Origin of the sequence: Streptomyces sp. NPDC006335 (assembly GCF_040612795.1) — a bacterium.
Taxonomy (GTDB): Bacteria; Actinomycetota; Actinomycetes; order Streptomycetales; family Streptomycetaceae; genus Streptomyces.
The window spans coordinates 227,893-343,235 of sequence record NZ_JBEXQX010000008.1 but is presented as its reverse complement, the minus strand read 5'-3'; the positions used below and the strand labels follow the sequence as shown (position 1 = coordinate 343,235).

98 protein-coding genes, 1 pseudogene and 1 riboswitch (2 of these 100 only partly in view) are annotated in these 115,343 nt (G+C 70.8%); of the genes and pseudogenes, 61 read left to right on the top strand and 38 right to left on the bottom strand.

Translation table 11 applies throughout. The features are described from left to right. From ABZ098_RS24060 to gcvT, 7 genes are all read right to left on the bottom strand, one after another. Positions 1-745 carry the 5' end (the start) of an amino acid adenylation domain-containing protein gene (locus ABZ098_RS24060; RefSeq protein WP_356594312.1) on the bottom strand. It extends 935 nt beyond the left edge of the window, so 745 of the gene's 1,680 nt are visible here — the first part of the coding sequence; the start codon lies at positions 743-745; the stop codon falls past the left edge of the window. A 34-nt stretch (positions 746-779) separates the two neighbouring features. Then, the gene (locus tag ABZ098_RS24055; RefSeq protein WP_356594310.1) at positions 780-2,129 is read right to left on the bottom strand and encodes a condensation domain-containing protein; all 1,350 of its coding nucleotides are present in this window, start codon (positions 2,127-2,129) and stop codon (positions 780-782) included. A 324-nt stretch (positions 2,130-2,453) separates the two neighbouring features. Continuing rightward, a complete protein-coding gene (locus ABZ098_RS24050; protein WP_356594308.1) occupies positions 2,454-2,615 on the bottom strand; it encodes a hypothetical protein in 162 nt (53 codons plus the stop codon). Between the two features lie 191 nt (positions 2,616-2,806). Further along, complete coding sequence (locus ABZ098_RS24045) at positions 2,807-4,174, bottom strand: L-serine ammonia-lyase (protein ID WP_356594306.1); 1,368 nt, start codon at positions 4,172-4,174, stop codon at positions 2,807-2,809. 65 nt (positions 4,175-4,239) lie between these two features. Beyond that, positions 4,240-5,502 (bottom strand): serine hydroxymethyltransferase, encoded by a 1,263-nt coding sequence (glyA, locus tag ABZ098_RS24040; protein WP_356594304.1) that lies wholly within the window; start codon positions 5,500-5,502, stop codon positions 4,240-4,242. Positions 5,503-5,516: 14 nt separating this feature from the next. Further along, entirely contained in the window at positions 5,517-5,894 is a 378-nt protein-coding gene (gene gcvH, locus ABZ098_RS24035) for a glycine cleavage system protein GcvH (RefSeq protein ID WP_031058756.1), read from the bottom strand. A gap of 98 nt (positions 5,895-5,992) precedes the next feature. Continuing rightward, positions 5,993-7,111 carry a glycine cleavage system aminomethyltransferase GcvT gene (gene gcvT / locus ABZ098_RS24030; protein ID WP_356594302.1) on the bottom strand — a complete coding sequence of 373 codons (1,119 nt, stop codon included), beginning with the start codon at positions 7,109-7,111 and terminating at the stop codon, positions 5,993-5,995. A 154-nt stretch (positions 7,112-7,265) separates the two neighbouring features. Further along, a riboswitch (glycine riboswitch) is annotated at positions 7,266-7,362 on the bottom strand. 182 nt (positions 7,363-7,544) lie between these two features. On the opposite strand from gcvT, the gene ABZ098_RS24025 reads away from it, so the two are divergent. The 10 genes from ABZ098_RS24025 (at position 7,545) to ABZ098_RS23980 (ending at position 18,884) form a co-directional block, all read left to right on the top strand. Next, the gene (locus tag ABZ098_RS24025; RefSeq protein ID WP_356594300.1) at positions 7,545-8,213 is read left to right on the top strand and encodes an AAA family ATPase; all 669 of its coding nucleotides are present in this window, start codon (positions 7,545-7,547) and stop codon (positions 8,211-8,213) included. 93 nt (positions 8,214-8,306) lie between these two features. After that, entirely contained in the window at positions 8,307-9,101 is a 795-nt protein-coding gene (locus ABZ098_RS24020; RefSeq protein ID WP_356594298.1) for an enhanced serine sensitivity protein SseB, read from the top strand. Positions 9,102-9,241: 140 nt separating this feature from the next. After that, a complete protein-coding gene (locus ABZ098_RS24015) occupies positions 9,242-10,036 on the top strand; it encodes an enhanced serine sensitivity protein SseB C-terminal domain-containing protein (protein ID WP_356594296.1) in 795 nt (264 codons plus the stop codon). Between the two features lie 335 nt (positions 10,037-10,371). Continuing rightward, a complete protein-coding gene (locus ABZ098_RS24010) occupies positions 10,372-11,370 on the top strand; it encodes an ABC transporter permease (protein WP_356594294.1) in 999 nt (332 codons plus the stop codon). A 59-nt stretch (positions 11,371-11,429) separates the two neighbouring features. Beyond that, positions 11,430-13,178, top strand: coding sequence for an ABC transporter substrate-binding protein (locus tag ABZ098_RS24005; RefSeq protein WP_356594292.1), 1,749 nt, complete (start codon positions 11,430-11,432; stop codon positions 13,176-13,178). Between the two features lie 69 nt (positions 13,179-13,247). Next, positions 13,248-14,255, top strand: a complete 1,008-nt coding sequence (locus tag ABZ098_RS24000; RefSeq protein ID WP_356594290.1) for an ABC transporter permease — start codon at positions 13,248-13,250, stop codon at positions 14,253-14,255. Next, positions 14,252-15,343, top strand: a complete 1,092-nt coding sequence (locus ABZ098_RS23995) for an ABC transporter ATP-binding protein (protein WP_356594288.1) — start codon at positions 14,252-14,254, stop codon at positions 15,341-15,343. The genes ABZ098_RS24000 and ABZ098_RS23995 overlap by 4 nt, the downstream gene beginning before the upstream one ends. Further along, positions 15,340-16,716 (top strand): dipeptide ABC transporter ATP-binding protein, encoded by a 1,377-nt coding sequence (locus ABZ098_RS23990; RefSeq protein WP_356594286.1) that lies wholly within the window; start codon positions 15,340-15,342, stop codon positions 16,714-16,716. Before ABZ098_RS23995 ends, ABZ098_RS23990 begins: the two co-directional genes overlap by 4 nt. Before the next feature lie 96 nt (positions 16,717-16,812). Beyond that, on the top strand, positions 16,813-18,204 hold the full coding sequence (locus ABZ098_RS23985) for a M1 family metallopeptidase (RefSeq protein ID WP_356594284.1): 1,392 nt from the start codon (positions 16,813-16,815) through the stop codon (positions 18,202-18,204). Between the two features lie 23 nt (positions 18,205-18,227). Further along, a complete protein-coding gene (locus ABZ098_RS23980; RefSeq protein WP_356594282.1) occupies positions 18,228-18,884 on the top strand; it encodes a trimeric intracellular cation channel family protein in 657 nt (218 codons plus the stop codon). Here ABZ098_RS23980 and ABZ098_RS23975 read toward each other — a convergent pair. Continuing rightward, positions 18,793-20,013 carry an alpha/beta hydrolase-fold protein gene (locus ABZ098_RS23975; RefSeq protein WP_356594280.1) on the bottom strand — a complete coding sequence of 407 codons (1,221 nt, stop codon included), beginning with the start codon at positions 20,011-20,013 and terminating at the stop codon, positions 18,793-18,795. The two genes, ABZ098_RS23980 and ABZ098_RS23975, sit on opposite strands and share 92 nt — an antisense overlap. Positions 20,014-20,158: 145 nt before the next feature. Here ABZ098_RS23975 and ABZ098_RS23970 point away from each other — a divergent pair, with 145 nt between their 5' ends. Genes ABZ098_RS23970 through ABZ098_RS23960 form a run of 3 tightly spaced genes read left to right on the top strand, consistent with a single transcriptional unit; the run spans position 20,159 to position 22,602 of the window. Beyond that, on the top strand, positions 20,159-21,040 hold the full coding sequence (locus ABZ098_RS23970; protein ID WP_356594278.1) for a thioesterase family protein: 882 nt from the start codon (positions 20,159-20,161) through the stop codon (positions 21,038-21,040). Between the two features lie 33 nt (positions 21,041-21,073). Beyond that, on the top strand, positions 21,074-22,195 hold the full coding sequence (locus ABZ098_RS23965; RefSeq protein WP_356594276.1) for a YafY family protein: 1,122 nt from the start codon (positions 21,074-21,076) through the stop codon (positions 22,193-22,195). Next, positions 22,192-22,602 (top strand): hypothetical protein, encoded by a 411-nt coding sequence (locus ABZ098_RS23960; protein ID WP_356594274.1) that lies wholly within the window; start codon positions 22,192-22,194, stop codon positions 22,600-22,602. Before ABZ098_RS23965 ends, ABZ098_RS23960 begins: the two co-directional genes overlap by 4 nt. Before the next feature lie 84 nt (positions 22,603-22,686). Here ABZ098_RS23960 and ABZ098_RS23955 read toward each other — a convergent pair whose 3' ends face one another. Beyond that, positions 22,687-23,313 (bottom strand): TetR family transcriptional regulator, encoded by a 627-nt coding sequence (locus ABZ098_RS23955; protein WP_356594272.1) that lies wholly within the window; start codon positions 23,311-23,313, stop codon positions 22,687-22,689. A 133-nt stretch (positions 23,314-23,446) separates the two neighbouring features. Between ABZ098_RS23955 and ABZ098_RS23950 the strand changes: the two genes are divergently transcribed. The 4 genes from ABZ098_RS23950 to ABZ098_RS23935 all read left to right on the top strand — a co-directional run bounded on the left by ABZ098_RS23950 (position 23,447) and on the right by ABZ098_RS23935 (position 25,553). Beyond that, positions 23,447-23,611: a hypothetical protein gene (locus ABZ098_RS23950; protein WP_356594270.1), complete on the top strand. Its 165-nt coding sequence runs from the start codon at positions 23,447-23,449 to the stop codon at positions 23,609-23,611. A gap of 35 nt (positions 23,612-23,646) precedes the next feature. Next, entirely contained in the window at positions 23,647-23,913 is a 267-nt protein-coding gene (locus ABZ098_RS23945) for a DUF4190 domain-containing protein (protein ID WP_356594268.1), read from the top strand. Positions 23,914-23,979: 66 nt separating this feature from the next. Beyond that, complete coding sequence (locus tag ABZ098_RS23940; RefSeq protein ID WP_356594266.1) at positions 23,980-25,149, top strand: cysteine desulfurase family protein; 1,170 nt, start codon at positions 23,980-23,982, stop codon at positions 25,147-25,149. 26 nt (positions 25,150-25,175) lie between these two features. Further along, positions 25,176-25,553, top strand: a complete 378-nt coding sequence (locus tag ABZ098_RS23935) for a DUF1304 family protein (protein WP_356594264.1) — start codon at positions 25,176-25,178, stop codon at positions 25,551-25,553. 34 nt (positions 25,554-25,587) lie between these two features. On the opposite strand, the gene ABZ098_RS23930 is transcribed toward ABZ098_RS23935, so the two are convergent. Further along, positions 25,588-26,253, bottom strand: a complete 666-nt coding sequence (locus ABZ098_RS23930; RefSeq protein WP_356594262.1) for an N-acetylmuramoyl-L-alanine amidase — start codon at positions 26,251-26,253, stop codon at positions 25,588-25,590. Positions 26,254-26,313: 60 nt separating this feature from the next. Between ABZ098_RS23930 and mnmA the strand changes: the two genes are divergently transcribed. Then, entirely contained in the window at positions 26,314-27,438 is a 1,125-nt protein-coding gene (mnmA, locus tag ABZ098_RS23925; protein ID WP_356594260.1) for a tRNA 2-thiouridine(34) synthase MnmA, read from the top strand. A 40-nt stretch (positions 27,439-27,478) separates the two neighbouring features. Here the strand turns inward: mnmA and ABZ098_RS23920 are convergent, their stop codons facing one another. Both ABZ098_RS23920 and ABZ098_RS23915 read right to left on the bottom strand, forming a co-directional pair. Beyond that, positions 27,479-28,261, bottom strand: coding sequence for an alpha/beta hydrolase (locus ABZ098_RS23920; protein WP_356594258.1), 783 nt, complete (start codon positions 28,259-28,261; stop codon positions 27,479-27,481). Between the two features lie 37 nt (positions 28,262-28,298). Further along, positions 28,299-28,622: a DUF427 domain-containing protein gene (locus ABZ098_RS23915; protein ID WP_356594256.1), complete on the bottom strand. Its 324-nt coding sequence runs from the start codon at positions 28,620-28,622 to the stop codon at positions 28,299-28,301. A gap of 50 nt (positions 28,623-28,672) precedes the next feature. Here ABZ098_RS23915 and ABZ098_RS23910 point away from each other — a divergent pair, with 50 nt between their 5' ends. The 9 genes from ABZ098_RS23910 to gatB all read left to right on the top strand — a co-directional run bounded on the left by ABZ098_RS23910 (position 28,673) and on the right by gatB (position 39,566). Further along, complete coding sequence (locus tag ABZ098_RS23910) at positions 28,673-29,212, top strand: TIGR00730 family Rossman fold protein (protein WP_356594254.1); 540 nt, start codon at positions 28,673-28,675, stop codon at positions 29,210-29,212. Between the two features lie 23 nt (positions 29,213-29,235). Continuing rightward, a complete protein-coding gene (locus ABZ098_RS23905) occupies positions 29,236-29,925 on the top strand; it encodes an SDR family oxidoreductase (RefSeq protein WP_356594252.1) in 690 nt (229 codons plus the stop codon). Between the two features lie 227 nt (positions 29,926-30,152). Then, the gene (locus ABZ098_RS23900; RefSeq protein WP_356594250.1) at positions 30,153-31,154 is read left to right on the top strand and encodes a methionine synthase; all 1,002 of its coding nucleotides are present in this window, start codon (positions 30,153-30,155) and stop codon (positions 31,152-31,154) included. 15 nt (positions 31,155-31,169) lie between these two features. After that, positions 31,170-33,362: an NAD-dependent DNA ligase LigA gene (gene ligA, locus ABZ098_RS23895; protein ID WP_356594248.1), complete on the top strand. Its 2,193-nt coding sequence runs from the start codon at positions 31,170-31,172 to the stop codon at positions 33,360-33,362. A 272-nt stretch (positions 33,363-33,634) separates the two neighbouring features. Beyond that, positions 33,635-35,869 (top strand): bifunctional diguanylate cyclase/phosphodiesterase, encoded by a 2,235-nt coding sequence (locus tag ABZ098_RS23890; RefSeq protein WP_356594246.1) that lies wholly within the window; start codon positions 33,635-33,637, stop codon positions 35,867-35,869. A gap of 135 nt (positions 35,870-36,004) precedes the next feature. Further along, positions 36,005-36,301, top strand: coding sequence for an Asp-tRNA(Asn)/Glu-tRNA(Gln) amidotransferase subunit GatC (gene gatC / locus ABZ098_RS23885; protein ID WP_007384860.1), 297 nt, complete (start codon positions 36,005-36,007; stop codon positions 36,299-36,301). Between the two features lie 5 nt (positions 36,302-36,306). Further along, positions 36,307-37,800, top strand: coding sequence for an Asp-tRNA(Asn)/Glu-tRNA(Gln) amidotransferase subunit GatA (gene gatA / locus ABZ098_RS23880; RefSeq protein WP_356594243.1), 1,494 nt, complete (start codon positions 36,307-36,309; stop codon positions 37,798-37,800). Next, the gene (locus ABZ098_RS23875) at positions 37,797-38,036 is read left to right on the top strand and encodes a hypothetical protein (protein WP_031051298.1); all 240 of its coding nucleotides are present in this window, start codon (positions 37,797-37,799) and stop codon (positions 38,034-38,036) included. The genes gatA and ABZ098_RS23875 overlap by 4 nt, the downstream gene beginning before the upstream one ends. A 15-nt stretch (positions 38,037-38,051) precedes the next feature. Then, complete coding sequence (gatB, locus tag ABZ098_RS23870) at positions 38,052-39,566, top strand: Asp-tRNA(Asn)/Glu-tRNA(Gln) amidotransferase subunit GatB (RefSeq protein WP_356594242.1); 1,515 nt, start codon at positions 38,052-38,054, stop codon at positions 39,564-39,566. Positions 39,567-39,617: 51 nt separating this feature from the next. Here gatB and ABZ098_RS23865 read toward each other — a convergent pair whose 3' ends face one another. Further along, complete coding sequence (locus ABZ098_RS23865; RefSeq protein WP_356594240.1) at positions 39,618-40,451, bottom strand: methyltransferase domain-containing protein; 834 nt, start codon at positions 40,449-40,451, stop codon at positions 39,618-39,620. Positions 40,452-40,591: 140 nt separating this feature from the next. On the opposite strand from ABZ098_RS23865, the gene ABZ098_RS23860 reads away from it, so the two are divergent. The 7 genes from ABZ098_RS23860 (at position 40,592) to ABZ098_RS23830 (ending at position 48,320) form a co-directional block, all read left to right on the top strand. Beyond that, positions 40,592-40,897 (top strand): hypothetical protein, encoded by a 306-nt coding sequence (locus tag ABZ098_RS23860; RefSeq protein ID WP_356594238.1) that lies wholly within the window; start codon positions 40,592-40,594, stop codon positions 40,895-40,897. Positions 40,898-41,091: 194 nt separating this feature from the next. Next, on the top strand, positions 41,092-43,320 hold the full coding sequence (locus ABZ098_RS23855; RefSeq protein WP_356594236.1) for an MMPL family transporter: 2,229 nt from the start codon (positions 41,092-41,094) through the stop codon (positions 43,318-43,320). After that, a complete protein-coding gene (locus ABZ098_RS23850; protein ID WP_356594234.1) occupies positions 43,298-43,873 on the top strand; it encodes a GNAT family protein in 576 nt (191 codons plus the stop codon). Before ABZ098_RS23855 ends, ABZ098_RS23850 begins: the two co-directional genes overlap by 23 nt. A gap of 35 nt (positions 43,874-43,908) precedes the next feature. After that, positions 43,909-44,490, top strand: coding sequence for a hypothetical protein (locus ABZ098_RS23845; RefSeq protein WP_356594232.1), 582 nt, complete (start codon positions 43,909-43,911; stop codon positions 44,488-44,490). Positions 44,491-44,686: 196 nt separating this feature from the next. Further along, a complete protein-coding gene (locus ABZ098_RS23840; protein WP_356594230.1) occupies positions 44,687-44,875 on the top strand; it encodes a hypothetical protein in 189 nt (62 codons plus the stop codon). A 140-nt stretch (positions 44,876-45,015) separates the two neighbouring features. Continuing rightward, on the top strand, positions 45,016-48,075 hold the full coding sequence (locus ABZ098_RS23835) for an AAA family ATPase (RefSeq protein WP_356594404.1): 3,060 nt from the start codon (positions 45,016-45,018) through the stop codon (positions 48,073-48,075). Between the two features lie 35 nt (positions 48,076-48,110). Then, entirely contained in the window at positions 48,111-48,320 is a 210-nt protein-coding gene (locus ABZ098_RS23830) for a DUF6191 domain-containing protein (RefSeq protein WP_356594228.1), read from the top strand. Here the strand turns inward: ABZ098_RS23830 and ABZ098_RS23825 are convergent. Together ABZ098_RS23825 and ABZ098_RS23820 are read right to left on the bottom strand one after the other, a co-directional pair. Beyond that, complete coding sequence (locus ABZ098_RS23825) at positions 48,313-49,524, bottom strand: PQQ-dependent sugar dehydrogenase (protein WP_356594226.1); 1,212 nt, start codon at positions 49,522-49,524, stop codon at positions 48,313-48,315. The two genes, ABZ098_RS23830 and ABZ098_RS23825, sit on opposite strands and share 8 nt — an antisense overlap. Before the next feature lie 399 nt (positions 49,525-49,923). Next, positions 49,924-50,922: an aldo/keto reductase gene (locus ABZ098_RS23820; protein WP_356594224.1), complete on the bottom strand. Its 999-nt coding sequence runs from the start codon at positions 50,920-50,922 to the stop codon at positions 49,924-49,926. A gap of 75 nt (positions 50,923-50,997) precedes the next feature. Between ABZ098_RS23820 and ABZ098_RS23815 the strand changes: the two genes are divergently transcribed. The 6 genes from ABZ098_RS23815 to serA all read left to right on the top strand — a co-directional run bounded on the left by ABZ098_RS23815 (position 50,998) and on the right by serA (position 60,917). Then, entirely contained in the window at positions 50,998-51,948 is a 951-nt protein-coding gene (locus ABZ098_RS23815) for a 2-hydroxyacid dehydrogenase (protein ID WP_356594222.1), read from the top strand. Between the two features lie 437 nt (positions 51,949-52,385). Then, a complete protein-coding gene (locus ABZ098_RS23810; RefSeq protein ID WP_356594220.1) occupies positions 52,386-55,382 on the top strand; it encodes an EAL domain-containing protein in 2,997 nt (998 codons plus the stop codon). Between the two features lie 207 nt (positions 55,383-55,589). Beyond that, positions 55,590-57,434, top strand: a complete 1,845-nt coding sequence (locus ABZ098_RS23805; protein WP_356594218.1) for an acetolactate synthase large subunit — start codon at positions 55,590-55,592, stop codon at positions 57,432-57,434. Between the two features lie 21 nt (positions 57,435-57,455). After that, on the top strand, positions 57,456-57,983 hold the full coding sequence (ilvN, locus tag ABZ098_RS23800) for an acetolactate synthase small subunit (RefSeq protein WP_037712203.1): 528 nt from the start codon (positions 57,456-57,458) through the stop codon (positions 57,981-57,983). 110 nt (positions 57,984-58,093) lie between these two features. Next, positions 58,094-59,092: a ketol-acid reductoisomerase gene (ilvC, locus tag ABZ098_RS23795; protein ID WP_037712202.1), complete on the top strand. Its 999-nt coding sequence runs from the start codon at positions 58,094-58,096 to the stop codon at positions 59,090-59,092. Between the two features lie 235 nt (positions 59,093-59,327). After that, positions 59,328-60,917, top strand: coding sequence for a phosphoglycerate dehydrogenase (gene serA, locus ABZ098_RS23790; protein WP_069766168.1), 1,590 nt, complete (start codon positions 59,328-59,330; stop codon positions 60,915-60,917). Between the two features lie 59 nt (positions 60,918-60,976). Here the strand turns inward: serA and ABZ098_RS23785 are convergent, their stop codons facing one another. Next, positions 60,977-62,506 (bottom strand): MFS transporter, encoded by a 1,530-nt coding sequence (locus ABZ098_RS23785; protein WP_356594215.1) that lies wholly within the window; start codon positions 62,504-62,506, stop codon positions 60,977-60,979. 76 nt (positions 62,507-62,582) lie between these two features. On the opposite strand from ABZ098_RS23785, the gene ABZ098_RS23780 reads away from it, so the two are divergent. Beyond that, positions 62,583-63,155 (top strand): TetR/AcrR family transcriptional regulator, encoded by a 573-nt coding sequence (locus tag ABZ098_RS23780; RefSeq protein ID WP_356594213.1) that lies wholly within the window; start codon positions 62,583-62,585, stop codon positions 63,153-63,155. On the opposite strand, the gene ABZ098_RS23775 is transcribed toward ABZ098_RS23780, so the two are convergent. The 6 genes and pseudogenes from ABZ098_RS23775 to ABZ098_RS23750 form a co-directional block, all read right to left on the bottom strand. Beyond that, positions 63,130-63,813, bottom strand: coding sequence for a dipeptide/oligopeptide/nickel ABC transporter ATP-binding protein (locus ABZ098_RS23775; RefSeq protein ID WP_356594211.1), 684 nt, complete (start codon positions 63,811-63,813; stop codon positions 63,130-63,132). The genes ABZ098_RS23780 and ABZ098_RS23775 overlap by 26 nt on opposite strands. Continuing rightward, positions 63,810-64,730 (bottom strand): ABC transporter ATP-binding protein, encoded by a 921-nt coding sequence (locus ABZ098_RS23770; protein WP_356594209.1) that lies wholly within the window; start codon positions 64,728-64,730, stop codon positions 63,810-63,812. The genes ABZ098_RS23775 and ABZ098_RS23770 overlap by 4 nt, the downstream gene beginning before the upstream one ends. Beyond that, positions 64,720-66,450, bottom strand: coding sequence for an ABC transporter permease subunit (locus ABZ098_RS23765; RefSeq protein WP_356594207.1), 1,731 nt, complete (start codon positions 66,448-66,450; stop codon positions 64,720-64,722). The genes ABZ098_RS23770 and ABZ098_RS23765 overlap by 11 nt, the downstream gene beginning before the upstream one ends. After that, positions 66,447-67,937 carry an ABC transporter substrate-binding protein gene (locus tag ABZ098_RS23760; protein ID WP_356594205.1) on the bottom strand — a complete coding sequence of 497 codons (1,491 nt, stop codon included), beginning with the start codon at positions 67,935-67,937 and terminating at the stop codon, positions 66,447-66,449. The genes ABZ098_RS23765 and ABZ098_RS23760 overlap by 4 nt, the downstream gene beginning before the upstream one ends. A gap of 154 nt (positions 67,938-68,091) precedes the next feature. Next, positions 68,092-68,661 (bottom strand): annotated as a pseudogene (locus ABZ098_RS23755) (HAD hydrolase-like protein); the annotation flags it as partial. Positions 68,662-68,749: 88 nt separating this feature from the next. Beyond that, positions 68,750-70,087: a helix-turn-helix domain-containing protein gene (locus tag ABZ098_RS23750; RefSeq protein WP_356594203.1), complete on the bottom strand. Its 1,338-nt coding sequence runs from the start codon at positions 70,085-70,087 to the stop codon at positions 68,750-68,752. Between the two features lie 145 nt (positions 70,088-70,232). On the opposite strand from ABZ098_RS23750, the gene ABZ098_RS23745 reads away from it, so the two are divergent. Then, complete coding sequence (locus ABZ098_RS23745) at positions 70,233-71,159, top strand: proline dehydrogenase family protein (RefSeq protein WP_356594201.1); 927 nt, start codon at positions 70,233-70,235, stop codon at positions 71,157-71,159. Between the two features lie 75 nt (positions 71,160-71,234). Beyond that, positions 71,235-72,866: an L-glutamate gamma-semialdehyde dehydrogenase gene (pruA, locus tag ABZ098_RS23740; protein ID WP_356594199.1), complete on the top strand. Its 1,632-nt coding sequence runs from the start codon at positions 71,235-71,237 to the stop codon at positions 72,864-72,866. 60 nt (positions 72,867-72,926) lie between these two features. Here pruA and ABZ098_RS23735 read toward each other — a convergent pair whose 3' ends face one another. Beyond that, complete coding sequence (locus ABZ098_RS23735) at positions 72,927-73,445, bottom strand: hypothetical protein (RefSeq protein ID WP_356594197.1); 519 nt, start codon at positions 73,443-73,445, stop codon at positions 72,927-72,929. A 48-nt stretch (positions 73,446-73,493) separates the two neighbouring features. After that, positions 73,494-74,636: an NUDIX hydrolase gene (locus tag ABZ098_RS23730; RefSeq protein WP_356594195.1), complete on the bottom strand. Its 1,143-nt coding sequence runs from the start codon at positions 74,634-74,636 to the stop codon at positions 73,494-73,496. 1,397 nt (positions 74,637-76,033) lie between these two features. Between ABZ098_RS23730 and ABZ098_RS23725 the strand changes: the two genes are divergently transcribed. Then, a complete protein-coding gene (locus ABZ098_RS23725; protein WP_107056436.1) occupies positions 76,034-76,165 on the top strand; it encodes a hypothetical protein in 132 nt (43 codons plus the stop codon). A 54-nt stretch (positions 76,166-76,219) separates the two neighbouring features. Here ABZ098_RS23725 and ABZ098_RS23720 read toward each other — a convergent pair whose 3' ends face one another. Next, a complete protein-coding gene (locus tag ABZ098_RS23720) occupies positions 76,220-77,770 on the bottom strand; it encodes a metallophosphoesterase family protein (protein ID WP_356594193.1) in 1,551 nt (516 codons plus the stop codon). Between the two features lie 140 nt (positions 77,771-77,910). Between ABZ098_RS23720 and ABZ098_RS23715 the strand changes: the two genes are divergently transcribed. From ABZ098_RS23715 to cimA, 10 genes are all read left to right on the top strand, one after another. Beyond that, a complete protein-coding gene (locus tag ABZ098_RS23715) occupies positions 77,911-78,954 on the top strand; it encodes a 3-isopropylmalate dehydrogenase (protein ID WP_356594191.1) in 1,044 nt (347 codons plus the stop codon). A 256-nt stretch (positions 78,955-79,210) separates the two neighbouring features. Next, positions 79,211-80,299, top strand: a complete 1,089-nt coding sequence (locus tag ABZ098_RS23710) for a branched-chain amino acid aminotransferase (RefSeq protein ID WP_356594189.1) — start codon at positions 79,211-79,213, stop codon at positions 80,297-80,299. A 152-nt stretch (positions 80,300-80,451) separates the two neighbouring features. Beyond that, on the top strand, positions 80,452-81,147 hold the full coding sequence (ureA, locus tag ABZ098_RS23705; RefSeq protein ID WP_356594187.1) for an urease subunit gamma: 696 nt from the start codon (positions 80,452-80,454) through the stop codon (positions 81,145-81,147). Then, positions 81,144-81,296, top strand: a complete 153-nt coding sequence (locus tag ABZ098_RS23700; RefSeq protein WP_356594410.1) for a hypothetical protein — start codon at positions 81,144-81,146, stop codon at positions 81,294-81,296. The genes ureA and ABZ098_RS23700 overlap by 4 nt, the downstream gene beginning before the upstream one ends. 253 nt (positions 81,297-81,549) lie before the next feature. Continuing rightward, complete coding sequence (locus tag ABZ098_RS23695) at positions 81,550-83,259, top strand: urease subunit alpha (protein WP_356594185.1); 1,710 nt, start codon at positions 81,550-81,552, stop codon at positions 83,257-83,259. Between the two features lie 17 nt (positions 83,260-83,276). Beyond that, positions 83,277-84,293: an agmatine deiminase family protein gene (locus ABZ098_RS23690; protein WP_356594183.1), complete on the top strand. Its 1,017-nt coding sequence runs from the start codon at positions 83,277-83,279 to the stop codon at positions 84,291-84,293. A 15-nt stretch (positions 84,294-84,308) separates the two neighbouring features. Further along, positions 84,309-84,908, top strand: a complete 600-nt coding sequence (locus ABZ098_RS23685) for a TetR/AcrR family transcriptional regulator (protein ID WP_356594181.1) — start codon at positions 84,309-84,311, stop codon at positions 84,906-84,908. Positions 84,909-85,070: 162 nt separating this feature from the next. Further along, entirely contained in the window at positions 85,071-87,089 is a 2,019-nt protein-coding gene (locus tag ABZ098_RS23680; protein WP_356594179.1) for a hypothetical protein, read from the top strand. Next, positions 87,086-88,333, top strand: coding sequence for a hypothetical protein (locus tag ABZ098_RS23675; RefSeq protein ID WP_356594177.1), 1,248 nt, complete (start codon positions 87,086-87,088; stop codon positions 88,331-88,333). The genes ABZ098_RS23680 and ABZ098_RS23675 overlap by 4 nt, the downstream gene beginning before the upstream one ends. A gap of 310 nt (positions 88,334-88,643) precedes the next feature. Next, positions 88,644-90,248 (top strand): citramalate synthase, encoded by a 1,605-nt coding sequence (gene cimA, locus ABZ098_RS23670; protein ID WP_356594175.1) that lies wholly within the window; start codon positions 88,644-88,646, stop codon positions 90,246-90,248. A gap of 79 nt (positions 90,249-90,327) precedes the next feature. On the opposite strand, the gene ABZ098_RS23665 is transcribed toward cimA, so the two are convergent. Beyond that, positions 90,328-90,648, bottom strand: a complete 321-nt coding sequence (locus tag ABZ098_RS23665) for a hypothetical protein (RefSeq protein WP_356594173.1) — start codon at positions 90,646-90,648, stop codon at positions 90,328-90,330. 189 nt (positions 90,649-90,837) lie between these two features. On the opposite strand from ABZ098_RS23665, the gene ABZ098_RS23660 reads away from it, so the two are divergent. Together ABZ098_RS23660 and ABZ098_RS23655 are read left to right on the top strand one after the other, a co-directional pair. Next, on the top strand, positions 90,838-93,858 hold the full coding sequence (locus ABZ098_RS23660) for a glycoside hydrolase family 3 N-terminal domain-containing protein (RefSeq protein ID WP_356594171.1): 3,021 nt from the start codon (positions 90,838-90,840) through the stop codon (positions 93,856-93,858). A 49-nt stretch (positions 93,859-93,907) separates the two neighbouring features. Continuing rightward, positions 93,908-95,296 carry a hypothetical protein gene (locus tag ABZ098_RS23655; RefSeq protein WP_356594169.1) on the top strand — a complete coding sequence of 463 codons (1,389 nt, stop codon included), beginning with the start codon at positions 93,908-93,910 and terminating at the stop codon, positions 95,294-95,296. 94 nt (positions 95,297-95,390) lie between these two features. Here the strand turns inward: ABZ098_RS23655 and ABZ098_RS23650 are convergent, their stop codons facing one another. Together ABZ098_RS23650 and ABZ098_RS23645 are read right to left on the bottom strand one after the other, a co-directional pair. Then, positions 95,391-96,173 carry a serine protease gene (locus ABZ098_RS23650; protein ID WP_356594167.1) on the bottom strand — a complete coding sequence of 261 codons (783 nt, stop codon included), beginning with the start codon at positions 96,171-96,173 and terminating at the stop codon, positions 95,391-95,393. A gap of 147 nt (positions 96,174-96,320) precedes the next feature. Next, entirely contained in the window at positions 96,321-96,755 is a 435-nt protein-coding gene (locus tag ABZ098_RS23645) for a MarR family transcriptional regulator (protein WP_356594165.1), read from the bottom strand. Positions 96,756-96,816: 61 nt separating this feature from the next. Between ABZ098_RS23645 and ABZ098_RS23640 the strand changes: the two genes are divergently transcribed. Beyond that, positions 96,817-97,920: an FUSC family protein gene (locus ABZ098_RS23640; RefSeq protein ID WP_356594163.1), complete on the top strand. Its 1,104-nt coding sequence runs from the start codon at positions 96,817-96,819 to the stop codon at positions 97,918-97,920. A gap of 30 nt (positions 97,921-97,950) precedes the next feature. On the opposite strand, the gene ABZ098_RS23635 is transcribed toward ABZ098_RS23640, so the two are convergent. Further along, positions 97,951-98,172 (bottom strand): hypothetical protein, encoded by a 222-nt coding sequence (locus ABZ098_RS23635; RefSeq protein WP_356594161.1) that lies wholly within the window; start codon positions 98,170-98,172, stop codon positions 97,951-97,953. Further along, entirely contained in the window at positions 98,150-99,553 is a 1,404-nt protein-coding gene (locus tag ABZ098_RS23630; protein ID WP_356594159.1) for a glycosyltransferase 87 family protein, read from the bottom strand. Before ABZ098_RS23630 ends, ABZ098_RS23635 begins: the two co-directional genes overlap by 23 nt. A gap of 262 nt (positions 99,554-99,815) precedes the next feature. Here ABZ098_RS23630 and ABZ098_RS23625 point away from each other — a divergent pair, with 262 nt between their 5' ends. Then, on the top strand, positions 99,816-103,601 hold the full coding sequence (locus ABZ098_RS23625) for a DNA-binding protein (protein ID WP_356594157.1): 3,786 nt from the start codon (positions 99,816-99,818) through the stop codon (positions 103,599-103,601). 39 nt (positions 103,602-103,640) lie between these two features. Here ABZ098_RS23625 and ABZ098_RS23620 read toward each other — a convergent pair whose 3' ends face one another. Beyond that, the gene (locus ABZ098_RS23620) at positions 103,641-104,195 is read right to left on the bottom strand and encodes a YceI family protein (protein WP_356594155.1); all 555 of its coding nucleotides are present in this window, start codon (positions 104,193-104,195) and stop codon (positions 103,641-103,643) included. Positions 104,196-104,329: 134 nt separating this feature from the next. Here ABZ098_RS23620 and ABZ098_RS23615 point away from each other — a divergent pair, with 134 nt between their 5' ends. From ABZ098_RS23615 to ABZ098_RS23605, 3 genes are all read left to right on the top strand, one after another. Then, on the top strand, positions 104,330-106,657 hold the full coding sequence (locus tag ABZ098_RS23615; RefSeq protein ID WP_356594153.1) for a polysaccharide lyase 8 family protein: 2,328 nt from the start codon (positions 104,330-104,332) through the stop codon (positions 106,655-106,657). A 151-nt stretch (positions 106,658-106,808) separates the two neighbouring features. Continuing rightward, a complete protein-coding gene (locus ABZ098_RS23610) occupies positions 106,809-108,404 on the top strand; it encodes an acyl-CoA carboxylase subunit beta (RefSeq protein ID WP_356594151.1) in 1,596 nt (531 codons plus the stop codon). A gap of 57 nt (positions 108,405-108,461) precedes the next feature. Beyond that, complete coding sequence (locus ABZ098_RS23605) at positions 108,462-108,653, top strand: acyl-CoA carboxylase subunit epsilon (RefSeq protein ID WP_356594149.1); 192 nt, start codon at positions 108,462-108,464, stop codon at positions 108,651-108,653. A 148-nt stretch (positions 108,654-108,801) separates the two neighbouring features. Here ABZ098_RS23605 and ABZ098_RS23600 read toward each other — a convergent pair whose 3' ends face one another. The 7 genes from ABZ098_RS23600 to ABZ098_RS23570 all read right to left on the bottom strand — a co-directional run. Continuing rightward, positions 108,802-109,383, bottom strand: a complete 582-nt coding sequence (locus ABZ098_RS23600; protein ID WP_009314218.1) for an ATP/GTP-binding protein — start codon at positions 109,381-109,383, stop codon at positions 108,802-108,804. After that, positions 109,364-109,942 carry a DUF742 domain-containing protein gene (locus tag ABZ098_RS23595; RefSeq protein WP_356594147.1) on the bottom strand — a complete coding sequence of 193 codons (579 nt, stop codon included), beginning with the start codon at positions 109,940-109,942 and terminating at the stop codon, positions 109,364-109,366. Before ABZ098_RS23595 ends, ABZ098_RS23600 begins: the two co-directional genes overlap by 20 nt. Positions 109,943-110,042: 100 nt before the next feature. Continuing rightward, entirely contained in the window at positions 110,043-110,456 is a 414-nt protein-coding gene (locus tag ABZ098_RS23590) for a roadblock/LC7 domain-containing protein (RefSeq protein ID WP_007384910.1), read from the bottom strand. A gap of 10 nt (positions 110,457-110,466) precedes the next feature. Continuing rightward, complete coding sequence (locus ABZ098_RS23585; RefSeq protein WP_356594145.1) at positions 110,467-113,757, bottom strand: nitrate- and nitrite sensing domain-containing protein; 3,291 nt, start codon at positions 113,755-113,757, stop codon at positions 110,467-110,469. A 402-nt stretch (positions 113,758-114,159) separates the two neighbouring features. After that, entirely contained in the window at positions 114,160-114,735 is a 576-nt protein-coding gene (locus ABZ098_RS23580; protein ID WP_356103414.1) for an ATP/GTP-binding protein, read from the bottom strand. After that, the gene (locus tag ABZ098_RS23575) at positions 114,716-115,114 is read right to left on the bottom strand and encodes a DUF742 domain-containing protein (RefSeq protein ID WP_003973454.1); all 399 of its coding nucleotides are present in this window, start codon (positions 115,112-115,114) and stop codon (positions 114,716-114,718) included. Before ABZ098_RS23575 ends, ABZ098_RS23580 begins: the two co-directional genes overlap by 20 nt. A 110-nt stretch (positions 115,115-115,224) precedes the next feature. Then, positions 115,225-115,343, bottom strand: the final stretch of a protein-coding gene (locus tag ABZ098_RS23570; RefSeq protein WP_003993189.1) for a roadblock/LC7 domain-containing protein. It continues 295 nt past the right edge of the window; the window shows 119 of its 414 coding nt (coding positions 296-414); its start codon lies off the right edge, out of view; the stop codon is at positions 115,225-115,227.

Sequence of the window (115,343 nt, the reverse complement as noted above, 5' to 3'; positions counted from 1 at the left end):
ACATCGATATGACGTAGGTGGGCGATGCGTTGAAAGCGACGACATCGGTCGGTCCCAGCCCTAGCGCCACATTCATGTGCCAAAGATGATTGATAAGAGCACCATGCTCCACAATCGCACCCTTGGGCAGGCCAGTACTTCCAGACGTGTAAATGATGTACCGTTGCTGTTTGTCACTCTCGGCGTGGGTTGGCACATCGCCGATCCAAAGGTCCCCGACCGGCGGGTTCACTGCTTCCATGAAAAGCACGCGACTACGTGTGGCTGCAGTCGCCAGCAATGAATGTTCCGCATGCCGGTTCGGGGCCTCTGCTGCGAGCGAGAGTAGGTGCGAACATCGCGCTTGAGACAGCACCTGGACGAGTCGAGTATCAGGCCATTCCGCGGAAACGGGAATGTAGACGCCTCCGATCCGCTCCAACGCCAGGAAAGCGACCACAGTGTTGATGCTCCGTCTGCCTGCTACAGCGACGCGAGCCCCGGCACCACAGCCGTGATTCTTCAAAAAGCGAGCCATCCCGCCAACTCTCTCATTCAAGTCGGCATACGTGACCTCTTCTCCGTCACTGGCGTGCAGGGCTACTTTGTTCGGCTGTTTTCCGGCATGAGTGGCAACAACTCCCGATATGAGGAGGGTCGATGGTACGGTTCTGCTTTCCCCCCGAACAACTGCATGGGCTGCGTGTTTGATCGCTTCGGAAGAGAAAACTGGATCGTTGACGGGGAGATTCGCGCCCTGAGTCACTCCTCAATCCTCTCTGGCACTGACCGCCACAAGATCACCGTGACGACGAAACAGTCTGGGCCAGGAAATTCCTTGTGAAACGCATGGGATGCTCAAGTGGCTCAGCGTCCTCCATGGCTGCCCCGACCACGAGAGCCTCGATGGCCAACAAGATCCGGTGGGCGGGGAACTCTGGGAAGTACAGGTCGTGGACAACGAGCGAGATCGTTCGACTGTCTTCCCGGAGGGCCACCGACAGGAAGCGAGCTGGTCCCTCATACAGATTTTCGCGCTGCTCGACCTGTGTCAGGCTCATGGCATCGCGGAGGTTATCCGTCAGCGTCTTGTGGTTCTCGCCTTTCCGGGAACTCCGCATGTCGTTGAATGCGAAGTCGAACACTCTCTTACGCTCGCTGTTTTCGTCGAGGTCGTCGAGTAGCTGCAGGAGAGCCTGTTCATCGTAGTGACTGAACCGATAGCCCCTGACACTCGCTTGCCATGCGCCAGGAAGCAGGGCGTTGAAGGGCATGTCCAGCGAGTCCAATATCCCGGGCGCGCTTTGGACAAGTTCCCCGACGAAAGCACGCTCCTCGGCGCTGAAACGATTGGAAGCTGCCAACAGAAATGAACATTTGTTTCGCCCGATGAGCGCACCGGCTACTACCGAGACTGCGGCCAAATAGACCGCAGATGTACTTACTCCATACTTCTTCGATATGATGGAAACTGCCGTCCCTAACGCAGGAGAAACCATTGCGGCCGACCTGCTGGTGATATCGTCCTGCGGGAATTTCTCCAAAACCTCCCTCCAGTATTCAAGAGCGCGGGCGCTCTTCTGCTGCCCATTCTCCGATTGCTCCAGCTGAGCTCGCTCTATTGGCTGCATGGGAGGGGTCGATGACTGGTCGTGTTTCCCGGACAGGTGGGCGTCGAGCGCAGCACTCAGCGCCCTGCAGCCGTGGGCGTCAACTGCCAGGTGGGAGCATCGACATATGATATGCGTGGGAACGTCGGCACAGACCAAAACGGCGAACAAGACCCCGAACTCCGCTTCGGTGTCAAAGCGTTCTCGTTTGAAGTGGCTTATCGCGTCCTGAATGGAAACGCCTATCGTCGACTCTTCGGCCTTGATGATAGGGACCTTCACTGATCCCGCTTTTTCAACCTTTTGATAAGGTTCTCCGTCGGCACGCAACGGAAAGACCGTCCTGAGTGACTCAAATTCCTCGTAGGCCCATTTGATGGTCGCGCAGACCTCACTGAGGGTTTTCCCTGACGGAAGTTTTTGGGCATACACGAACGGTCGGTACTTGAGGCGAGACCCTCGCCAAGTCCTCCGCTGCGGCCACGTGAGGGCGGCAACCGCATCGCGCCTACCTTCAAAGGAAATCGCGATTTCGTCCATTTTGCCCCTATCTGCTCTTCCATCTCGAAGTCACACACCATGGCGCACATCCGCCCTGCACGCCCAAGGTCATTAGTTGTCCCTCATGTCTACGCTGTCAAGGGGAAGGGAACACGCCTGCGATATGCGCAAGGGAACGCACTGACCCTTGTCGAGCAGGTGAAGCGGGAGGCCGTGCGGTTGGAAGCGACCGAGTGAGGGTTTTCACCGGTGCCGCTTAGTAATACCGTGCTCTTGGGCGCACCGGCGGATTGCGGTAAGAAGGCGCGCGGCAGTCCGAGACAGGACTGCCATGTGCCAACGCCGCGAATCGTCAGCGGGTCGTCAAGTAGTTGACAGGTGCAGTGCGTGGATGGCGACGGACAGCGCGGGCGCGGCGGTGGCGCTGCTGTCGAGGAGGGCGTCCGCTGCGGCAAGGTGGAACATTCCGGCCTGTTCGGACACGGTGAGTTCCCGCAATGCGGAGGCGACGTCGTGGGCATGCACCGGGCATCGGATGTCGTCGGTGAATGGGACGCCGTCGCGGGTGCCGGCAACCAGGGCGTGGACGATGCGCGCATGGTACGGATCTGCCCCGCCCGATGATCGATGAGGTGCGCCTGGCGACGGTCGGCGGTCCTGGCGGATCGGAACAGCGATCGAGGGTGCCACGAACCCGCCGGTCAGGACCCGTCCCCTCAGCACTCGATGATGTTCACCGCCAACCCACCCCGCGCCGTCTCCTTGTACTTCACGCTCATGTCCGCCCCGGTGTCCTTCATCGTCTTGATGACCTTGTCGAGGGACACCATGTGCGAACCGTCCCCGCGCAGCGCCATCTTCGCCGCCGTGACCGCCTTCACCGCGGCCATGCCGTTGCGCTCGATGCAGGGGATCTGGACCAGGCCGCCCACCGGGTCGCAGGTCAGGCCCAGGTTGTGCTCCATGCCGATCTCGGCCGCGTTCTCGACCTGTTCGGGGGAGCCGCCGAGGACCTCGGCGAGGGCGCCCGCGGCCATCGAGCAGGCCGAGCCGACCTCGCCCTGGCAGCCGACCTCGGCACCCGAGATGGACGCGTTCTCCTTGAAGAGCATCCCGATGGCGCCCGCGGCGAGCAGGAAGCGGACCACGCCGTCCTCGTCCGCGCCGGGAACGAAGTTCATGTAGTAGTGCAGGACCGCGGGGATGATGCCGGCCGCGCCGTTCGTCGGGGCGGTCACCACCCGGCCGCCGGCCGCGTTCTCCTCGTTGACCGCCATCGCGTACAGCGTGATCCACTCCATGGAGTGGGCCAACGCGTCGCCCTCCGCCCGCAGTTGGCGGGCCGTCATGGCGGCCCGCCGACGCACCCGCAGACCGCCGGGCAGGATGCCCTCCTGCGACATGCCCCGGGACACACAGGCCTGCATCACCCGCCAGATCTCCAGCAGCCCGGCCCGGATCTCGTCCTCGGTGCGCCAGGCCCGCTCGTTCTCCAGCATCAGGGAGGAGATCGACAGGCCGGTCTCCTTGGTCAGGCGCAGCAGCTCGTCACCCGTGCGGAAGGGGTACTTCAGCACCGTGTCGTCGAGCTTGATGCGGTCCTCGCCGACCGCGTCCTCGTCCACGACGAAGCCGCCGCCCACCGAGTAGTACGTCTTCGACAGGAGCTCGGCGCCCGAGGCGTCGTACGCCCACACCGTCATACCGTTCGCGTGGTACGGGAGGGCTTTACGGCGGTGCAGCACCAGGTCGTCGTCGAAGGAGAAGGGGATCTCGTGCTCGCCGAGCAGCCTCAGCAGACCCGCGGCCTTGATCGCCGCCACCCGGTCGTCCGCGCCCTCCACGTCGACCGTACGAGGAGAGGCACCCTCCAGGCCGAGCAGCACCGCCTTCGGGGTGCCGTGGCCGTGGCCGGTCGCGCCGAGGGAGCCGTACAACTCGCAGCGGACCGAGGCGACGGCCGGCAGCAGGTCCTCGTTGCGCAGGCGGCGGGCGAACATGCGGGCCGCGCGCATCGGGCCGACCGTGTGGGAGCTCGACGGGCCGATGCCGATCGAGAACAGGTCGAAGACCGAGATGGCCACGGGAACTCCTTCACAAAGGGTGGGGGCACACGTCGTCGGGTGCCCCCACCGTGGAACTGCTCGAACTACTTGTTCAGGCCGGGGTACAGCGGGTGCTTGTCGGCCAGGGCCTTGACCCGGGCCTTCAGCGACTCCACGTCGTAGGACGGCTTCAGCGCCGAAGCGATCACGTCCGCGACCTCGGCGAAGTCCTCGGCCGTGAAGCCGCGGGTGGCCAGGGCGGGCGTGCCGATCCTGAGGCCCGACGTCACCATCGGCGGGCGCGGGTCGTTCGGGACGGCGTTGCGGTTGACCGTGATGCCGACCTCGTGGAGACGGTCCTCGGCCTGCTTGCCGTCCAGCTCGGACTCGCGCAGGTCGACGAGGATGAGGTGCACGTCGGTGCCGCCGGAGAGCACGTTGACCCCGGCCTCCCGGGCGTCGTCGGCCGTCAGACGCTCGGCGAGGATGCGCGCACCGTCCACCGTACGCCGTTGGCGCTCCTTGAACTCCTCCGAGGCCGCGACCTTGAAGGACACCGCCTTCGCCGCGATCACGTGCTCCAGGGGGCCGCCCTGGAAGCCCGGGAAGACGGAGGAGTTCAGCTTCTTCGCGAACTCCTGCTTGGCGAGGATGATCCCGCCGCGCGGGCCGCCCAGCGTCTTGTGGGTGGTGGAGGTGACCACGTCCGCGTACTCGACGGGGTTCGGGTGCAGCCCCGCGGCCACCAGGCCCGCGAAGTGCGCCATGTCGACCCACAGGTACGCCTCGACCTCGTCGGCGATCCGGCGGAACTCCGCGAAGTCCAGCTGCCGCGGGTAGGCGGACCAGCCCGCGATGATCACCTTGGGCCGGTGCTCCTTGGCGAGCTTCTCCAGCTCGGCCATGTCGACGAGACCCGATTCGTCGACGTGGTAGGCGACGACATTGAACTGCTTGCCGGAGAAGTTCAGCCGCATCCCGTGGGTCAGGTGACCCCCGTGCGCCAGGTCCAGGCCCAGGATCGTGTCGCCGGGCTGGGCCAGCGCGAACAGCGCGGCCTGGTTGGCGGAGGCACCGGAGTGGGGCTGCACGTTGGCGTACTCGGCGCCGAACAGCTCCTTGAGCCGGTCGATCGCGATCTGCTCGGCCACGTCGACGTGCTCGCAACCGCCGTAGTAGCGGCGGCCCGGGTAGCCCTCGGCGTACTTGTTGGTCAGGACCGAGCCCTGCGCCTCCATGACCGCGAGCGGAGCGAAGTTCTCCGAGGCGATCATCTCGAGGGTGGACTGCTGCCGGTCCAGCTCGGCGTCGACCGCGGCGGCGATCTCCGGGTCGAGCTCGTGCAGGGGCGTGTTCAGTGCGGACATCAGGTGCGGACTCCTCAGCCGGCGGAAAAGGCGGTGTACTCGTCGGCGGAGAGCAGGTCGGCCGGCTCCTCCGAGACGCGTACCTTGAACAGCCAGCCGCCCTCGAAGGGGGCGGAGTTCACCAGTGCCGGGTCGCTGACGACGTCCTCGTTGACCTCGGTGACCTCACCGGAGACGGGGGAGTACAGGTCGCTGACCGACTTGGTCGACTCCAGCTCGCCGCAGGTCTCGCCCGCGGTCACCGTGTCACCGACCTCGGGGAGCTGGACGAAGACGACATCGCCGAGCGCGTTGGCCGCGTGCTCCGTGATGCCGACCGTCGAGACGCCGTCCTCGGCGCCCGACAGCCACTCGTGCTCCTTGCTGTAACGCAGCTGCTGGGGGTTGCTCATGGCCTGAATTCTCCTGTACGCGGGGGAGTGCTGATGAAGGGGGGACTGCGGAAGGCGTGCGTGAGCAGCGACTCTGTGCCCAGCATCACTTACGGCGGCTACTTCTGGCGCTTGTAGAACGGCAGCGCCACGACCTCGTACGGCTCGTGGCTGCCCCGGATGTCGACACCGACCCCGGCCGTGCCCGGCGTCGCGTGCGCGGCGTCGACGTACGCCATCGCGATCGGCTTGCCCAGCGTGGGGGAGGGGGCGCCGGAGGTGACCTCGCCGATCACCTCACCGGCCGCGACGACCGCGTACCCGGCACGCGGGACGCGACGCCCCTCGGCGACCAGTCCGACGAGGACGCGCGGGGGGTTCTCGTCGGCCCGGGCGGCGGCCTCCTGAAGCGCCGCGCGGCCCACGAAGTCGCCCTCCTTGTCGAACTTCACGACCCGCCCGAGCCCGGCGTCGAAGGGGGTCAGCTCGCGGGACAGCTCGTGCCCGTAGAGCGGCATGCCCGCCTCCAGGCGCAGCGTGTCCCGGCAGGACAGCCCGCAGGGGACCAGGCCGACGCCCTCGCCGGCCTTGGTCAGCGCCTGCCACAGCTCGACCGCGTGCTCCGGCTTCACGAACAGCTCGAAGCCGTCCTCGCCGGTGTACCCGGTGCGCGCGATCAGCGCGGGCACCCCGGCGACCGTGCCCGGCAGACCGGCGTAGTACTTGAGCCCGTCGAGGTCCGCGTCGGTCACCGACGCGAGGATCCCGGGGGACTTTGGCCCCTGTACGGCGATCAGGGCGTAGGCGTCCCGGTCGTCGCGCACCTCGGCGTCGAAGCCGGCCGCGCGCTCGGTCAGCGCGTCGAGGACGATCTGGGCGTTGGAGGCGTTGGCGACGACCATGAACTCGGTCTCGCCGAGCCGGTAGACGATCAGGTCGTCCAGGATGCCGCCGTCTTCCTGGCAGATCATGGTGTAGCGGGCCCGGCCGACACCGACCGAGGCGATGTTGCCGACGAGGGCGAAGTTCAGCAGCGCGGCGGCCTGCGGCCCGGTCACGGTGATCTCGCCCATGTGGGAGAGGTCGAAGAGCCCGGCCTTCGTGCGCACCGCGTTGTGCTCGTCGCGCTCGGAGCCGTAGCGCAGGGGCATGTCCCAGCCGGCGAAGTCGGTCATCGTGGCGCCGAGGGAGCGGTGCAGGGCGTCGAGCGCGGTGTGCCGGGGTGCAGAACTGGTCATCGGACGTCGTCTCCAGAATCCAAGGCATGACAGGCGAGGGCGTTCCTCCCCATCTGTCATCGGAACCTGAGAGGTTCGCCCTGATCACGAAGTGACCTCGGGCTTGCACCGTGGGTGGGGCCGCCGACGTCGGCGGCCCGCTTTTCAGATGTGCCTCGCCCGCGCGGTAACGGGGCCTGAGAGATTCAAGGGAGGGACTTGCTCCTTCGGCGCCCGGGTACACGTACCCGGGACTCTCCCGCGCGGATTCAAGCGGCCGGTATGCAGTTGGCGCCGACATCATTGCACGCATCGCAGGCCGAGGGCAGGGCAGCGTCCCGCCCTCCCCTTCGTAACCGGCTTGTGGCGGTACGCGTACAGAAACGCGAGAGATCGTCCATTACCTTCTCTTTACGCTCGGTGGGGAGGGGAACCCCGACCCCGGAGGAGGACGATGACGGTGAACAGGACCAGGGCGTACGCGACGACCTCGGGGCTCGCGCTGCCCGAGCAGCCCGCGGCCCCGGCCGTCGAGGCCCGCGGCACCCGCCCGGTCGTCCGGGACCTGCGCGACCGTGCCGGGCGCGGTCCGCACGCCCTGCTCTTCCGCCCGGGGGACCTCGTCGTCATCACCGGTCTGCCCGGCAGCGGCAAGTCCACGCTGATGAAGCGTGCGGTGACGGGGATACGGATCGACTCCCAGGACACCCGCGACCGTTGGGACGCCAAGCTGTCCCGCTTACTGCCGTACGCCGTCTACCGCCCCCTGGTCCGGCTCGCGCACTACGCGGCCCTGCGCCGCGCCCTGCGCTCCGGCGAGGGGGTCGTGGTGCACGACTGCGGGACGCAGGCCTGGGTGCGGGGCTGGCTGGCCCGGGAGGCCCGGCGCCGGGGCGGCACCCTGCACCTGCTGCTGCTCGACGTCACGGCGGACACCGCGCTGGAGGGCCAGCGCGAGCGCGGCCGGGGGGTCTCGCGGTACGCCTTCCTGCGGCACCGGGGGGCGGCCGCCCGACTGATCCGCTCCGTGGAGCGCGGCGATTTGCCCCCGGGCTGCGGCTCGGCGGTGCTGATCGACCGGGACGCGGCGAACGTGCTGCTGCGGATCGGGTTCACCGGCTGAGCCGTGCGGGTTCCCCGGGCCGAGCCACCTGTGTGCCGCACCCGCTAGCCTTTCAGCCACATCAACAGCGGTTCACAGCAGGCGGTCAGACAGATGGACTTCCCGGCGGATCTCCCCGCGGACTTTCCAGGGCAGGCGCACCCGCACCCCCATCCGCACGGCGGATGGCCCGGCAACGAGCTGGAGGAGGTGCTCTCGGCCTCCCTCGGCATGCCCTCGGCGGGCGGCCGGATCATCGAGGTGCTCGGCCGCAGCTTCGTCTGGATCCCCCTGCCGAACGGCGGCGGCCCGCACAGCGGGCCCCTCGACCTGCCCACCCTGGAGATCGAGGGCCAGGCGTTCGTCCCGGTCTTCAGCTCCGAGGAGCAGTTCCGCCAGGTCGTCGGCAGCCATCTGTCGTACACCATCGCCCCGGCGGTCGAGTTCGCCCGCGGGCTGCCCCCGCACGTGGGCATCGCGGTGAACCCCGACGGCGTGGTCGGCGTCCCCCTCCCGCCCGCCGCCGTCGCCGACCTCTGCCGGGTGGGCCGCACCCCGCTGGACGGGCCCAACACCGGTGGCCGGGTCAAGCTCTACGAGCCGGACTGGCAGGACGACCCGGTCGACTTCCTGGCCGCCGCGTCCGCCGAGTTCGAGGCCACGGGGGTGGTCCGCACCGCCCGCCGCTGCCTGGCCGCCATCGAGACCGCCGACCCGGTCATGTTCGTGGGCGTGGAGCTCTCCCAGTGGGAGGGCGACCTGCGCACCCTGCCGATGGACGCCCTCGGCCGGGCCCTGGGACGGACCCCGGTGCCGTGGCCGGTCAACCTGGTCCTGCTGGACGTGGCGGACGACCCGGTGGGCCACTGGATGCGCGGACAGGTACGGCCCTTCTACACGCAGGGCTAGCCCAACCCGCCGAGGGGCGCGGGGCACAACTGCGCGACAAGCAACGGACGCCGCACCCGCCGACGACACACGGGTCCCGAGCTCGTGGGCGCTTAAGCTGGTTTCATACTCGGGGCAACTTCCAAGAAGGGCGATACGACGTGAGCGCCAGCGGCACCGCGACCGGCACGGTCGAGCACATGCTGCGCCAGGTGACCCCCGGGCGCTACGACGCATACGAGGCACTGCTGCGCGCCCTCGCGACCCCGAACAACGGCCAGATCTGGATGCTCCTGTGGCACGGCCAGGCCGGGTCCCCGGACGCCCAGTACGGAAACATGGAGGTCGACGGCTACGGCTACGCCCCCTGTGTGACCTCGGCCCAGGAGCTGAGCGCCAGTGGCTGGAACCGTTCGTACGAAGTGGTCGACGGCATCGACGTGGCCCGCACGCTCTACCCCGACCACTACGGCCTCTGGCTCAACCCGCACGCCCCCGGCGGCGGGGTCGGCATCCCCTGGCTCGACCTGCGCCGCATCGCGACCGGCCTGGAGCGCCAGCCCGCGGGGCCGCTCAGGCTGTCGGAACCCGGCATCGAGGTCCCCCAGTTCTACGCCCTGCTGGTGCAGAACGCCCACCGCACCCCGGCGGTCCGCTCGCTGCGCCGTGCCTGGGTCCAGCCGGCGCTCGGGGCGCCGTATCTCGCCATCGGTCTGGACGTGTACGACACCAGCCCCTCGGCGGTGGACTCGGTGCGCGCGATGATGCAGCAGTCCATCGGCGCCGTCCCGGAGGGGCTGCCGGTGTCGACCGTGGCGATGTCCGACGAGTACGACCCGGTGGCGCTGTGGATGCGCGCCGGTGCTCGTCCGTTCTACGACCGCGAGGCCCACGGATCCCCGGCCCAGGCGCCGGCGGCCGGGTACGGCTACCCGCCGGCCCGTGGCGGTTACTGAGAGCGATGACCACCCGTTCGGCTCGTTTACGTAACAGCCACATTTCTTCGCGCGTAGATACCGGCGGATCATCACGAACGTCGCCTATTGTGCCGTTTTGTCCCAACTGACATGCGTCCGAGGGGCGTTACCCGCTGTTCGGATAACGGAATCCCTCGTACTGCATCACGGTTACGCATACTTTCTTCGCCAGGCCTGGCGGGTGATCGCAGCGAAGCTGAAGACTCCCCAGGCAGACGCAGGATCAGCCGATCCTGTGAGCTGAGCAAGTCGACAAAGCCGTAATCCACGGCAGGTGTAGGCCGGTCACCACCGGCGAGAGGGGTCGGGTCACTGTGACCGCACCGATCGAGACCACCGGGGCGCAGGCCGAGGCGCAGCCGGAGGCTGTCCTCGTCGGCGCCGACAAGGGGCAGATCGAGGGCCGTTCCCTGGGGCAGATCGCCTGGTCCCGGTTCAAGAAGGACAAGGTGGCGGTCGCCGGTGGTGTGATCGTCATCCTGCTGATCCTGCTCGCGGTGCTCTCCCGGCCCATCCAGGCCATGTTCGGCCTGGACCCGAACGCCCTGCACCAGGATCTGATCGACCCGAACACCTCGCTGCCCAAGGGCGACTTCGGCGGCATGAGCTGGGACCACCCGCTCGGTGTGGAGCCGAAGTTCGGCCGCGACATCGCCACCCGCATCCTCGAGGGCTCCTGGGTCTCACTGGTCGTCGCCTTCGGCGCCACGATCCTGTCCAACACGATCGGCGCCGTGCTCGGCGTGGTCGCCGGCTACTACGGCGGCCGGGTCGACACGATCATCAGCCGGCTGATGGACACCTTCCTGGCGTTCCCCCTGCTGCTGTTCGCCATCGCCATCTCGGCCACGCTCCAGGGCGGTGCCTTCGGGCTGGAGGGTCTGCCGCTGCACATCAGCGTGCTGATCTTCGTCATCGGTTTCTTCAACTGGCCCTACCTGGGCCGCATCGTGCGCGGTCAGACGCTGGCCCTGCGTGAGCGGGAGTTCGTCGACGCCTCGCGCGGGATGGGGGCCAAGGGCCCGTACATCCTCTTCCGGGAACTGCTGCCGAACCTCGTCGGCCCGATCATCGTCTACTCGACGCTGCTCATCCCGACCAACATCCTCTTCGAGGCTTCGCTGAGCTTCCTCGGCGTCGGCATCCAGCCTCCCCAGGCCTCCTGGGGCGGCATGCTCAACCAGGCCGTCGACTTCTACCAGGTCGACCCGCAGTTCATGATCGTGCCTGGTCTGGCCATCTTCGTGACCGTCCTGGCGTTCAACCTGCTCGGTGACGGTCTCCGCGACGCTCTCGACCCCCGCAGCCGCTGACCCGCGACCGCGGTGAGAGTCCACAAGATTTCCGACAATTGAAGGGGAAGCAGACCATCATGCGAAGGTCAGCGCTGGCCGCAGTGGCGGCCATCGGCAGTGCGAGCCTGTTGCTCTCGGCTTGCAGCAAGGCCGATGACAACGGTGGAGACGGGAACAAGTCGGCTGGGGCCAACGCAGCGACCAAGGGTGTCGTCAACGCCTCCACCCAGAAGGGTGGGACGGTCACGTACGAGTACTCCGACGTCCCGGACTCCTTCGACCCCGGCAACACGTACTACGCCTACATGTACAACCTCAGCCGGCTGTACGCCCGCCCGCTGATGACCTTCAAGCCCGGTCCGGGCGAGGAGGGCAACACGCTGGTCCCGGACCTCGCCGAGAAGGCGGGCGAGCCGAGCGACGGTGGCAAGACGTGGACGTACAAGATCCGCTCCGGTCTGAAGTACCAGGACGGCACGCCGATCACCTCGAAGGACGTCAAGTACGCCGTCGAGCGCTCCAACTTCGCGCGTGACGTGCTCTCGCTCGGCCCGAACTACTTCCAGCAGTTCATGCAGGGCGGCAAGGAGTACAAGGGCCCCTACAAGGACAAGAGCGCCGAGGGCCTGAAGTCCATCGAGACGCCGGACGACACCACGATCGTCTTCAAGCTCAACCGTCCCTTCCAGGAGTTCGACTACCTGGTCGCGACGCCGCAGACGGCTCCGGTGCCGAAGGCCAAGGACACCGGCATCGACTACGTCAAGAGCATCGTGTCCTCGGGCTCGTACAAGTTCCAGAGCTACGACGAGGGCAAGCAGGCCGTCCTCGTCAAGAACGAGAACTGGGACCCGAAGACCGACCCGCTGCGCAAGCAGTACCCGGACAAGATCGTCGTCAAGCTGAAGGTCAACGCCGAGACGATCGACCAGGACGTCCAGGCCGGTGAGGCGATCGACCTCGGCGGTACCGGTGTCCAGGCCGCGACCCAGGCGAAGGTCGTCAACGACGCCAACCTGAAGGCCAACACGGACAACACCTACGGTGGCCGTCTGGTCTACATGGCGATCAACAACCAGGTCGCGCCGTTCGACAAGGTCGAGTGCCGCAAGGCCGTCGAGTACGCCGTCGACAAGGTCTCCGTGCAGACCGCCGAGGGCGGCCCGATCCGCGGTGACATCGCCACGACCGTCCTGCCGCCGGACATCACCGGCTACCAGAAGGCCGACGTCTACGCGACCGACGGCAACAAGGGTGACGTCGCCAAGGCCAAGGAGCAGCTGAAGGCCTGCGGCAAGACGACGATCAACACCAACATCTCGGCGCGCAGCGACCGCCCGCAGGAGATCGACGCGGCCACCGCGATCATCGCCTCGCTGAAGAAGGTCGGCATCAACGCCAGCCTGAAGCAGTACCCGTCGGGCAAGTACTTCACCGACTACGCGGGTGTTCCGTCCTTCGACAAGAAGCAGAACATCGGCCTGCACATGATGCAGTGGGGTGCCGACTGGAACTCCGGCTACGGCTTCCTCCAGCAGATCCTGCACGGTGACGCGATCGGCGCGTCCGGCAACACCAACCTCTCGTATCTGAACGACAAGCAGATCAACGAGATGCTGGAGAAGGCCATCGCCACCGAGGACGACACCGCGCGCAACGCCCTGTACGCGCAGATCGACAAGCGTGCGATGGACCTGGCGGCGCTCGTCCCGCTGACCTACTTCAAGGTCCTGCTGTACCGCCCCACGGGCTTCACCAACCTGGTGTCCACGGCGGCCTTCAGCGGTCAGTACGACTACCTCAACATCGGCACGACCAAGAAGTAGCCCCGGAAGGCAGGTGAAGGCATTGGTGCCCGTGGGCCTCGCGGCCCGCGGGCACCAGCGCCGGTCCCCGTGATCTCGTACATCCTCCGTCGGACGTTCGCGGCAGTGATCCTGCTGCTGGTCGTCACCGCGGTCACCTTCGCGATCTTCTTCCTGCTGCCGCGGATGGCCGGCCAGACCGCCGACCAGCTCGCGCAGCAGTACATCGGAAAGAGTCCGACGAAGGCAGACATCGCCGCGGTCAAGCAGAACCTCGGTCTGGACGAGCCCCTGTATGCCCAGTACTGGCACTTCATCAAGGGGATCGTGTCCGGCGCCACCTACAACCTGGGCCCCACGACGGCGCACTGTGACGCGCCGTGCTTCGGCTACTCCTTCAAGAACCACGTGGCGGTCTGGCCGCAGCTCACCTCGCGCCTGCCGGTGACCGTCTCGCTGGCCGCCGGTGCCGCCGTGCTCTGGCTGGTCTCCGGCGTCGTCATCGGCGTCATCTCCGCCCTCAAGCCCCGCAGCTTCTTCGACCGCACCTTCATGGGCGTCGCGCTCGCCGGTGTCTCGCTGCCCATGTTCTTCACGGGCAACCTGGCCCTGCTGCTCTTCACCTACCAGTGGCCGATCTTCGGGCGGACCTATGTGCCGTTCACCGAGAACCCGGCCCAGTGGGCCAACACGCTCTTCCCGGCCTGGTGCTCGCTCGCCCTGCTGTACTCCGCCATCTACGCGCGGCTGACCCGCTCGGGCATGCTGGAGACGATGAACGAGGACTTCATCCGCACGGCCCGCGCCAAGGGCCTGCGGGAGCGCAACGTGGTGGCCCGGCACGGGCTGCGCGCCGCGCTGACCCCGATCATCACCGTCTTCGGCATGGACCTGGGCCTGCTGCTCGGCGGTGCCGTGATCACCGAGACCGTGTTCTCGCTGCCCGGCATCGGCCAGTACGCGGTGCAGGGCATCACCGACAACGACCTGCCCCCGATTCTCGGCGTCACCCTGCTCGCCGCCTTCTTCGTCGTGATCGCAAATCTCCTGGTGGACCTGTTGTACGCCGCCGCCGACCCGCGCGTGAGGCTCTCGTGACCGAACTCTCCAAGACCGGTGCCGCCCTGGGCGAGCCGGCTCCGGGGAACGCCCCCGACGCCTTCCTCGCGGTCCGCGACCTCAAGGTGCACTTCCCGACCGACGACGGCCTGGTCAAGTCCGTCGACGGGCTCAGCTTCCAGGTGGAGAAGGGCAAGACCCTCTGCATCGTGGGCGAGTCGGGCTCCGGCAAGTCCGTCACCTCGCTGGCGATCATGGGCCTGCACCGGCTCGGCGCGCGCGGCAAGAACGTCCAGATGTCCGGCGAGATCTGGCTGGACGGCAAGGAACTGGTCTCCGCCGACCCGGACGAGGTGCGCCGGCTGCGCGGCCGCGAGATGGCGATGATCTTCCAGGACCCGCTGTCCGCGATGCACCCGTACTACACGATCGGCAACCAGATCGTGGAGGCGTACCGGGTCCACAACGACGTCAGCAAGAAGGTCGCGCGCAAGCGCGCCGTCGAGATGCTCGACCGGGTCGGCATCCCCGAGCCGGACAAGCGCGTGGACGGTTACCCGCACGAGTTCTCCGGCGGCATGCGCCAGCGCGCGATGATCGCCATGGCGCTCGTCAACAACCCCGAGCTGCTGATCGCGGACGAGCCGACGACCGCCCTCGACGTCACCGTCCAGGCGCAGATCCTCGACCTGATCCGGGACCTGCAGAAGGAGTTCGGCTCCGCGGTCGTCCTCATCACCCACGACCTGGGTGTGGTCGCCGAGATCGCCGACGACGTCCTCGTGATGTACGGCGGCCGGTGCGTGGAGCGCGGCAGCGTCGACGACGTCTTCGAGCGGCCGCAGCACCCGTACACCTGGGGTCTGCTGGGTTCGATGCCGCGCATCGACCGGGAGACCTCCGAGCGGCTCATCCCCGTCAAGGGCCAGCCGCCGAGCCTCATCAACGTCCCCTCGGGCTGCGCCTTCCACCCCCGCTGCCCGTACGCGGACATCCCCAAGGGCGATGTCACCCGTACCGTGCGCCCGGAGCTCCAGCAGGTCGGCGGCGGGCACTTCTCCGCCTGCCACCTCTCGCCGGAGGACCGCACGCGGATCTGGACCGAAGAGATTGCGCCGAAGCTGTGAGTGAGACGAAGAAAACCGACGTCGCTCCGGAAGAGCGTGAGGTCCTCCTCAAGGTCGAGGGGCTCCAGAAGCACTTCCCGATCCGCAAGGGCGTCCTCCAGCGCCAGGTCGGCGCGGTCAAGGCGGTCGACGGCATCGACTTCGAGGTGCGCAAGGGCGAGACCCTCGGCGTGGTCGGCGAGTCGGGCTGCGGCAAGTCGACCATGGGCCGGGTCATCACCCGCCTCCAGGACCCGACCGGCGGCTCGATCCACTTCGAGGGCCAGGACATCACGCGGCTGAACGCGGCCGGGATGCGTCCGTTGCGGCGGGACATCCAGATGATCTTCCAGGACCCGTACGGCTCCCTGAACCCCCGGCACACCATCGGCGGCATCGTCTCGGCGCCCTTCCGGCTCCAGGGCGTGGAGCCCGAGGGCGGGGTCAAGCGGGAGGTCCAGCGCCTCCTGGAGCTGGTGGGCCTGAGCCCCGAGCACTACAACCGCTACCCGCACGAGTTCTCCGGCGGTCAGCGCCAGCGCATCGGCATCGCCCGCGCGCTGGCCCTGAAGCCCAAGCTGGTGGTGGCGGACGAGCCGGTGTCGGCGCTCGACGTGTCGATCCAGGCGCAGGTCGTGAACCTGATGGACGACCTCCAGGAGGAGCTCGGCCTCACGTACGTGATCATCGCGCACGACCTGTCCGTCGTCCGCCACGTCTCGGACCGCATCGCGGTGATGTACCTCGGCAAGATCGTCGAACTCGCCGACCGCACCTCGCTGTACGAGGCGCCGATGCACCCGTACACCAAGGCCCTGATGTCGGCGGTCCCGGTGCCGGACCCCAAGCGCCGCGGCGCCAAGTCCGAGCGCATCCTGCTGCGCGGCGACGTCCCGTCCCCGATCTCCCCGCCCTCCGGCTGCCGTTTCCACACGCGCTGCTGGAAGGCCACGGAGATCTGCAAGACGACGGAGCCCCAGCTGATCGAGCTGCGCCCCGGCCAGCGCGTTGCCTGCCACCACCCCGAGAACTTCGCGGACCAGGCCCCGCAGGACACCGTGCTCCTGTCGGCGGCCAAGGAGGCGGCCGCGCTGGTCGCCGAGGAGGTCCTGGCCGAGTCGGCGGAGACGTCGGCGGCGGTCGCGGCGGAGGTGGCTTCGCCGAAGACCGGGGTTGTCGTGGAGCCCGACACCTCCGCGGAAGTGCCCGAGAAGCCCGAGGTCAAGACCACGAAGACGGGCCTCGGCGCCAAGACCACGGACGAGTCCACCGACTCAGGGGCGCGGGGCGGTGTTGAATCTGCGGCTACCGCCTCGGGGGCGCGACCGGCCCCCACCGACCCGCAGCCGACCGAAGAACCGGAAGCCAGCCGTCAGGAGTCAACCGACAAGTAACGCATGACGAGTTGGCAAAGTCATGCACATGCCCGAACGGGGGAGTGAAGAGTCGTCCGTGTCCGACTTATCGGCACACGCTCGAAGGGACGACTCATGAAACTCTCCCGTTCGGCACGCTTAGGGGCCGTCGCGACCGCGGCGGCCTCTTTCTTCGTCATCGCCGCTTCCCCCGGCCCGAACCCGGGCGCACCGGGAGTCGGCGACCCCTACTTCCCGAACCTCGGCAACGGCGGCTTCGACGCCCGCCACTACACCCTCGACGTGGCGTACGACCCGGGCACCGACCGCCTGGACGGCCGTACGACACTCACCGCCCGTGCCACCCAGAACCTCTCGTCCTTCGACCTGGATCTCCAGAAGTTGGAGGTCACGCGGGTCGAAGTGAACGGCAGACAGGCCCGGTTCACGCGCGACGGCGACGAGATCCGCATCACCCCGCGTCAATTCCTGCGCAAGAGCCGCGACTTCACGGTGGTCGTCACCTACGGCGGGATACCGGAGCCCCTCAACGGCCCCATCGTCTTCGGCTCCGACTACGGCTGGATGAAGACCCCCGACGGAGTCTTCGTCGCCTGTGAACCCAACGCCGCCTCCACCTGGTTCCCGTCCAGCGACCACCCCTCGGACAAGGCCACCTACGACATCCGCATCAGGACGCCGAAGGGCCTGACCGCGGTCTCCAACGGCCGGCTCGTGTCGACGTACGACAAGGGCGGCTCGACGTACACCCACTGGCGCGAGAAGAAGCCGATGGCGACCTACCTCGCCACCGCCACCATCGGGAAGTTCGACGTCCGCACCGGGAGGACCCCCGGTGGCATCCCCATCTACACGGCCATCGACCCGGTGCTGGAGAACAGCAACAACGTCGACGTGTACGGGGTCACCGCCGAGGCCACCGACTACTGGTCGCAGGTCTTCGGGCCCTATCCCTTCGAGGAGACCGGGGCGATCGTCGACGACATGCCGCAGGCCGGGTTCTCGCTGGAGGTGCAGACCAAGCCGGTCTACTCGGCCGTCCGCAACGAGACGACGATCGTGCACGAGCTGGCCCACCAGTGGTTCGGCGACAGCGTCTCGGTCGCGCACTGGAAGGACATCTGGCTCAACGAGGGCTTCGCCACCTACTCCCAGTGGCTGTGGGCCGAGCACAAGGGCACCCGCAGCGCCCACGACTCCTTCGTCGCCGGCTACGACTCCCGCCCCGCCGACAGCCCCTTCTGGCAGATCACCGTCGGCGACCCGCAGCGCGACACGATGTTCGCCTCCGCCGTCTACCAGCGCGGCGCGATGACCCTCCAGGTGCTGCGCGAGCGCATCGGCGACAAGGCGTTCTTCAGGCTGCTGCCCACCTGGACGAAGCTCCACCGCTACGGCAACGCGAACACCGCCGACTTCATCCGCCTCGCCGAGAAGGTCAGCGGACAGCAGCTCGACGACCTGTTCCGGACCTGGCTCTTCACGACGGGCAAACCCGCCCGGTAAAAGCCGTTGCGCAAGAATGCGGTGTGCTCCAGCAACTGTTCAGTCCCTCCGTCCAGCACACGCTCGACCTCGTCGGCATCTTCGTGTTCGCGATCTCCGGCGCGCTGCTGGCCGTCCGCAAGAACTTCGACGTCTTCGGCATCGCCGTCCTCGCCGAGGTCACCGCGCTGGGCGGAGGGCTCTTCCGGGACCTGATCATCGGCGCGGTGCCGCCCGCCGCCTTCACGGACCTGGGCTACTTCATCACCCCGCTGCTCGCCGCCCTCCTGGTCTTCTTCCTGCACCCGCACGTGGAGCGCATCCAGGCCGGCGTGAACGTCTTCGACGCGGCCGGCCTCGGCCTCTTCTGCGTCGCCGGGACGACGAAGGCGTACGAGTACGGGCTCGGCCTCACCCAGTCCGCCACCCTCGGCCTCGCCACCGCGGTCGGCGGCGGTGTGCTCAGGGACGTGCTCGCCAACGAGGTGCCCTCGCTGCTGCGCTGGGACCGCGACCTGTACGCGGTCCCGGCGATCGTCGGCGCCACCATGGTCGTCCTGTGCATCCGCTACGACGTCCTCAGCCCGTTCACGAGCGGGCTCGCGGCCCTCACGGCTTTCGTACTGCGCCTGCTCGCGATGCGGTTCCACTGGCGAGCTCCGCGGGCGTGGAACCGCCGGTCGACCGTGCGTGAGGAGTAGCGCCCGCCCGGCCGTGCAGCAGCCCCATCTCCTCGGTCAGCCAGCGGAACGCCGGGACCACCTGCGGCTTCCACAGCGCCATGTTGTGGCCGCCGGCGCTCTTCGGGATGTAGACCACGTGCACGGTCGTCGGGGCCTTCGCGACCTGTGCGAGGCCGGTGGCCGCCTCGTAGCCGTCGCCCGGCTGGCCGGACTGGTAGAGCGCGACGGCGGGCGGGGTGCGGGCGTCGCGCAGCAGCACGTAGGGGTTGTTGGCGCGGCGCAGGGCGGGGGTCTCGGCGGCCAGCGAGTTGCGTTCGCCGATCGGGTCGTTGTAGCCGGACATGCTGACCGCGGCCCGGTAGCGGTCGGGGTGCGCGACGGCGAGCTTGGTCGCGCAGTGCCCGCCCGCCGAGTACCCGGCCACCGCCCAGCCCGCCGGGCCGGACTGGGCACGGAAGTTGTCCGTGACCATCTTCGGCACGTCGACGCTGAGCCAGGTGTCGGCGTTGACCGTGCCCGTGATGTTGGCGCACCCGGTGTCGACCCCGGCCAGCAGGTTCATGCGCGGGGCGACCAGGATGAACGGCGCCACCCTGCCGTCCCGCATCAGCGGCTGGAGCTGGTTGACCGCGTGCAGCGACCCGAACCAGGCCTTCGCCGAGCCCGGATAGCCCGACAGCAGCTCCGCCACGGGGAACTTGTGGTGCCGGTAGGCGGGTTCGCCGTACTGCGGGGGCAGCCAGACGTAGACCTCGGCGTTCACCCCTGAGACACGGCCCTTGAGCTGGGTGACCCGCACGCCCTTCATGCCGGGTCCGGAGACGTCGGTGAAGTGCTGCCTCACCTTGGGCAACCGTTTCAGCGAGATCCCGCCGGTGCCGTCGGCGCCCAGGTTCGCCGCCTCCTGGACGTGATCGCCGGTGCCGAGCAGGTCGGCCCAGCTGTCGTAGAGGTTGTTCTGGTTGTTGACCAGCACGAAGACGAGGGCTACGGCTGTGCCCTGGGCGAACAGCACCATCACCACACGGGCGACGGCGCGTGCGATCCGGGGCCCCCGCAGCCGCGACCACAGGGCCAGCGGAAGCACGACGGCGACGACGGACAGCACGATCAGCGTGTAGAGGAACGCGGTCCCGGTGAGGCTCATGTCCCTGTAGAGGGGGAAGCGGAGGCGGGGGTTTACGGACGAGTACGGACGCTTACCGAGAAATAGCGCGGGTCTCACCTGGGGTGATCCGGTAAGGAACCAGGGAAAGCTACCGCTTAGTAGTTAGCTGTTGTACCGTTCATGCATGCCAGAAGCAGCCTTCGTCACGCGTGCCACGATCGGTGACAGCGAGTTCGACCGGGACACCGCGGTCACCCGCCGCGCCCCCGGCGTCTACGACATCGACCTCTCCGCGGGCTGGACGATCATCAGCGCCGTCAACGGCGGCTACCTCCTGGCCGTCCTGGGCCGCGCCCTGGCGGACGCCCTCCCGCACGCCGACCCGTTCACCATCTCCGCGCACTACCTGACCGCGTCCCAGCCCGGACCGGCGGTGATCCGCACGGACGTCGTCCGCACCGGCCGCACCCTCTCCACCGGCCAGGCCTCGCTCTTCCAGTACGACGACGAGGGCAAGGAGGTCGAACGCATCCGCGTCCTCGCCTCCTACGGCGACCTCGACTCCCTCCCCGACGACGTCCGTACGACGGCGAGGCCGCCCGCCTTCCCGCCCATGGACCAGTGCTTCGGCCCCGAGGACGCTGCATCCGATATCCGACCGCTGTCGGGTGGCGCCCCCTTGGAGGGCAGCTCCGCCATCACCGACCGGCTGATGCTCAAGCTGGACCCGTCGACCCTCGGCTGGGCCCTCGGCGCGCCCTCCGGCAAGGGCGAGATGCGGTCCTGGTTCGGGCTCGCCGACGGCCGGGACGCCGACCCCCTCTCCCTGCTCCTCGCGGTGGACGCGCTCCCGCCCACGGCCTTCGAGATCGGCCTCAAGGGCTGGGTCCCCACGGTCGAGCTGACCGTGCACGTCAGGTGCCGCCCGGCCCCGGGCCCCCTCCGGGTCTCCATCACCACCCGCAACCTCGCCGGCGGTTTCCTGGAGGAGGACGCCGAGGTCTGGGACAGCGAGGACCGACTGGTCGCGCAGTCACGGCAGTTGGCGAGGGCGAGGCTCGGGTAAGAGGCCCGCCGGGGCAACCGGGATCCTGGTGCGGTGAAGTCCGATCGTCTGCTGTCGATCCTGCTGCTCCTGCAGACCCGCGGCCGGGTGCCCGCGCACGAGCTCGCCACCCGGCTGGAGGTGTCCGTGCGCACCATCTACCGGGACGTGGAGTCCCTGTCCGCCGCCGGCGTGCCCGTCTACGCCGAGCGCGGCAGGCACGGTGGCATCGAACTCCTCGCCGGCTTCCGCACGGACGTCACCGGCCTGACCGCCGACGAGTCCCGGGCCCTGTTCATCCTGGCCGCCCAGGGCGCCCACGCGGCCCTCGGACTGGACTCCGCCCTCGGCTCGGCGCTGCGCAAGGTCATGGCCGCGCTGCCCGCCCCGCACCGCCCGGCCGCCGAGGCCACCTCCCGCCGCATCCTGGTCGACGCCACCCGCTGGAAGGGCGGACCGCAGCGGTCCGTGGACCTGGTGGCCCTTCAGGACGCCGTCTTCGCCGACCGCCGACTGCGGCTGCGCTACCGGCACAGCGGGGAGCGCGAGACACGGACGTACACCGTCGACCCGTACGGTCTCGTCGCCAAAGCGGGTGTCTGGTACCTGGTCGCCGACCGGCGCGGCCTGCCGCGGCTGTTCCGTGCCGACCGGGTGCACTCCGCGGCGGTGCTGGACGCCCCCGTCAGACGACGGCCCGGCGTCGAACTCGCCGACGTCTGGGAGGTGTTGCGCCGCAAGGTCGAGCAACACCCCGGCGGCATCGACGTCACCGTCCGGGTCCGCCGTGACCGACTCGACCTGTTCTCGCGGCTGATGGCCCCGTATCTGTCCGAACTCCCCGAGGACGACGGCGAGAACGCGTGGGTGACGGCCCGGCTCTCCTTCGGTGTGGTCGGCGAGGCCCGCCAACTCCTGCAGTTCTCCGACCGGGTGGAGGTCCTCTCGCCGCCCGAGGTGCGCGAGGAGGTGGCCCGCGCGGCCGCCTCTGTCACGGATCTGTACCAGCGGCCAGGTGGCGGTCCCCGCGGAACCCCAGCTCAAAAGGGCTGCTTTAGCGGCGCTTTGCCGTCCGCACAGGCGGGGGACAGGCCGGCCCCAACGAAGGCCCAGGGGCCGTTGCGAGAGTTCCCGGCCTCAGGACTTCCTCATCCTCCCTGGAGCTGTCTCTCATGAAGCGTGTGCGTCTCCTCCCCGCCGTGGCCCTGCTGGCGCTCTCGCCCCTCGCTCTGGCGGCCTGCGGCTCGGGCGACTCGTCGTCGACCTCGACCGGCGGCGACTCCGGGCAGCAGCAGAACTGTCAGGCGCCCACCGGGAACGCCTCCGGGATGCCGAGCGGTGCTCCCTCGGGCGCCCCCACCGGCAACGCGAGCGCACGACCGTCCGGCGCCCCCGGCGGCGACCCCTCGGGAATGCCGAGCGGCGGCCCCGGCGGCGGCCGGGCCGGTCAAGGCGGTCAAGGCGGCCCCGGCGGCGGCATGGGCGGCTGCGGCGGTCCCGGCGGCGCGGGCGGTGCGGCCCCGAGCGGCGCACCCAGCGGTGCGCCGAGCGTGGCGGCGAGCGCCACGGCGACGAAGAGCTGACATGGCGTAGGACGCCGTACGACAGGGGCGGTACTCCCGGTGACGGGGGTGCCGCCCCTGTGGGTCGCCTCGCCCCGAACAGGCCTAATCCAGCCAGTGTTCGCGGCCGATGCTGATCAGCCGCATCTGGCGCTCCGCCACCTGGCAGACGCGGTCCCGCTCCTCCGCGGGTGCCTCCAGGGCCTCCAGGAACAGGGAGGCCGTGATGAGCATCTGGTCGACGTAGAGGTTGGCCAGCATCAGCAGGTCGTCGTCGCTCCAGCCGCCGGACACCGGGTCCTTGGCCAGCTCGTCCTTCACCTCCTGCCCGAACCGGGCCAGTTGGTCGCGGATGGCCTCCCGGACCGGCTGGACGCCGCCATGTCGTTCCCGGGCGATGAAACGGACATGAGCGGGGTACGCGTCCACATGGCCGGCGATCAACTCGATGGCGCGCTTGATGCGTTGGCCGTGGTCGTCGGCCGTGGACACCGTCGTCCGGATCATCGGGTGCAGGCTGCCCAACGCCTCCTCGACCAGGGCCACCCCGAGGTCCGCGGTGGAGCGGAAGTGCCGGTAGAAGGCGGTCGGCGCGACGCCGACCGCGCGCGTGACCTCGCGCAGGCCCAGGCTGCTCAGGCTCTGCTCCTCCAGCAGACCCAACGCCGCGTCCAGGAGCGCCTGTCGGGTCTTCTGCTTCTGTGCCTGCCGGATGCCGAGGGTGTGACTCATGTCATCCAGTTAACAACTGTTCTCCGTAATTGGAAAGCCGTACGACACGCTAGACTCTGGAGTCAGTGAACAACTGTAACCACAACTGTTCACCCAAACGTAACGACAGCCGAATCGGAGGGGGATCCGTCCCATGCTGTTCCTCGTCGCCGCACTCATGCTGCTCGGCGTCGTCCTGGGCACCGTCGCCCACGCGCCGCTCAGCTTCACCGCCGTCGCCGCCGTCGTGATCGCCGCCTGGCTGGGCGTCTTCGCGATCCGCGAGCGCCACGCCCGCCGCCGCACCCCGTCCCACTGACCGCCGCCCCGCCGTCCCCAGGAGCACTGATCACCATGCAGCTCACCGCGCAGGCCAACCCCCGTACCGGCGCCCGCGACGCCGACGGCATGGCCGTGGCGTCCTTCGTCCTCGGCCTCCTCGGCCTTCTGGTCCTCAACGTCTTCCTGGGCCCGATCGCCATCGTCCTGGCCTCGGTGGCCCTGTGGCGCGGCACCGCCCGCCGCGGCCGCGCCTACCTGGGCCTCGGCCTCGGCGTGGCCGACCTCCTGGTCCTGGTGGCCTTCATGCAGTTCGACAGCACGCCGTCCTGGAGCTTCTGAGGCCGTCGGGACCGGCCGGTCCTGGCCTGAGGGCGCGCATCCGCGCCCCGTAGAATCGGCGTCACCATGGCATACCTCGACCACGCCGCGACCACCCCGATGCTCCCCGAGGCGGTCGAGGCACTCACCGCGCACCTCGGCGCCACCGGCAACGCCTCCTCCCTGCACGCCTCCGGCCGCGGGGCCCGCCGCACGGTCGAGGAATCCCGCGAGACCCTCGCCGAGGCGCTCGGCGCCCGGCCCAGCGAGATCGTCTTCACCTCCGGCGGCACGGAGGCCGACAACCTCGCCGTGAAGGGCCTGTACTGGTCCCGGCGCGACGCGGACCCCGCAAGGACGCGGGTTCTCGCGAGCCCGGTCGAGCACCACGCCGTCCTCGACGCCGTGGACTGGCTCGGCGAACACGAGGGCGCCACCGTCGAGTACCTCCCCGTCGACAAGCACGGCCGGGTCCACCCCGACGCCCTGCGCGAGGCCATCGCCCAGAATCCCGCCGACGTCGCCCTGGCCACGGTCATGTGGGCCAACAACGAGATCGGCACCGTCCTGCCGGTCCGCGAACTCGCCGACGTCGCCGCCGAGTTCGGCGTCCCGCTGCACGCCGACGCGGTCCAGGCCTTCGGTCAGGTCCCCGTCGACTTCGCCGCCTCCGGCCTCGCCGCGATGACGGTGTCGGGCCACAAGATCGGCGGCCCGTACGGCATCGGCGCACTCGTCCTCGGCCGTGAGTGGACCCCCGTCCCCGTCCTGCACGGCGGCGGCCAGGAGCGCCACGTCCGCTCCGGCACCCTCGACGTCCCAGCCATCGCCTCCTTCGCGGTGGCCGGCCGCCTCGCCGCCGAACAGCGCGCGTGGTTCGCCACGGAGATCGGCGCCCTGCGCGACTCCCTGGTCGAGGCGGTCCGTACGGCGGTCCCGGACGCGATCCTCGGCGGCGACCCGGCGCCGGGCGGCCGCCTCCCGGCCAACGCCCACTTCACCTTCCCCGGCTGCGAGGGCGACTCCCTGCTCCTGCTCCTGGACGCCCAGGGCATCGAGTGCTCCACCGGCTCCGCCTGCACCGCCGGTGTCGCCCAGCCCAGCCACGTCCTGCTGGCCACCGGCACCGACCCCGACCTGGCCCGCGGCACCCTGCGCTTCTCCCTCGGCCACACCTCCACCGAGGCGGACGTGGAAGCGGTCGCGAAGGCCATCGGCCCGGTGGTGGAACGCGCCCGCGCGGCGGGGCTGACGTAACGCCCGGGCAGCGGGACACTCCGGGCGTGAACCTCGCATCCCAGGTATGCGCCCTGATCGCGGCCCTGACCCACCTCGTCGTCGGAACGCTCGAGCGCTTCTTCTACGACCGCACGGCCGTCCGCGTCTTCCTCACCACGTCTCCCGCCGACGCCCCCGAGGTCACCCTGTGGCGCTCGGGAGTCGCCGTCTACAACCTGCTCCTCGGGCTCGGCCTGGTCGCCGGGGTCGTCGCGCTCCACACCGGTGAACCCACCGCGGGCCGCACCCTGATCCTCTACCTCTGCGCGTCCCTCATCGCCTCCGCGCTCGCCTTCGCCGCCTCGTTCCCGCGGCTGTGGCGCGGCGCCCTGGGGCAGGGGGTACCGCCCGCGCTGGCGCTGCTGGCCGCGGCTCTCCTGTGACGCCGAGGGTCTCGGACCCCGCCGGACGTCCCCGCTAGGCGGAGGTCGTACGCGCCGCTTTCACCAGCTTCATGTACCGGTCCCAGTCCCAGTGTTCGCCCGGGTCCGTGTGGTCCGTCCCCGGCACCTCCACATGCCCGATGACGTGCTCGCGGTCGACGGGGATGTCGTACCGCGCGCATATCCGGGCCGTGAGCCGCGCCGAGGCCGCGTACATCGCGTCCGTGAAGTCCTCGGGCCGGTCCACGAAACCCTCGTGCTCGATGCCCACACTGCGTTCGTTGTAGGCGCGGTTGCCCGCGTGGTACGCCACGTCCAGCTCGCGGATCATCTGCGTGATGTGCCCGTCCTTGCGGACGACGTAGTGCGCGGCCGCCCCGTGCCCCGGGTCCTGGAACACCTTCACCGCGCTGGCGAAACTGCCCTGCGTGACATGGATGACCACCATGTCTATGCCGTAGTCGTCGGGCCGGTCCGCGCGCCGCCAGTTCGCGTCGGAGGCCGCCACCCACTGCGCGCCGCCGAAGTCCACCGCGCCCTCGACCCGCGGTTTCTCCACGCCCGGCGCCCGCCACCACAGCCGCGCCAGCTCGTCCCGGGCCAGCACCGCCGAGCCCACCGCGGCCGCCGCCCCGCCGATGAGCAGGGCGCGGCGACCGATGCGCCGGTCGCCGTCCTCGGATGCCTCTTTCGCCCCCATGTGATCGTCAACGGATACTCGTGGGTTTCGGTTCCCGCGCCCCCGTACCCTGGAAGGGTTATGACTGACACCACGCAGCGCCCCCTTCGCGTTCTCGCCGCCATGTCCGGAGGAGTGGACTCCGCCGTCGCCGCCGCCCGTGCCGCCGAAGCCGGCCACGACGTGACCGGCGTCCACCTCGCACTCTCCGCGAACCCGCAATCGTTCCGCACGGGCGCGCGTGGCTGTTGCACCATCGAGGACTCGCGCGACGCCCGCCGCGCCGCCGACGTCATCGGCATCCCGTTCTACGTCTGGGACCTCGCCGACCGCTTCCGCGAGGACGTCGTCGAGGACTTCGTCGCCGAGTACGAGGCCGGCCGCACCCCCAACCCCTGCCTGCGCTGCAACGAGAAGATCAAGTTCGCCGCGCTGCTCGACAAGGCGCTGGCGCTGGGCTTCGACGCGGTGTGCACCGGCCACTACGCGAAGGTCCTGGTGGGCGAGGACGGCTCGCGGGAACTGCACCGCGCCTCCGACATGGCCAAGGACCAGTCGTACGTCCTCGGCGTGCTGGACGAGAAGCAGTTGGCGCACGCCCTGTTCCCGCTCGGCGACACCGTCACCACCAAGGACGAGATCCGCGCCGAGGCCGAGCGCCGTGGCCTCGCGGTCGCCAAGAAGCCCGACTCGCACGACATCTGCTTCATCGCCGACGGCGACACCCAGGGCTTCCTCGCCTCGCGTCTCGGCAAGGCGGAGGGCGACATCGTCGACGAGTCGGGCGCGAAGGTCGGCACCCACGAGGGCGCGTACGGCTTCACGATCGGCCAGCGCAAGGGGCTGCGCATCGGCACCCCGGCCGCCGACGGCAAGCCGCGCTACGTCCTGGACATCTCGCCGGTGAACAACACGGTGACGGTCGGCCCGGCCGCCGCCCTGGACGTGACCGCCCTGAGCGCCATCAAGCCCCGCTGGTGCGGCGCGGCCCCAGTCGGCCCCGGCACCTACACGGCCCAGCTCCGCGCCCACGGCGGCGAGACCGAGGTCACCGCTGAGCTCGTGGACGGGGAGCTGCGGGTGTCCTTCACCGAGCCGGTCCGCGGGGTCGCCCCCGGCCAGGCGATCGTCCTGTACGACGACACCCGCGTGGTGGGCTCGGCGACGATCGCGAGCACGGTACGGGCGACGGCGGGCGTGGCCTGACGGTCCGGCGCACGCGCCGGTGGCCCGGCCGGGTGGCCCCTCAGTCCGCGAAGAACTCCGCCAGGGCCGGCGCCAGGGCGGTCGGGTCGACCATGTGAGTCTGGCCCTCCAGTTCGCGGTACGAACCCTTCGGGGCCGCCTCCGCGACAGCCCGCGTGCCCTCGCGCATCCACTCGGGGCTCGCGCCGCCCGCGACGGCCAGTACCGGGACCGTGATCGAGGCCAGCCGGTCGCTGGGGACCAGACCGCCGGCCATCACCGCGTTGTCGTAGGCGAGCGTCGGGGCGACCGCCTCCATGCCGGGCCACATGGGGGACTGGCGGGCGCCCCGGATCATCTCCTCGCCCATTCCGGTGAGCCGCAGGAACAGCTCCACCGCGTCCCCGCGCCGCCCCTCGGAGAGCGCCGCGTCGAGGTTCCGGGTGTACTGGGCGTTCCCCTCGGCGCCGCCGTCCAGGAAGTCGGCGTACGGCGTCTCGTACACGGCGACCTTGCGCACCGGCAGTCCGCTCGCCGCGGCCTCCAGGACCAGGGCACCGCCCGAGGAGATCCCGCACAGGCATGCCTCGCCGCCCGCCGCCTCGATGAGCGCGGCGAGGTCCTCGACCTCACGGGCCACCGCGTAGGGGGCCGTGTCGCCGCTCCCACCGCGGCCGCGGCGGTCGTACACGAGGACGTCGAACCGCTCGGACAGCGGCACGGCCAGTGGTGCCACCGTGCCGCCCGTGGACATCGCGCCGCTGACGAGGATGACCGCCGGGCCCTGCCCGGTGCGTTCGTACGCGATCGGTGTGCCGTCGCGCGAGAGAGTCTTCTTGTCCATGCCTGAGGAGACTGCCGCACGGCGGCGAAGTCATCGGTCAGGACACGTCGACCTCGTAGAAACAGAGGTGGTCCTTGATCTCGGCGACGGCGGGCTTCGGTTCGGGATAGGACCACACCAGGTCGGGCGCGTCCGGCAGCGACCAATAGGACGCGGTGCCCTTGAACGGGCAGTAGGTGTGGGTGTCGGAGGGGGTCAGCAGGTCGAGCCTTACGTCCTCGGCGGGGAGGTAGTACCGCGGGGGACAGCCCGTCTCGCGCAGCACGAGGGGCCGTTCGCTCTCCGCGAGGACCTGCTCGCCGTGCACCACGCGCACGTGCTGGTCGACCTGCTCGATGGTGATCGTGTGTCCTTCGGCCATACCGGAAGAGCGCCCGCGGGGCCCCGGTTCTTCCCGCGTACGGTGACCTCATGCGAATCTGCGTCTTCCTCTCCGCCGCCGACCTCGACGACCGTTACACGCGCCCCGCGCGGGAGTTCGCGAAGCTGCTGGGCAAGGGCGGGCACACCCTGGTGTGGGGCGGCTCGGACGTGGGCCTGATGAAGGTCGTCGCGGACGGTGTCCAGGAGGCGGGCGGACGGCTCGTCGGGGTCTCCGTGGAGTTCCTGGCCGCCAAGGTCCGCCCCGGCGTCGACGAGATGGTGATCGCGAAGGACCTCGCCGAACGCAAGAAGCTGCTCCTGGAGAAGGCCGACGGCGTGGTGATCATGGTGGGCGGCACCGGCACCCTCGACGAGGCGACCGAGATCCTGGAGCTGAAGAAGCACGGCCACACCGAGAAGCCGGTCGTCCTGCTCAACACGGCGGGCTTCTACGACGGGTTGAAGGAGCAGTTCCGGCGCATGGAGGACGAGGGCTTCCTGCCCCGCCCGCTCACCGACCTGGTGTTCTTCGCGGAGGAGCCGGTGGGGGCGCTGGCTTATCTGGAGGAGTCCCTCGGTACCCCGTGACGCCGTGATGCGAGCATGGCGGCATGGCTACACATGTGATCACCGGAGCGGGCTCCGGCATCGGCGCGGCGGTGGCCCGGCGACTGCACGCGCGCGGGGACGAACTCGTGCTGCACGCGCGTGACGCGGGCCGCGCGAAGGAGCTGGCGGCACAGTTCGACGGCGCGCGGACCCTGGTCGGGGACCTGGCCGACCCCGACAAGCTGAGCTGGGCCTTCTCCCACCAGACGCTGCCGGACCGGGTGGACTCCCTGCTGCACGTCGCGGGCGTGGTCGACCTCGGCCCGGTCGGCGACCTGACCCCGAAGTCCTGGCGCCACCAGCTGAACGTCAACCTGATCGCCCCGGCCGAGCTGACCCGCCACTTCCTGCCCCAGCTCCGGGCGACGCGGGGTCACGTGGTCTTCGTGAACTCGGGCGCGGGCCTCGCCGCCCACGCCGACTGGTCCGCGTACGCGGCCTCCAAGCACGGCCTGAAGGCCCTGGCGGACTCGCTGCGCCACGAGGAGCACGGCAACGGCGTCCGCGTCACCTCGGTCTACCCCGGCCGCACGGCGAGCCCCATGCAGGCCAAGGTCCACCAGCAAGAGGGCAAGGAGTACGACCCGGCGCGGTGGATCGACCCCGAGTCGGTCGCCACGACGATCCTGACGGCGATCGATCTCCCCCGGGACGCGGAGATCAACGACCTGACGGTGCGTCCGGGGCGCTGAGGACTTTCCTTCGCCCCCGCCGCCCCTACCCGTCCCGTCACCCGGGGGCTCCGCCCCCGTCGACCCCCGCTCCTCAAACGACGGAGGGGCTGGTTCAGCCCGTCCGGCGTTTGACGACGAGGCCCCTTCAGGGCCGATGGGGGTCTGGGGGCGCAGCCCCCAGGGACGGAACGGGTAGGGGCGGCGGGGCGAGAACACCCTCGCCACGACCTACGTAGGCTTCACACGTGACCGCAGACTTCACCTTCGCCCCCGCCACCGGCATCGGCTCCCTCCCCGGCGGCGACGCCCGGGAGGCCGCCAAGGCCGCCACCGGCTCCTTCGAGGACTTCCCGTTCCTGCCGGAACTGCCCGCCCGCGGCCCCGGCGCCGACATGATCGGCCGTACCGCCGGGATGCTCGTCGAGCTGTACGCGCGCGTGGAGCCCAGCGGCTGGCGGATCGGGGACCGGCCGGGCCGGGACACCAAGCGGGCGCGGTCCTGGCTGGGGGAGGACCTCGACGCGCTGGAGGAGTTCACCCAGGGGTACGAGGGGCAGGTCAAGGTGCAGGCCGTCGGGCCGTGGACGCTCGCCGCCGCGCTGGAGCTGCGGAACGGCGAGGTCGCCCTCTCCGACCCCGGCGCCTGCCGGGACCTGGCCGCCTCGCTCGCGGAGGGGCTGAGGCTGCACCTGGAGGAGGTCGGGCGTCGCGTTCCCGGCGCGCGGATCGTGCTCCAGCTCGACGAGCCCTCCCTCATCGCCGTGCTCCGGGGACAGGTCAGGTCCGCCAGCGGCTACCGGACCCACCGGGCCGTGGACCGGCAGGTCGTCGAGGCCACGTTGCGCGACGTCGTCGGGGTTCACGGGGGCGGTCCCGTCGTGGTCCACTCGTGCGCACCGGACGTCCCCTTCGCCCTGCTGCGGAGGGCGGGCGCGGCGGCGGTCTCCTTCGACTTCTCGCTCCTCACCGAGCGTGACGACGACGCGATCGGCGAGGCGGTGGAAGGGGGCACGAGGCTCTTCGCCGGTGTCGTACCGGGCACGGACACGGCATTGTCAGACCCTGCCGGTAGCGTCATGGGTGTCAGGACGCTGTGGCGCAGGCTGGGGCTGCATCCGGGACTTCTCGCGGAGGCGGTCACGGTCACTCCGTCGTGCGGACTCGCGGGGGCCTCCCCGGGGTACGCGCGCAAGGCGCTCGCCCACTGCGCCCAGGCGGCGAGATCCCTCGCGGACAACCCAGAGTAACGGGAGGACAACACGGTGGCCGGCGACAAGCAAGCGGAGACGACGGTGCCCTCGGAGGCACGGGAGAAGCACGCGCAGCTCGCTGAGCAGATCGAGGAGCACCGCTTCCGGTACTACGTGAACGACGCGCCGGTCATCAGCGACGCCGACTTCGACAAGCTCCTGCGCTCCCTGGAGGCGCTGGAGGAGGAGTACCCCGAGCTGCGCACCCCCGACTCGCCGACCCAGAAGGTCGCGGGGGCGTACGAGACCGAGTTCACGTCCGTCCAGCACCGCTCGCGCATGCTCTCCCTGGACAACGCGTTCAGCGACGAGGAGCTGGCGGCCTGGGCGGAGCGGGTGGCCAAGGACGTCGGCACCACCGACTACCACCTGCTGTGCGAGCTCAAGGTCGACGGACTCGCCGTCAACCTCACCTACGAGCACGGCCGCCTCACCCGCGCGGCGACCCGCGGTGACGGCCGCACCGGCGAGGACATCACGCCCAACGTCCGCACGATCGCCGAGATCCCGGACCGCCTCACCGGCGACAAGGTCCCCGACCTCGTGGAGATCCGCGGCGAGGTCTACTTCCCGATGGAGAAGTTCGAGGAGCTCAACGCCCGTCTGGTCGAGGTCGGCGACAAGCCCTTCGCCAACCCGCGCAACGCGGCGGCCGGTTCGCTGCGCCAGAAGGACCCGCGCGTCACCGCCACCCGCCCCCTCCACATGGTCGTGCACGGCATCGGCGCCCTGGAGGGCTTCGACGGCATGACCCGCCTCTCCCAGGCCTACGACCTCCTCAAGTCCTGGGGGCTGCCCACCGCCAAGCACAACAAGGTGGTCGACGGCCTCGACGGCGTACGGGAGTTCATCGCCTACTTCGGCGAGAACCGCCACTCCGTGGAGCACGAGATCGACGGGGCCGTCGTCAAGCTCGACGAGATCCCCCTCCAGGGCCGGCTCGGCTCGACCTCCCGGGCGCCGCGCTGGGCGATCGCGTACAAGTACGCGCCCGAGGAGGTCAACACCAAGCTCATCAACATCCGCGTGGGCGTGGGCCGTACGGGCCGGGTCACGCCGTACGCCCAGGTCGAGCCGGTGACGGTGGCCGGCTCGGAGGTCGAGTTCGCCACCCTGCACAACCAGGACGTCGTCAAGCTGAAGGGCGTCCTGATCGGCGACACCGTGGTGCTGCGCAAGGCCGGTGACGTCATCCCCGAGATCCTCGGCCCGGTGGTCGACCTGCGCGACGGCAGCGAGCGCGAGTTCGTGATGCCGGCCGAGTGCCCCGAGTGCGGCACCGCGCTGCGGCCCATGAAGGAGGGCGACGTCGACCTGCGCTGCCCCAACGCCCGCACCTGCCCCGCCCAGCTGCGCGAACGCCTGTTCTACCTGGCGGGCCGCAAGTCGCTGGACATCGAGCACTTCGGGTACGTCGCCGCGGCCGCGCTCACCAAGCCGCTGGAGCCCGCGGACCCGCCGCTGACCGACGAGGGCGACCTGTTCGACCTCACCATCGAACAGCTGCTGCCCATCAAGGCGTACGTCCTCGACCAGGACAGCGGTCTGCCCAAGCGTGACCCGAAGACCGGCGAGTCGAAGGTCGCCACGGTCTTCGCCAACCAGCAGGGCGAGCCCAAGAAGAACGCCGTGGCCATGCTGGAGAACATCGCGGCCGCCAAGGAGCGTCCGCTCGCCCGGGTCCTGACCGGTCTGTCGATCCGCCATGTCGGCCCGGTCGCCGCCGAGGCGCTGGCGCGCAACTTCCGCTCCATCGAACGCATCGAGCAGGCGAGCGAGGAGGAGCTGGCGAACACCGACGGTGTCGGCTCGATCATCGCCAAGTCCCTCAAGGAGTGGTTCGCGGAGGACTGGCACCAGGAGATCCTGCGCAAGTGGCGGGCCGCGGGCGTGCGCATGGAGGAGGAGGGCTCGGGCGAGGACGAGGGCCCGCGTCCCCTCGAAGGGCTCACCGTCGTCGTCACCGGCACTCTGGAGCGCTACACCCGGGACGGGGCGAAGGAGGCGTTGCAGACCAGAGGGGCGAAAGTCACCGGTTCGGTTTCGAAGAAGACGTCTTTCGTCGTTGTGGGGGACAATCCAGGCTCCAAGTACGACAAGGCGATGCAACTCAAGGTGCCTGTTCTGAACGAGGACGGCTTCGACGTCCTCCTGGAGCAGGGACCCGAAGCGGCCACCGATGTGGCCCTTCCCACGCAGGAGTAGCCCCGAACGGCGGTTGAAGGCCACCCGATCGGCGCATACCAGATGCATACGGGTGGCCGGGGCGCATTCGGGCAACCGACGACGACCGCTGCCCGTGGAAGCCTTCTGCGGCCTACTGTTGAGATGTGCGCCTGCCGTGCCCATGGGCGGTCGGGGCAACCTCTTGCTCCTGCTGAGCAAGGGGAAGGGTTTTCCAACGCGGCGCCGTCGAGGGTTTTGTCGGGCGAACGAGCCGCGTGGCGTGGGCACCGCCGGCTGTGAGAGGGACGGGAATGGAACCGACCGAGAGCGCCGCCCCGGACTCACGGCTGCGCCGGCTCACCGGCGCGTGGCGGACGAGCCGGTGGTCCGGGCGGCCTCCGGAGTATCCGGGCGCGGAGGGACGTGCCGCCGGACAGCACACCGCGACCGGCGGCCCCGGTGCCGCCCAGCTCACCGTGGAGCGCGCCCCCGGTCTGCCGGAAGCCGAAACCGACCGCCATCTGTCCTGGCCGGCACTGCCCACGGCGGTCGTCGCGGCGGCCGGGTTCGTGCTGGGCGCGTGCTTCTACCGGGCGTTCACCGGCGGTCACGCGCTCTTCCCGTCCGGCACCGTCGGCTGGTCGCTGGCCGTCCTGACCGGCGTCATCGTCGGCCACCTCGTCGCTCTCGGCCGGGCCCGCTGGTGGGGCGGCACCGGCTCGGGCGCCGCCCTGACCCTCGCCGTCCTGGTGCTGTACGGCTGGGTGCCGGCCGGCATGGTGAGCCTCACCGTCGTGCTGCTGGTCGGCATAGCCAGGCGCCACCGCTGGCGGCAGGGCATCCTGCACGGCGCGGTGGACATCCTCGGCATAGCCGCCGGCGCCCTGGTCCTCGCCGCGTTCGGCCAGTCGCCGTCCGTCGAGACCCCCTGGAACCCCGACACCTGGACCTTCTACACCGGCCCTGAGGTGGTCCTGGTCGCCGTGGCCTATCTCGCGGTGACCCGGATCCTGGGCTGGTACCTGCACTCCTCCCGGCACGCCGGTCTGCCCACCGTGGCCCGCACCGCCCTGGTCAGACAGGGCCTGGTCGCGGTCGCGCTGCTCGGCATCGCCCCGCTGGTCTGCGTGGTCGCCACCGCCAAGCCGGTGCTGCTCCCGCTCTTCGCGATCCCCCTCATCGCCCTCGACTCCACCCTGTGGATGGCCCGGGCCCGCGCCGAGGAACAGCTGCGCGACCCGCTGACCGGACTGCCCAACCGGCAGTGGCTCCTGGAGCGCATCTGGTCCGCCCTGGACGACGCCGAGCGCATCGGCGCGCGCTCCGCCCTGATGCTCATCGACCTCGACCGCTTCCGCTCGGTCAACGACACCCTGGGCCACCTCGCCGGTGACCGGCTGCTCCTCCAGATCGCCGACCGGCTGCGGATCGCGCTCCCGCGCGGGGCGGAGGCCGCGCGGCTCGGCGGCGACGAGTTCGCCGTCTTACTGCCGGTCGCCGACTCCACGACCTCCGCGACCCGGATCGCCCGCACCCTGGTCGCGGCCCTCAGCTCCCCGCTCGACCTCGACGGGCTCACCCTCGTCCTGGAGGCCAGCGCCGGGGTCGCCGTCTTCCCCGACCACGCCCTGGACGCCGAGGGCCTGCTCCGCCGGGCGGACGTGGCGATGTACCAGGCCAAGCGGGACCGCACGGGCGTGGAGGTCTACGAGTCCAAGCGGGACTCCAACACCCCCGACCGGCTCGGGCTGCTCGGCGATCTGCGCCGGGCGCTGGACGCGCGCGAGGTGCAACTGCACTACCAGCCCAAGGTCCGCTTCGACGGACAGGTCGCCGGTCTGGAGGCCCTCGTGCGCTGGGTGCACCCGGAGCGCGGGAAGGTGCCGCCGGACGAGTTCATCGCGATCGCCGAGTCGTCCGGGCTGATGCCCCACCTCACCGAGTACGTCCTCGACACGGCCCTCGCCCAGGTCGCCGAGTGGCGGGCACAGGGCCTGTACGTCCCGGTCGCGGTCAACGTCTCCCCGCGTGACGTCCACACCCCGGGCTTCGCCGGCTCGGTCGCCGCGCGCCTCGCCCGGCACGGCGTCCCGGCGGGAGCGCTCCAACTGGAGATCACCGAACACGTCCTCCTGGAGGACCCCTCGCGGGCCGGGGACACCCTCGCCGCGCTCACCGGCCACGGCGTCAAGATGTCCCTCGACGACTTCGGCACCGGCTACTCCTCCCTGGTCCACCTGCGCCGCCTCCCCGTCAGCGAACTGAAGATCGACCGCTCGTTCGTGGCCAAGCTGGCCGTCGACACCGAGGACGCGGAGATCGTCCGCTGCACGGTCGACCTCGCCCACTCCCTGGGCCTCCTGGTCGTGGCGGAGGGCGTCGAGGACGACGAGACCTGGGAGCGGCTGCGCGACATGGGCTGCGACGCCGTACAGGGGTGGCTGGTCGCTGCGGCGATGCCGCCGGAGGAGACGACGGCGTGGCTGCTGGCGCGGGGGTCTCGGGGCTGGCAGCGGCCGAGGGCGGCGCTTCCGGCGGCGGAGTGACCTGTCCCGGCATCCTTTGGTGGGGTATGGGATCCGTCCGTCGCCGTCGGCTGCGGGAAACCGTTTAACGGCCATCCCGCCGGGACCCATAGGATTGGCCCCAAACCACACGCACTCACCCCAGAGGATCGCTGCATGCCTGGCATCACGCGCGAGGAGGTCGCCCACCTCGCACGGCTGGCGCGTCTGGAGCTGAAGCCCGAAGAGCTAGAGCACTTCGCGGGACAGCTCGACGACATCATCGGCGCGGTCGCACGCGTCAGTGAGGTCGCCGACCAAGACGTACCGCCGACCTCGCACCCGCTCCCGCTGACGAACGTCATGCGCGCGGACGAGGTCCGTCCGTCGCTCACCCCCGAGCAGGCGCTCTCCGGCGCCCCGGCCCAGGAGCAGCAGCGTTTCAAGGTGCCGCAGATCCTGGGGGAGGACTAACCGCCATGACGGACATCATCAAGCTCACGGCCGCCGAGACCGCCGAGAAGATCGCTTCCGGCGAGCTCACCGCGGTCCAGGTCACCGAGGCCCACCTGGCCCGTATCGAGGCCGTCGACGAGAAGGTGCACGCCTTCCTGCACGTCGACCGCGAGGGCGCCCTCGCCCAGGCCCGCGCCGTCGACGAGAAGCGGGAGCGGGGCGAGAAGCTCGGCCCGTTGGCCGGTGTGCCCCTCGCGCTGAAGGACATCTTCACCACCGAGGGCATCCCGACGACCGTCGGCTCCAAGATCCTCGAAGGCTGGATCCCGCCGTACGACGCGACCGTCACCAAGCGGCTGAAGGCCGCCGACGTCGTCATCCTCGGCAAGACCAACATGGACGAGTTCGCCATGGGGTCGTCGACGGAGAACAGCGCCTACGGACCCACCGGCAACCCCTGGGACCTCACCCGGATCCCCGGCGGTTCCGGCGGCGGTTCCTCGGCCGCGCTGGCCGCGCACATGGCCCCCCTCGCCATCGGCACCGACACCGGCGGCTCCATCCGCCAGCCGGCCGCCGTCACCGGCACGGTCGGCGTGAAGCCGACGTACGGCGCGGTCTCCCGCTACGGCATGGTGGCCTTCTCCAGCTCCCTCGATCAGGGCGGCCCCTGCGCCCGTACGGTCCTGGACGCGGCGCTCCTCCACGAGGTCATCGCCGGGCACGACCCGATGGACTCCACCTCCATCGACGCCCCGGTCCCGCCGGTCGTCGAGGCCGCCCGCAACGGCAGCGTCGCCGGGATGCGCGTCGGCGTGGTCAAGCAGTTCCGCGGCGAGGGCTACCAGGCCGGTGTCATCCAGCGCTTCGACGAGTCGGTGGCGCTGTTGAAGGACCTCGGCGCCGAGATCGTCGAACTGGACTGCCCGTCCTTCGACCTGGCGCTGTCCGCGTACTACCTGATCGCGCCCTCCGAGTGCTCCTCCAACCTCGCCCGCTTCGACGGCCTGCGCTACGGCCTCAGGACCGGCGACGACGGCACACACTCGGCCGAGGAGGTCACCTCCCTCACCCGTGAGGCGGGCTTCGGCCCCGAGGTCAAGCGCCGGATCATGCTCGGCACGTACGCCCTGTCGAGCGGGTACTACGACGCCTACTACGGCTCCGCGCAGAAGGTCCGCACGCTCATCACGCGCGACTTCGAGAAGGCGTTCGAGCAGGTCGACGTGATCGTCTCCCCGACGACCCCGACCACCGCCTTCCCGATCGGCGAGCGCGCCGACGACCCGATGGCGATGTACCTGGCCGACCTGTGCACCATCCCGACCAACCTGGCGGGCAACTCGGCCATGTCGCTGCCCTGCGGTCTGGCGCCCGAGGACAACCTCCCGGTCGGTCTGCAGATCATCGCCCCGGCCCTGAAGGACGACCGTCTCTACAAGGTCGGCGCCGCCGTCGAGGCCGCCTTCGTGGAAAGGTGGGGCCACCCGCTCCTGGAGGAGGCACCGTCGCTGTGAGCAAGCTGACCAAGGCCAAGGACTTCAAGAAGTCCAAGTCCGGCACGTACCTGTCCATCGCCACCACGGCGTTCGGCGCCATCGGTGTCGCCAAGCGGCTCAAGAAGGCGCGCGCCGAGAGCGACACATTGGTCCTGATCGACGCGACCGTGGCCGCCGTCGCCGTCGTCACCGGCCTCGCCGTCCTGTACCGCGAGCTGAAGCGGCTGGGCGACGACGACGTCCTGCTGGGCTGAGAGGGAAGTTACACCGTGACCACCACGACCGACCTGGTGTCGTACGAGGACGCTCTCGCGTCGTACGACCCCGTCATGGGCCTTGAGGTCCATGTCGAACTCGGCACCAAGACCAAGATGTTCTGCGGCTGTTCGACCGAGCTCGGTCAGGACGCCAACACGCAGACCTGCCCCGTCTGTCTCGGCCTGCCCGGCGCGCTCCCGGTCGTCAACGCGACCGGCGTGGAGTCGGCGATCAAGATCGGTCTCGCGCTGAACTGCGAGATCGCCGAGTGGTGCCGTTTCGCCCGGAAGAACTACTTCTATCCGGACATGCCGAAGAACTTCCAGACCTCCCAGTACGACGAGCCGATCGCCTTCAACGGCTACCTCGACGTCCAGCTGGAGGACGGCGAGACCTTCCGCGTGGAGATCGAGCGCGCCCACATGGAGGAGGACACCGGCAAGTCGACCCACGTGGGCGGCGCGACGGGCCGTATCCACGGCGCCTCGCACTCGCTCCTCGACTACAACCGCGCCGGCATCCCGCTCATCGAGATCGTCACCAAGCCGATCGAGGGCGCCGGCGAACGCGCTCCCGAGGTCGCCAAGGCGTACGTCCGTGAGTTGCGCGAGGTCATCAAGGCGCTCGGCGTCTCCGAGGCCCGCATGGAGATGGGCCAGATGCGCTGCGACGTGAACCTGTCGCTGCGCCCGAACGGCACCGACAAGTTCGGCACCCGTTCGGAGACGAAGAACGTCAACTCGCTGCGTTCCGTGGAGCGCGCGGCCCGCTTCGAGATCCAGCGGCACGCCGCCGTGCTCTCCTCCGGCGGGACGATCGTCCAGGAGACCCGGCACTTCCACGAGGACACGGGGTCCACGACCTCGGGCCGTGTGAAGGAGGAGGCCGAGGACTACCGGTACTTCCCCGAGCCGGACCTCGTCCCGGTGGCCCCCTCTCGCGAGTGGGTCGAGGAGATCCGGGCGGCCCTGCCCGAACTGCCGCTGGTACGCCGCAACCGCCTCGTCGCGGAGTGGGGCATCACGGCGCTCGACATGCAGGCGATCCTCAACGCCGGTGCGCTGGACCTGATCGTCGCCACGATCGACGCCGGTGCCGACGCGGCCTCCGCCCGCAAGTGGTGGATGGGCGAACTCGCCCGCAGCGCCAACGAGTCCGGCAAGGCGCTCGACGAACTGGCCATCACCCCGGCGCAGGTCGCCCGGGTCACCGAGCTGGTCTCGAAGGGCGATCTGAACGACAAGCTGGCCCGCCAGGTCATCGAAGGCGTTCTCGCGGGCGAAGGCACCCCGGACGAGGTCGTCGACAAGCGCGGTCTGAAGGTCGTCTCCGACGAAGGCGCCCTGGGCACCGCCGTCGACGAGGCCATCGCCGGCAACCCCGGCATCGCCGACAAGATCCGCTCGGGCAAGGTCGCCGCGGCCGGCGCCCTGGTCGGCGCGGTCATGAAGGCCACCCGTGGCCAGGCCGACGCGGCCCGCGTCAAGGAGCTGATCCTGGAGAAGCTGGGCGTCAGCGAAGGCTGAGCCGAAGCACGCGGTACGGCCCCGGAGGACATGTCCTCCGGGGCCGTACGGCTACTTGCGGCGTCCCACGAGCCGTACGAAGCCCAGCGCGCGGCCCTCGTCGGCCCGGACCATCTCGCCGACCTCGCGGGCCATCGTGCGGTGGAACTCCTCGGGGCTCTCCTCGGCGATCACCTCGCACCACAGCAGCCAGTCGCGCCAGCCGTCCGGCTGCCACTCGGCCGTCTCGACCTCGACGGCCCCGCCGCGGGTCCAGTGGCGCCGCCACCAGTCGGCGGTGTGGAAGCACCAGAAGTCCGGCTGCCACCACTGCCTGAGATGCTCGGGCGGCTCGATGCCGTCCGGCTCCTCCCGCAGCGCCGGCATCACGACCCCGATCCGCCCGCCCGGCTTCAGCAGCCGGGTCAGCGTGGGCAGGTAGAGGTCGGCCGTGCCGAAGTACTGGTACGCGTCGATGCTCACGATCGCGTCGAAGCTGCCCTCGGCGAAGGGCAGGTCGTGCGCCTCGGTGTGCACGGGCAGCACCCGGTCGGCGAAACCGGCCTCGGCGATGCGCCGCGCGTTCTCGTCCGGCCTGACCCACAGGTCGGCGGCGGTGACCTGGACGTCGTACTCCCTGGCCAGGAAGACGGAGGTCATCGCCCGGCCGCAGCCCAGGTCGAGCACACGGGCGCAGGGGCGCAGGGTGTCCAGGCCGAGGGCGGGCGCGAGCCACTCCAGCAGCCACAGCGCGTTCGGGCCCATCTGGTTCTCGATGACCCAGCGGACGTCGTAGCTGTTGCTGCGGGGGTAGCGGGCCTGGGTCAGCCGTCGGGTGAGCTCCTCATCCGAGGTCTGCGAGGTCTTCGAGGTTTTCCGGGTTTCCTGGGTGATGTCGTCCGGCATCGGTGAACGGGCTCCTTGAGTCCTGAGAGACGGAAAGGGATACGGCGGAGCTCGGTCGGACGCTCAAACAACGCACCTGCTTCGGTCGGGGGCCGGACGGGCCCGGGCTCTCTCGGCGGAACAGGCTACGCTCGCCCGCCATGAACGGTCCTGCGAATTCCGAGCCATCCGACATACAGGAGGACTACGACGGCCAGGCGCTGGACGCCAGGCGGGCCCGCTGGACGGCCTCCGGCACCGGCGCCCTGCTGGCCCTCGCCGGTCTGGCCGCGGCGGCGCTCCGCGCGGCCGGCTCCGCCCCCGCGCTCGTGCCGGCGGCCTACGGCTTCGGCGCCGCGGTGTGCGTGCTCGCGACGGTCCTGGGCGCCCGGGGGCGCACCCGCCGAGCGCTGTGGCTGCTGATCGCCGGCGTCATGGTGATGGCGCTGGGCGACCAGTTCGACTGACGTGACAGAGTGAACGTTACTGTCCTGTGATCTGTCTCCCACTCCTGTGAATAAGCGCACGATGGCGCTGAACGATCACTTTTGCCTGCAAGAGTGGACCACGCATTGCTCATACGTTCTTTGCGGGCCGTTCACCTCATGAACGACTGTTCCCGGTCAAAGATCCACAATTCACCACCCCTGGGAGCACGTTCGTGGCAGCCCTCGCACGCTGGTGTGTCCGACGACGACTGGTCGTCGTCCTCCTGTGGCTCCTCGCCCTCGGCGGAGTGAGCGCGGGCGCCGCCGTCGCAGGGTCCGCGTACTCGAACGACTACGAGGTCCCCGGCACCGAGTCGGGCCGCGCCACCCAGCTCCTCCAGGACGGCTTCCCCGACCTCGGGGGCGACAGCGACACCGTCGTCTGGCACGTCACCTCGGGCTCGGTCCGGGACGCCGACGTCGAGCAGACGATGACCGCCACCCTGAACAAGATCGCGGATCTGCCGGGAGTGGCCGCCGTGGTCGGCCCGTACGACGACGAGGGCGCCGGCCGGGTCAGCGCCGACGGCCACACCGCGTACGCCACCGTCACCTTCGCCGACTCGGCCGAGGACATCGACGCCTCCGAGGCGAAGGCGGTGGTGGACACCGCCAAGGACGCCGAGGCCGACGGGCTCCAGGTGGAGCTGGGCGGCAGCGCCATCGCCCTCACCGAGTCCTCGGGCGGCCATGTCGCCGAGGTCGTCGGAGTCCTCGTGGCCGCCGTCGTGCTGTTCCTGGCCTTCGGCTCGCTCGCCGCCTCGCTGCTGCCCATCGCCACCGCCCTGGTCGGCGTGGGCACCGCCTACGCGGGGATCGGGCTGCTCGGGCACGCCATGACCGTCGCCGACTTCGCGCCCATGCTCGGCATGCTGATCGGGCTCGGCGTCGGCATCGACTACGCGCTCTTCATCGTCACCAGACACCGGCGCGGCCTCAAACGCGGGCTGAGCGTCGCGGAGTCCATCGAGAACGCCGTCACCACCACCGGGCGCGCGGTCGTCTTCGCCGGCGCCACCGTGTGCATCGCCCTGCTGGGCATGCTGATCCTGCGGCTCGGCTTCCTCAACGGGGTCGCGATCGCCGCCTCCCTGACCGTCGTCCTCACGGTCGCCGCGTCCGTGACGCTGCTGCCCGCCCTGCTCTCCCTCATCGGCATGCGCGCCCTGAGCCGACGCGAGCGGCGCCGGCTCGCCGAGCACGGGCCCGAGCCGGAACTGCCGACCGGGTTCGCCCACCGCTGGTCCGCGTTCGTGGAACGCCACCCCAAGCTGCTCGGCGCCGTCGCCCTGCTGGTCATCACCGTCCTCGCCCTGCCCACGCTGGGCCTGCGTCTCGGCACCTCCGACCAGGGCAACGACCCGCGGCCCTCGACCACCCGGCAGGCCTACGACCTCCTCGCCGACGGCTTCGGGCCGGGCGTCAACGGCCCGCTCACGCTGGTGACTCGTGTCGACGGAGCCGAGGACAGGCTCCTCCTCGACAACCTCGACGCCACCATCCGCACCACCGAGGGCATCGCGTCCACCACCCCGGTGACCTACGACACCGGCGGCGACCTCGCCTACTTCACGATCGTCCCCGAGTCCGCCCCGCAGTCCCGGCAGACCAGCGAGCTCGTGGACCGGCTGCGCACCGAGGTGCTGCCGCGCGCCGAGACCGGCACCTCCCTGGACATCCACGTCGGCGGGATGACCGCCTCCTACGACGACTTCGCCGACGTCATCGTCGGCAAGCTGCCCCTGTTCGTCGGTGTCGTCATCGGTCTGGGCTGTCTGCTGCTCCTGCTCGCCTTCCGGTCCGTAGGCATCCCGCTGAAGGCCGCCGCGATGAACGTCGCCGCCGTCGCCGCCGCCTTCGGAGTCGTCGTGGCGATCTTCCAGTGGGGCTGGGGGAGCGAACTGCTCGGCCTGGGCCGCGCCGGGCCCATCGAACCCTTCCTGCCCGTGATCATGGTCTCGGTCCTCTTCGGGCTCTCCATGGACTACCAGGTCTTCCTGGTCAGCCGGATGTACGAGGAGTGGCTGGAGACCGGCGACAACCGGCGGGCCGTCCGCGTCGGCCTCGCCGAGACCAGCCGGGTCATCAACTCCGCCGCGGTCATCATGATCTCCGTCTTCCTCGCCTTCGTCCTCAGCGGCGACCGCGTCATCGCCATGTTCGGCATCGCGCTGGCCGCCGCCGTGGCCCTCGACGCCTTCGTCCTGCGCACCCTTCTCGTCCCCGCCCTCATGCACCTCCTCGGCGGCGCCAACTGGTGGCTGCCGGGCTGGCTGGACCGCCGCATGCCCCGCATCAGCATCGAACCGCCCGAGCGCCGCGCCGCACATGAAAGGCTGGACGAGGTCGTGGAGGAGCTGGAGAAGGAGCGGGACGGGGATGTACGCGATATCGCTGGGTGAGGACGGGGCGGAACTGCGGCCCCTGGAGCCGTGGCACGCGGAGGAGTTCCTCGCGAACCTGGAGCGGGGCCGCGAGTTCATCGGACAGTTCATCCCCTTCGGCTCCCAGGTCGTCGACGTGGCCTCCGCGCGCGAGACGCTCCAGCGCTACGCCCGGATGCGCGCCGACGACACCGGCGGCTACCACGGCATCTGGCTGGACGGAAAGCTCGTCGGCGGGGTGCTCACCCTGAACTTCGACGCCGGGCAGGGCAACTGCGAGGTCGGCTGCTGGCTGGAGCCGGCCGCGACCGGCCGCGGACTGATCACCCGGGCCATGCGGGTGCTGATCGACTGGGTGGTCGAGGAACGCGGAATCCACCGGATCGAATGGGTCGCCGCCTCCGGGAACACGGCCAGCGTCAACGTCGCCCGGCGCCTGGGAATGACCCGCGACGGAGTCCGTCGGCAGGCCCACCCCTATGGTGGCGTACGGCACGACCTCGAGATGTGGTCGATTCTCGCCCCCGAGTGGCGTGAGACACGCGCGCGTGCTGCCCGGAACGATCATTAAGAACCCTCTCAGACAGGATCCGTACGGTGCCCGACATGGGAACGAAGACTGCTGACGAAACCGGCGCCGAGACGGGCGCCGAGGCCACGACCGACGAGCAGAAGGTGAGCGTCGCCAAGACCGACGAGGTGACGGAGGCCGAGGACAGCACGGCCGCCGACGAGATCACCGCCGACGACGAGGACGAGCTGCCCGAGGCCGCCCGGGAGGAGGGCCCGACCGGCGTCGGCCAAGGCGCGGGCGCCGTCGTCTCCGCCGCCCTCGGCTTCGTCTCGCTGACCGGCAGCTGGATCGGCACCATCGCGTCCGCACGGCAGTCGCTCATCGGACAGCTGCACGCGCAGACCGCGACCTCCTCCGACGTGGCGAAGCTCCTCGACGAGGGCTACGGCGACGCCTGGAAGGCCACCGCGCTCTGGAGCGGCGTCTTCGCGCTGTTCGCCCTGGTCGTCGGTGTCGGGGTGCTGGCCCGGCCCGCCTTCGGCGCCCCCGGCAAGCCGCAGGCCGTGTGGATCAAGTCCGTCGCCTGGGGCGGGGTCGCGCTCGGGGTCATCGGCCTGCTCCTGGCCGTCCTCAAGTATACCGGCCTGCTGCTGGACCTGCCCTCCGCCGGCTGAAAAACCGCAGGTCACGAGGGGTCTCAGGGCATCCGTAGGTACCTTACGGAGCTCCTGAGGCCCCTCTCGCGCGTCTAAGGCCCCTCCGGCCCCCGAAGATGCGGAACTCTCCCGATGTGGCGGACCCCCCTCGGAGACGAAGGTGGAGGCATCGCAGAAAGCGAAGCCGGAAACCGACTCCGAGAAGGACCACACCATGTACTCCGCGTACGAGATCTCCCAGTACCGATCCGCCGAACTCATCCGCCAGGCCGAGCACGAGCGGCTCGTCCGCGAGACCCTTCGCGGCCGCCGCGCCGCCCGTCGTGAAGCCGCCGAACGCACCGCGGAGACCGATTCGCATACCGGCCGCCCCCGGCGGCACCGGTTCCTCCGCACGGCGTGAGCGCCGGGGGGAGGGAGGACGGCCGTACGGCTCTGCCCGTCCCCGCGGCCACCACCGCGGCCGTCCTCCCGGCAACCGGGGCCGGTCCGCATACCGGGGCCGCCCCGAAAACAGGTGACGTGGCGTCGGACATGCGTGCCATGCTCGGGCCCGTGGAGACCAGGTCCGTCAGTCCCGTGTTCGTCGGCCGTGCCGAAGAGCTCAACAGCCTGAACGAAGCGCTCGCCCGCGCCGCCGCGGGCGAGCCGCAGGCGTTGCTGCTCGGCGGCGAGGCCGGTGTCGGCAAGACCCGGCTCGTCGAGGAGTTCGCCACCGCCGCCTGCCGGCAGGGCGCGGTCGTCGCCCTCGGAGGCTGCGTGGAGATCGGCGCCGACGGACTGCCCTTCGCGCCCTTCTCGACCGCCCTGCGTGCCCTGCGCCGCGCCCTGCCCGACGAACTGGCCGCCGCGGCCGCGGGCCAGGAGGAGGAACTGGCCCGGCTGCTGCCCGAGGTCGGCGAGGCGATCCCCGCCCGGGGCGCCGGCCGCCACGACGAGGAGAGCATGGCCCGCCTCTTCGAGCTCACCGCCCGCCTCCTGGAACGCGTCGCCGCCGAGCGCACCGTCGTCGTCGCCCTGGAGGACCTCCACTGGGCCGACGCCTCCACCCGACACCTCCTGGCCTACCTCTTCCGCACCCTGCGCACCGGCCGTCTGGTCGTCCTCGCCACCTACCGCGCCGACGACATCCACCGCCGCCACCCGCTGCGCCCCCTGCTCGCCGAACTCGACCGCCTGCGCACGGTCCGCCGCATCGAACTCGGCCGCTTCAACCGGGACGAGGTCAGCCGCCAGATAGCCGGGATCCTCGCCACCGAACCGAACCCCGCCCAGGTCGACGAGATCTTCGAACGCTCCGACGGCAACGCCTTCTTCGTCGAGGAACTCGCCGTCTGCGCCACCGAGGGCTGCGGCACCGGTTTGACCGACTCCCTGCGCGACCTGCTCCTGGTCCGCGTCGAGGGCCTGCCCGAAAGCACCCAGAAGGTCGCCCGGGTCGTCGCCGAGGGCGGCTCCACCGTGGAGTACCGGCTGCTGGCCGCGGTCACCGGGCTCGCCGAGGACGATCTCATCGAGGCGCTGCGGGCCGCGGTGAACGCCAACATCCTCACCCCCGCGCCCGACGGCGACGGCTACCGCTTCCGGCACTCGCTGGTGCGCGAGGCCGTCGCCGACGACCTGCTGCCCGGCGAACGCTCCCGCCTCAACCGCCGCTACGCCCAAGCCCTGGAGGCCGACCCCACGCTCGTCCCCGCCGACGAGCGCGTCATGCGCCTGGCCAGCTACTGGTACCACGCCCATGACGCCGCCAAGGCGCTGCCCGCCGTCCTGGACGCCTCCGTCACCGCCCGCCGCCGGCACGCCTACTCCGAGCAACTCCGGCTCCTGGAACGCGCGATGGAGCTGTGGGACACCGCACCCGAAAACGTCCGGGCCGCCCTGCGCCCCGTCGACTACACCGAGGTCTACCCTCCCTGCGGCTGCGACCCCGCCACCACACCGTTGCGCTACCTCGACCTCATGGCCGAGGCCGCCGTCGCAGGCCGGCTGGGCGGTGAACGCGAACGCGCCCTGAAGATCACCAAGCGGGCGCTGAACATCCTGGAGGACGACGGCGACCCGCTGCGTGCGGCCTGGTTCTGGGTGCAGCGCTCCCATCTCGTCCAAGGGCTGGCCCGCGGCGACGGCTGGACCGAACTGGCCACCGCCGAGGACCTGGTCCGCGGTCTGCCGCCGTCCGAGGTGCACGCCGAGGTGCTGTCCACCGTCGCCAACTGGTCCCATGTGCACGTCCCCGGCCCCGAGGCCTTCTCCGCCGCCGAACGCGCCGTGGAGTACGCCCGCATGGTCGGCGCCCGCGAGATCGAGATGAACGCGCGACTCACCCTCGCCGGCCTGGTGGTGGAGTCCGGCAGCGTCGAGTCCGGACTCGACGAGATGTTCGACGTCCTGCGGCGGACCCTCGACGACGGCATTCCCAGCGTCGCCAGCCGCGCCTACGTCAACCTGCCCTCCTCCCTCGAGAGCATCGGCCGCTCCCGGGAAGCCGTGGACCTCCTGCGGGACGGGCTGACCCACGCACGACGGCACGGCCTCTCCGACAAGGAGGCCTGGATCTGGGGGAACCTCGCCGAGTCCCTCTACTCGCTGGGTCACTGGGACCAGGCCGCGGAAGCCGCCTCCCAGGCCGAACGCGTCGGCCAGAGCGCCAAGCCCCGCGGCTTCCACGCCGTCAACCGGGCCGCACTCTCGCTCGCCCGCGGCGAACTGACCGAAGCCGCACGTCAACTCGCCTCGGCACGCGGCTACTTCGGCTCCCACGACCGGGCCCCCCAACATGAACTCCCCCTTGCCGACATCACCATCGCGATCGCCGCCGGCGAAGGCCGCCTCCTGGACGCCCGCGCCGAACTCGAACGCGTCCTGGACGCCGGCTTCCCGCCGGGCACCCAGCGCTACGCCTGGCCCCTGCTGCTCACCGCCGCCACCATGGAGGCCGACAGCCTCGGCCTGCCCGTCGCCGAACAGGGCCGCACGAAGATCGTCGACCGCATCCGGGAGGCTGCCAGGCCCCTCGCCACCCACGCGCCCGTCTGGCTCGCCCACGACCGCTGGCTGCGCGCCGAACTGCTGCGCGCCGAGTGCGCCGACACCCCGGACCACTGGTACGAGGCCCTCAGCGCCGTCGAGCCCCTGGAACGCCCCTACGACCTCGCCCGCGTCCGCCACCGGCTCGCCCAGGCCCTGCTGTCCGCGCCCGGCGGCGCCGAGCAGCCCGAGCGGGAGCAGGCCACCGATCTCCTGCGGCTCGCCCACGCCGCCGCCGACCACCTCGGCGCCCGGCCCCTCGCCGACGCGGTGCTGCTGCTCGCCCGCCGCGCCCGCCTCGCCCTGACCGCGGCCCCGGCGCCCGACGGTGCCGACCCGGTCCGCTCCCTCGGCCTCACGGGCCGCGAACATGACGTCCTGCGCCTGGTCGCCCTCGGCCGCACCAACCGCCAGATCGCCGAGGAACTCTTCATCTCGCCGAAGACGGCCAGCGTCCACGTGTCCAACATCCTCGCCAAGCTCGGCGTCTCCGGACGGGGAGAAGCCGCGGCGGTGGCGCACCGCCTGGGACTCTTCCCGGAGGAGGCTCTCCACGCGCCGATCACACAGTGAGGCGTACGGTGTAGGAGACCGGCAGGGGAGACTGCATGTTCAACATGTTCGAGGAACTGTTCGCGCCCGGCCGCAAGCACACCCATGACGAGCAGAAGCGGCTGGAGCTGACCCGTGAGGACGTCGGCGACGGCGATCCCGGACGCGGGCCGATAGATCTCACGTCCGGGAAGGTCGTCGTCCGCCGCCCCGAGCCGGACGAGGGCGGACCGGACGAGGACGAAGCGGAGCGTCCGGCTAGCTGACCTGTATCTCCAGGACCTTGTCGTCCCCCGCCTCGGGGCTGCCGCGCCCGTCGGTGTTGCTGGTGACGAGCCACAGCTTGTCCCCGCCCGCGGAGACCACCGTGCGCAGCCGGCCGTACTCACCCTTCAGGAACGCCTCAGGCTCGGCCGAGGCCGCCGTGCCCTTCAACGGGACGCGCCACAGGCGCTGGCCCCTCAGACCGGCCATCCACAGGGAGCCCTCGGCGTAGGCGACACCGCTGGGGGAGGCCTCGTCGGTGTGCCACTGGGCTATCGGGTTGTGGAACTTCCTGTCGTCGGACTTGCCCTCGGCCGTGGGCCAGCCGTAGTTGTCGCCCGGCTTGATCGCGTTCAGCTCGTCCCAGGTGTCCTGGCCGAACTCCGAGGCGAACAGCCGCTGTTTGGAGTCCCAGGCGAGGCCCTGCACATTGCGGTGGCCGTACGAGTACACGGGGGAGTTCGGGAAGGGGTTGCCCGGGGCCGGATCGCCCTCCGGGGTCAGGCGCAGGATCTTGCCGCCCAGGGACTCGCGGTCCTGGGACAGGCCGGTGTTGCCGCTCTCGCCCGTGCCCGCGTACAGCATGCCGTCCGGGCCGAACGCGATCCGGCCGCCGTTGTGGATGAAGCCCTTCGGGATGCCCTTGAAGACGGTGTCGGGAGCGCCCAACTGCTCGCCGGACGCCTTCTGCTCGTCGTAGACCATCCTGACGACGCGGTTGTCCGAGTCGGAGGTGAAGTAGGCGTAGACCATGTGGTCCGAGGCGTAGTCCGGGGACAGCGCGATACCCAGGAGGCCGCCCTCGCCGGCCGCGGAGACCCCGGAGACCTGGCCCAGCTCCGTCTTCTTGCCCGACTCTCCGTCGACCCGGGTGATCGTGCCCTCGTCCCGTGAGGAGACGAGCAGGTCGCCGTCCGGGAGCGGGGCGAGGCCCCACGGGGTCTTGAGGCCCTCGGCGACCGTGCGCACCACCTTCACAGAGCCCTTCGCCGGCGGGGTCGCCTCCGCGGCCTGCCGGGTGGGGGAGGACCCTGAGGCCGTACTGCTCGACGAGGCCCTGTCGCCGCCGGTCGCGTCACTTCCGCCTCCTCCGCCGTCGGAGGAGCAGCCGGCCGTCAGCAGGAGCGTGGTCGCGGCCAGCACGGCCGTCACAGCTCGACGATGCACGATCATGGTCCCTTCGAAGCGGCGGGTTCTACCTGTCATACACCGCTCGCGCCTCCCAGGTTCCCGATCTCCCGGACCCGATGCGTGGGTGGGTGGGGTGGGTGGGGCGAGGGGAGCCGTCAGTCCAGGGGGCGCGAACCGGCCTTGGCGAGGGGCGGCGTGGCCCGGCGGTGGGGCAGGGCCGGTGTGGGCGGGGGTGTTCGAGGCTCACCGTGGCGGCTGCCCCGGCCCGCCGCGGCCGGGTGGTGACGGCGAGTGCTCCCTGCCCCGTGACCCACCGCGGCCGACAGCCTGCCCTGTGACACACCGCGGTCACGGTGCCGCCCCACCCTCCCCGTAACCCACCGCGGCGGGCCGTGCCGACGCACCCCCCCCCGCCACCGGCCTGTCCGGATCGCCGCCGTTCCGCTGGCCGACCCCACGCCGCCGACGGTCCCGTCAGTCCCACGACCCCTGCGCCGGCGGCAGTTCCGCCACCTCCGTGAGGTCCTGGCCGGTCAGGCGGAGTCGGGCCGCCGTCGCGTTCTCCGTCACCCAGCGCTCCTGCTTGGTGCCCGGCACCGGCACCACGTGGCGGCCCTGCGCCAGTACCCACGCCAGCGCCACCTGGGCCGGGGTCACCCCCTCGCCGTGCCGGGCCGCGATGCGGCGCAGGCCGGAGACGATCGGCTGGTTCGCGGCCATCATCTCGGCGGTGAAGCGGGGGTGGCGGGCGCGGACGTCGTCCGGTTCGAAGCCCTCGCCCGGGGTCAGGGTGCCGGTCAGGAAGCCGTTGCCGAGGGGCATCGCCGCGAGGAAGCCGATGCCGCGCGCCGCGCACCACGGCACCAGCGTCTCCAGAGCTTCCGGCGACCACACGGACAGCTCCGCCTCCACCGCGCTCACCGGGAAGACCTGCTGAACCCGCCGCAACTGCCGGATCGTCGCGTCGTACAGCCGCGTTCCGGAGCGGCGCCCGCCCCGCGCCCCCATCGCGCAGAGCCCCAACGACCGTACCTTTCCGGCATGTACGAGCTCCGCCATCGCACCCCAGGTCTCCTCGACCGGGACCTCGGGATCCTCGCGGTGCAACTGGTAGAGGTCGATCACATCGGTCTGGAGCCGTCGCAGCGAGGCGTCGCAGGCTCTTCTCACATAGCCGGGGCGGCCGTTGGCCACGATGTGCTGATCGCCCACCAGCAGACCGACCTTGGTCGACACGAACGCGTCCTCGCGCCGCTCCTTCAACACCCGCCCCAACAAAAGCTCGTTGGTGAACGGGCCGTACATGTCGGCCGTGTCCAGCAGCGTCGAGCCAAGATCGAGCGCCCGGTGCACGGCCCTTACCGACTCGTCGCCCCGCTGCCGCGACCCGTTGTAGGCCCAGCTCATCGGCATGCACCCGAGTCCGACGGCTCCCACCGCGAGCGCCGCCGCGCCGATCGTCCTGCGCTCCACCTGCTCGTGACCCTCCCTCTTCCGGCCCCCAACCTAACCTCTGGGCTCCCAGGCGCCTGACATAGCCTCCTGGGCATGAGTGCTGACGTGTGGCTTCCGATCCCGCCCGACGACATCGAGGGGCTCCCCGAGGGCCCCTCCTACCGCTTCTGGAACGGCCAGGACGACTTCCCGGCGGACCCGGCCGACTGCGCCTACTACGTCGTCCCCTACATGAAGCCCCTGGACGTCGTCCTGCGGCCGATGCCCCACCTGAGTTCCGTCGAGGTCGTCCAGACGCTGTCGGCGGGCGTCGACAACGTGACACCGGGCCTGAAGCACCTGCGTCCCGGGGTGCGGTTGTGCAACGCGCGCGGTGTGCACGAGGCGAGCACCGCCGAACTCACGCTCACTCTCGTCCTCGCCTCGCTGCGCGGGATCCCCGACTTCGTGCGCGCCCAGGACAAGGGGGAGTGGCGCGGCGGGTTCCGGCCCGCGCTCGCCGACAAGACGGTCCTCATCGTCGGCTACGGCTCGATCGGCTCCGCCATCGAGGACCGGCTCGTACCGTTCGAGGTCGCGCGGGTGGCGCGCGTCGCGCGCTCCGCTCGCACCACGGAGCGCGGCCCGGTGCACCCACTCGCGGAACTGCCCGCCCTGCTCCCCGAGGCGGACGTCGTCATCCTGTCCACGCCCCTCGACGAGACCACACGTCACCTGGCCGACGCCGAGTTCCTTGCCCGTATGAAGGACGGCGCGCTCCTCGTGAACGTCGCCCGCGGCCCCGTCGTCGACACCAAGGCGCTGCTCGCCGAGCTGGAGACCGGCCGCATCACCGCCGCCCTCGACGTCACCGATCCCGAGCCGCTGCCCCAGGGCCACCCCTTGTGGCAGGCGCCGGGCGTACTCGTCAGTCCCCATGTCGGAGGACCCACGTCCGCGTTCCTGCCGCGCGCCAAGCGCCTGTTGGTGGACCAGTTGAACCGTTATGTGAACCAGGAGCCCCTGCGCAACGTGATCCTTACGACGGGCTCAGGCGGCGCGTGACGCGCACGAAACGCATGGTCGGGCGCGGGCGTGCAACAGGCGTGTAATCCGTTTCCGGTACCCTCCGCAACCTTTCGGACGCGGTCCGTGCTCGCATCGGCGCTGGTCGTCACGGAGCGTAGAGGAACTATGTCCCTGAGTGACGAGACTGGTGTATCGTCCCGACAGGGGCTGCGCCGCGCACCGTTCGGCGCCGGGGATGGACATTGCAGACTGTGAGGGGGGCGACGGGCGATGCACGGCCTATGGACGAACGATCCGACGCGGCGGGGCCGCCGGCTCCGACCCTGGCACACGGCCGCGCGCAGACGCGGCCACCACGCCGGTCACGGCGGTCATCCCAGCCATTACCGCAGGCACAGCAGCCGCAGGAGGCATGCGCACCCGGCGCACCCGGACCCCCGGGACCCCGGAGCGGCGCGGACCGGGAGGGTCCGGTGACCTCGCCCCCGTCTCCCACGACCACCCTCGACGGAGCGCTGCGGGCCCGGCCCGCGAGGGGGGCGCTGCCCTCCCGGCCGTCGGCCCCCCGCAGCGGGTCGAGCCTGGTCCACCAACTCCTTCTCGCCCTGGTGTGCGCGGGATACGCCATCGGCTCCGCGCTCGGCTGGGGCTCGCGCGAAGTGGCCCTGATCATGGGTGACTTCGGGCTGAGCGCCGCGGCGGGCACCGCCGCCGTGTCGTGCTTCGTCCACGCCCGTAACCGTCGGGTCCGCTTTCGACCCGCCTGGCTGCTCTTCGGTCTCTCCTCGACCATGGCGTCGCTCGGCAACCTCATCTGGGGGTGGTACGAGGTCGTCCTGGGCCGGGCCGTGCCCAGTCCCAGCTACGCCGACCTGTTCTTCCTCTGCTTCGCGCCGCCCGCCATCGTGGGCCTGCTGGTCCTCGCCAAGCGGCCGGTGACCAAGGCCGGCTGGGTCTGTCTCGGTCTCGACTCCTGGCTGATCGGCGGCTCGCTGCTCACGCTCTCGTGGAGCCTCGCCCTCGCCCAGGCGGCGAAGTCCGAGGGGCCGAGCGTCGCGCACACCGCGCTGTCCCTGGCCTACCCGCTGCTGGACATCGCCCTCGTCAGCATGGTCCTGGCCCTGCACTTCCGACGCTCGGCGGTCAACCGCACCGCGGTGAACACCGCGATCGGCGCGCTCGCCCTGACGGTGATGTGCGACGCCCTGTTCACCTCGCCGCTGCTGCACAACAGCTACCGCTCCGGCCAGTTGCTGGACGCCGGCTGGTTCGCCGGATCCCTGCTCCTCGCCTACGCCCCCTGGGCCGCGTCCCGGCACCCGGACGGCGACCGGCAGCGGCCGACCGGGCACACGCGCGTGGTGCGCGAACACCTGCCCAGGCAGCGGTTCGGGATCCAGCACCACCCGTCCGCACAGGGATCGCAGGGCGGTGACCACGGCCGGTACCCGGCCACCCGGCCCATCACCGGGTCGCTGGCCGCCCTCACGCCGTACCTCGCCGCAGCGGTCTGCACCCTGGGCATCCTCTACAACGTCCTCAACGGCCGCAGCGTGGACCGGGTGGTGCTGCTCACCGGCGGCACCGTCGTGCTCGCCCTCGTGGTGCGCCAGGGCATCATGCTGCTCGACAACATCACCCTCACCCAGGAACTCGCGCAGAAGGAGAACCACTTCCGCTCCCTGGTGCAGGGGTCCAGCGACGTCATCATGATCGCCGCGCCCAACGGCATCCTCCGCTACGTCTCCCCGGCCGCCGCCGGTGTCTACGGACGCCCCGCCGAGGAACTCGTGGGCACCGAGCTGGCCGGTCTCATCCACCCGGAGGACCTCGGCTGCGTGGTGCACGAGGTGCGGCGCTTCCTGGCCGCCAACCCCCTCGAAGAACCCACCACCCGCATCGAGTGCCGCTTCCGGTCCGGCGACGGCGGCTGGCTCAACGTCGAGTCCACCGTCAACCGCCACCACGGCGGCCTCATCTTCAACAGCCGGGACGTGACCGAAAGAGTGCGCCTCCAGGCGCAGCTCCAGCACAACGCCGAGCACGACCCGCTGACCGACCTGCCCAACCGCGCCCTGTTCACCCGGCGCGTCCAGCAGGCCCTGTCCGGCCGCCGCTCCTCCGACCGCGGCACGGCCGTCCTCTTCATCGACCTGGACGGCTTCAAGGCCGTCAACGACACGATCGGGCACCAGGCCGGGGACGAACTGCTCGTCCAGGCCGCCCGCAGACTGCAGGACGCCGTCCGGTACGGGGACACCGCCTCCCGGCTCGGCGGCGACGAGTTCGCCGCGCTGATCGTCGGGGACGGCACCCGTGACCGCACCGTCCGCGAGAGCGACATCCTGGAGCTCGCCGACCGCCTCAGGGTCACGCTCTCGCAGCCCTACCTCATCGACGGCAACGATGTCCGGGTCGCCGCCTCCATCGGTGTCGCGTTCGCCGAGCCCGGTCTCGGAGCGGGCGAGCTCCTGCGCAACGCGGACCTCGCGATGTACCGGGCCAAGGCGGGCGGCAAGGGCCGGGTCGAGCTGTACGCGCCCCAGATGCAGCAGGACGTCGTACGCAAGGCGGAGCTGGCCACGCGCCTGCGTGCCGCGCTGCACGACGGCGAGTTCGCCCTGCTGCACCAGCCCGTCGTCTGCCTGGAGGACGGCCGGATCACCTCGGTCTGCGCCCAGGCCCGCTGGCGGTCCTCCCAGGGAGTGCTCTTCACGCCCGCCGAGTTCCTGCGGGTGGCCGAGGACAGCGACAAGACGCAGGAGCTGGGCCGCTGGATCCTGGAGGAGGCCGTGGAACAGGCCGCCGAGCGGGCCGCGAACGGGCTCACCGTGCCCGTGGCGGTCCGGATGAGCGCCCCGCGGCTGCTGGACCGCTCGCTGCCCCTGGGATCCGTCGAGGCCCTGCTGACCCGGCACGGACTGCCGTCCGGCTCCCTGGTCATCGAGCTCTCCGACACCGACCCCCGGGTCTCCCTGGACGAGCTGGAGCGCCGGCTGACCGCGCTCCGGCGCGTCGGCGTCCGGATCGCCCTGGACGGCTTCGGCAGCGGCTACGCGGCGATCAACGCCCTGCGCAGACTCCCCGTGGACGTGCTGAAGCTCGACCGCAGCCTGGTCGAGGGCGTCGTGGAGTCCGCGCGACTGCACAAGATCACCAGCGGGCTGCTCAGGATCGCCGGCGATCTCGGGCTGCAGTCCGTGGCCGAGGGGGTGGACCTTCCCGAACAGGTCGTCGCCCTGCGCGCGATGGGCTGCACGCACGGGCAGGGCATGGCGTTCTCGGGTCCGCTGGACGAGTACCGGCTGCTCAGGGCCCTGGCCTCGGGGCACTATCCGGTGCCGCACGGGCCCGCCGAACCCGCGTTCGCAGGGGGCGGTTCGGGGGTGTACACCGGAAGCATGACGGCGGTACTCGGTGGTGGGACGTCCCTCCGCTCACATAATGAGACTCCCGTCCCACCCACTTGACAGTGAGTGCGTGCCGGGGGGAGGGTCAGTCTCATGCGCACCCGAATTCTCGTACTTGGAAAGCGCGTCGGCTGACGCTGAGCCACAGACCGCTCAGCGATCCCCACCCGGCGCGCTCCCCTCGCTTGCCTTATGGCACGAGGGGTTTTTTGTTGCCCAGCCTCCCCACCTCAGCTTCACACCCTCAGCATCGAGAAGAGAATGACGATGACCGAGCAGGCCACCGGGGCCCATCCGCAGCCGCGGCCCCGATCCGGAGGACAGCAGTCCGCCCCCGAGCACGTCACGGGCGCGCAGTCCCTCATCCGCTCTCTCGAGGAGGTCGGCGCCGAGACGGTATTCGGCATTCCCGGCGGTGCCATCCTTCCGGCGTACGACCCGCTGATGGACTCCACCCGGGTGCGGCACGTCCTGGTCCGGCACGAGCAGGGCGCGGGTCACGCGGCCACGGGTTACGCGCAGGCCACCGGCAAGGTCGGCGTCTGCATGGCGACCTCCGGCCCCGGTGCCACCAACCTGGTCACCCCGATCGCGGACGCCCACATGGACTCGGTGCCGCTCGTGGCGATCACCGGGCAGGTGGCCTCCAAGGCGATCGGCACGGACGCCTTCCAGGAGGCGGACATCGTCGGCATCACCATGCCGATCACCAAGCACAACTTCCTCGTCACCAAGGCCGAGGACATCCCGCGGGTCATCGCGCAGGCGTTCCACATCGCCTCCACAGGACGCCCGGGACCTGTCCTGGTCGACATCGCCAAGGACGCGCTCCAGGCGAAGACGACCTTCTCCTGGCCGCCGGTGATGGACCTGCCCGGCTACCGCCCGGTGACCAAGCCGCACGCCAAGCAGATCCGCGAGGGCGCCAAGCTGATCACCCAGGCCAAGCGGCCCGTCCTCTACGTCGGCGGCGGTGTCATCAAGTCCGGCGCCACCGCCGAGCTGAAGGTCCTCGCGGAACTCACCGGAGCCCCCGTCACCACCACCCTGATGGGGCTCGGCGCATTCCCCGACAGCCACCCGCTGCACGTGGGAATGCCGGGCATGCACGGTTCGGTCACCGCCGTCACCGCGCTGCAGAAGGCCGACCTGATCGTCGCCCTCGGAACCCGGTTCGACGACCGCGTCACCGGCAAGCTGGACAGCTTCGCCCCGCACGCCAAGATCGTCCACGCCGACATCGACCCGGCCGAGATCGGCAAGAACCGCGCCGCCGACGTGCCGATCGTCGGTGACGCCCGCGAGGTCATCGCCGACCTGGTCCAGGCCGTCCAGAAGGAGCACAGCGAGGGCCACCAGGGCGACTACAGCGCCTGGTGGAAGGACCTGTCCCGCTGGCGCGAGACCTACCCGCTCGGCTACGACCTGCCCGCCGACGGCTCGCTGTCCCCGCAGCAGGTCATCGAGCGGATCGGACAGCTCGCCCCCGAGGGCACGATCTTCGCGGCGGGCGTGGGCCAGCACCAGATGTGGTCCGCGCACTTCATCCAGTACGAGAAGCCCGCCACCTGGCTGAACTCCGGCGGCGCCGGGACCATGGGCTACGCGGTCCCGGCCGCGATGGGCGCCAAGGCCGGGATGCCGGGCAACACCGTCTGGGCGATCGACGGCGACGGCTGCTTCCAGATGACCAACCAGGAACTGACCACCTGCGCCCTGAACAACATCCCGATCAAGGTCGCCATCATCAACAACGGCGCCCTCGGGATGGTCCGCCAGTGGCAGACCCTCTTCTACAACCAGCGGTACTCCAACACCGTGCTGCACTCCGGTCCGGAGGACATCAACCCGGACGCCAAGGGCACGCGCGTGCCGGACTTCGTGAAGTTGTCCGAGGCGATGGGTTGCGTGGGCCTGCGCTGCGAGCGCCCGGAGGACCTGGACAAGGTCATCGCGGAGGCGAACTCCATCAACGACCGTCCCGTCGTCGTGGACTTCATCGTCCACGAGGACGCGATGGTGTGGCCGATGGTCGCCGCCGGCACCTCCAACGACGAGATCATGGCCGCCCGGGACGTCCGCCCCGACTTCGGCGACAACGAAGACGACTGAGAGCCGTAAAGGAAGCAGATCATGTCCAAGCACACGCTCTCCGTCCTGGTGGAGAACACCCCGGGCATCCTGGCCCGGATCGCCGCCCTCTTCTCCCGCCGCGGCTTCAACATCGACTCCCTCGCGGTCGGTGTCACCGAGCACCCCGAGATCTCGCGGATCACGATCGTGGTCAGCGTGGTCGACGAACTGCCGCTGGAGCAGGTGACGAAGCAGCTCAACAAGCTCGTCAACGTCCTGAAGATCGTCGAACTGGAGCCGGGTTCCGCGGTTCAGCGCGAACTCGTTCTGGTGAAGGTGCGCGCCGACAACGAGACGCGCTCCCAGATCGTCGAGATCGTCCAGCTGTTCCGCGCCAAGACCGTCGACGTCTCCCCGGAGGCCGTCACCATCGAGGCCACCGGCTCCAGCGACAAGCTGTCCGCGATGCTGAAGATGCTGGAGCCCTTCGGCATCAAGGAGCTGGTCCAGTCCGGCACCATCGCCATCGGCCGCGGTGCCCGCTCGATCACGGACCGCTCGCTGCGCGCCCTCGACCGCAGCGCCTGACACCGGCTACGGGCGGCCCAGGCCGCCCGTATGCCGAGACCCCGAAACTTCATTCCACCCCGCCGTCATACGGTGGGACGCAACACCTGCACACAAGGAGAGAACCCAAAGTGGCCGAGCTGTTCTACGACGCCGACGCCGACCTGTCCATCATCCAGGGCCGCAAGGTCGCGGTCATCGGTTACGGCAGCCAGGGCCACGCCCACGCGCTGTCGCTCCGTGACTCGGGTGTCGACGTGCGTGTCGGTCTGCACGAGGGCTCCAAGTCCAAGGCCAAGGCCGAGGAGCAGGGCCTGCGCGTGGTGACGCCGTCCGAGGCCGCCGCCGAGGCCGACGTCATCATGATCCTGGTCCCGGACCCGATCCAGGCCCAGGTCTACGAGGAGTCCATCAAGGACAACCTGAACGACGGCGACGCGCTGTTCTTCGGCCACGGCCTGAACATCCGCTTCGACTTCATCAAGCCCCCGGCGAACGTCGACGTCTGCATGGTCGCCCCCAAGGGCCCGGGCCACCTGGTGCGCCGCCAGTACGAGGAGGGCCGCGGCGTTCCGTGTATCGCGGCCGTCGAGCAGGACGCGTCGGGCAACGCCTTCGCGCTCGCGCTGTCGTACGCCAAGGGCATCGGCGGCACCCGCGCGGGTGTCATCAAGACGACCTTCACCGAGGAGACCGAGACCGACCTGTTCGGTGAGCAGGCCGTGCTCTGCGGTGGTACGGCCGCGCTGGTCAAGGCCGGTTTCGAGACGCTGACCGAGGCCGGCTACCAGCCGGAGATCGCGTACTTCGAGTGCCTGCACGAGCTGAAGCTCATCGTCGACCTCATGTACGAGGGCGGCCTGGAGAAGATGCGCTGGTCGATCTCCGAGACCGCCGAGTGGGGCGACTACGTCACCGGCCCGCGGATCATCACCGACGCCACCAAGGCCGAGATGAAGAAGGTCCTCGCCGAGATCCAGGACGGCACCTTCGCCCGTGAGTGGATGGCCGAGTACCACGGCGGTCTGAAGAAGTACAACGAGTACAAGCAGCAGGACTCCGAGCACCTGCTGGAGACCACCGGCAAGCAGCTGCGCAAGCTGATGAGCTGGGTCGACGAGGAGGCGTAAGCCTCGTGCTACGGGGCCGGAGCGGACCGCTCCGGCCCCGTTGTCCAACCCGTCGCGTCACGGACGGGTGATCCTTCCGCAGAGGCGCAGGACGACCTCCGCGGCGCCACTACACTGCCGTACTACATACGCGTCAGGCCCACAGCGTCGTGCGTCTTCCACGCGGCTAGCCAACCTCCACCGCCTGCGGCCGTCGGGACGGCCGTCCGCACGCAATGGACTTGTGAGGACTCACGTGAGCTCGAAACCCGTCGTACTCATCGCTGAAGAGCTGTCGCCCGCGACCGTGGACGCGCTTGGCCCGGACTTCGAGATCCGGCACTGCAACGGAGCGGATCGAGCCGAACTGCTCCCGGCCATCGCCGACGTCGACGCGATCCTGATCCGCTCCGCCACCAAGGTGGACGCCGAGGCCATCGCCGCCGCGAACAAGCTGAAGGTCGTCGCACGAGCCGGCGTCGGCCTGGACAACGTCGACGTCTCCGCCGCCACCAAGGCCGGCGTGATGGTCGTCAACGCCCCCACCTCGAACATCGTGACCGCCGCCGAGCTGGCCTGCGGTCTCCTCGTCGCCACCGCCCGCCACATCCCGCAGGCCAACGCCGCGCTGAAGAACGGCGAGTGGAAGCGCAGCAAGTACACCGGCGTGGAGCTCGCCGAGAAGACCCTCGGTGTCGTGGGTCTGGGCCGCATCGGCGCGCTGGTCGCCCAGCGCATGTCCGGGTTCGGTATGAAGGTCGTGGCCTACGACCCCTACATCCAGCCCGCCCGCGCCGCCCAGATGGGCGTCAAGGTGCTGTCCCTGGACGAGCTGCTCGAGGTCTCCGACTTCATCACCGTCCACCTGCCCAAGACCCCCGAGACCGTCGGCCTCATCGGTGACGAGGCGCTGCGCAAGGTCAAGCCGAGCGTGCGGATCGTCAACGCCGCGCGTGGCGGGATCGTCGACGAGGAGGCGCTGTACTCCGCCCTCAAGGAGGGCCGGGTCGCCGGTGCCGGTCTCGACGTGTACGCGAAGGAGCCCTGCACGGACTCCCCGCTGTTCGAGTTCGACCAGGTCGTCGCCACCCCGCACCTCGGCGCCTCCACCGACGAGGCCCAGGAGAAGGCCGGTATCGCCGTCGCCCGCTCGGTGCGCCTCGCCCTCGCCGGCGAGCTGGTGCCCGACGCGGTCAACGTCCAGGGCGGTGTCATCGCCGAGGACGTCAAGCCGGGCCTCCCGCTCGCCGAGCGCCTCGGCCGGATCTTCACCGCGCTCGCCGGTGAGGTCGCGGTCCGCCTCGACGTCGAGGTGTACGGCGAGATCACCCAGCACGACGTGAAGGTGCTGGAGCTCAGCGCCCTCAAGGGTGTCTTCGAGGACGTCGTCGCCGAGACGGTGTCGTACGTCAACGCCCCGCTGTTCGCGCAGGAGCGCGGTGTCGAGGTGCGGCTGACGACCAGCTCGGAGTCGGCCGACCACCGCAACGTCGTCACCGTGCGCGGCACGCTCGGCAGCGGCGAGGAGGTGTCGGTCTCCGGCACGCTGGCCGGCCCGAAGCACCTCCAGAAGATCGTCGCCGTCGGCGAGTACGACGTGGACCTGGCGCTCGCCGACCACATGGTCGTCCTCAAGTACGAGGACCGTCCCGGTGTCGTCGGCACGGTCGGCCGGATCTTCGGCGAGGCCGGGATCAACATCGCCGGTATGCAGGTCTCGCGTGCGATCGCCGGTGGCGAGGCGCTGGCGGTCCTGACCGTGGACGACACGGTCCCCGCCGGGGTGCTGACCGAGGTCGCCGAGGAGATCGGGGCGACGTCGGCCCGTGCGGTGAACCTGGTCTGACGTTTCACGACCACAAGAGACTGGGCGGGCCGAGGGTTCTCGGCCCGCCCAGCCTCGTCTCATACGAGTGACCTCTCCGACCGCGGTTCCGGCTCCTGCGCTTCCTTCCGCACCTCGACTCCCCGCAGAGTCGCCGCCGCCAGCACCGCGGCCCCGGCGAGCAGCACCGCCCCCGCGATGGCCGCCCCCTGCATCCCGCTGGTGAACGCCTCCCTGGCCGTCGTCGCCAGGCCCGGGAAGCGGTCGGCCACCGCCAGCGCCCCGCTCAGCGTCTCGCGGGCCACGTCCGGCGCCGAACCCGGCATCTCATGGCGGTAGACCGCCGTACCGATGGAACCGAGGACCGCCATCCCGAGGGCGCCGCCGAACTCCGCGCCGGTCTCCATCAGCGAGGACGCCGAGCCGGCCCGCTCCACCGGGGCACTGCCCATCGCGAGGTCGGTGATCTGGGAGATCACGGTGACCACGCCGACGGCGAGGACTCCGCACCCGGTCAGGACCAGCGGCATCGAGTCCGTGCCGGTGAAGGCCAGCAGCGCGTAGCCGACCGCGCCGATCACGAAGCCCGCGGTGACGACGTGGGCGCGGTCGACGCCCCTGTGGACCAGGGAGGTCGCGAGCGGGGCCGCGGCTCCGATCGGCACCGAGGGCAGCAGTGCCCACAGGGCCGCCTCCAGCGCGCTCTTGTCGAGCACCGACTGCAGGTACTGCGTGGTGAAGTAGGCCGAGCCCATCATCGCGAACGACGAGACGAGGTTGAGGGCGACGGAGGGGCCGAAACCGCGGCCTCGGAACAGGGCCGGGGAGATCATCGGGTTGGCGCTGGTGCGCTGGCGGTGGACGAACAGGGCCGCGAAGAGCAGGCCGACGGTGATCGAGACGACGTACCGGACGTTCCAGCCGTCGGACGGGATCTCCTTGAGGCCGTAGACGACGGGCAGCACCGCGGCCATCGACAGCGGGACGCTCAGCCAGTCGAAGCGACCGGGTGAGGCAGCCTTGGACTCGGGCAGCAGGATCGGGCCGAGGACCAGGAGCAGCACCATCGCGGGCAGGTTGACCAGGAAGACCGAGCCCCACCAGAAGTACTCGACCAGCACCCCGCTCATCACCGAGCCGAGCGCGATGCCCGCCGTCATCACCCCGGACCACACGCCGATCGCCTTCGCGCGCTGTCCGGGGTCGGCGAACATCGTGCGGATCAGCGCCATCGTCGACGGCATCAGGGTCGCGCCGCCGATGCCGAGCACCGCGCGGGCCGCGATCAGCATCTCGGCGCTGTGCGCGTAGGCCGCCGCGAGGGAGGCCGTGCCGAAGGCGACCGCGCCGATCAGCAGCAGCCTGCGCCGGCCGATGCGGTCGCCCAGGGAGCCCATCGTCATCAGCAGGCCGGCCAGGACGAAGGCGTAGATGTCGAAGATCCACAGCTGCTGGGTGCCGGTCGGTTCCAGGTCCGCGCTGATCGCCGGGATCGCGAAGTAGAGGACGGAGACGTCCATCGAGACCAGGAGCAGCGGAAGCATCAGGACGCCGAGAGCGGTCCATTCGCGGCGGCCGGCCAGGGAACCGGCAGGGGTCGGATTCGTCATGCCGGTGACTATACGAGCGTCTTAAACGGTTGTCTATGACGTTTGTATAAATCGCTTGTCTAGATAGGCTGAGCGCATGGGACATCGCGAGGATCTGCTCGAAGGCGCCAAGCGCTGCCTGCTGGAGAAGGGGTTCCTGCGCACGACCGCGCGGGACATCGTCAAGGAGTCGGGGACGAATCTGGCGTCCATCGGCTATCACTACGGCTCGAAGGACGCGCTCCTGGCGCAGGCGTACATCGCGCTGGTGGAGGACATGTCCTTCGAGGGAGGCGGGGGATTCACCGGGGCGCCCGGCTCGCTGGAGCGCTTCCGGGAGGTGTGGGCCACCATCGTCGACACCATGCGGGAGCCCGGCTCGATGTGGCGGCTCAGCCTGGAGGTCATGGGTATGGGTGACCAACTGCCCGAGGTGCGCGACCAGTTGGTCCGCGCACAACGCGAGGGCGGGCGTGGTCTGGTGTCCATGCTGATGGGCGTGCCGGAGGATGAGGTGACGGACGAGACCGCGGACACCCTCGGCCGGTTCTATCTGGCGTTGATGACGGGGCTCATCGGCCAGTGGTCCTTCGATCCGAAGAGCGCGCCCGACGCGGACACCCTCACCGAGGGCCTGCGGCAGGTCATCGAGGCCGCCACGCGCGCGTGATGCGCCCGTCCCGCATCTCCAGCACCCGGTCCGCCACATGCCGTACGACCGCACGGTCGTGGCAGATGAACAGGTACCCGAGGCCCATCTCGTCCTGGAGGTCGGCGAGGAGGTTGAGGATGCCGGCCCGGACGGAGGGGTCCAGTGCCGACACCGGCTCGTCAAGGACGAGGAGGCGCGGCTCGCACGCCAACGCCCGTGCGATGCCCACGCGTTGGCACTGCCCGCCGGAGAGCTCGTGCGGGCGGCGGTCGCCGTACGACGGGTCCAGGCCGACCCGGTCGAGGAGTTCGGCGATCTGGGCGGACGTGGGCCTTCGGCCCTTGAGCCGCAGCGGTTCCGCGACCGCGTCCCGGACGCGGTGCCGCGGGCTGAGGGAGCCGTAAGGGTCCTGGAACACCGGCTGCATACGGGAGCGGAGGGGTCGCAGCTCGCGCTCGGTGAGGGTGGTCAACTCCCTTCCTTCGAAGCGGACTTCGCCGCTGTCCGGGCGGCGCAGCTGGAGCACGGCGTGGGCGGTGGACGACTTGCCGCAGCCGCTCGGGCCGTCGAGGGCGAGGGTCTCGCCCGGTGCCAGGGTGAAGGACAGGTGATCCACCGCGGTGACCTCGCCGTGCCGGACGACCAGGTCGCGGACTTCGAGAAGGGGTGTGCTCACGCCTCCTCCCCGTGGTGGCAGGCGACCAGCCGGTCGTCCACCCGTCTTGGTTCCGGTTCCCGGTGGTGGCACACCTCCGTCGCCAGCCGGCAGCGCGGGGCGAAGGCGCAGCCAGGCGGGAGGGCGTCCGGGGCCGGGGGCGAGCCGGGCAGGGCGACGAGACGCCGTCCGCGCGCGTTCTCCGGGAGGGACGCGAGCAGGCCCGCGGTGTACGGGGCCAGGGGGTGCGCGAGCACCTCGCGTGCCGGGCCCGTCTCCACCGCGCGGCCGGCGTACATCACCAGCACCCGGTGCGCGTGCCGCCGTACGGCCTCCATGTCGTGGGTGACCAGCACCAGCGCCGTGCCCCTCGACTCCCGCTGTTCGGCGAGGAGGCGCAGCACCAGCTCGCGGTGGTCGGTGTCGAGGGCGGTGGTCGGCTCGTCGGCGATCAGGACGTCCGGCTCGTTGATCGTGGCCATCGCGACGACCGCGCGCTGGCGCATGCCGCCGGAGTACTCGTGCGGGTAGGAGCGGGCCCGGCGGGCCGCGTCGGCGATGCCCACCCGGTCCAGCGCGGCCACCGCCAGGGCGTGTGCCTCACGGCGGCCCACGCGACGCACCGACCGTACGGCGGCGGCGAGTTGGGCGCCGACCGGGTGGACGGGGGACAGGGCCGAGAGGGCGTCCTGCGGGACCAGCGCGATCCGCCGGCCCCGCGCCCCCGACAGGTCGGGGTGGACCGTGCCCGTCGTCGTGGCCTGCCTCGGCAGCATGCCCAGCAGCGCCCGTGCCGTCAGGCTCTTGCCCGCGCCCGACTCGCCCACCAGGGCGAACACCTCGCGCGCCCGGATGTCGAAGGACACCCCGCGCACGGCTTCGACGCCGGCGAAGGCGATCCGCAGATCACGCACCGACAGCAGTACCTCAGACCCCAACTCCGGCCTCCCGCCGTGTACTTCTCGGGCTTCGCCCCTGGGTGTACGACGCCCCCGACACCGCGAGTCCCGCCAGCAGGGCGAGGGCCACGGCCGGGGCGAGGGCGGCCCACGGGGCGCGTTCGACATAGGCGCGGGACTCGTCGAGGAGCAGGCCCCACTCGGGGGCGGGCGGCTGGGCGCCCAGGCCGAGGAAGCCCAGGGAGGCGAGGGCGAGGGCGATCCCGGGCAGGCGGAGGAGCGCGTGCCGGGCCACCGGGGCCGCCACCGAGGGCAGGACGTGCCGGGTCAGGATCCACAACGGACCCGCCCCGATGGCCCGTTGGGCGGTGAGGAAGGCGGACGCCCGCACTTCCTGCACGAGGGCCGCCGCGTGCGCGGACAGGGCCGGCCAGGAGATGAGGGCGACCGCGAGGGCCGCGCCACCGGTACCGGGACCGGCCGCGGCGGCGACCAGGATGCCGACGATCACCGGCGGCAGGGCGTTGGCGATGTCCGCCGCACCCGCCGCGACGCCGGGCAGGAAACCCAGCGCGAGGGCCGTCACCAGGCCGAACAGGCAGATCGCGGCCGCCGTGCCGACCGTCGAGGCGGCGCCGTGGCCGAGCCGGGCGAGCACGTCACGGCCGAGGGCGTCGGTGCCGAGCGGATGCGCCCAGGACGGGGCGGCGAGGCGGACGGTCGTGTCCACGGTGTACGGATCGCGCAGCAGGCCCCAGCAGACGGTCACGGCGAGAACGGTGAACAGGGCGGCGGGGACGGCCGGGTGGGTACGGACCGGGCGGGGCGGGGGCAGGCTGAGACCGGCGTCCCGCAGGGCCGGCCCCAGCAGCCGGCGCCGGGCGAGCGCCGCCACCGCGCCCGCGACCAGGCCGAGGAGCAGCAGGGCAAGCACCGAGCCCTGGAGCAGCGGGAGATCCTGCGAGCGGGCCGCGCCCAGGGCGGTGCGCCCGATGCCGGGCACCGCGAACACCAGCTCCACGGCCACCGCGCCGCCCGCGAGTCCGACCGCGGCCATGCCGAACTGCGGTACCAGCGGCGGCAGTACGCGCTTGAGGGCGGCCGCCGAGATCCTCGTACGGCTCACTCCCGCGCCCCGCCACAGCTCCACCCAGCGCTCGTCGAGCACGGCGGGCAGCGCGTCCGCGACCAGCCGCCCGAGCAGCCCGCCCGCGGGCACGCCGAGGGCGAGGGCGGGCAGCACCAGATACGCGGGACCCGCCCAGCCGGACGTCGGCAGCAGGCCGAGCCACACCCCGAACACCAGCAGGGCGACCGTGGCCAGCAGGAATTCGGGCACGGCGGCGAGCATCGCGGCGAAGGCACCGGCCGAGCCGCGCCCGCGTACGAGCACCGGCGCCACCAGTGCGGCGGCCAGCAGCACCGCCACGCCGAGCGCCGCGCCCATCAGGGCCAGCGACACCTGGAGTCCGGCGAGGACGGAGGGCAGGACGTCGGAGCCCGACACCCAGGAGGTGCCGAGGTCGCCGTGCAGCAGGTCGGCGGCCCAGCTCCCCAGCAGGCGCAGGGGACCGGCGTCCAGGCCGAGGTCCTCGCGAATCGCGGACAGTGCCTCCTCGGTGCCCTCCTGCTCGGCCGACCGGGCGCGCAGCACGGTGAGCGCCGGGTCCCGGTGGGAGAGCCAGGGCAGCAGACCCACGGCGGCGACGACCACGAGGAGAACGAGGAACCGGGTCGACCCGGCGGACGACGGCCTCACTTGACGTACGTGTCGGCCGTGACCAGCTTCCGCTCGCGCGGGTCGTGCGCGGCGCCCACGACACCGGCGGCGTCGCCCTGGATCACCCGCTCGTGGAGCAGCGGCACGGCCGCGTCCTGGGCGAGTACGGCGGCCTCGGCCGCGATGACCGCCCCGCGGCGGGCGTCCCCGACCGGGGCGTCGGCGGCCTTCCGCAGGGCCGCGTCGGCCGCCTTGTCGGAGAGGCGCGAGAGGTTGAAGGTGCCGTCGGAGGCGAAGTCGCTGTAGAGGTAGGCGGCCGGGTCGCCGGAGTCGAGGACGGTGGCGCGGGAGAGGACGAACGCGTCGAACTCGCCCGCGAGCGCGTCGGATTCGATGGTGGCGTACTCGCGGACGTCCAGCTTCACCCGGAACCCGGCCTTCTGGAGCTGCTGTTGCAGCGCGGCCGCGACCTCGGGCATCTCGGCGCGGTCGGTGTAGGTGCCGATGGTGACCGTCTCGCCCCGCGGGCGGCCCGCCGCCACGCGCCGGACCGGCGAGCGTAGTTCGGCGGCCCAGGGCAGCGCTGGTCCGAGCAGCCCCTCGGCGACATCGGCCCGCCCCTCGTACACGCCCTCGACGAGTACCCCGGCGTCGACGGCCTCACGGGCGGCGGCGCGCAGCGAGGCGTCCTTGAAGACCCCCTTGCCGGTGTTCAGGTACAGCGTGTTGGTGCGCGGCATCGGGACCTCGGTGATCAGGTCCTGGTCGAGGACGGCGGCCTGCGAGACCGGGACCGCCTCGACGATGTCGGCCTCGCCGCTGCGCAGGGCGGCCGCGCGGGCGGTGCCGTCGGGCACGAACCGCACGTCGATTCCCGCGGACTTGGCCTTGGCGCCCCAGTAGCCGTCGTAGCGGTCGAGGGTGGCGGAGGCGGTGCCGTTCACCTTCGTCAGCTCGAAGGGGCCGGTGCCGGCGCCGACCGGGTTCACGGTCTTGCCGGTGTACGCCTTCGCGGCGAGGACCGACAACTGCGGGGAGCTGAGCCGCTGCGGGACCAGGGGGTCCTCGTGGGCGGTGGTGACGCTGACGGTGTCGGCGTCCACGGCCTTGGCCGTCAGCGTGACGCCGTCCAGGATGCGGGGCTTGGGGGCGGCGGTGGCGGCGGTGGTGAGGGACCGTACGACCGCTTCGGCGTCGAGCCGTGTGCCGTCGTGGAAGGTGACGCCGTCGCGTATGTCGAAGGTCCAGGTGCGGCCCGACTGCTGCCACCTGGTCGCGAGGGCGGGCTTCGCGTCGCCGTCCGCGTCGAGCTCGACGAGGGTTTCCGCCGTAGACCAGCGCGACAGCTTGAACGCGTCGTCGGAGAGGGGGGAGAGGCCGGAGCGCGGGGGCTGCATCATCGCCACGCGGAGGCGACCGCCGTGCTCCTCGGCGCCGCCACCCCCGGCGGACGTACCCGAGAAGCAGCCGGTGAGCAGGGTGGACGCCAGGGCGGCCGGGATCAGGTGGCGGGCGGGCAGGCGCACGGGGCCCTCCGGGTAAAGGGGTGGTCAAGGAAGTGAAGTGCGCTGACCGTAGCATGATGACAATCATTTTCAATAATCGGCTCGGGGTGGCCGCCCGGGCGGCTCGGGTGCCGGTCGCGTGACGGAGGGCGGAGGCGGTGTCCGCGGTGATGCGGGTGGGGCGGTAGGCGGTTTCGGTCCATGGCCTGCCGCCCGAGACCCAGACGCAGCGTGCCCCGACGCCGAGCGCGCCGCCGATGTCGGCGGGGGCGGAGTCGCCGATCATCCAGGAGCCGTCGAGCCCGGTCCCGGCGACGGCCGCCGCCGCGTGGAAGATCTCCGGCGCGGGCTTGGGGTGTCCCACCGCCTGCGAGATCACCCAGCCGTGCACGAGCCGGTCGAGGCCGGTGGAGCGGATCTTCGTCTCCTGCTGGACGATTCGGCCGTTGGTCACGATCACCAGGGACCAGCCGTCGGCGAGGGCCGCGACGAGCGCTTCGCGGACCGGGTCGGACACCGTGACGCGGTCGGCCGCGCCCCGGTCGAGGAAGTCCTGGGAGTCGATGTCGCCGTACCGTTCCGACAGGGCGGCCGCGACCTTCCGCCGGGGTGTGAGCCCACTCGCGTCGACCGCCAGCAGCCAGTCCAAGTCCCCTTCAGGCAGCCGGTGTTCGCAGAGAAAGGCGCTCGCGGCCGCGCGGAAGGCCGCGTCCCGGTCGACGAGGGTGTTGTCGAGGTCGATCATCAGCAGGGGCACGAGGGCCAGTCTCCCCGCAGCGGGGGTCCGCGGAACGCGGCGACGGCCGTGACCCGTGTCGATGGACCGCCACCCGTTACAGCCGCGCCCCCTTGAGCGCCATGTGCAGCAGCAGCCGGTCCTCCCCGTCGTCCAGGTCCAGGCCCGTGAGCTGTTCGACGCGGGAGAGGCGGTAGTAGAGGGTCTGGCGGTGGATGCCCAACTCCGCGGCGGTGCGGCCGGCCTGGCCCGCGCAGTCGAGGTAGACCTCGGCGGTGCGGGCGAGTTCGCGGTGGGCGGGGGAGAGGAGGGGGCGTACGGCCGGGTCGTGGGCCGTCTCCGGGGGGAGGGAGGTCAGCAGCCGGTACGGGCCGATGCGGGACCACTCCGCGACCGGGCCGAGGCCGGGTTCCGCGAGGGCCGCCCGGGCCGCGGCCGACGCCTCCAGCCAGGCGGGGGCCAGCTCGGCGAGGCCCAGGCGGGCGGCGGCGACACCGGCGGCGACACCGGCGGCCACGGCGGCTTGGCCCGCCGCACTGTCCCGCGCCGCACCCGAGGCCGGCGTACCGCGCACCGCCGTGCCGCTGCCCTTGTTCTCGGCCGCACCCGCGCCGGCCGGGCGCGGCTCGCCACCGCCGCGATCACGGTCCCTGCCGGTCTCGCCGTGGACCTCCCCGCCCCGCGCGCGCTCCAGCAGCCGTCCCGCCGCCGAGCTCGCCGGTGTCAGGGTGTCCGTCGCGCGCAGGCGCACCAGTACGGCGAGGGACTGGGCCGAGGTGCCCCACGGCACCGTGCACAGGGCCGTCGCGTGCGGGACCGTACGGGCCGAGGGGGCGTCGTCCGGGTCGGCGGACGGCCATGGGGCGACGCACACCACGGCGTACGGGCCCTCGCCGCGCGAACCCAGCGCCGTGCGCAGGGCCGCCACCGCCATGTCGGCCTGCCAGCCGGGCGCGGCGGTCAGCACCGCCCGCAGCTCCCGGCTCAGGTCGGCCCCGTGCTGCGCCTCGTCCGCGAGCAGCGCGCCGATCCGGGCCGTCACCCGCATGGCCGCGTCCAGTTGCAGGTCGCTCGGCCCGGGATCGGAGTCCAGGAGCCAGACGTATCCGAGGACGACGCCCCGATGACGTACCGGGAGGCAGATCCGTCCCCGGTAGACCCCCGCCTCCGGGGTCGGCGGAATGCGCACGGGGGCGCTGGCCCGCGTGATGCCGAAGCCCTCGAACCACGTCCGGACCGCGGCCGTGGAGCGCCGGGTCAGGATCGAGCGGGTGCGGACGGGGTCCAGCGCCGACGGATCGAGGTCGCCCTCGCTGTCGTACACCCCGAAGGCGATCAGCTCGAAGTCCCGGTTCTCCAGGGTCGCCGGTACGCCCAGGAGCTCCGAGATCTCGTCGATCAGCTCCTGGTAGTCACCTTTGTAGTCCGCGGTCACTCGGGCATTCTCGCGCAAAAACACCCCGCTTCATACATCTGTCTGAGATCTGCGGCACGGATGCGTGACAGGTGTCGATGGCCGACGATCGGAGGGATCCTTAGGTTTCACGGTGGTTCTATCTGCTGGTTTGTGGAGGTGCCCCGTGCTGGGTCCCGTGATTCTTGCCGCGTCGCGCAGCGACCGGATGCGACGCCTGATCTCGGCTGCCCCGGTGACCAAGCAGGTCGTCGACCGCTTCATCCCCGGCGAGACCGTCGACGAGATCGTGCCGATCGTCCAGGAGCTCACCGCCAAGGGCCTGGAGCTGACCATGGACGTGGTCGGCGAGGACATCACCACGCCCGAGCAGGCGGAGGCCGCCCGGGACGCCTACCTCGCGCTCGTCGACCGGCTCAGGACGCTCGAACTGGGTACCAGGGCCGAGATGTCGGTGAAGCTGTCGATGTTCGGCCAGGCGCTGGACGGCGGCCACGAGCTCGCGCTCGCCAACGTCCGGCCCGTCGTCGAGGCCGCCGCCGCCATCGGCACGACCGTCACGCTCGACGCCGAGGACCACACCACCCTCGACTCGATGTTCGCCATCCACGAGGAACTGCGGAAGGACTTCCCGCAGACCGGCTGCGTGATCCAGGCCTACCTCTTCCGCACCGAGGCCGACGCCCGCAGGCTCGCCGCGGCCGGCAGCCGGGTGCGGCTGGTCAAGGGCGCGTACAAGGAGCCCGCCGAGGTCGCCTACCAGCAGAAACACGAGATCGACAAGGCGTACGTCCGGGTCCTGCGCATCCTCATGGAAGGCGAGGGGTACCCCATGGTCGGCTCCCACGACCCGCGCCTGATCTCCATCGCCCAGGAACTAGCCCATCGGGCCGGCCGCAAGCCCGACGAGTACGAGTTCCAGATGCTGTACGGCATCAGGGGCGACGAGCATCTGCGGCTGGCCGCCGAAGGTCACCGCATGCGCGTCTACACCGCCTACGGCACCGACTGGTACGGCTACTTCATGAGGCGGCTGGCGGAGAAGCCGGCGAACCTGCGCTTCTTCGCCCGCAGCATGATCACCCGGGGCTGAAAGGCCCTCACCCGCAGCTTGGTCAGCAAGGGCTGATCCCGAACACCCGCTCAAGCACAAGGAGTTACGGAACCCATGGACGCTGTGACCCAGGTCCCCACCCCCGTCAACGAGCCGGTGCACGGCTATGCCCCCGGTTCGCCCGAGCGGGCCCGGCTGGAGACGAAGCTCAAGGAGCTGGCCGAGAACCCGGTCGACCTGCCGATGACCATCGGCGGCGAGAAGCGGATGGGCGGCGGCGAGCCCTTCCAGGTCGTGCAGCCGCACAACCACAAGGCCGTCCTCGGCACCCTCCGCAACGCCACCCAGCAGGACGCCCGGGACGCCATCGACGCGGCCCTCGCCGCCGCGCCCGCCTGGCGCGCGATGTCCTTCGACGACCGTGCCGCGATCATCCTGCGCGCCGCCGAACTGCTCTCCGGCCCCTGGCGCGAGACGCTGGCCGCCTCCACCATGCTCGGCCAGTCCAAGACCGCCCAGCAGGCCGAGATCGACACGCCCTGCGAGCTGGTCGACTTCTGGCGCTTCAACGTCAAGTACGCCCGTGACCTGCTCGCCGAGCAGCCCCCGGCCAACGCCCCCGGCGTCTGGAACCGCCTCGACCACCGCCCGCTGGAGGGCTTCGTCTACGCGATCACGCCGTTCAACTTCACGGCGATCGCGGGCAACCTGCCCACCGCGCCCGCGCTCATGGGCAACGTGGTGGTCTGGAAGCCGTCCCCCACGCAGACGCACGCTGCCGTCCTCCTCATGCAGCTCCTGGAGGAGGCGGGCCTGCCCAAGGGCGTCATCAACCTCGTCACCGGCGACGGCATCGCGGTCTCCGAGGTCGCCCTGGCCCACCGGGACCTCGCGGGCATCCACTTCACGGGGTCCACCAAGACCTTCCAGCACCTGTGGAAGACGGTCGGCGCGAACATCGAGAAGTACCGCACCTACCCGCGCCTGGTCGGCGAGACCGGCGGCAAGGACTTCGTCGTCGCCCACCCCTCGGCCGACCGCGCGATCCTCAAGACGGCCCTGACCCGGGGTGCCTTCGAGTACCAGGGCCAGAAGTGCTCGGCGACCTCCCGGGCCTACATCCCGGCGTCGATCTGGAACAGCGGTTTCCGCGAGGAGTTCGCCGCCGAGGTCGACGGCATCGCCATGGGTGACGTCACCGACCTGTCCAACTTCATCGGCGCGGTCATCGACGAGCGGGCCTTCGCCAAGAACAAGGCCGCCATCGACCGCGCGAAGTCGGACCCCACCTGCACGATCGTCGCGGGCGGCTCCTACGACGACTCGGTCGGCTATTTCGTCCGCCCGACCGTCGTCGAGTGCACGGACCCGGAGAACGAGGTCTTCACCACCGAGTACTTCGGCCCCTTCCTCGCGGTCCACGTCTACGAGGACGACAAGTACGAGGACATGCTGACCCAGATGGAGTCGGCCTCCGACTACGCGCTGACGGGCTCGGTGATCTCGTCCGACCGCGCGGCCGCCGCGTACACGATGGAGAAGCTGCGCTACGCGGCCGGCAACTTCTACATCAACGACAAGTCCACCGGTGCCGTCGTCGGCCAGCAGCCCTTCGGCGGCGGCCGCGCCTCCGGCACCAACGACAAGGCCGGCGCCCCGCAGAACCTCCAGCGCTGGACCCTGACCCGCGCCATCAAGGAGACGCTGGTCCCGCCGACCGAGTACGGGTACCCGCACATGGGCTGACGGTTCGTCAGTCACCTTGAGGGGCCGGACGAACGTCCGGCCCCTTCGTGCATCCGCTCGTCACTTGCGCGTCTGCCTCTCGATCAGCCCCTGGACGACAACGATCGCGGCCCGCGCGGCCTCAAGCCTGACCCCCTGCATGCGGGCGAGAGCGAGGTAGCCGTCCAGCAGGGAGTCGTCCACGGCGAGTTTGGCGGCGTGGTCCGGTGGCAGCACGTTCGCCCGGTACGCCTCAAGTTCCGCGACGATCACTCCGAACGGCAGCTTCGGGGAGCGCTGTTCGGCGATCCTGAGCTTGCTGACGAGGTCAACCAGCACCCGCAACTCGGCCGTGACGCCCTCCACCGCAGTGGTGAGCGACAGCCGGTCCAGCAGTATCCGTGTCTCGCTCGCCGTGTCGTAACCGGGCTGGAGCCACTGGGCGAGCCGGTCGCGACGGCGGTGGTTGACGGTGAGCCAGGTGCCGACGGCCAGCGAGACAAGGGCGATCACCGCTGCCCACGTCCAAGTGGAGGAGAGCCCGCCGCCGGCGGTGTCGCCGGCTTTCGCCAGCAAGAGGGGAGAAACGCGGGGCGCCATGGTGGTCTCCTTCAGGTCGCCTCTTGCATGGGGGCTGGTGGAACGGGTTCAGGAGGTGCGCGAGCCGCGCATCATGGGGGGATACAGCACATGGGCGGAGCCCCGGCGGAACAGTGCGGGCGGCTTGCCGGGACCCGACCTGCGCACCTTGTTGGTCCTGACCACGAACCCGGAGGTCTCCTCCACCACTTTGCGGTGGAAGTTCCCCGGGTTGATCTCGACGCCCCAAACGGCCTCGTAGACCTTGCGCAGATCGGTGATGGTGAAGAGGTCGTCGCAGAAGTCGGCCGCGATGGTCGTGTGTTCCAGCAGACTTCGGGCCTGTTCGAGCCCGTTCCGGAGGATCTTGCCGTGGTCGAAGCCGAGACGGCCGTCGTCGCCCCACAGTGATTCCTCGACCTCGAGCCAGTCCGCCCGGTACACGTCGGTCGCACCGGTGGCCTCGGGCAGGTTCGGGGTGATCGCCAGGAAGGCGGTTGAGACGACCCGGCCCCGGGGATCCCGGTCCGGATGCGAGTAGGTGTGCAACTGCTTCAGCTGGATGCGGGGACCGCTCAGGCCGGTCTCCTCCCTGAGCTCTCGTCGCGCCGTGTCCTCCAGGGACTCTCCCGGTCGGACGAATCCACCGGGGAGGGCCAGCTTCCAGCGGAACGGCTCCTTGCCGCGTCTGACGAGCAGGACGTTCAGCCGCTCTTCGCGGATGGTGAAGATGACGATGTCTGCGGTCAGCTGCGCGGCGACCCGTGGACGCCTGATCGGCCTGGGCCCCGGGTCGTTGCCGGCGATGATCCGAACCAGGCGGCGCGGGTCGACGACAGTGCCCTCGGCGATGTCGATGGGCAGGTCCTTCGGAGGCTCCGCGTAGTAGACGGCGAGGCCTCGTTCGTGGGCGCGTCCCAGTTCGTATGCGGTGGTACGGCCGACGTACCCGCCGGGGTTCACGACGTACACCAGGTCCGAGGTGAAGATCTTCTCCAGGGTCGCTGTCTGGATGTCGTGGTCCGAGGACTCCGGAGGGTCGGACGCGAAGCGCACGAACTCGTGCCCGTGGTTGATGATCCGGGACATCGGCGGTGTCTTCACAGTCAGCCCGCCGTCCGTGAAGACCTTGGCGGCCGCCAAGACCTCGGGGTAGTGCTGCCGGAAGCTCCCGATGAGTGCGATGGACGGCTGGAGCATGGGATTGCGCATAACGGGACTGTGCCACTCCGGCGGTACCGCCCGGTATTCCTGATAGCGCCGTCCTGACAAGAACCTGGGCGTCGTCCGAGGTGGGAGCCGGTTTTCTGGCAATGTGTCAGAACGAAAAGAACCAAGCCCGGTGCAGGGCCCGGTGCAACGGGGTGCTACTGCGGCGCATCCCGCGGTCGTCCCGCCAAGAGTGACGCGGACGCGCTTACATGGGCGGTGCAGGTGTCTCCGTCGATCGTGACGAACTCCTGGCTGGCTGACCGGCCTTCCGCCGACGTTGTCCTCGAAGGCGGCGGCCCGCGCCCAGTAGTGGGTGAAACGTCCGGTCGCCGTACCGACGCCGCCGGCCGCTGTCGAGACGAACAGGTCGTCGTCCTGGCGGAGCCGCGGCGACCCGGGTGAGACCGACGTACGCCGTCAGGCCCGTGCCGCCGAGCACGCTCAAGTGGACGGAGAGGGGCACGCCTTCATATCGGGGCAGGCGTCTCGACCCGGTCGCAGTCCCAGCGAGTGGATGCGCCGGCCCTGCGGTGGAAGGAACTCATCCTTGGGGATCTCGACTCCACGACGCGGAAAGGGCGCGGGGTCGGGAAGCCGGTAGGACGGGCGCTCTGGCGCACGGTGAGCGCGGTCATGCCCGGGACGGCAGGGAGGAATGCGTGGCGGTGGAGAGGGGGTTGGGCCCATGGAACGGGGCGGACATGAGCCGTCCTCGTGGGGGACATGGGCATTCGGTCTCTCTGGAACCGCAGGAGCTGCGCCGCCTGCGGACGCTTCCCGTCCTCGCGCACGAGCCCCGGGTAATCGCACGCACCAAGATCGGCGGCCCGCTCCGCATCGGCGCCATGTAGCTGCTTTCGCCTGTCCTGGAGCGGCTGTCCGCACTCCACCCCGGCATCGAGGCGAGTGTCACGTCGTACAGGAGATCGGTCCCGGAACGGCCGGTGTGAACTGAAGGGTGGGTCGACCTCGGGACCGCCACGCCAGGCACGTTGACACCGGTGCGCCCGTTCCGTCGAGGCCCGTCGGGGACGTACTCCTGGAAGAGCCGAAGCTCGTGCACCCGGCCGGGACAACTGGCCCTGGTGGGCCGAGCAGGACTGGATCCCCGCCGCGGCCGTCCGGGCGCTTGCTCGGGGTACTCAGGGAATCGGCGAAACCGCAGGTCAGCGACGTGTGATCCACTCCGCCGTCTCAGATAGTAGGAAGTCCGAGTAATTGTGGAGACAGACCGGCCCTCCTCCCTTAGCTTTGTAGGAGCCGAACGTCTCGCTCGATCAAGCGAATGGCGGTCGTGAGCCGGGCCCCGCGCAGGCAACCCCTGCGGTCCGTCGCTCCCCGCCCCTTCCGGCGTCTCGTTGTCCCCTTCCCAGGAATTTCGAAGGAGTCGATTTCTCATGGCCGAGACGACCGCCCGCCGTCGAGTCCGTCACATCTCCCGTACGAGCGAGTCCGACCGCAAGAACGCCGCCGCAGCCCTGCAGCGCGCCCTCGACCGCCGTGACAACGGCGGCTCGACCGGTCACTGACCGGTCCCTCACAGCCGGGAGCCGCACCCGTCCGAGGTGTGGCGCGGGCGCCCGTCAGGCCCCGCGCCGCACCTCGAAATGGTCGATGCGCTCCCCGTTCTGCGCGAGCGCCGACACCGTCAGCCGCGGCCGCGCCCCGCTCTCCACCTCCACCGAGAGCAGCGAGAACCCGCGGTAGCGCACCCGCGACCACTCCACCGTCTCCTTCCGGGGCTGCTTCTCCTTCGTCCACTGGAAGGTCTCGACGGACTCGAGGTCGTGCACGCGCCCCTCGTAGCTCTCCTTCACCCCCGCGGGGAAGCCGTACAGGTCACGGCCGCCCCCGCCGGCCGTGACGTACACGATCCCGTCCCGCGTCGGATCGGTGGCACCGCCGACCGGCACCGGCCGGCCGACCACGCCGCCGCGGATCGCGTCCGTGCGCTCGTACACGTGGTTGTGCCCGTTGATCACCAGGTCCACCCGGTGCTGCTCGAACAGCGGCAGCCACGCGGCGCGCACCCCGCCGTCGGAGGCGTGCGAGGACGTCGAGTACGCGCAGTGGTGGAAGTAGACGACGACGAAGTCGATCCCCGTCGTCGAGCGCAACTCACCGAGTCTCCGCTCCAGCCACTTCGTCTGCTTCCCGTCCGTGCAGCCGAAGTTGGCCTGGATCTCGTACGACACGTCGTTCGCGTCCAGCGCCACGACGCCGACGTTGCCGTACGTGAAGGAGTACACGCCCGGTGCCGAGCGCGGGTCGAAGCCGCTGTCCGGCAGGGACCAGCGGGCGAGCTGGCCGCCGTAGCCGTCGGGGGAGTACCAGGCCTCCATGTCGTGGTTGCCGGTGGTCACCATCCACGGCACGCTCCGCGCGACCTCCTCGTTCTGCTTGAGGAACAGGTCCCAGAAGCCGGGGTCGTAGCCGTCGGACTTCAGGCCCTGGCCGTTGGCGTCGGCGTAGCACAGGTCGCCGGCGTGCAGGTGGAAGGCGGGCTTCTGGCGCAGCAGGAGGTTGTCGTTGGCGGCCGCGGCGGTGCCGACCCCCTGGTCGCCGAACGCGGTGAACACGAACTTCTCCGGGCTCGCCGGCGCTGTACGGAAGCTGGTGATGGTCGAGCGGCGGCTCGCGTCCGCCGGGTCGTAGCCGTCGTGGCCGACGCCGTAGTAGTACGTCGTGCCGGGCCGCAGTCCGTCCAGGGCCGCGTGCAGGTAGTACTGGTCGAGCGCGAGGCGTACGCCGGTCCGGCCCGGGGTGTGCAGGTCGCGGAGCTCGGCCTCGATCCTGCGGCCCAGGTCGTCGGGGGTCAGGCCGACGCGGACGTACGGCTTGCGCACCGCGAGCGGGACCTGCCACGAGATCCGCATCTGGGTCTTCGGGTCGGCGCCGAAGGCGAGGTGGCGGCCGAAGGGGGAGACGGCGGAACCGTGCACCGCCCTCGTGGGGGTGGGGGAGGCGGTGGACCTCCCCTCGGTGGAACAGCCCGTCAGCAGGCCACCGGCCACCGCGCCCGCTGTCACCAGCGTGCGGCGACGGGACACCTTGGTCCGCAGGTACTCGTGCTGTTCGGCCATGCTCATCCGCAGTGCGAGCCGGGGCGGGATGCCGAAGTCGGGAAGGTCCATGCCGGTGAAGTTCCCAGCGGATCCCAACGGCCGCCACACCTAAGGGTGAACGCCAGTCGAAGGGCTGACGCAGGCCCACGCCTGTGTCCGCATCGCGGACAGCCGGTGTCATTCCATGGGACGAGGAGTAGGGTTCCCGCATGTCTCGCAGCATCAATCTCGCAGTGATTCCCGGTGACGGCATCGGCCAGGAGGTCGTGGCCGAAGGTCTGAAAGTCCTCTCCGCCGTCCTTCCGCAGGATGTGAAGCTGGAGACCAAGGACTTCGACTTCGGCGCCAAGCGCTACCACGCCACCGGTGAGACCCTCACCGACGCCGACCTCGACGCGCTGAAGAAGCACGACGCGATCCTGCTCGGCGCCATCGGCGACCCGTCGGTCCCGTCCGGTGTGCTGGAGCGCGGCTTCCTGCTCAAGCTCCGCTTCGCCTTCGACCACCACGTGAACCTGCGTCCGTCGAAGCTGCTCCCGGGTGTCGACACGCCCCTCAAGGGCGAGCCGGCCATCGACTTCGTGGTCGTCCGCGAGGGCACCGAGGGCCCCTACACCGGCAACGGCGGCACCATCCGCAAGGGCACCGAGCACGAGGTGGCCACCGAGGTCTCCGTGAACACGGCCTTCGGTGTCGAGCGCGTGGTCCGCGACGCCTTCGCCCGCGCCCAGGCCCGCCCCCGCAAGAAGCTCACGCTGGTCCACAAGAACAACGTGCTGACCTTCGCCGGGCACCTGTGGACGAACATCTTCAACAAGGTGGCCGCGGAGTTCCCGGAGGTCACCACCGACTACATCCACGTGGACGCGGCCACGATCTACCTGGTCACCGACCCGGCCCGGTTCGACGTGATCGTCACCGACAACCTCTTCGGCGACATCATCACCGACCTCGCCGCGGCCGTCTCCGGCGGCATCGGCGTCGCGGCGAGCGGGAACATCAACCCCTCCGGCGAGTTCCCGTCCATGTTCGAGCCGGTCCACGGTTCGGCCCCGGACATCGCCGGCCAGGGCAAGGCCGACCCCACCGCCACGGTCCTGTCCGTCGCCCTGCTCCTGCGCCACCTCGGCTACGAGGCCGAGGCCGCCCGTATCGAGGAGGCGGTCTCCGCCGACCTCGCCGAGCGCACCGGCAAGCCCGCCCGCTCCACGTCGGAGATCGGCGACGCGCTGGCCGTACGAGTAGCCGGCTGACCGGGCGGACTACTCGAAAAAGCATTCGAAGCCGCCGGGTCACTCGCACCCGGCGGCTTTCGCATGTCCCCCGCCGGGTGTCACCATCATCCCCTGGGTCGCATTTCACGCCGTTTCTTCCCCGGCCCCCCGCTTGCGATAATCGAACGCGGAGCCGCGGAATGAGGGAATGCTCGGACGTCCTAGCACTGGTCACTGACAGTAAAAGGGCGTGAGCGCGGCCCGTCACTACACAACCGGTGAAGGACAACCACTCATGACGACGCCCACGATCGAGCTCAAGCCCTCCGCCAGCCCGCTCTCCGCCACCGAGCGCGAGGCGATCCTGGCCAACCCCGGGTTCGGCCGCCACTTCACCGACCACATGGTGACGATCAAGTGGACCGAGGGTCGCGGCTGGCACGACGCGCAGCTCGTCCCGTACGGCCCGATCTCCCTCGACCCCTCCACCCACGTGCTCCACTACGGCCAGGAGATCTTCGAGGGACTGAAGGCCTACCGTCAGGCCGACGGCTCGGTCGCCGTGTTCCGCCCCGAGGCCAACGCGCGCCGCTTCCGCAACTCGGCCCGCAGGATGGCGATGGCCGAACTGCCCGAGGAGCTGTTCCTTGAGGCCCTCGACGCGCTGATCGGCCAGGACGCCGACTGGGTTCCGCCGCACGGCGGCGAGGAGTCCCTCTACCTGCGCCCGTTCATGTTCGCCACGGAGGCCGCGCTCGGCGTCCACCCGGCCAACGAGTACCTCTTCATGCTGATCGCCTCGCCGTCCGGCGCGTACTTCGCGGGGGGCGTCAAGCCGGTCACCATCTGGGTCTCCGAGGACTACGTCCGCGCGGTCCCCGGCGGCACCGGTGACGCCAAGACCGGCGGCAACTACGCGGCCTCCCTCCTCCCGCAGGCCGAGGCCGCCGCCCACGGCTGCGACCAGGTCGTCTACCTCGACGCGGTGACCCGCACCAAGGTCGAGGAGTCCGGTTCCATGAACATCGCCTTCGTCTACGGCGACCGGATCGTCACGCCGTCGCTCACGGGCTCCATCCTCGAGGGCATCACCCGCGACTCCCTCCTCCAGGTCGCCCGCGACCTCGGCTACACCGCCGAGGAAGGGGTGATCACCCTCGACCAGTGGCGCGCCGACGCCGCCTCCGGCGCCCTCACCGAGGTCTTCGCCTGCGGCACCGCGGCCGTCGTCACACCGATCGGGCACGTCAAGACCAAGACGGACGCCTGGAGCCACGGCGACGGCACGCCCGGCGAGGTCACCCTGAAGCTGCGCGAGGCGCTGCTCGGCATCCAGCGCGGTGTCAGGGAGGACAAGCACGGCTGGATGCACAAGCTGGGCTGACCCTCCCAGCTCTTCCGCGGGCCCGCTCGGACGATGTCCGGGCGGGCCCGTCTGTCGTTTGAGCGCCGCTCGATGTGACCCGGTCGACTGGCATCGTCCCTTTGCCTGCATGCCACTCTCCTTTAGAGTGCTGCTCTAAAGGAGGGAACGAGATGCGGCTGACCCCGACCGAACGTGACCGGTTGCTGCTCTTCGGGGCCGCCGAGCTGGCGCGGGCACGCAGAGCCCGCGGGCTGCGGCTGAACGTCCCGGAGGCGACCGCGCTCGTCGCGGACACCGTGTGCGAGGCCGCCCGGGACGGGGCGCGGCTGGCCGAGGCCGTCGAGCGCGCCCGGTCGGTGCTCGGGCCCGACGACGTCCTGCCCGGTGTCGCCGACATCGTCACGGAGGTGCATGTCGAGGCGGTCTTCGACGACGGCTCGCGGCTCGCGGTCGTCAGCGATCCGATCGGCGGGGGGCTCGGCGAGCGGGCGCCCGGCGCGCTGCTGCCGGGGCCGGAGCACGCCGATCCCGAGCCGGTCGTACGGCTGACGGTCACCAACACCGCCACCGTGCCCGTCTCCGTCACCTCCCACTTCCACTTCTTCGAGGCCAACCCCCGCCTGGACTTCCCCCGGGCCGAGGCGTACGGCATGAGACTCGCGGTGCCCGCCGGCTCGTCCGTGCGCTTCGGCCCGGGTGAGTCGGGGGAGGTCGGCCTGGTGCCGATCGGGGGTGCGCGGGTGGCTGTCGGGTTCGCGGGGCTGGTCGACGGGCCGCTGGACGCGCCCGGCGCCCGTGAGGAGGCGTTGCGGCGGGCTGCGGCGTGCGGGTATCTGGGCGTGGTGGACGAGGAGGCCGTCGGATGAGTCGGCTTGTGTGGGAGTCGGGCTGGGTGGGTCCGGTGCCGATCGGGGGTGCGCGTGTGGTGGTCGGGTTCGCGGGGCTGGTCGACGGGCTGCTGGACGCGCCTGCGGGGGCGCGTCTGGGCGTGGTGGACGGGGAGGGTGCGCTGTGAGCGGGCCTGTGGGATGTGGTGCTCGTGTGGCCGGGGGTTTCGCGGGTCTCGGTGACGGACCGCTGGACCTGCCCAGCATCGACGCGGTTGTGGCCGCGGTCTCCGAGGAGCTCCTCGCGACCGCCCGCCCTGCCCTGTCCGGGAGAACTCGACGGGAAGGGTGCTCGATGAGCGGCCCGGCACGGGTGAGCGTGGCATCGATCGCGGCGTCGTCCTGCGGCCGTCGGGGAGTCGTCGTCGAGGAGGTCGTCCGATGAGCCGCCCCGGGGGGCACCCGGCCGAGGCCCGCCGTCTCACCCCGTACGAGTACGCCGCCACCCACGGCCCCCGCGCCGGCGACCGCGTGCGGCTCGGTGACTCGGGGCTGGTGATCCGGGTCGAGGAGGACTCCCAGCGCTACGGCGACGAGTTCCTCGCGGGGTTCGGCAAGACCGCCCGTGACGGTCTGCACCTCAAGGCCGCCGCCGTGCGCGAGACCTGTGACGTCGTCGTCAGCAACGTCGTCGTGATCGACGCCGTGCAGGGGATCCGGAAGGTCTCCATCGGGATCAGGGAAGGGCGGATCCACGCCATCGGGCGGGCCGGGAACCCCGACACCCTCGACGGGGTCGACGTCGTCGTCGGCACCGGTACCTCCATCGTGTCCGGCGAGGGGCTCATCGCCACCGCGGGGGCCGTCGACACCCACGTCCATCTGCTGTCGCCGCGGATCATGGAGGCCTCGCTGGCGTCCGGGGTGACCACGATCATCGGGCAGGAGTTCGGCCCGGTGTGGGGCGTCGGCGTCAACTCGCCCTGGGCGCTGCGGCACGCGTTCGCCGCCTTCGACGCCTGGCCGGTCAACATCGGCTTCCTGGGCCGGGGTTCGTCCTCCACCGAGGCTCCCCTGATCGAGGCCCTCGCCGAAGGGGGCGCCTCCGGCTTCAAGGTGCACGAGGACATGGGCGCCCACACCCGCGCGCTGGACACCGCCCTCCGGGTCGCCGAGGAGCACGACGTCCAAGTCGCCCTGCACAGCGACGGGTTGAACGAGTGCCTGTCCGTCGAGGACACCCTGAGGGTGCTGGACGGCCGCACCATCCACGCCTTCCACATCGAGGGCTGCGGCGGCGGACACGTACCGAACGTGCTGAAGATGGCCGGAGTCCCGAACGTCATCGGCTCCTCCACCAACCCCACCCTGCCCTTCGGCCGGGACGCCGTCGCCGAGCACTACGGCATGATCGTCTCCGTCCACGACCTCAAGCCCGACCTGCCCGGCGACGCCGCCATGGCCCGCGACCGCATCCGCGCCGGGACCATGGGCGCCGAGGACGTGCTGCACGACCTGGGCGCGATCGGCATCACCTCGTCCGACGCGCAGGGCATGGGGCGGGCCGGGGAGACGGTCCGTCGTACCTTCGCGATGGCCGGGAAGATGAAGGCCGAGTTCGGGGCGCCGGAGGAGCACGACAACGAACGCGTGCTGCGCTACATCGCCAAGCTGACCATCAACCCGGCCGTCGCACACGGCCTTTCGCACGAGGTCGGCTCGATCGAGGTCGGCAAACTGGCCGATCTCGTGCTGTGGCGGCCGGAGTACTTCGGCGCCAAGCCGCAACTCGTCCTGAAGTCCGGCTTCCCGGCCTACGGCGTGGTCGGCGACCCCGGCGCGGCCACCGACACCTGCGAACCCCTCGTGCTGGGACCGCAGTTCGGGGCGCACGGTGCCACCCCCGCCGAGATCTCCGTCGCCTTCGTCGCCCGGGCCGCCCTCGACCAGGGCCACGACCTGATGCCGACCCGCAGGAGAAGGGTCGCCGTGCACGGCACCCGCGGTATCGGACCGGCCGACCTGCGCCTCAACTCCCGTACCGGAGCGGTGGACGTGGACCAGCGCACCGGCCTGGTGACGCTGGACGGAGAACCGCTCACCTCCGCACCGGCCGACTCCGTCTCCCTCAACCGCCTCTACTTCCTCTAGGACTTCCAGGACCCCCGATGACCTACCGCATGCCTCCCGAATGGGCCCCGCACGAACGCACCTGGATGGCCTGGCCCGGCGCCAACCCGACCTTCGCCGACGACGCGGAACTGGCCGCGGCCCGCGCCGCCTGGGCGTCCGTGGCCCGCGCGGTGCGCCGCTTCGAGCCGGTGACGATGGTGCACGGCCCCGGCCACGCCGAGTCCGCGCGCGCCCTGCTCGGCCCGGACGTCGAGCTCGTGGAGCGCGAGCTCGACGACGCCTGGATGCGCGACATCGGCCCGACGTTCGTCACGGACGAGGAAGGCCGACTGGCCGCCGTGGACTGGGTGTTCAACGGCTGGGGCGGCCAGGACTGGGCCCGCTGGGAGCACGACTCCAAGATCGCCCGCCAGGTCGCCGACCTCGCCGGGGTCCCGGTGCTGAGCAGCCCGCTCGTCAACGAGGGCGGCGCGATCCACGTCGACGGCGAGGGCACCGTCCTGCTCACCGACACCGTCCAGCTCGGCGCCGGACGCAACCCCGGCTGGACCCGGGAGCAGGTCGAGGCGGAGATCCACGCCAGGCTCGGCACCACCAGGGCCATCTGGCTCCCGCGCGGCCTGACCGGCGACTACGGCACGTACGGCACCCAGGGCCACGTCGACATCGTGGCCGCCTTCGCCCGCCCGGGAGTCGTGGTCGCCCACCACCAGCCCGACCCCGCCCACCCGGACCACGAGGTGACCAAGGAGGTCATCGGGCTCCTCGAAGCCCAGACCGACGCCTGTGGCCGCTGCCTGGAGGTCGTCCCGGTGCCCGCGCCGACCGTCCTGGAGGCCGACGGGCACTGGGTCGACTACTCCTACATCAACCACTACCTCTGCAACGGCGGTGTCGTGCTGTGCGGCTTCGGCGACCCGCGAGACGAGCTCGCGGCCGGGATCTTCCGGCGCCTGTTCCCGCAGCGCACGGTGACGCTGGTCGACGCCCGTACGATCTTCGCGGGCGGTGGCGGTATCCACTGCATCACCCAGCAGCAGCCGAGGATCTAGTTCGAGGAGTGGCGCATGGCCGGTGGGCGCAGGCAGGCCCCGCCCCGCGAGGACGTCCTCGCCGCGGCCATGGAGATGATCGCCGAACGGGGCCTGGAGAAGCTCACCATGGCCGCGCTCGGCCGCGAGGTCGGCATGAGCAGCGGCCACCTCCTCTACTACTTCCGCACCAAGGACGAACTGCTGCTGCAGGCCCTGGAGTGGAGCGAGGGCCGGCTCGGCGCCGAACGCGCCCGGCTCCTCGCCCGCAGGGCGACCGCCCGCGAACGGCTCGACGCGTACGTCGACCTGTACGTCCCCGACGGCCACCGCGACCCGCACTGGACCCTCTGGCTGGAGGTCTGGAACCGCTCGCAGAACGCCGACGCCGATGCCCGCGACCGCCAGGCCGCGATCGAGGGAGTCTGGCACCGGGACCTGGTCGCCCTGCTCGCGGAAGGGGTGTCGCGGGGGGAGTTCCGGGCCGTCGACGCGGACCGTTTCGCCACCCGGCTGCGGGCCCTGCTCGACGGCTTCTCCATCCACGTGGCGATCGGGCTGCGCGGGACGGACCGGGGGACGATTCTCGGCCACGTGCGGGAGTTCCTCGACGACAGCCTCCTCGCGGACGCGTGACCTTCCGTCCGGGTTGTACGCAATAAGGCCCATTGACCGTGTGGTCGGTGGTGCGTTTGCCTCGACGGGAGCCCTCGGCGCGGGGCCGGGGGCAATGCGTCAACAACGGGGATCACAGGGGGGAACATGTCCAGAGCCGCCGCATGTCTTTTAGGCGCGGCCTTGCTCGTCGCGTTCACCGGCACCACCTCATCCGCAGCACCGCACGCACCACAGGCACGGCACGCACCGCACGTCGAGCGGGTCAGCACCGCCGCCGACGGCAGCCAGGCCGACGGGCCCTCGGGCGACGCCGCGATCAGCGCCGACGGCCGCACCGTCGCGTTCGTGTCCCGCGCCCCGAGCTTCGGCTGCGCCCACTACACGCCCTGCCTGCTGGTGAAGGACGTGTCCGGCGGCGGCCTCACGAAGATCGACCTCGGCAGCGGCTACACGTACGACTCACCGGCGCCGAGCGCCGACGGAAGCCGTATCGCCTTCTCGGCTGGCACCCGCTTCCTGGCCCCCTACCTGTACGACCGCGCCACCGGCCGTACGGAGAAGCTGTGGCCCCAGGACCCGCCCGGCTCCGCCGAGTTGGGCCGCGTCGAGTCGCTCAGCCCGGACGGCACGCATGTCGCGTACACCGTCGGCAGCCGCAACGGCTCGGAGAACACCCGGCTCCTGTACGTCCGCGACACCGCCACCGGCAGCGACGAACTGGTCTCGCCGGCCGAGGAGGGCCAGAAGGCCGGAGCCTCGGTGAGCGGCGACGGGAACCAGGTCGCCTACGCCGTCCGCGTCGACAGCGACGAGGATCCCGTCGACGTCTACGTCAAGGACCGCACGACAGGAGAGCGGACCCAGGTGGACGCGGAACTCGGAGCCGCCTACCTGGTCCGCATCGCCGCCGACGGCCGCCGTGTCCTGCTCTACGCCGAGGGCGGTCTGTACGTCCACGACCTGCGCACGGGAGAGTCGAAGCGCGTGGCCGACGGGATTCCCCACGCTGTCACGGCGGACGGCCGGTACGCGGTCGTCTCCGGCGAGGACGGCACGCGGGTGCGCGACCTGCGCACGGGGCTGCGCGGAGCCGCCCTCCCCGGGCCCGCCCAGCCGGGACCGGACATGCTGGCCGCCAAGGGGCGCTCCGTGGTGTTCAGTTCGACGGCCTCCCACCTCGTGCCGGGCGACACCAACGCGGAGTCCGACGTCTTCGTCTTCTCCGGCGAGCTGCGCAGGAACCCGGCACCGATGCCGTCCGTCACCGAGCGCGTCAGCACGACGCGTGACGGGCAGCAGCTGTCCGGGGCGTCGTACGACCCGGTGATGGGGGAGAACAAGGTCGTCGCCTTCACGTCGGAGGGCGATGTGTTCGTGAACGCCCCCGGCGGCGTCTCGCACGTCAACTCGGTCGGCCAGAAGCCCTCCTCCGAGGCTGCCCCCTGCTACAGCGGACGCATGGTCGGTTACTCGGGCCCCTACGACGGCGGTCCGGGCGTCCACGTCCGCAACCGCTCGGTCGGCAAGCTCACCAGCCTGGGCTCCTACCAGGGCGCCCGCTTCACCTGGATGGGACAGCCCGTGGTGGACCCCACCTGCCAGTGGCTCACCTACGTGGCGACGCTGCCCGCCTCCGACGCCGACCCGGACCCGCAACCGCGGGTGTACCGCTTCAAGTTCAACGGCGGCGACATGGCCGTGGTCAGCGCGCCCACGGGCCAGGCGGCGGGCAACCCGTCCATCAACTACGACGGCCGGTACATCGCTTTCGAGCAGGGCGGCTCCGTCTACGTCCGTGACCTGGACACCGGCGCCCTGGAGAAGGTCGCGGAGCACGCGACGGCACCCTCCCTCGCCGCGGACGGCCGCAAGGTCGCCTACCAGAAGGGCCGCGACTGCTACGTCCGCGACCTCGACACCGGCACCACGACCCGCGTCCGGGGCACCCAGCCCTCGCTCGCCGGGAACGGCACGGCCCTCGCGTACACCTCGGGCCGCTCCGTCCACCTGCTCGAACTCGCCACCGGCAAACGCCAGTTGGTCAGCGTCGACCGTTGGGGCGGCCGCAACGACCTCGCGGCCGGGCATCCGTCCGTCAACGCCGACGGCACGGTCGTCGCGTTCGAGTCGGCGTCACCCGATCTGGTGGAGGGGGACACCAACGGGGTGTCGGACGTGTTCCTGCGGACAGTGCAATGACGACGACCGACCACGGGGGAACCACCATGCACAGCAAGAAGCGCCTGACGGCCGCGATCCTCGCGGCCCTCGCCACCGCGGCACTCACGGGCCCCGCGGCGAGCGCCGCGCCCAGGGCCCCGTACACCGAGCCGGTCAGCGTCACCCCGGAGGGGAAGGCGGGCAACGGCGAGACACGCACCGCGGTCATCAGCCGCAACGGCCGCCACATCGCCCTGACTTCGGACGCCGAGGACCTGGACCCCGACGTGGCGCACAGCGGTATGTACGTGCGTGACCCGCACACCGGCAAGCTCCGCTTCGCCGGCTTCGGCGGCCTGGTCGCGGTCCTGAACGACGGCTGCTACGTCTACGCCGAGTACGGCGCGGACCGCTCGGAGGTGTGGATCCACGACATCGACACGGGCAAGCGGGTCGGATTCGGCATCGAGGTCCCCGCCGGCTTCGGCGGGCGGCCCGCCGGGATCTCCGTCAGCCCCAATGGCCGGTACGCCGTCTACACCCTCCAGGACACCGCGGAGAACAACACCGACGTGGTCTTCCTGCGCGACCGCGTCAAGGGCACCACCGAGCGCATCAGCCACCCCAAACCGACCTGGGAGCCGCGCAACGCCTCACGGCCGACGGTCAGCGACGACGGGCGCCGGATCGTCTACCAGTACACCTACGCCAACGGCCCGCGCGGCGACGACTGGGGCGATGTCTGGATGTACGACCGCGGCACGGGCGAGCACACCCGGATCGACCGCTCCCACGACGGCTCGCCGACCGAGAAGGAGTCGCTGAACCCGTCCATCAGCGGCGACGGCCGTACGGTCGTCTTCGAGTCCCGGGACACCCACCTGGTCCCCGGCGACACCGACGGAAGCTGGAACGTGTTCGTGCACACCGTCCGCACCGGCACCAACCAGCGCGTCCACGGCACCCAGGGCGGCCCCGGCGAGGTCCTCACCCGCAACGCGGCGATCAGCGCCGACGGCCGCTGGCTCACCTTCACGTCGGAGGTGACCGAGCCCGGCAGCCGGTACGGCAAGGAGTACCCCGTCTATCTGCGGGACCTGAGGAAGGGCACCACCACCCTCGTCACCCCCGACACCACCGGCGGCACCGCGACGGCCGACGTGCTGCCGGGCCGGATCGCCGACGGGGCCCGCCGGATCCTCTTCCAGTCCTCCGACCCGACGCTGATCCCGGCCGGCGACACCAACGACGGCACCGACGTGTTCGTACGACACCTCCGATGAGCTGCGCAGTGCTCGCATCCTGAGACGGAGGGTGAGCACGGGGGCGGTCTGTGCCAGACTTCCCCCGTGCTCTCGTTCGCCATGATTATTGGCAGCAGGCGCGCCGGTCCGCAGTGACCGCCACGTACGACCAGGTACGGGTGGACACCGTCGTCCTCGACCCGCGCGCAGACCTCTCGCACCCGCGAGGGGTTTTTCGCATTTCTGGCCCACCCGCAGCCGGAGGCGAGAGCGCGAGGGAGTATGTGGGGGCGGTGGAGCCGGTCATTCCGGTACGACCGAGATCCAATCCTCAGGAGCCTTGAAGACCATGACCGCAACCAGCGAGCTCGACGATCAGTTCCACGTCTTCGACACCACCCTGCGCGACGGCGCCCAGCGGGAGGGCATCAACCTCACCGTCGCGGACAAGCTGGCCATCGCACGGCACCTGGACGACTTCGGCGTGGGCTTCATCGAGGGCGGCTGGCCCGGCGCGAACCCGCGGGACACCGAGTTCTTCGCCCGCGCCCGTCAGGAGATCGACTTCAAGCACGCGCAGCTCGTCGCCTTCGGCGCGACCCGCCGCGCGGGCGCGAAGGCCTCGCAGGACCCGCAGGTCAAGGCCCTCCTGGACTCCGGCGCGGACGTGATCACCCTGGTCGCCAAATCGCACGACCGGCACGTCGAGCTGGCGCTCAGGACGACCCTGGACGAGAACCTGGAGATGGTCCGCGACACGGTCTCCTTCCTCAAGGAGCAGGGCCGCCGGGTCTTCGTCGACTGCGAGCACTTCTTCGACGGCTACCGCGCGAACCCGGAGTACGCGAAGGCCGTCGTACGGGCCGCCTCCGAGGCCGGCGCCTCCGTCGTCATCCTCTGCGACACCAACGGCGGCATGCTCCCGGCGCAGATCCAGGCCGTGGTGGCGACCGTCCTCGCCGACACCGGCGCCCGCCTCGGCATCCACACCCAGGACGACACGGGCTGCGCGGTCGCCAACACCCTCGCCGCCGTGGACGCGGGCGCGACCCACGTCCAGTGCACGGCGAACGGCTACGGCGAGCGCGTCGGCAACGCCAACCTGTTCCCGGTGGTGGCCGCCCTGGAGCTGAAGTACGGCAAGAAGGTGCTGCCGGAGGGCAAGCTCCGCGAGATGACGAGGATCTCGCACGCCATCGCCGAGGTCGTCAACCTCACGCCCTCCACCCACCAGCCCTACGTCGGCGTCTCGGCGTTCGCCCACAAGGCCGGCCTGCACGCCTCCGCGATCAAGGTCGACCCGGACCTCTACCAGCACATCGACCCCGAGCAGGTCGGCAACACCATGCGGATGCTGGTCTCCGACATGGCGGGCCGCGCCTCGATCGAGCTCAAGGGCAAGGAGCTCGGCATCGACCTCGGCGGCGACCGCGAGCTGGTCGGCCGGGTCGTCGAACGGGTCAAGGAGCGCGAGCTAAAGGGCTACACCTACGAGGCCGCCGACGCCTCCTTCGAACTCCTCCTGCGCGGCGAGGTCGAGGGCAGGCCCCTCACGTACTTCTCCGTCGAGTCCTGGCGCGCGATCGTCGAGGACCGCCCCGACGGCTCCCACGCCAACGAGGCCACCGTCAAGCTCTTCGCCAAGGGCGAGCGCATCGTCGCCACGGCGGAGGGCAACGGCCCGGTCAACGCCCTCGACCGCGCCCTGCGCGTGGCCCTGGAGAAGATCTACCCCCAGCTCGCCAAGCTCGACCTCGTCGACTACAAGGTCCGCATCCTCGAGGGCGTCCACGGCACCTCCTCCACGACCCGCGTTCTGATCTCCACGTCGGACGGCACCGGCGAGTGGTCGACGGTAGGCGTCGCGGAGAACGTCATCGCGGCATCCTGGCAGGCCCTGGAGGACGCGTACACCTACGGCCTGCTCCGCGCGGGCGTCGAGCCGGCCGAGTAGCCCCAACGGAAGGCCTCGGCGAGCTCCTCGAACTCGCCGAGGCCCATGGCCCGGTCGTCTTCGGACGTGCGGACCCGGTTCAACAGCGCGGCAGCGGATTGGTCTCGTCGTACACGTCGCTGTCCTTCACGAAGCCCCAGCCACCGTGGCTGTAGTGAGGCGTGTCGGCGAGCGTGTAGAGCCGGCGGTTGGGGTGCGGGCCGCCGCCGCCGGTGGGGTCACCCTCGTACCGGCAGGTGAACCAGTTGGTGGTCTCTCGGAGGTAGCCGACGGTCTGCCCGGCCCACTGCACGCGGATCCCCGGCTTGTTCCTGCACCACCAGTGGCCGGAGAGGGCGTCGTTGTCGCAGAAGGACACCTGGTCGCTCCCGGCGGGCTGCGCGACGGCGGCACTAGTCATGGTTCTGACGAGGGCGAACGCGCAAGCCAGGCGCCCGCGAGGCGCCTTGCGCGAGGCGAACACCCATCAATTCGAGCAGGGTCGGAAGGAGAAGGGGTGTCGTGTGTCTTGACGGACCTGTGAGCCCCCAGTTCACTCACGGCGTGAGGTAAGTCATGAGTGGACCACGAGAGCCAAGGGGGAAGCTCCATGCGTTCCGTACGAAGAACCGCCCTGCTCGCCTCCGCCACCTTGCTGACGGCCCTGTTACCCGTCCTGAATGCCAGGGCCGCCGACGATCCTGCCCCGGTCCCGGTCGACCGCTTCGAGGGCGAGGTCCCCTTCGCGAACCCGCCCGCGAACGGCATCTTCACCTGGGGCGGCGACACCGACGACCCGCCAACTCTGCGGCTGAGCAACAGGGATGACGCCCCCGAGGGGGACAACGTCCTCTCCGGCACCTACGACATCAGCGGCTACGGCGGCTTCACGCACGACTTCGCCTTCGCCGAGCCCGCCCACGACTGGTCCGCCCGCAAGGGCATCCGCTTCTGGTGGGAGGGGCAGGACAACGGCAAGAAGGTCGCCCTCGAACTCAAGGACGGCGGCGCCAACGGCGAGGCGTCCGAGCTGTGGACGACGTCCTTCACCGACGACTTCACCGGCTGGAAGCAGATCGAGATCCCCTTCACGGACTTCGTGTACCGGACCGACTACCAGCCCGTCGGCGGCATCGACCACGTCCTGGGGCTGACGCAGATGTGGGGGTACGCCGTCACCCTCCCCGTAGGCGCGCCCGGCCGGTTCGCCATGGACGGCGTCGAGTTGTACGGCAGGGCCGACCAGTCGCTGCGCGCCTCGGTGCTCACCGACTCCGCCGTGTACCCGGTCGACGAGGGCGGCACGGCCACCGTGAAGGTCACCGTCGCCACCACCGGCTCCGCGCCCGTCGACGAGCCCGTGACCGTCGCCTACGAGACGACCGGCGGCACGGCCTCCACTTCCGACTACACCCCGCTCAAGGGCGAGTTGACCTTCCCCGCGGGCACCGCCTCCGGCACCACCCGGACCATCCGGGTCCACACCCTCAAGGACAAGGCGGCCTCCGAGACCGCCGAGACCATCCCCCTCAAGCTCACCGTCACCGGCGCCAAGGCCCCCGCCGAGACCCCGCAGGTCGTCATCGACGCGCACGGGCTGCCGTATCTCAACAGCAAACTCCCCGTGCGGAAGCGGGTCGCGGACCTCCTCGCCCGTATGACCCTCGCCGAGAAGGCCGGTCAGATGACCCAGGCCGAGCGCGGAGCCGTCGGGACCGGGGCCGACGTCACCGCCGAGGACCTCGGCTCGCTGCTCTCCGGCGGCGGTTCGACACCCACGCCCAACACCCCCGAGGCCTGGGCGAGGATGATCGACTCCTTCCAACTGCGGGCGCGGGCAACCAGGTTCCAGATCCCGCTCATCTACGGCGTCGACGCGGTCCACGGCCACAACAACCTGGTCGGCGCGACCGTCATGCCCCACAACATCGGCATCGGAGCCACGAGGGATCCCCGACTCGCCCAGCGCACCGGGGCCGTGACCGCCGCCGAGGTCCGCGCCACCGGCGTCCCCTGGGACTTCGCCCCCTGTCTCTGCGTCACCCGTGACGAACGCTGGGGCCGTTCCTACGAGGCCTTCGGCGAGGACCCGGCGCTCGTCGAGTCCATGGAGACGGTCATCCAGGGCCTCCAGGGCGCCCGCGACGGACGTGACCTGAAGGACGACGACAAGGTCCTCGCCACCGCCAAGCACTTCGTCGGCGACGGCGGCACCGCGTACGGCTCCTCCACCACCGGCACCTACACCATCGACCAGGGCGTCACCACGGTCACCCGCAAGCAGTTGGAGGCGATCCACCTCGCCCCCTACCGGACGGCCGTGGACCGGGGCGTCGGCACCGTGATGCCGTCGTACTCCTCGCTCGACATCGTCGGCGACGGCCTGGGACCGGTGAAGATGCACGCCCGCGCCGACATGATCAACGGAGTGCTCAAGGACCGTATGCACTTCGACGGCTTCGTCATCAGCGACTGGAACGGCATCGACCAGATCCCCGGCGACTACGCCTCGGACGTCCGGACCTCCGTCAACGCCGGCGTCGACATGGTCATGGCCCCCTACGCCTACAAGGACTTCCGCACCGCACTGATCCAGGAGGTGCGGGCCGGACGCGTCAGCGAGCAGCGGATCGACGACGCCGTCTCCCGCATCCTCACGCAGAAGTTCAGGCTGGGGCTCTTCGAGAAGCCGTACGCCGACACGAGCGGCGCCGCGAGAATCGGTTCCGCCGGGCACCGGGCCGTGGCCCGCGAGGCGGCCGCCGCCTCGCAGGTGCTGCTCAAGAACTCCGGGGGCGTGCTGCCGCTGAGGACGTCGCAGAAGGTGTACGTCGCCGGGTCCAACGCCGACGACATCGGCAACCAGAGCGGCGGCTGGACCGTCACCTGGCAGGGCTCCTCCGGCGACATCACCCCCGGCACGACGATCCTGGAGGCGATGCGCAAGAACTCCGCGCGGCTGACGTACTCCAAGGACGCGTCCGAGCCGTTGAACGGTTACGACGTCGGTGTGGTGGTCGTCGGCGAGACCCCGTACGCCGAGGGCGTCGGAGACGTCGGCAACGGTCATGACCTGGAGCTGTCCGCTGCCGACCGGGCGGCCGTCGACAAGGTGTGCGCGGCCATGAAGTGCGCGGTGCTCGTCGTCTCCGGACGGCCGCAGCTCATCGGCGACCGGCTCGGGGACATCGACGCCCTGGTCGCCTCCTGGCTGCCGGGGACCGAGGGCGACGGCGTCGCGGAGGTGCTGTACGGCAGGCGCGCCTTCACCGGCCGGCTGCCCGTCACCTGGCCGAGGTCCGAGGCCCAGCTGCCGATCAACGTCGGCGACCCGGCGTACGACCCGCAGTTCCCGTACGGCTGGGGCCTGACCACGCTCACCGAGGTCCCGAAGGGCGGCGCGGCCACGCTCAAGGCACTCGGGACCGCGGCCGGGGTGGCCGAGCGGGCCGGTGCCGACGACAGGGGCCGCGCTCTCGTCGAGAAGGCCCGGCTGATCGTCCAGCGGAAGGCGGACGGGCGGATGACGGCCGCCGTCGCCGCGCCCTTCGCCGACGCCGACCACCTCCTTACGACCGGACGCTACCGAGAGGCGGTGCGGAAGCTGACGGAGGCGTACCGGGCGGCCTGAGGGGCGGCCGGGCAGGTCTCTTTCGGGAGGCTTCGGGTAGCGTCGAAGTATGAAGGCCACCGCGCAGGCCGTAGTACGGACCCGAAGCCTTCCGGGGCTGCTGTTCGCCCTGGTGCTCACGGCCCTGGCCGCCTTGGCGGCGACCGCCCCGCCGGCATCGGCTGCGACGACCGTCACGAGCGTCTCGGCGATCGGCCAGGCCCTGCGCAAGAGCCCGGTGTACGTCGATCCGGCCGCCGCGGCCCAGCTCTCCGCCAAGGACGCGGACGCCCTGGCGGACCGGATCACCAGGGCGGACAAGCCGCTGTTCGTCGCGGTGCTGCCCGCCGACTACCCGAAGCAGGAGCTGTTCACCAAGCTGCGCACGGCGACCGGCATCACCGGCGTCTACGCGATCCGGCTCGGCGACGCCTTCGACGCCCGCGCCGACTCCTCGGTCCTGCCGAACGCGGCCGTGCGGAACCTGGTGACCACCGTCGAGGGCGAGGACACCCGCACCCAGCTGACCGACTTCACCGCCGCCGCGCTCACCAACATGGGCGGCTCGGCCCCCTCGACCTGGCGGTCCGCGGACGACGGCGGCGGAGTGTCCAGCACGGCGCTGATCACCGTCGGAGCGGTGCTCGTGGCCGGTGGCGCGGGCGCGTACACGCTGGTGCGGCGCAACAGGCGCCGGCACGCGGAGGAACAGCGGGCCGCGCTGGAGAAGCTGCGGGTGGTGGTGGACGAGGACATCACGGCGTTCGGCGAGGAACTGGACCGGCTGGACTTCCACCCGGCCGAGGCGGGCGCCGACGACGCGATGCGCGCGGACTACGAGCGGGCGCTGGACGCGTACGAGCAGGCCAAGTCGTTCATGGCCGCGGCCACCAGACCCGAGGACGTGCGGGCGGTCACCCAGGCCCTGGAGGACGGCCGCTTCTCGCTGGCCCAGCTCGCCGCGCGCCGCCAGGGCCGGCCGCTTCCCGAGCGCCGGGTCCCCTGCTTCTTCGACCCCCGCCACGGCCCCTCCGTCACCGACGCCACCTGGACGCCCCCCGGCGGTGCCCCGCGCGAGGTCCCGGTCTGCGCCGCGGACGCCACCCGCCTGGCCGACGGCCGCGACCCGGTGATGCGCGAGGTCGACACCGACCAGGGCCGCCGCCCCTACTGGGACGCGGGCCCGGCCTACGGCCCCTGGGCCGGCGGCTACTTCGGCGGCGGCCTCCTGCCCGGCCTGCTGGTCGGCACGGTCCTCGGCAGCATGATGGCCACGCCCGCCTACGCGGCCGACTACGGCTCCGGTTACGGCGACTTCGGCGGCGGCTACGAGGGCGGCGACCTGTCCGGGTCGGACTTCGACTCCGGGGATTTCGGTGACTTCGGGGGCGGCGGCGACTTCGGCGGCGGTGGCGACTTCGGCGGCGGGGGAGGGGACTTCGGGGGTGGCGGGTTCTAGGAGGGGGGTGGAACCCCCTGAAGGACGGGACGACCGCGGGCCCGGCGCACACCGGCACCGGACCCGCGCGAGACCGTACGAGACCCGCCCTACCTCACAGTGACGCGGCCGCCGAAGCGATCGCCGAGGCGAACGTGGACACCTCGGTGTACACACCGGGCGCGTTGGGCCGGGCGCAGCCTATGCCCCAGCTCACGATGCCCACCTGCACCCACGCGTTCGCGGAGTCCCGGCGGAACATCGGGCCGCCGGAGTCGCCCTGGCAGGTGTCGACCCCGCCCGAGGAGTACCCCGCGCAGATCTCCTCGTTGGCGATGAGCCCGCTGTACCCGCTGTACGCCCGGCAGGTCGCGTCGCTCACGAACGGCACGGTGGCCTTCAGCAGGTACCGCTGCTGAGCCCCGCCCTCGGTGGCCGCGCCCCAGCCCGCGACCGTGAAGGTGCCGGTGTTGTACTGCGTGGTCGTCGCGATCTTCAGCGTGGGGAGGTTGATCGGCGAGGCGAGCTTGATGAGCGCCCAGTCCTTGCCGTCGCCGTTGTACCCGGGCGCCCGGTAGACGTACGTCGACCGCACCTGCACCCGTCCGGTGCTGGACTGGAGGTCCGCGACACCGGCGGTCGCGGTGATGCTGGTGTTCGCGCCGGTCCCGTTCACGCAGTGCGCGGCGGTGAGCACGATCTGCTGGGTGTACAGCGCGCCGCCGCACCCCATGGACAGCCGCACCATGAACGGGAACTCGCCCTGCGCGGCACGGCTGCCGCCGACGACGGGCGCGGGCGCGGCCTGTGCGGCCGACACGGGCTGGAGGCTGGCGATCGCGAGCGCGGCGGCAGCGACCGCCAGACATCTCTTGACGGCCGTGAGGAGATTCTTCAAGGGGACGCCTCTTCCAGGTGGGGGGTGGCTTTGACGAGTTCATGCCAAGTCTGAGCATCAAAAGATCCGCCCAATTTCTGACATGGGCTGGTCAAATCTGTTGATGGATTATGGGAATCCTGTGAACTCGCGCACAAGGGGTGCGATTCAGCCAGGCGTCTCCGTGTCGGCGACCCGCTCCATCAACTCCGCGGCCAGTTCCAGCACGCCCCGCTCGGTGGCGCTCAAGGACGCCAACGCCCCCGCCAGCCAGGCGTCCCGCTCCGCCATGTCCCGCTCCAGTGCCAGCCGGCCCGGCGCCGTGAGGGACAGCACGGACTGACGCCGGTCTGCGGTCCCGGCCTCGCGTGCGAGCAATCCCTCGGCCTCCAGCTCGGCGAAGACCCGGGTGAGCGACTGCGGCCGTTGCCGCAGCGCCGTCGCGATCTCACCGGGGGTGGCGGACCCGTGCCGGTGCAGGTGCCCGAGAACCTCCAACTGGCTCGGCGGGAGGCTGCCGTCGCCGCGCTCCTGTCGAAGCCGCCGGTTCAGTCGCACGACGCCCCGACGGATACGGGCGGCGGAGGAGGGGAGGGATTCCATGGGGAGATCGTACGATAACACTTACTATTGCTATCCGCTCAGCCCTCGTAATCTTCCTCGCATGACGGCAAAACTCATACGCAACGCGTACGAAGCAGCTCTGACCATGACGGCCGTGCTGCTCTGCTGGGCCCTGGCCCTCTTCCTGGAGGCGGTCGCCCAGCTGCACACCGACGTCCTCGTCCTCGCGGTCGCCCTGACCCTCACCCTGGCCGGAACCCAGCGCACCGCCGACACCCGCCGCCGGCTCACCGCGCTCGCGTTGCTGCCCGCGACGGCGGCGGTCTCCATCCTGGTCGGCCGACTGATCGCCGCGCACTACGCCGTCGGCGCCGGGGTCTTCACGGCCGGGATGTCGGCCCCCATCTGGATCCGCCGCTACGGCCCCGCCGCCACGAAGGCGGGCACTCTGATGACCCTCCCGTTCATCGCCCTCCTGGTCGTCCCCGGACCGGCGTTGCCACCCAAGGCGCAGGGGGCGCTGGTGAGCTGGGTCTGGGGGGCACTGATCGGGGTGCTCGCGGTGTGCTGCGTGTGGCTGGTGCAGGGGCTGGGAGACCGCTACGGCCCCTGGCGCCCCGATCCCGAGCCGCCGCACCCCGCACCCCGCCGCCCGTCCCGTCTCCGGCCGCGCCCGAGCACCCGCATGGCGTTGCAGATGGCGGCCGCGATCGCCGCCGCCTTCGTCGCCGGCCGGCTCCTCTTCGACGACCACTGGCCCTGGGCGGTCCTGACGGCGTACGTCGCCGCGAGCGGCAACCGCGGCCGGACGGACGTCGTGCGCAAGGGAATCGAGCGCCTCGCGGGGGCCTGCGCGGGCACTCTGCTGGCGGCCGGTGTCGCCACCGCCGGGTTCACCGGCCCGCTCTCGGTGGCCCTGATGTTCACGGTCCTGGCGCTCGCCCTGTGGCTGCGCCCCCTCAACTACGCCTACTGGGCCGCTGGAATGACCACCGCCCTCTCCTTCCTTCTCGGCTGGTTCGGCCAGGACGCGACGAGCCTGCTGCCGACCCGCCTCGCCGCGATCGCGGTCGGCGCGGCGCTGGCGGTGGCATCGACGTGGTGGCTGCTCCCGGTCCCGGGGCGGCGGACGGCGACACCGGGCGCCGTACGGCCGCACGCGGAGGGCCGGGCCACGGAGAATCTGACCGGTCCCGCGTCCTGACGAACGGCACCGCGGGTCTCCCGGCGCCGCTCAGGACGCCCGACGGGCGAGGGCGTACCGCTCCCCGGCGGCATGCCACCACCCCGGCGGCGAGGGCCCGTCGACCACGGAGGACGGCTGGCCCGGATGCAACCCGAGCCGCCACAGCGCCTCCGCGGCCACCTCCACCCGGAACCACCCCCGCCACCGCCCGTCCGCCCCGGGCCCGCACGCGAGACCGAACCGCACCTCACACTCGACGGTGAAGGGCATCCAGTCGATCCCGCGGTCCCGTAGTCAAGCCCGCACGGCGGCCAGGGGGGTCGGGCAGCCGCGGACGTTCTCGTACGACGCGACGGTGATCCAGGCGGGAGCTTTGGTCATACGCTCCATGATGTCGCTGTTCCGAGGCGGAGCCACCGGTTTTCCACGTGCACCGGAACCAGCCCGCGAGGACCAGCGGCAGGACGAGGTAACCGAAGCGGGTCGCCGGGATCAGGCAGATGGCGAGCCCCAGACCGACCGCCAGCCGGTCCGCCGCCGCACGGACGGTACGGGGCGGCCGTATCAGCAACGAGACCGTCACCCCCAGCGCGGCGGCCAGGAGCGCGCCCGTCGCGAGAGCGGCACCACCGGGCACGTACACGGCCAGCAGACGGCCCGGCAGCGGGCTGGTCGCGGGGGAGCGGACCGCGCCCTCGCCGAGCGGGAAGAGCACCACGTGCTCGACGAAGGCGTGCGGGTCGGCGAGCGCGACGGGCACGACGGCCGCGGCCGCCACCGACAGCGCGGCGAGAGCCGCCCGCAGCGCCGTGCGGCGGCCCGCCGTGACCGCGAGCAGGACCAGCCCCACCGGCAGCAGCGGCCACGCCGTCCACTTCAGCGCGGCCGCCGCGCCCATCGCGACACCGGCCGCCGTTCCCGAGCCGCCCCGGCCCGCCAGCGCCAGACTCAGGCACATCAGCCCGAGCACCGGCAGGTCCACCCCGCCGACGGCCAGCGGCAGCGCCACCGCCGGAAAACCGGCGAGCAGCGCCACCGCGCCCACCGGCGCCGGGCCGGCGCCCCCGGCGGGTCGGCGCGCGGCGAAGAACATGCAGACCAGGAAGGCCAGGCAGAACCAGACGCGGGCATCGGTGAACGGACCGTCGCCGAAGAGCGCCCGCGGGAGGCCGAAGAGCGCCATGCCGGGCAGGTACGGGTCGTAGTCCACGGTGTGGGCCGGGTGCGGCAGATAGGGGCTGCCGGTGTGCAGCAGCAGCGCCCCCGAGCGCTCGACGACACCGACCTCCGACTGGGCCGCGCCCGAGACGACGAGCACCACCAGCGGCACCAGGACCGCGCCGAGCAGCGCGGCCCACGCCCCGGCCCGGCTCCCGGCACGCGGGTCCCGTGCGGCGAGCACCGCCGCCGTGCCGTATCCGGCCGCCGCGCAGGCACCCCACACCCGGTGCGGGCCGAGCCCCGTCGTCGTCGCCAGGGTCAGAGCGAATCCCGCACACCCGAGCCAGTGGAGCCAGGCCCGGCGCGCGAGGGAGAAGACCCGCCGCCCGTCAGACGCGGGCGAGGGCGCCTGCCCGAGGTGTCCCACCCCCGTGAGGACACCTCGGGCAGTGCGCGAGGGCGGTGTCTCCGCCCCCTTCGTGATGGTCATGTTTTCCCTCGTGGCGTCTGTGCGCGGGGAACCGCACGGCTGCGGTAACGGCCCCTGGAGCGAGGCCCGTGACCACGAGTCCAGCGGTCGGCGCGTTGTTCAGCAGCCACCGCACGCCACTCTGAACAAAACAAAGTGCCTGGTGGCAGGGGCGGCGGAACCTTGCGGGCGGTCCGGGGGGTTCCTTAGGGTGGCGGCGGCGAACAGGCGTCCACGACACGGGGCGCCGGCTGACACGGGGACACGGGGGAGACGGGAACACATGGGCCGTCGGGAGACCCCGGTCGATCCGGCCGCCGGACCGGTGCCGAGGTTCGCGTACGAACTGCGCAAGCTCCGCCAGGAGGCCGGCGGCCCCACCTACCGCGAACTCGCCCGCCGGGCGCACTTCTCCGTGACCGCGCTCTCCCAGGCCGCGGCCGGCGAGCACCTGCCCTCGCTCCAGGTGGCCCTCGCCTATGCCGAGGCCTGCGGCGGCGACGTGGCGCAGTGGGAGCGCCGCTGGCAGGAGGCCGAACGGGGGGTCCGCGAGGCGGCCGCGGGGCGGGACGACGACGTCGAGCCGCCCTACCAGGGCCTCGCCCGCTTCGAACCCGACGACCACGACCGGTACTTCGGCCGCGACCGACTCGTCACCGCCCTGCGGCACCGGGTCCGCGACCGGCGTTTCACCGCGGTCTTCGGTCCCTCCGGCAGCGGCAAGTCCTCGCTCCTGCGGGCCGGCCTGATCCCGGCCCTGCGCGCCGAGCGCGAGCTGACCGCGATCCGCGTCCTCACCCCGGGCGCGCACCCGGCCCGCACCCACGCCGAGGCGCTGCGACCGGCGGGGACGGGCGACACCCTGGTCGTGGTGGACCAGTTCGAGGAGGTCTTCACCCTGTGCCGGGACCCGGACGAACGCCGGACGTTCTTCGACCTGCTGCTCGCCGCCCGGGAACCGGAGAGCGGGCTGCGGGTCGTCATCGCCGTACGGGCGGACTTCTACGGCCGCTGCGCCGAACACCGGGCTCTGGCGGACGCGTTGGGGGAGTCCGGGCTGCTGGTCGGCCCGATGGACCCGGCCGAGCTGCGCGAGGTGATCGTCAAGCCGGCCCAGAGCGCCGGACACATCGTCGAACGGACCCTGACCGCCCGCCTGGTCGACGAGATCGCCGACGAGCCCGGCGGTCTCCCCCTGCTCTCGCACGTTCTGCGCGAGACCTGGCGCCGCCGCCGCGGCCGGGCCCTGACCGAGGAGGCGTACGAGGCCGCGGGTGGCGTCCACGGGGCCATCGCCCAGAGCGCCGAGGAGGTGTGGGCGGAGCTGTCCGCAGAACACGCGGAACTCGCCCGCCGCGTCCTGCTGCGACTCATCACCCCCGGCGAGGGCTCCCAGGACACCCGCCGCCCGGTCGACCGCGCCGAACTGGACTTCACGGGCCCGCCGGCCGACCCGGCGCCCTGCGACCCCACCGCCCCGCCGACCGCCCCCGCGACCCCCGCCGACGTCTCCCTCGTGCTGGACCGTCTGGCGCGCGCCCGGCTCGTGACCCTCGATGACGGCACCGTCGACCTCGCGCACGAGGCACTGATCACCGCCTGGCCCCGGCTGGCCGGCTGGATCGACGAGGAGCGCGAGCAGTTGCTGGTGCACCGCCGGCTGACCGAGGCGGCCCGCACCTGGGACGGCCTCGGCCGCGACCCGGGCGCCCTGTACCGCGGCACCCGACTGGCCACGGCGGTGGAGCAGTTGGCCGATGCGTCGCTCACCCCGCCCGAGCGGGCGTTCCTGACGGCGAGCACTGCCGCGCGCCGGGGCGAACGCCGTCGTCGCCGGGGACTGGTCGGCGCCCTGGCCACGCTCCTCGTGCTCGCGCTCGTCGCCGGCGCCGCCGCCTGGCAGCAGAACCGCACCAGCGACCGACGCCAGGTGGAGGCCGAGGCCCGCCGGGTCGCCGCCGTCGCGGACGGCATGCGGTTCTCCGACCCGCGCACGGCCATGCGGCTCAGTGTCGCCGCCGCACGGCTCGCCGACACGACGGAGACCCGGTCGGCGCTGATCGGGGCGATGGCCCAGCGGGACGAGGACGTGTTCGCGGTGCCGGGCGCCGACGCCGGTTTCGACGGCTCGGGCAACGACGTGCACCGGCTGACGGCGGACGGCAGGTCCGTGGTGTCCGTCACCGCGGACCGGGTCCGGATCTGGGACCTGCGCACGCGCCGGCTCACCCTGTCCGCGCGCGGTCCCGGAGAGCTGATGGACGGCGTCCCGGCCGCCGTCGGCCCGGACGGCCGTACCCTCGCGCTGCTGGCGCAGGACCGGATCGACCTGTGGGACGTACGGACCGGGCGGGTGACGAGGACGCTCCCCGGCGTCGACGCGATGCAGACCCCGTTCGACTTCACCGGCCGGACCCTCGCCGCCGTCGACTGGGACGACGGCGGCGTACACGCCTGGGACCCCCGCAGCGGGCGCGAGACGCTGCGGCTGACCGCACCGGACGGCGGCGTGGACGGCCTCGCCGCCAGCCCGGACGGCCGCTGGCTCGCCCTGTGCACGGGAGGCCACGCGCTGGAGCTCTGGGATCTGGCGCACCGGCGGAAGGTCTCGGCCCCGTGGGTGGCGAAGGCACGGGCCGCCGACTGCCGCGACCACGCCCTGGACTTCACCCCGGACAGCCGCACGCTCACCGTCGCCGGCGCCGACGGGATCCACGGATGGGATCCGCGCACCGGCCGCGCGACCCCGCTCGCCAAGGCCGACGGGCTGACCCAGGTGTGGTCCGGCGGGGACGGCACCTTCCTCGTGGGCACCGGGCCGCACCGGCTCGTGGTGTGGCGGGCGGCCCGTCCGCGGGTACCGGTGCTGAGCCGCCGGATCGTCGCGGACGAGTGGGACGACGTCGCCTACGACCCGAACGCGCGAGTGGTGCGTTACCTCGGCGGCTCCGGCACCGTCGTGCGCTCACTGTCCCTCGGCACCGCCACCACGGCACGTCCACAGGAGCCCACCGCGTACCGCGCGCAACTCTCCGACGACGGCCGCGTCCTGGCCCGCTCCGTGGGGACGGGCGGCGAGCGGCGCGTGCAGGTGCTGGACACCCGCGCGGGGCGGGTGGTCTTCGAGCCGCCGAAGCAGCCGTGTCCCGGCGCGGAGTCCTGCGCCGCCCTCATGGCGCTCAGCGGCGACGGCAGATACCTGGCGACCGCCCGCGAACCGTACGACCCCGAGGAGAGGGCATCGCCCGACCGCACCCGGATCACGGTGTGGGACCTCAGGACCCACCGCATCCGTGCCACCGTGGTCGTCGACGCCGGGCCCGACGGCTCCCTGGCGGTGGACGGCCTCGCCCTCGACACCCACGGCCGCACCCTGCTGGTGTACCGGTCCATGGAGCGCCCCGCCGTCGAGGTGTGGGACGTGCGTCGGCAGCGGCGGGTGAAGACCGTACGCAGTGTCCGGCCCAGTGACTCCGTCACCACGGGCTCGGAGGGCGTGGGCCTCGCCCTCAGGGCCGACGGGACCGGCCTGGTCACCCAGGAGGGCCTGGTCGCCGACCTGCGGGGCGGACGCATGGAGCCGCGCGTGCTCGGTGAGGACCTGATCACCGCCGCGGCCTTCGCCCCCGACGGCACCCGGCTGGCGGCGGGCGACGTCCTCGGCCGGGTCACCCTCTGGGACGGGACCGCGCGGGCCCGCCTCGGCGTGCTGGACGGCACCACGTCCGACCCGACGACGGACGCCACCGGCGCGGTCACCGCGCTCGCCTTCTCCCCCGACGGACGGACCCTCGCCGTCGCCGGATCCGCAGGCAGCCTGCAACTGTGGGACCTGGCCTCCCAACGGCTCCTCGGCACCACCCTGCCCGGCACGGGCGACGACATACGCGCCCTCGCGTTCGGCCCCGACGGCACGCTCCACGCCGCCGGTACCGACATCCCCGTACAGCGCTACGACCTGGACCCGGGACGTCTGATCACCGAGATCTGCGAGCGCGCCGGCTCGGGGCTGTCCGAGGCCGCCTGGAAGACGTACCTCCCGGACCTCCCGTACCGGCGCACCTGCTGATCCGCGGCGACGGGGTCACGCGCTCGTGACCGACCGGGGTCACGCGTTCTTGATCGCGGAGATGTCGAAGGTCAGCTTGATCTTGTCGGAGATCAGGACGCCACCGGTCTCCAGGGCCGCGTTCCAGGTCAGGCCCCACTCGGAGCGCTTGATCTCGGCCTTGCCCTCGAAGCCCACGCGCTCGTTGCCGAAGGGGTCCTTCGCGGCGCCGTTGAACTCGAGGTCGATGGTGAGCGGCTTGGTGGTGCCGAGGATGGTCAGGTCACCGGTGATGCGGTAGTCCTCGTCGCCGAGCGCCTCCGCCTTGGTGGAGCGGAAGGTCATCGTCGGGAACTCCTCGATCTTGAAGAAGTCCGCGCTCTTGAGGTGCCCGTCACGGTCCTCGGAACCGGTGTCGATGCTGTCCATCTTGACGTCGATGGAGGCTGTCGACGCGGACGGGTCGGCGCCGTCCAGGTGCAGCGAGCCGCTGAAGTCGTTGAACTTGCCCTTGACGTTGGTGACCATGGCGTGCCGGACGGTGAAGCCGATGGTGGAGTGGGCGGTGTCGATGCTGTAGTCGCCGGTCAGTGCGGTCAGGTCGGTGTTCGTCATGACGAGGCTCCTTGAAGCGAGAATGTTGAACGTTGAACTACTCAACGAGAACGACCGTAGACCTATTCCGTTCAATTTTCAACATCATCCGCGAAGTGTTGGCGATCCCGCCCCGCGGTGGTACACGCCCCGGTATGAACCCGCAGCGCAGAGCCCCCGTGCGACCCACCCGCAGAGCCGTCTTACTCGCGGCCGCGGTCCTGGCAGCCGCCGCCCCGCCCGCCCGAGCCGCCGCGGCCGACCCCTACGACACCCTCCGCGGGCGCTGGCTCGACATCGCCCTCGGCACCGGTTACGACCCGGCGTCCGAGCCGTACGCCTCCCGCCTCGCCGAGACCGGCGAACTCGCCCGCGGCTTCCGCGCCACCATGGCCCCGACTGCCGACTCCCTCTGGACCGGCCTTCCCTACGACCCCCCGGCCGGCATCACCCAGAGCTACGGCCGCCTGTGGACGATGACCCAGGCCTACGTCCAGCAGGGCACCGGCTCGACCGGCGACGAGAGCCTCCTCGCGGACGTCCTGCGCGGCCTCGACCACCTCTCCGCCACCGTCTACAACCCCACCACCGCCCGCTACGGCAACTGGTGGGAATGGCAGATCGGCAGTCCCCGCCTCCTCATGGACATCACGGCCGCCCTCCACGACCACCTCACGGACACCCAGAGGGCCGCGGCCTGCGCAGCCGTCGACCACTTCGTCCCCGACACCATGCTCACCGACTACTCCGGCACCTCCACCGGCGCCAACCGCGTCGACCTGTGCCGCTCCGTCGCCCTGCGCGGCATCCTCGGCCGGGCCCCCGACCGGATCGCCCTGGCCCGCGACGCCCTCTCACCGGTCTTCCCGTACGTCACCCACGGCGACGGCCTCTACGCCGACGGCTCGTTCGTCCAGCACACCTGGGTCGCCTACTCCGGCACCTACGGCCAGGTCATGCTCGACGGCCTCGGCCGCCTCTTCGCCCTGCTCGCCGGCTCCGCGTGGGAGGTGACCGACCCGCACCGGAAGACCGTCCTCGACAGCGTCGAGCGCGCCTACGCCCCGCTGATCCACGACGGCCTGGTGATGGACAGCGTCAACGGCCGTGCCATCAGCCGCGGTCACCTCAAGAGCGACGAACGGCACGTCCTGCGAAGCGACCACTTCCACGGCCAGGGGATCATCGCCGCCATCGCGCTGCTCGCGGGCGGCGCGAGCGAGGCGGAGCGGACTCGCTGGCACGGCATGGTGAAGGGCTGGATCGAACGGGACACCGTCACACCGATCCTGACGGCACGTCAGTTCGGCGTCGCCGACCTCGCCCGGCTGCACGCGGTCGCCGCGTCACCGGTCCCGGCCGCCCCCGAACCCGTCGGGCACACGCTCTTCGCCGCCATGGACAGGGCCGTCCACCGCCGTCCCGGGTTCGTCGCCAACATCGCCATGGCGAGCGACCGGATCGCCGCCTACGAATGCGGCAACGGCGAGAACCCGCGCGGCTGGCACACCGGCGCCGGCATGCTCTCCTGGTGGGCGGAGGGCCGAAGCGATCAGTACACGGACTGGTACTGGCCCACCGTCGACTGGTACCGCCTCCCGGGCACGACCGTCTCCACCAAGCGCCTTGCCGACCGGGCCGGCGGCGAGTGGGGCGAGCCCAAGCCGGACGTCCGCTGGGTCGGCGGTACGACCGACGGAGAGTACGCGGCGATCGGCCAGCACCTGAAGGGACTGGGCTCGACGCTTGAGGCCCGCAAGTCGTGGTTCTGCGTCGACGACGCGGTGATCTGCCTCGGCGCGGGCATCACCTGCGCCGACGGCGTCCCGGTCGAGACGGTCGTCGACAACCGCAACCTGGGGGAGGCCGGCACGCAGTCCTTCGTACGGGGACGGGGCTGGGCGCACCTGGAGGGGCACGGAGGCTGGCTCGTCCCCGAAGGCCTGCGCGCCCTGCGCGAGGACCGCGCCGGCGCCTGGTCCGACATCAACACCTTGGGTACGAGCGAACGGCGCACCCGGCGCTGGCAGACCCTCTGGCTCGACCACGGCACCGACCCCGAGGACGCCTCCTACGTCTACGTCCTGATGCCCGGGGCCTCCCGGCGCACCGTCGCCGCCCGCGCCGCCGACCGGCACTGGATGTCGGTCCTCGCCAACGACAGCGCCTGCCAGTCGGTCCGCGTCGACCGCCTCGGCCTGACCGTCGCGAACTTCTGGCGGGCCGGCACGGCGGGTGCGCTCACCGCGTCGGCGGGAGCGAGCGTGCTGGTCCGCGGCGGCGGCCGTACCGCTACCCTCTGCGTCGGTGAGCCACCCCGTTCGGGCGAACCGCTGGAGATCGTCTGGGACCGGCCCGTGCGCTCGGTCGTGCGGGCCGACGACACGGTCGAGGTCCTCGCCACCGGCCGCCTGCTGCACCTGCGTGTCACTCCGGGGACGGTATGCGCTCCGCACGAATGTGAGGTGGCTCTCACGCGCTGACTTTGTGAGACCCCTACAAGCGGCAGGCCCCTTGAGCAGTCAGAACGCCTGCATGCTTCCGGGGTTCTGTTCAGTGGCACCAGGAAAACGGGCCGGAGACTGTGAGGAGTCGACGGCTCGCTTTTCTCGCGGGTCTTCGTAAGGTCGCTACATGACCGTTTTGGATGAGGCGCCGAGTGAGTCGACGGGCGAGCCGACGGACGCGCGCGGACGGGTGGCGGAGCTGCACGAGATCCGTGCGGCGGCCCTGGCCGGCCCCAGCGAGAAGGCGACCGAGGCGCAGCACGCCAAGGGGAAGCTGACCGCACGGGAGCGCATCGAGCTGCTCCTCGACGCGGGTTCCTTCCAGGAGGTCGAGCAGCTCCGTCGGCACCGGGCGACAGGGTTCGGCCTGGAGGCCAAGAAGCCGTACACCGACGGTGTCATCACCGGCTGGGGCACGGTGGAGGGCCGCACGGTCTTCGTCTACGCCCACGACTTCCGCATCTTCGGCGGCGCGCTGGGCGAGGCCCATGCCACGAAGATCCACAAGATCATGGACATGGCCATCGCGGCCGGGGCGCCCCTGGTGTCGTTGAACGACGGCGCAGGCGCCCGCATCCAGGAGGGCGTCTCCGCCCTCGCCGGCTACGGCGGCATCTTCCAGCGCAACACCAAGGCGTCGGGCGTCATCCCGCAGATCTCGGTGATGCTCGGCCCGTGCGCCGGCGGCGCGGCCTACAGCCCCGCCCTCACCGACTTCGTCTTCATGGTCCGCGAGACGTCCCAGATGTTCATCACCGGCCCGGACGTCGTCAAGGCGGTCACCGGCGAGGAGATCACCCAGAACGGCCTCGGCGGCGCCGACGTGCACGCCGAGACCTCCGGTGTCTGCCACTTCGCCTACGACGACGAGGAGACGTGCCTCGCCGAGGTGCGCTACCTGCTGTCGATGCTCCCGCAGAACAACCGGGAGAACCCGCCGCGCGTGGAGTCCTCCGACGCGGCCGACCGGCGCGGCGAGGTGCTCCTCGACCTGGTGCCCGCGGACGGCAACCGGCCGTACGACATGACCAAGGTCATCGAGGAGATCGTCGACGACGGCGACTACCTGGAGGTCCACGAGCGCTGGGCCCGCAACATCATCTGCGCGCTGGCCCGCCTCGACGGCCAGGTCGTGGGCATCGTGGCCAACCAGCCCTCGACGCTCGCCGGTGTCCTGGACATCGAGGCATCGGAAAAAGCTGCACGCTTTGTCCAGATGTGTGACGCTTTTAACATCCCGATCGTCACTTTCCTGGACGTCCCCGGGTTCCTCCCGGGTGTCGACCAGGAGCACGGCGGCATCATTCGGCACGGAGCGAAGCTGCTCTACGCGTACTGCAACGCCACCGTGCCGAGGATCTCCCTGATCCTGCGCAAGGCCTACGGCGGGGCCTACATCGTCATGGACAGCCAGTCCATCGGCGCGGACCTCACCTACGCCTGGCCGACGAACGAGATCGCCGTGATGGGCGCCGAAGGTGCCGCCAACGTCATCTTCCGGCGTCAGATCGCCGAGGCCGAGGACCCCGAGGCCATGCGGGCCCGCATGGTCAAGGAGTACAAGTCCGAGCTCATGCACCCGTACTACGCGGCCGAGCGTGGCCTCGTGGACGACGTGATCGACCCGGCGCAGACCCGCGAGGTGCTGATCCGGTCCCTGGCGATGCTCCAGTCGAAGCACGCCGACCTGCCCTCCCGCAAGCACGGCAACCCCCCGCAGTAACCCCGCGGACCCTCCGCGACACCCTCGCGGAAACCTCTCTCACGGAGACTGTGACCTATGAGCACCCCTGACATCCGCGTCGAGAAGGGCCACGCCGAGCCCGAGGAAGTCGCCGCCATCACGGCGATCCTCCTGGCGCGCGCCGCCGCCCAGCCCTCCGAGACCCCGACCCACCGAGGCCGCCCCAGGGCCGCCTGGCGCCGCCTGGAGCGCGAGGGCGGCTTCCGCGCCCCGCACAGCTGGCACTGAGCCTGTACGACGCCTGAGGGCCCCTCTCGCAAGAGAGGGGCCCTCAGGCTTTTTTGTCTTTAGGGCGCGGGGAACTGCGCGAGCAACCACAAGGCTGCCGCAGACGGCACACAACCGTCCGTGGCAGCCCGGTAGCCGCAAGAACCACCTACCGCAGTCGAGCCATCAAAGCGTGCTCGACCAGCGTGATGAGAGCAGACTTCGCATCGGCCCGGTGCCGCGCGTCCGTCGTGATGATCGGCGTGTCCGGCCCGATCTGCAGCGCTTCGCGGACCTCGTCCGGGTTGTACGGCTGCTGGCCGTCGAAGCCGTTCAGGGCGATCACGAAGGGAAGCCCCGAGTTCTCGAAGTAGTCGACAGCCGGGAAGCAGTCGGCCAGGCGCCTCGTGTCGACGAGGACGATCGCGCCGATGGCGCCGCGGACCAGGTCGTCCCACATGAACCAGAAGCGGTCCTGGCCCGGGGTACCGAAGAGGTACAGGATCAGGTCCTGGTCCAGGGTGATGCGGCCGAAGTCCATGGCGACCGTGGTGGTCGTCTTGTCCCCGGTGTGGGTGAGGTCGTCGATGCCGGCCGACGCGGACGTCATCACGGCCTCTGTGCGCAGCGGGTTGATCTCCGAGACGGCGCCGACGAACGTGGTCTTGCCCACGCCGAAGCCGCCAGCCACCACGATCTTCGCGGACGTGGTGGAGCGGGAAGGCCCTCCGCTAGAGCTTGCGAAGTCCACTGAGCACCCTTTCGAGCAGTGTCACGTCTGGCTGGCCGCCGGCGCTCTCGTCGCCGCCGGGCTGATGGATGGCGACCAGGCCCGCCTCCGCCAAGTCGGCGACGAGGATCCTGGCCACGCCGAGAGGGATCGTCAGGAGCGCGGAGATTTCCGCCACCGACTTGATTTCCCGGCAGAGGTTGCAGATCCGCTGATGCTCGGGCAACTGGCCCTGCATCTGGTGCGGCTGCGCGGTGGTGTGCACCAGCGCCTCGATGGCGAGCTGGTAGCGCGGGCGAGTCCGGCCGCCGGTCATGGCGTACGGACGCACCAAGGGGTTGTTCGACGCCCCAGCGGGCGCCGGCTCAGAGCGTCGCTGCGGCTGCACCGGCTGGATGCGCGGGGCCGGCGGCTGGTCGTACGGCGACGGCCCGGGGCCCTGGGGCGCGTACGGCTGCTGGGGCCGCTGGCTGGGTGCGGAGGGGAAGTTGTAGCGGTTCGGGTTCTGGGAACCGTCGTTCTGACCCTGGCCAGGGCCGTACGACCAATTGCCAGATGAACCACCTGGGGGTGTTGCCACTTTCTCTCCTCCTCCGACTGTGCCGGGCACCCATCACGCTGTGTGGAGCCGCGTCCCGAAACCTTACGGCCCCGGGACGCCAAAACGCACCGTCTGTCTGTCAGTTGAGCAGGCTGCCCTGGAGTTCCGCACGCAGATCGGGCGTCAGGACCGAACCGGCACGGTCCACCAGAAGAGCCATCTCGTACCCGATGAGACCGATGTCCGCCTCCGGATGTGCGAGGACCGCGAGGGACGAACCGTCGGATACGGACATGATGAAGAGGAATCCCCGCTCCATCTCCACAACCGTCTGGTTCACCGCGCCGCCCTCGAAGATGCGCGAGGCACCCGCGGTCAGCGAGGTCAGACCGGAGGCGACGGCCGCAAGCTGGTCGGCTCGGTCGCGCGGAAAGCCTTCGGACATCGCCAGAAGGAGTCCGTCGGCGGAGACCACCACCGTGTGGGACACCCCCGGGGTGTTGTCCACGAAGTTGGTGATCAACCAGTTCAGGTTCTGCGCCGCCTGGCTCATCGGGCTCACACTAACGCTCCTGGTTGTAGGTGCTGTCAGAACCGAAGCCCTGACCGTTCGTTTCACTGCCTGCGTTGCGGCCCCGCTGGACACCGCGACGCAGGTTGCTCAGCCTGCCCCGGACGTCCTCCGGAGCACGGGAGACCGATGGGCCTCCCTGGTGGGTGGCTTCGGCGGCTCCCTCGACCAGGTTGGCCTTGGGCACCCGCCGCGGCAGACCGGAGGAGGTGACCCCGCCCGCCTTGGGCTTCCGGAGCTGGGAGGCCTGCTGCCACCGCGCGTCGTTGGCCGAACGCCAGCTGTCGCCGCCGCCGTTGCTCTCCGGCGCCGAGGCCGGCGGCTCCTGGGTCGCGTTCCGCGTGCCGTTCGAGCCGTTGGCGCCGCTCCCGGGGGAGCCACGGCGGGGGAGCCCGGCGTCGGTCAGCTCGTGACCCACGGAGGCGGGGGCCGGCCCCGGACGGTCGAAGCCTACGCGGTCAGGCTCGCTCACGTCAGCGGCCTGCACGGATTCCGCTTCCGGAGCGTACTGGTCCGGGTAGCCGCCCCGGTAACCGTCCGGCTGCGGCCAGTCATCCTGGTAGCGGCGCTCCTCGAAGCCCGAGAAGGCTTCCGGGGCGGTGGCGTGCACCGCCGCGGGCTCCTCCTGGACCGGCTCCGCATAGGAGGGCTCCGGGTAACCGCCGCCCGGCGAGAAGGTGTCGTTCTGCGGCAGAGTGCCGTTCTGCGCGAAGTACGGCTCGTCGTACGACGGACGGTTCGGCTCCTCGTACGCCGTCTGCCGCTGCTCCTCGTACGGCGCCTGCTGAGCCTCCTCGTACGACGTCTGCTGGTCGTACGAGGCCGGCTGCTGCTCGGGATAGCCGCCACGGTTGGCGTCGTAGCCGGTCTGCGGGGCGTTGGGGGAGTTGTCGAACGCGTCGGCGTACGACCGCTCGGGGCCCTGCAGGGCGGGCGGCTGGTCCTGGTTCTGGGCCTCCAGGGCCGCGCGGCGCTCCTCACGCATGAGGGAGCGGCCGACCGGGTCCAGCTCGCGTATGTCGTCCGGGACCTCGGAGTAGCGGCTGTCGTCGAAGCCGAGCTCCGCGGCCGTACGCATCGGCAGACCGTTGTTGAAGTCCTCGCCCTGGTACTGCTGCTGCTCCGGCATGATCTGCGAGACGGTGAACTCGTCGGAGGCCGGCTGGTGCTCGCCGCCACCGCCGTGGGTGATCGCGTCGGGCAGCATGACCAGCGAGGTGGTACCGGCCTGCTCGCCCGAGGGGCGGAGCTGGACGCGGATGCCGTGCCGGTCGGACAGCCGGCCGACCACGAACAGGCCCATGCGCTGGGAGATCGCGGCGTCCACGGTCGGCGGGTTGGCCAGCTTGTGGTTGATGTCCGCGAAGTCCTCGGCGGTCAGACCGATGCCCTTGTCGTGGATCTCGATCATGATGCGACCGTCGGGCAGCCGAGTCGCGGTGACCCGGACCTTGGTCTGCGGGGAGGAGAACGTCGTGGCGTTCTCCAGCAGCTCGGCGAGCAGGTGCACGAGGTCGGTGACCGCGCGGCCGTGGATCTCGGCCTCCGGGACGCCGGACAGCTCGACGCGCTCGTACTGCTCCACCTCGGAGGAGGCGGCGCGCAGCACGTCGACCAGCGGGACCGGCTGGTCCCAGCGGCGGCCGGGCTCCTCGCCGGCGAGGACCAGGAGGTTCTCGCCGTTGCGGCGCATACGGGTCGCGAGGTGGTCCAGGCGGAAGAGGTTCTCCAGCTGGTCCGGGTCGGCCTCGTTGTTCTCCAGGTCGGTGATCAGGGTCAGCTGGCCCTCGATCAGCGACTGGTTGCGCCGGGACAGGTTGGTGAAGATCGCGTTGATGTTGCCCCGCAGCAGGGCCTGCTCGGAGGCGAGTCGTACGGCCTCGCGGTGGACCTGGTCGAAGGCGCGGGCGACCTCGCCGATCTCGTCCTTGGTGTTGATGGGGATCGGCTGGACCCGGGTGTCCACGCGGCCGGGGTCGGTGCGCGAGAGCTGGTCGACCAGCATCGGCAGGCGCTGCTCGGCGATGCCGAAGGCGGCGTTGCGCAGCTGGCGCATCGAGCGGGACATCTGCCGGGCGACGGCGCCGGCCAGGATGAACGCGAGGAGCAGGGCGACCACGACGGCGGCACCCACGATGAACGCGTCCCGCTTGGCCTCGTCGGCGATGCTCGCGGCCTCGTTCACCGCGGTGTCGGCCAGGTCGGTCTCGATCTGGCGGTACGCGTTGTACTTGAGGGTGTTCACCGCCCACCAGTTCTCGGCGGTGATGCCGTCCTTGGCGAGCGACTCACGGGCGCTCTCGTCCATCGACGGGAGCTGGGCGATGCCGGAGACCATGTCCGTCGGGTTGGACGGCGGCGGGACGTAGTTCGGGTTCTTGGCGGCGGCCTCCTTGGCCAGCGCCGCGCCCTCCGTCTGGATCTGCTTCTTCGCGGTGTCGAGCTTCGCAGCGTCGGCCTCGGTGCCACCGCCGATGTACTCCTCGACGGCGATGCCCTCCAGGTACGCGTACGAGGACAGGGCGACCTTCTGGCTGGCGAAGCTGCTCAGCCCCGGGCCGGGCTTGATCAGCAGGTGCATGCCGATGGAGCGCTGCAGCGACAGGGCCGCCTTGGTGAGCTCGATGGCGTAGACGGTCCGGCCGTAGCTGGTGATGTTGCCGGTGCCCAGGCCGAGCTCGTTGGCGAACTCCGTCAGCGGGTGCGCGATCTGGGTGTAGCCCTCTTCGGTCTTCACACCGGTGAGCTTGGGGGAGGTGTACGCGCCGGCGCGGAGCGTCTGGAGCCCTCCCTCGCCGTCCCGGAACAGCGTGAGGCGGCGCTCGAGGCCCGCCTTCTGCGGCATGTCCTGGGCGGCCTCGTCGAAGGCGTCCGCGGCCTGGTCGGTCTTCTTGCGGGCGGCGACGACGGTGGCGTTGTCCTGGCCCTGGCCGCTCAGCAAGGGGGCGGCGGTGCTGTCACGCTCGTTGTAGAGGGCGTCGGCGTAGCTGAGAGCGGCCCGCACCAGACGCGCGGTGTTCTCCGCGTCCTCGGCCTCCCGCCAGGTGTCGATCGAGCTCTTGACCTGGAAGCCGCCCATGACGAGGCCGACGATCACGGGTATGAGCAGGATCGCGTTCAGTCGGGTGGGCACCCGCCAGTTGCGCGGGGAGAACCGGCCACCGCTGGACGGCGGCGCGGCCGTCGGCTCGGGACCGGGCACAGGGGAGGGCGCCGCTCCGCGCGGCGGCGGGGTGAAGTTGCCCCGGGCCGACGGCTCGGGACCGTTCTTGCTTCGCCTCACTCGACCAACAACCTCTCGGAGGGGTCGGCACCTACGTTGTGCCGCAGTCTCTCAGAGCCCAGTACGTCATCGACTGATGAGTACGTCTTTGACTATTGGGCAGTTCAGGCATTCCAGCACGACGGCCTCCGCACCTCCAAACATTGGTACGCGGGGATTCCGCGTGATGTAAGCCCCAGATAAAACGGTCATAAAGAGCGAGCCCCGTCAAATGACGGGGCTGTTGTGAGCGCAGCGAGACCGGTTGGCAACCACGCGTGGCCGTACCATCCGATTCCTCTGCCGAAACGTTATGAACACCGGGGCCGACCGTGTCCAAGGCCACAGCCGGCTCCGGGACATCTACGACAACTGCCGTATGACGATGTTGATTTGGGAGCTGGTCGACACGCCTTCGGGGCGTTACCGCAGACGTGCCATGAGAGCGTGCTCGACCAGTGTGATCAGGGCACTCTTGGCGTCCGACCGGTGCCGGGCGTCCGTCGTGATGATCGGTGCGTCCGGCCCGATCTGCAGGGCCTCGCGCACCTCCTCGGGAGCGTACGGCTGGTGCCCGTCGAAGCCGTTGAGGGCCACGACGAACGGCAGACCGCTGTTCTCGAAGTAGTCGACGGCGGGGAAGCAGTCGGCCAGACGCCGGGTGTCGACCAGGACGACCGCGCCGATGGCACCGCGGACCAGGTCGTCCCACATGAACCAGAATCGGTCCTGGCCCGGCGTACCGAAGAGGTACAGGATCAGGTCCTGGTCGAGCGTGATGCGGCCGAAGTCCATGGCGACCGTGGTGGTCGTCTTGTCCCCGGTGTGGGTGAGGTCGTCGATGCCCGCGCTCGCGGACGTCATGACGGCCTCCGTGCGCAGCGGGTTGATCTCGGAGACCGCGCCGACGAACGTGGTCTTGCCCACGCCGAAGCCGCCGGCCACCACGATCTTCGCGGACGTGGTGGCCCGCCCCGTGTCAGAGCTTGCGAAGTCCACTGAGCACCCTTTCGAGCAGCGTCACATCGGGAGCGCCGCCGTTGTTCTCGTCGCCGCCCGGCTGGTGGATGGCCACCAGGCCGGCCTCGGCGAGGTCCGCGACGAGGATCCTGGCCACCCCGAGCGGCATGGCGAGCAGTGCCGAGACCTCGGCGACCGACTTCACCTCACGGCACAGGTGGCAGATGCGCTGGTGCTCGGGGAGGAGCCCCATCAGAGCCGCCGGGTCGGCCGTGGTGCTGATCAGGGCCTCGATGGCGAGCTGGTAGCGCGGCCGGGTCCGGCCGCCGGTCATCGCGTACGGACGTACCAGCGGCTGGTCGCCCTCATCCTCGTACGGCTCCGCGTACGGATCATGAGAGGCGGTGGGCGGGGTCATGAATCCTCCGGGCGGGACAGCAAGTCGGTCTGGCTAGCCGTCTGGTGAGGCCGGTGGGGGGATTGTGGCGGCCGGACGGTGATGTGGTGAGACGGGTGGATCCGGTGGGGTCAGTGGAGCAGACTGCCTTGCAGCTCGGCTCGCAGATCGGGCGTGAGCACTGCCCCCGCGCGGTCGACAAGCAGTGCCATCTCATAGCCGACGAGGCCGATGTCGCATTCCGGGTGCG

Bases quoted from the DNA above. Each gene is read 5' to 3' on its own strand.
- ABZ098_RS24005 (WP_356594292.1), top strand. From the start codon at position 11,430: ATGCGAAGGTCAGCGCTGGCCGCAGTGGCGGCCATCGGCAGTGCGAGC.
- ABZ098_RS23970 (WP_356594278.1), top strand. From the start codon at position 20,159: ATGCCAGAAGCAGCCTTCGTCACGCGTGCCACGATCGGTGACAGCGAG.
- ABZ098_RS23690 (WP_356594183.1), top strand. From the start codon at position 83,277: ATGACCTACCGCATGCCTCCCGAATGGGCCCCGCACGAACGCACCTGG.
- ABZ098_RS23890 (WP_356594246.1), top strand. From the start codon at position 33,635: ATGGAACCGACCGAGAGCGCCGCCCCGGACTCACGGCTGCGCCGGCTC.
- glyA (WP_356594304.1), bottom strand. From the start codon at position 5,502: ATGTCCGCACTGAACACGCCCCTGCACGAGCTCGACCCGGAGATCGCC.
- ABZ098_RS24020 (WP_356594298.1), top strand. From the start codon at position 8,307: ATGGACTTCCCGGCGGATCTCCCCGCGGACTTTCCAGGGCAGGCGCAC.
- ABZ098_RS23845 (WP_356594232.1), top strand. From the start codon at position 43,909: ATGGGAACGAAGACTGCTGACGAAACCGGCGCCGAGACGGGCGCCGAG.
- ABZ098_RS23720 (WP_356594193.1), bottom strand. From the start codon at position 77,770: ATGGACCTTCCCGACTTCGGCATCCCGCCCCGGCTCGCACTGCGGATG.
- ABZ098_RS23685 (WP_356594181.1), top strand. From the start codon at position 84,309: ATGGCCGGTGGGCGCAGGCAGGCCCCGCCCCGCGAGGACGTCCTCGCC.
- ABZ098_RS23860 (WP_356594238.1), top strand. From the start codon at position 40,592: ATGAACGGTCCTGCGAATTCCGAGCCATCCGACATACAGGAGGACTAC.
- ABZ098_RS23905 (WP_356594252.1), top strand. From the start codon at position 29,236: ATGGCTACACATGTGATCACCGGAGCGGGCTCCGGCATCGGCGCGGCG.
- ilvN (WP_037712203.1), top strand. From the start codon at position 57,456: ATGTCCAAGCACACGCTCTCCGTCCTGGTGGAGAACACCCCGGGCATC.
- ABZ098_RS23985 (WP_356594284.1), top strand. From the start codon at position 16,813: ATGAAACTCTCCCGTTCGGCACGCTTAGGGGCCGTCGCGACCGCGGCG.
- gatC (WP_007384860.1), top strand. From the start codon at position 36,005: ATGCCTGGCATCACGCGCGAGGAGGTCGCCCACCTCGCACGGCTGGCG.
- ABZ098_RS23640 (WP_356594163.1), top strand. From the start codon at position 96,817: ATGACGGCAAAACTCATACGCAACGCGTACGAAGCAGCTCTGACCATG.
- ABZ098_RS23955 (WP_356594272.1), bottom strand. From the start codon at position 23,313: ATGAGTCACACCCTCGGCATCCGGCAGGCACAGAAGCAGAAGACCCGA.
- ABZ098_RS23610 (WP_356594151.1), top strand. From the start codon at position 106,809: ATGACCGTTTTGGATGAGGCGCCGAGTGAGTCGACGGGCGAGCCGACG.
- ABZ098_RS23620 (WP_356594155.1), bottom strand. From the start codon at position 104,195: ATGACGAACACCGACCTGACCGCACTGACCGGCGACTACAGCATCGAC.
- mnmA (WP_356594260.1), top strand. From the start codon at position 26,314: ATGACTGACACCACGCAGCGCCCCCTTCGCGTTCTCGCCGCCATGTCC.
- ABZ098_RS23940 (WP_356594266.1), top strand. From the start codon at position 23,980: ATGGCATACCTCGACCACGCCGCGACCACCCCGATGCTCCCCGAGGCG.
- ABZ098_RS23700 (WP_356594410.1), top strand. From the start codon at position 81,144: ATGAGTCGGCTTGTGTGGGAGTCGGGCTGGGTGGGTCCGGTGCCGATC.
- ABZ098_RS23915 (WP_356594256.1), bottom strand. From the start codon at position 28,622: ATGGCCGAAGGACACACGATCACCATCGAGCAGGTCGACCAGCACGTG.
- ABZ098_RS23715 (WP_356594191.1), top strand. From the start codon at position 77,911: ATGTCTCGCAGCATCAATCTCGCAGTGATTCCCGGTGACGGCATCGGC.
- ABZ098_RS23605 (WP_356594149.1), top strand. From the start codon at position 108,462: ATGAGCACCCCTGACATCCGCGTCGAGAAGGGCCACGCCGAGCCCGAG.
- ABZ098_RS23675 (WP_356594177.1), top strand. From the start codon at position 87,086: ATGACGACGACCGACCACGGGGGAACCACCATGCACAGCAAGAAGCGC.
- ABZ098_RS23835 (WP_356594404.1), top strand. From the start codon at position 45,016: ATGCTCGGGCCCGTGGAGACCAGGTCCGTCAGTCCCGTGTTCGTCGGC.
- ABZ098_RS23865 (WP_356594240.1), bottom strand. From the start codon at position 40,451: ATGCCGGACGACATCACCCAGGAAACCCGGAAAACCTCGAAGACCTCG.
- gatA (WP_356594243.1), top strand. From the start codon at position 36,307: ATGACGGACATCATCAAGCTCACGGCCGCCGAGACCGCCGAGAAGATC.
- ABZ098_RS23625 (WP_356594157.1), top strand. From the start codon at position 99,816: ATGGGCCGTCGGGAGACCCCGGTCGATCCGGCCGCCGGACCGGTGCCG.
- gcvH (WP_031058756.1), bottom strand. From the start codon at position 5,894: ATGAGCAACCCCCAGCAGCTGCGTTACAGCAAGGAGCACGAGTGGCTG.
- ABZ098_RS23920 (WP_356594258.1), bottom strand. From the start codon at position 28,261: ATGGACAAGAAGACTCTCTCGCGCGACGGCACACCGATCGCGTACGAA.
- ABZ098_RS23665 (WP_356594173.1), bottom strand. From the start codon at position 90,648: ATGACTAGTGCCGCCGTCGCGCAGCCCGCCGGGAGCGACCAGGTGTCC.
- ABZ098_RS23695 (WP_356594185.1), top strand. From the start codon at position 81,550: ATGAGCCGCCCCGGGGGGCACCCGGCCGAGGCCCGCCGTCTCACCCCG.
- ABZ098_RS23930 (WP_356594262.1), bottom strand. From the start codon at position 26,253: ATGGGGGCGAAAGAGGCATCCGAGGACGGCGACCGGCGCATCGGTCGC.
- ABZ098_RS23850 (WP_356594234.1), top strand. From the start codon at position 43,298: ATGTACGCGATATCGCTGGGTGAGGACGGGGCGGAACTGCGGCCCCTG.
- ABZ098_RS23910 (WP_356594254.1), top strand. From the start codon at position 28,673: ATGCGAATCTGCGTCTTCCTCTCCGCCGCCGACCTCGACGACCGTTAC.
- ABZ098_RS23590 (WP_007384910.1), bottom strand. From the start codon at position 110,456: ATGAGCCAGGCGGCGCAGAACCTGAACTGGTTGATCACCAACTTCGTG.
- ureA (WP_356594187.1), top strand. From the start codon at position 80,452: ATGCGGCTGACCCCGACCGAACGTGACCGGTTGCTGCTCTTCGGGGCC.
- pruA (WP_356594199.1), top strand. From the start codon at position 71,235: ATGGACGCTGTGACCCAGGTCCCCACCCCCGTCAACGAGCCGGTGCAC.
- ABZ098_RS23950 (WP_356594270.1), top strand. From the start codon at position 23,447: ATGCTGTTCCTCGTCGCCGCACTCATGCTGCTCGGCGTCGTCCTGGGC.
- ABZ098_RS23815 (WP_356594222.1), top strand. From the start codon at position 50,998: ATGAGTGCTGACGTGTGGCTTCCGATCCCGCCCGACGACATCGAGGGG.
- ABZ098_RS23735 (WP_356594197.1), bottom strand. From the start codon at position 73,445: ATGGCGCCCCGCGTTTCTCCCCTCTTGCTGGCGAAAGCCGGCGACACC.
- ABZ098_RS23780 (WP_356594213.1), top strand. From the start codon at position 62,583: ATGGGACATCGCGAGGATCTGCTCGAAGGCGCCAAGCGCTGCCTGCTG.
- ABZ098_RS23840 (WP_356594230.1), top strand. From the start codon at position 44,687: ATGTACTCCGCGTACGAGATCTCCCAGTACCGATCCGCCGAACTCATC.
- ABZ098_RS23660 (WP_356594171.1), top strand. From the start codon at position 90,838: ATGCGTTCCGTACGAAGAACCGCCCTGCTCGCCTCCGCCACCTTGCTG.
- ABZ098_RS24055 (WP_356594310.1), bottom strand. From the start codon at position 2,129: ATGGACGAAATCGCGATTTCCTTTGAAGGTAGGCGCGATGCGGTTGCC.
- ABZ098_RS23630 (WP_356594159.1), bottom strand. From the start codon at position 99,553: ATGACCATCACGAAGGGGGCGGAGACACCGCCCTCGCGCACTGCCCGA.
- cimA (WP_356594175.1), top strand. From the start codon at position 88,644: ATGACCGCAACCAGCGAGCTCGACGATCAGTTCCACGTCTTCGACACC.
- ABZ098_RS23710 (WP_356594189.1), top strand. From the start codon at position 79,211: ATGACGACGCCCACGATCGAGCTCAAGCCCTCCGCCAGCCCGCTCTCC.
- ABZ098_RS24025 (WP_356594300.1), top strand. From the start codon at position 7,545: ATGACGGTGAACAGGACCAGGGCGTACGCGACGACCTCGGGGCTCGCG.
- ABZ098_RS23725 (WP_107056436.1), top strand. From the start codon at position 76,034: ATGGCCGAGACGACCGCCCGCCGTCGAGTCCGTCACATCTCCCGTACG.
- ABZ098_RS23730 (WP_356594195.1), bottom strand. From the start codon at position 74,636: ATGCGCAATCCCATGCTCCAGCCGTCCATCGCACTCATCGGGAGCTTC.
- ABZ098_RS23655 (WP_356594169.1), top strand. From the start codon at position 93,908: ATGAAGGCCACCGCGCAGGCCGTAGTACGGACCCGAAGCCTTCCGGGG.
- ABZ098_RS23805 (WP_356594218.1), top strand. From the start codon at position 55,590: ATGACCGAGCAGGCCACCGGGGCCCATCCGCAGCCGCGGCCCCGATCC.
- gcvT (WP_356594302.1), bottom strand. From the start codon at position 7,111: ATGACCAGTTCTGCACCCCGGCACACCGCGCTCGACGCCCTGCACCGC.
- ABZ098_RS23615 (WP_356594153.1), top strand. From the start codon at position 104,330: ATGAACCCGCAGCGCAGAGCCCCCGTGCGACCCACCCGCAGAGCCGTC.
- ABZ098_RS23645 (WP_356594165.1), bottom strand. From the start codon at position 96,755: ATGGAATCCCTCCCCTCCTCCGCCGCCCGTATCCGTCGGGGCGTCGTG.
- ABZ098_RS23945 (WP_356594268.1), top strand. From the start codon at position 23,647: ATGCAGCTCACCGCGCAGGCCAACCCCCGTACCGGCGCCCGCGACGCC.
- ABZ098_RS23825 (WP_356594226.1), bottom strand. From the start codon at position 49,524: ATGACAGGTAGAACCCGCCGCTTCGAAGGGACCATGATCGTGCATCGT.
- ABZ098_RS23575 (WP_003973454.1), bottom strand. From the start codon at position 115,114: ATGACCCCGCCCACCGCCTCTCATGATCCGTACGCGGAGCCGTACGAG.
- ABZ098_RS23635 (WP_356594161.1), bottom strand. From the start codon at position 98,172: ATGCCCTTCACCGTCGAGTGTGAGGTGCGGTTCGGTCTCGCGTGCGGG.
- ABZ098_RS23785 (WP_356594215.1), bottom strand. From the start codon at position 62,506: ATGACGAATCCGACCCCTGCCGGTTCCCTGGCCGGCCGCCGCGAATGG.
- ABZ098_RS23830 (WP_356594228.1), top strand. From the start codon at position 48,111: ATGTTCAACATGTTCGAGGAACTGTTCGCGCCCGGCCGCAAGCACACC.
- ABZ098_RS23960 (WP_356594274.1), top strand. From the start codon at position 22,192: ATGAAGCGTGTGCGTCTCCTCCCCGCCGTGGCCCTGCTGGCGCTCTCG.
- ABZ098_RS23975 (WP_356594280.1), bottom strand. From the start codon at position 20,013: ATGAGCCTCACCGGGACCGCGTTCCTCTACACGCTGATCGTGCTGTCC.